Source organism: Ruegeria sp. C2 (assembly GCF_056537765.1).
The window spans coordinates 450,944-537,957 of sequence record NZ_JBQFRZ010000002.1 but is presented as its reverse complement, the minus strand read 5'-3'; the positions used below and the strand labels follow the sequence as shown (position 1 = coordinate 537,957).

General features: G+C 57.9%; 86 protein-coding genes and 2 tRNA genes (1 of these 88 cut by a window edge). 42 read left to right on the top strand and 46 right to left on the bottom strand.

Going from position 1 to position 87,014, the window contains the following annotated elements; translation table 11 throughout:
- The 5 genes from ACR0IV_RS12375 to ACR0IV_RS12355 all read left to right on the top strand — a co-directional run.
- Positions 1–199 (top strand): hypothetical protein (locus tag ACR0IV_RS12375; protein WP_480734150.1); only part of this gene is annotated, 199 nt, incomplete at its 5' end.
- A gap of 280 nt (positions 200–479) precedes the next feature.
- The gene (locus ACR0IV_RS12370; RefSeq protein ID WP_480659409.1) at positions 480–1,229 is read left to right on the top strand and encodes a 5-oxoprolinase subunit B family protein; all 750 of its coding nucleotides are present in this window, start codon (positions 480–482) and stop codon (positions 1,227–1,229) included.
- Positions 1,226–2,221 carry a 5-oxoprolinase subunit C family protein gene (locus ACR0IV_RS12365; RefSeq protein ID WP_480659407.1) on the top strand — a complete coding sequence of 332 codons (996 nt, stop codon included), beginning with the start codon at positions 1,226–1,228 and terminating at the stop codon, positions 2,219–2,221. Before ACR0IV_RS12370 ends, ACR0IV_RS12365 begins: the two co-directional genes overlap by 4 nt.
- Before the next feature lie 12 nt (positions 2,222–2,233).
- Positions 2,234–2,995 (top strand): LamB/YcsF family protein, encoded by a 762-nt coding sequence (locus tag ACR0IV_RS12360; protein WP_480659405.1) that lies wholly within the window; start codon positions 2,234–2,236, stop codon positions 2,993–2,995.
- A 130-nt stretch (positions 2,996–3,125) separates the two neighbouring features.
- Positions 3,126–4,373, top strand: coding sequence for a hypothetical protein (locus tag ACR0IV_RS12355; RefSeq protein WP_480659404.1), 1,248 nt, complete (start codon positions 3,126–3,128; stop codon positions 4,371–4,373).
- A gap of 69 nt (positions 4,374–4,442) precedes the next feature.
- Here ACR0IV_RS12355 and ACR0IV_RS12350 read toward each other — a convergent pair whose 3' ends face one another.
- Both ACR0IV_RS12350 and ACR0IV_RS12345 read right to left on the bottom strand, forming a co-directional pair.
- Entirely contained in the window at positions 4,443–5,816 is a 1,374-nt protein-coding gene (locus tag ACR0IV_RS12350; protein WP_480659403.1) for a D-alanyl-D-alanine carboxypeptidase family protein, read from the bottom strand.
- A gap of 281 nt (positions 5,817–6,097) precedes the next feature.
- Entirely contained in the window at positions 6,098–6,799 is a 702-nt protein-coding gene (locus tag ACR0IV_RS12345; RefSeq protein WP_480659402.1) for an HAD family hydrolase, read from the bottom strand.
- A gap of 94 nt (positions 6,800–6,893) precedes the next feature.
- Between ACR0IV_RS12345 and clpS the strand changes: the two genes are divergently transcribed.
- From clpS to hemF, 4 genes are read left to right on the top strand one after another with little or no spacing between them, the layout of a single operon-like run.
- On the top strand, positions 6,894–7,235 hold the full coding sequence (gene clpS / locus ACR0IV_RS12340) for an ATP-dependent Clp protease adapter ClpS (protein ID WP_480470794.1): 342 nt from the start codon (positions 6,894–6,896) through the stop codon (positions 7,233–7,235).
- Between the two features lie 28 nt (positions 7,236–7,263).
- Complete coding sequence (locus ACR0IV_RS12335; RefSeq protein WP_480659399.1) at positions 7,264–8,226, top strand: class I SAM-dependent methyltransferase; 963 nt, start codon at positions 7,264–7,266, stop codon at positions 8,224–8,226.
- A gap of 37 nt (positions 8,227–8,263) precedes the next feature.
- Positions 8,264–9,064 (top strand): SDR family NAD(P)-dependent oxidoreductase, encoded by an 801-nt coding sequence (locus ACR0IV_RS12330; protein WP_480659398.1) that lies wholly within the window; start codon positions 8,264–8,266, stop codon positions 9,062–9,064.
- 5 nt (positions 9,065–9,069) lie between these two features.
- Positions 9,070–9,954, top strand: coding sequence for an oxygen-dependent coproporphyrinogen oxidase (gene hemF / locus ACR0IV_RS12325; protein WP_480659397.1), 885 nt, complete (start codon positions 9,070–9,072; stop codon positions 9,952–9,954).
- A 3-nt stretch (positions 9,955–9,957) separates the two neighbouring features.
- On the opposite strand, the gene ACR0IV_RS12320 is transcribed toward hemF, so the two are convergent.
- Positions 9,958–10,365, bottom strand: coding sequence for a hypothetical protein (locus ACR0IV_RS12320; RefSeq protein ID WP_480659396.1), 408 nt, complete (start codon positions 10,363–10,365; stop codon positions 9,958–9,960).
- Positions 10,366–10,556: 191 nt separating this feature from the next.
- Between ACR0IV_RS12320 and ACR0IV_RS12315 the strand changes: the two genes are divergently transcribed.
- Both ACR0IV_RS12315 and ACR0IV_RS12310 read left to right on the top strand, forming a co-directional pair.
- Complete coding sequence (locus ACR0IV_RS12315) at positions 10,557–11,069, top strand: toxin-activating lysine-acyltransferase (RefSeq protein ID WP_480659395.1); 513 nt, start codon at positions 10,557–10,559, stop codon at positions 11,067–11,069.
- Positions 11,070–11,072: 3 nt separating this feature from the next.
- Complete coding sequence (locus ACR0IV_RS12310) at positions 11,073–11,993, top strand: Hint domain-containing protein (protein WP_480659393.1); 921 nt, start codon at positions 11,073–11,075, stop codon at positions 11,991–11,993.
- Here the strand turns inward: ACR0IV_RS12310 and modC are convergent.
- From modC to modA, 3 genes are read right to left on the bottom strand one after another with little or no spacing between them, the layout of a single operon-like run.
- Entirely contained in the window at positions 11,990–13,087 is a 1,098-nt protein-coding gene (gene modC, locus ACR0IV_RS12305; protein WP_480659391.1) for a molybdenum ABC transporter ATP-binding protein, read from the bottom strand. The genes ACR0IV_RS12310 and modC overlap by 4 nt on opposite strands.
- Positions 13,084–13,776: a molybdate ABC transporter permease subunit gene (gene modB / locus ACR0IV_RS12300; RefSeq protein WP_480659390.1), complete on the bottom strand. Its 693-nt coding sequence runs from the start codon at positions 13,774–13,776 to the stop codon at positions 13,084–13,086. The genes modC and modB overlap by 4 nt, the downstream gene beginning before the upstream one ends.
- Positions 13,777–13,780: 4 nt before the next feature.
- A complete protein-coding gene (gene modA, locus ACR0IV_RS12295) occupies positions 13,781–14,533 on the bottom strand; it encodes a molybdate ABC transporter substrate-binding protein (protein ID WP_480659389.1) in 753 nt (250 codons plus the stop codon).
- Between the two features lie 356 nt (positions 14,534–14,889).
- On the opposite strand from modA, the gene ACR0IV_RS12290 reads away from it, so the two are divergent.
- The 3 genes from ACR0IV_RS12290 to ACR0IV_RS12280 all read left to right on the top strand — a co-directional run bounded on the left by ACR0IV_RS12290 (position 14,890) and on the right by ACR0IV_RS12280 (position 18,155).
- Positions 14,890–14,965, top strand: a tRNA-Val gene (locus tag ACR0IV_RS12290).
- A gap of 130 nt (positions 14,966–15,095) precedes the next feature.
- A complete protein-coding gene (locus ACR0IV_RS12285) occupies positions 15,096–16,103 on the top strand; it encodes a tyrosine-type recombinase/integrase (RefSeq protein ID WP_480659387.1) in 1,008 nt (335 codons plus the stop codon).
- Between the two features lie 540 nt (positions 16,104–16,643).
- Entirely contained in the window at positions 16,644–18,155 is a 1,512-nt protein-coding gene (locus ACR0IV_RS12280) for a hypothetical protein (protein WP_480659385.1), read from the top strand.
- A 591-nt stretch (positions 18,156–18,746) separates the two neighbouring features.
- Here ACR0IV_RS12280 and ACR0IV_RS12275 read toward each other — a convergent pair.
- Both ACR0IV_RS12275 and ACR0IV_RS12270 read right to left on the bottom strand, forming a co-directional pair.
- Entirely contained in the window at positions 18,747–19,697 is a 951-nt protein-coding gene (locus ACR0IV_RS12275) for a hypothetical protein (RefSeq protein WP_480659383.1), read from the bottom strand.
- A 3-nt stretch (positions 19,698–19,700) separates the two neighbouring features.
- Positions 19,701–20,621 (bottom strand): restriction endonuclease, encoded by a 921-nt coding sequence (locus ACR0IV_RS12270; protein WP_480659382.1) that lies wholly within the window; start codon positions 20,619–20,621, stop codon positions 19,701–19,703.
- Between the two features lie 456 nt (positions 20,622–21,077).
- On the opposite strand from ACR0IV_RS12270, the gene ACR0IV_RS12265 reads away from it, so the two are divergent.
- Positions 21,078–24,527 carry a class I SAM-dependent DNA methyltransferase gene (locus tag ACR0IV_RS12265; RefSeq protein WP_480659381.1) on the top strand — a complete coding sequence of 1,150 codons (3,450 nt, stop codon included), beginning with the start codon at positions 21,078–21,080 and terminating at the stop codon, positions 24,525–24,527.
- Positions 24,528–24,925: 398 nt separating this feature from the next.
- On the opposite strand, the gene ACR0IV_RS12260 is transcribed toward ACR0IV_RS12265, so the two are convergent.
- The 4 genes from ACR0IV_RS12260 to ACR0IV_RS12245 all read right to left on the bottom strand — a co-directional run bounded on the left by ACR0IV_RS12260 (position 24,926) and on the right by ACR0IV_RS12245 (position 26,592).
- On the bottom strand, positions 24,926–25,165 hold the full coding sequence (locus ACR0IV_RS12260; RefSeq protein ID WP_480470804.1) for a hypothetical protein: 240 nt from the start codon (positions 25,163–25,165) through the stop codon (positions 24,926–24,928).
- A 540-nt stretch (positions 25,166–25,705) separates the two neighbouring features.
- A tRNA-Arg gene (locus ACR0IV_RS12255) sits at positions 25,706–25,782 on the bottom strand.
- A 21-nt stretch (positions 25,783–25,803) separates the two neighbouring features.
- The gene (locus ACR0IV_RS12250) at positions 25,804–26,280 is read right to left on the bottom strand and encodes a GNAT family N-acetyltransferase (protein WP_480659379.1); all 477 of its coding nucleotides are present in this window, start codon (positions 26,278–26,280) and stop codon (positions 25,804–25,806) included.
- A complete protein-coding gene (locus ACR0IV_RS12245; RefSeq protein ID WP_480470807.1) occupies positions 26,281–26,592 on the bottom strand; it encodes an ETC complex I subunit in 312 nt (103 codons plus the stop codon).
- A gap of 157 nt (positions 26,593–26,749) precedes the next feature.
- Here ACR0IV_RS12245 and ACR0IV_RS12240 point away from each other — a divergent pair, with 157 nt between their 5' ends.
- Both ACR0IV_RS12240 and uvrB read left to right on the top strand, forming a co-directional pair.
- Positions 26,750–27,220: an SRPBCC family protein gene (locus ACR0IV_RS12240; protein ID WP_480659378.1), complete on the top strand. Its 471-nt coding sequence runs from the start codon at positions 26,750–26,752 to the stop codon at positions 27,218–27,220.
- A gap of 77 nt (positions 27,221–27,297) precedes the next feature.
- On the top strand, positions 27,298–29,484 hold the full coding sequence (uvrB, locus tag ACR0IV_RS12235) for an excinuclease ABC subunit UvrB (RefSeq protein ID WP_480659377.1): 2,187 nt from the start codon (positions 27,298–27,300) through the stop codon (positions 29,482–29,484).
- Positions 29,485–29,488: 4 nt separating this feature from the next.
- On the opposite strand, the gene ACR0IV_RS12230 is transcribed toward uvrB, so the two are convergent.
- From ACR0IV_RS12230 to ACR0IV_RS12220, 3 genes are all read right to left on the bottom strand, one after another.
- Complete coding sequence (locus ACR0IV_RS12230) at positions 29,489–30,037, bottom strand: NYN domain-containing protein (RefSeq protein ID WP_480659375.1); 549 nt, start codon at positions 30,035–30,037, stop codon at positions 29,489–29,491.
- Positions 30,038–30,261: 224 nt separating this feature from the next.
- Complete coding sequence (locus ACR0IV_RS12225) at positions 30,262–30,504, bottom strand: TFIIB-type zinc ribbon-containing protein (protein WP_480659374.1); 243 nt, start codon at positions 30,502–30,504, stop codon at positions 30,262–30,264.
- Between the two features lie 135 nt (positions 30,505–30,639).
- Positions 30,640–30,930: an antibiotic biosynthesis monooxygenase family protein gene (locus ACR0IV_RS12220; RefSeq protein ID WP_480659373.1), complete on the bottom strand. Its 291-nt coding sequence runs from the start codon at positions 30,928–30,930 to the stop codon at positions 30,640–30,642.
- 415 nt (positions 30,931–31,345) lie between these two features.
- Here ACR0IV_RS12220 and ACR0IV_RS12215 point away from each other — a divergent pair, with 415 nt between their 5' ends.
- Positions 31,346–31,774: a hypothetical protein gene (locus ACR0IV_RS12215; protein WP_480659370.1), complete on the top strand. Its 429-nt coding sequence runs from the start codon at positions 31,346–31,348 to the stop codon at positions 31,772–31,774.
- A 22-nt stretch (positions 31,775–31,796) separates the two neighbouring features.
- On the opposite strand, the gene ACR0IV_RS12210 is transcribed toward ACR0IV_RS12215, so the two are convergent.
- The 3 genes from ACR0IV_RS12210 to ACR0IV_RS12200 all read right to left on the bottom strand — a co-directional run bounded on the left by ACR0IV_RS12210 (position 31,797) and on the right by ACR0IV_RS12200 (position 33,101).
- The gene (locus tag ACR0IV_RS12210) at positions 31,797–32,234 is read right to left on the bottom strand and encodes an excalibur calcium-binding domain-containing protein (RefSeq protein WP_480659369.1); all 438 of its coding nucleotides are present in this window, start codon (positions 32,232–32,234) and stop codon (positions 31,797–31,799) included.
- Between the two features lie 69 nt (positions 32,235–32,303).
- A complete protein-coding gene (locus ACR0IV_RS12205; RefSeq protein WP_480470815.1) occupies positions 32,304–32,711 on the bottom strand; it encodes a universal stress protein in 408 nt (135 codons plus the stop codon).
- A gap of 63 nt (positions 32,712–32,774) precedes the next feature.
- A complete protein-coding gene (locus ACR0IV_RS12200; RefSeq protein WP_480470816.1) occupies positions 32,775–33,101 on the bottom strand; it encodes an antibiotic biosynthesis monooxygenase family protein in 327 nt (108 codons plus the stop codon).
- A 151-nt stretch (positions 33,102–33,252) separates the two neighbouring features.
- Here ACR0IV_RS12200 and ACR0IV_RS12195 point away from each other — a divergent pair, with 151 nt between their 5' ends.
- Positions 33,253–33,918 carry a hypothetical protein gene (locus ACR0IV_RS12195; protein ID WP_480734133.1) on the top strand — a complete coding sequence of 222 codons (666 nt, stop codon included), beginning with the start codon at positions 33,253–33,255 and terminating at the stop codon, positions 33,916–33,918.
- A gap of 10 nt (positions 33,919–33,928) precedes the next feature.
- Here ACR0IV_RS12195 and ACR0IV_RS12190 read toward each other — a convergent pair whose 3' ends face one another.
- From ACR0IV_RS12190 to ACR0IV_RS12160, 7 genes are all read right to left on the bottom strand, one after another.
- Positions 33,929–36,214, bottom strand: coding sequence for a glycosyl hydrolase family 28-related protein (locus tag ACR0IV_RS12190; protein ID WP_480659366.1), 2,286 nt, complete (start codon positions 36,212–36,214; stop codon positions 33,929–33,931).
- 129 nt (positions 36,215–36,343) lie between these two features.
- Complete coding sequence (locus ACR0IV_RS12185) at positions 36,344–36,745, bottom strand: DUF4864 domain-containing protein (RefSeq protein WP_480659365.1); 402 nt, start codon at positions 36,743–36,745, stop codon at positions 36,344–36,346.
- Between the two features lie 48 nt (positions 36,746–36,793).
- Positions 36,794–38,368: a lysine--tRNA ligase gene (locus ACR0IV_RS12180; RefSeq protein WP_480659363.1), complete on the bottom strand. Its 1,575-nt coding sequence runs from the start codon at positions 38,366–38,368 to the stop codon at positions 36,794–36,796.
- 388 nt (positions 38,369–38,756) lie between these two features.
- Entirely contained in the window at positions 38,757–39,296 is a 540-nt protein-coding gene (locus ACR0IV_RS12175) for a hypothetical protein (protein WP_480659362.1), read from the bottom strand.
- Positions 39,297–39,348: 52 nt separating this feature from the next.
- Positions 39,349–41,016: an energy-dependent translational throttle protein EttA gene (gene ettA, locus ACR0IV_RS12170; protein ID WP_480659361.1), complete on the bottom strand. Its 1,668-nt coding sequence runs from the start codon at positions 41,014–41,016 to the stop codon at positions 39,349–39,351.
- An 88-nt stretch (positions 41,017–41,104) separates the two neighbouring features.
- Complete coding sequence (locus ACR0IV_RS12165; protein WP_480659360.1) at positions 41,105–41,863, bottom strand: KAP family P-loop NTPase fold protein; 759 nt, start codon at positions 41,861–41,863, stop codon at positions 41,105–41,107.
- Positions 41,835–42,422, bottom strand: a complete 588-nt coding sequence (locus tag ACR0IV_RS12160; protein WP_480659359.1) for a P-loop NTPase fold protein — start codon at positions 42,420–42,422, stop codon at positions 41,835–41,837. The genes ACR0IV_RS12165 and ACR0IV_RS12160 overlap by 29 nt, the downstream gene beginning before the upstream one ends.
- A 103-nt stretch (positions 42,423–42,525) precedes the next feature.
- Between ACR0IV_RS12160 and ACR0IV_RS12155 the strand changes: the two genes are divergently transcribed.
- The 3 genes from ACR0IV_RS12155 (at position 42,526) to dacB (ending at position 45,192) form a co-directional block, all read left to right on the top strand.
- Positions 42,526–42,993: an MOSC domain-containing protein gene (locus ACR0IV_RS12155; protein ID WP_480659358.1), complete on the top strand. Its 468-nt coding sequence runs from the start codon at positions 42,526–42,528 to the stop codon at positions 42,991–42,993.
- A gap of 32 nt (positions 42,994–43,025) precedes the next feature.
- Positions 43,026–43,646, top strand: coding sequence for a nicotinate-nucleotide adenylyltransferase (locus ACR0IV_RS12150; protein WP_480659357.1), 621 nt, complete (start codon positions 43,026–43,028; stop codon positions 43,644–43,646).
- Between the two features lie 67 nt (positions 43,647–43,713).
- Positions 43,714–45,192, top strand: a complete 1,479-nt coding sequence (dacB, locus tag ACR0IV_RS12145; RefSeq protein ID WP_480470826.1) for a D-alanyl-D-alanine carboxypeptidase/D-alanyl-D-alanine endopeptidase — start codon at positions 43,714–43,716, stop codon at positions 45,190–45,192.
- Here dacB and ACR0IV_RS12140 read toward each other — a convergent pair.
- Positions 45,189–45,611 (bottom strand): tellurite resistance TerB family protein, encoded by a 423-nt coding sequence (locus tag ACR0IV_RS12140; protein WP_480659356.1) that lies wholly within the window; start codon positions 45,609–45,611, stop codon positions 45,189–45,191. The genes dacB and ACR0IV_RS12140 overlap by 4 nt on opposite strands.
- Before the next feature lie 405 nt (positions 45,612–46,016).
- Positions 46,017–46,760: a class I SAM-dependent methyltransferase gene (locus ACR0IV_RS12135; RefSeq protein WP_480659355.1), complete on the bottom strand. Its 744-nt coding sequence runs from the start codon at positions 46,758–46,760 to the stop codon at positions 46,017–46,019.
- A 476-nt stretch (positions 46,761–47,236) separates the two neighbouring features.
- Here ACR0IV_RS12135 and ACR0IV_RS12130 point away from each other — a divergent pair, with 476 nt between their 5' ends.
- Both ACR0IV_RS12130 and ACR0IV_RS12125 read left to right on the top strand, forming a co-directional pair.
- On the top strand, positions 47,237–47,443 hold the full coding sequence (locus ACR0IV_RS12130; RefSeq protein WP_480470828.1) for a cold-shock protein: 207 nt from the start codon (positions 47,237–47,239) through the stop codon (positions 47,441–47,443).
- Positions 47,444–47,610: 167 nt separating this feature from the next.
- The gene (locus ACR0IV_RS12125) at positions 47,611–48,165 is read left to right on the top strand and encodes a L,D-transpeptidase (RefSeq protein WP_480470829.1); all 555 of its coding nucleotides are present in this window, start codon (positions 47,611–47,613) and stop codon (positions 48,163–48,165) included.
- Here the strand turns inward: ACR0IV_RS12125 and ACR0IV_RS12120 are convergent.
- Both ACR0IV_RS12120 and ACR0IV_RS12115 read right to left on the bottom strand, forming a co-directional pair.
- Positions 48,162–48,776 (bottom strand): SOS response-associated peptidase, encoded by a 615-nt coding sequence (locus tag ACR0IV_RS12120; protein WP_480659354.1) that lies wholly within the window; start codon positions 48,774–48,776, stop codon positions 48,162–48,164. The genes ACR0IV_RS12125 and ACR0IV_RS12120 overlap by 4 nt on opposite strands.
- A 10-nt stretch (positions 48,777–48,786) precedes the next feature.
- The gene (locus ACR0IV_RS12115) at positions 48,787–49,422 is read right to left on the bottom strand and encodes an arylesterase (protein ID WP_480659353.1); all 636 of its coding nucleotides are present in this window, start codon (positions 49,420–49,422) and stop codon (positions 48,787–48,789) included.
- Between the two features lie 54 nt (positions 49,423–49,476).
- Between ACR0IV_RS12115 and ACR0IV_RS12110 the strand changes: the two genes are divergently transcribed.
- Both ACR0IV_RS12110 and ACR0IV_RS12105 read left to right on the top strand, forming a co-directional pair.
- Positions 49,477–50,172 carry an ABC transporter ATP-binding protein gene (locus ACR0IV_RS12110; protein ID WP_480659352.1) on the top strand — a complete coding sequence of 232 codons (696 nt, stop codon included), beginning with the start codon at positions 49,477–49,479 and terminating at the stop codon, positions 50,170–50,172.
- Positions 50,169–52,697 (top strand): ABC transporter permease, encoded by a 2,529-nt coding sequence (locus tag ACR0IV_RS12105; RefSeq protein WP_480659351.1) that lies wholly within the window; start codon positions 50,169–50,171, stop codon positions 52,695–52,697. Before ACR0IV_RS12110 ends, ACR0IV_RS12105 begins: the two co-directional genes overlap by 4 nt.
- Positions 52,698–52,699: 2 nt before the next feature.
- Here the strand turns inward: ACR0IV_RS12105 and ACR0IV_RS12100 are convergent, their stop codons facing one another.
- A complete protein-coding gene (locus ACR0IV_RS12100; RefSeq protein WP_480470834.1) occupies positions 52,700–53,146 on the bottom strand; it encodes an RrF2 family transcriptional regulator in 447 nt (148 codons plus the stop codon).
- A gap of 94 nt (positions 53,147–53,240) precedes the next feature.
- Between ACR0IV_RS12100 and ACR0IV_RS12095 the strand changes: the two genes are divergently transcribed.
- Positions 53,241–53,810 carry a gamma-glutamylcyclotransferase family protein gene (locus tag ACR0IV_RS12095; RefSeq protein ID WP_480470835.1) on the top strand — a complete coding sequence of 190 codons (570 nt, stop codon included), beginning with the start codon at positions 53,241–53,243 and terminating at the stop codon, positions 53,808–53,810.
- 80 nt (positions 53,811–53,890) lie between these two features.
- Here the strand turns inward: ACR0IV_RS12095 and gltX are convergent, their stop codons facing one another.
- Both gltX and ACR0IV_RS12085 read right to left on the bottom strand, forming a co-directional pair.
- Positions 53,891–55,216, bottom strand: a complete 1,326-nt coding sequence (gltX, locus tag ACR0IV_RS12090; protein ID WP_480659350.1) for a glutamate--tRNA ligase — start codon at positions 55,214–55,216, stop codon at positions 53,891–53,893.
- Positions 55,217–55,276: 60 nt separating this feature from the next.
- Positions 55,277–55,711: a DUF1801 domain-containing protein gene (locus ACR0IV_RS12085; protein ID WP_480659348.1), complete on the bottom strand. Its 435-nt coding sequence runs from the start codon at positions 55,709–55,711 to the stop codon at positions 55,277–55,279.
- Positions 55,712–55,827: 116 nt separating this feature from the next.
- Here ACR0IV_RS12085 and ACR0IV_RS12080 point away from each other — a divergent pair, with 116 nt between their 5' ends.
- Positions 55,828–56,760, top strand: coding sequence for an MBL fold metallo-hydrolase (locus tag ACR0IV_RS12080; protein ID WP_480659346.1), 933 nt, complete (start codon positions 55,828–55,830; stop codon positions 56,758–56,760).
- A gap of 4 nt (positions 56,761–56,764) precedes the next feature.
- On the opposite strand, the gene ACR0IV_RS12075 is transcribed toward ACR0IV_RS12080, so the two are convergent.
- The 3 genes from ACR0IV_RS12075 to ACR0IV_RS12065 all read right to left on the bottom strand — a co-directional run bounded on the left by ACR0IV_RS12075 (position 56,765) and on the right by ACR0IV_RS12065 (position 60,446).
- On the bottom strand, positions 56,765–58,096 hold the full coding sequence (locus tag ACR0IV_RS12075; RefSeq protein WP_480659344.1) for an NAD(P)/FAD-dependent oxidoreductase: 1,332 nt from the start codon (positions 58,094–58,096) through the stop codon (positions 56,765–56,767).
- A gap of 150 nt (positions 58,097–58,246) precedes the next feature.
- On the bottom strand, positions 58,247–58,513 hold the full coding sequence (locus ACR0IV_RS12070) for a hypothetical protein (protein ID WP_480659343.1): 267 nt from the start codon (positions 58,511–58,513) through the stop codon (positions 58,247–58,249).
- Positions 58,514–58,787: 274 nt separating this feature from the next.
- Positions 58,788–60,446, bottom strand: coding sequence for an NAD+ synthase (locus ACR0IV_RS12065; RefSeq protein WP_480659341.1), 1,659 nt, complete (start codon positions 60,444–60,446; stop codon positions 58,788–58,790).
- A 152-nt stretch (positions 60,447–60,598) separates the two neighbouring features.
- Here ACR0IV_RS12065 and ACR0IV_RS12060 point away from each other — a divergent pair, with 152 nt between their 5' ends.
- On the top strand, positions 60,599–62,089 hold the full coding sequence (locus tag ACR0IV_RS12060; RefSeq protein WP_480659339.1) for an MORN repeat-containing protein: 1,491 nt from the start codon (positions 60,599–60,601) through the stop codon (positions 62,087–62,089).
- 6 nt (positions 62,090–62,095) lie between these two features.
- Here ACR0IV_RS12060 and ACR0IV_RS12055 read toward each other — a convergent pair whose 3' ends face one another.
- Entirely contained in the window at positions 62,096–62,761 is a 666-nt protein-coding gene (locus ACR0IV_RS12055) for an SDR family NAD(P)-dependent oxidoreductase (RefSeq protein ID WP_480659338.1), read from the bottom strand.
- A gap of 275 nt (positions 62,762–63,036) precedes the next feature.
- Between ACR0IV_RS12055 and ACR0IV_RS12050 the strand changes: the two genes are divergently transcribed.
- Complete coding sequence (locus tag ACR0IV_RS12050) at positions 63,037–64,611, top strand: 2-isopropylmalate synthase (protein WP_480659337.1); 1,575 nt, start codon at positions 63,037–63,039, stop codon at positions 64,609–64,611.
- A gap of 137 nt (positions 64,612–64,748) precedes the next feature.
- Here ACR0IV_RS12050 and ACR0IV_RS12045 read toward each other — a convergent pair whose 3' ends face one another.
- The gene (locus ACR0IV_RS12045; RefSeq protein WP_480659336.1) at positions 64,749–65,534 is read right to left on the bottom strand and encodes a 23S rRNA (adenine(2030)-N(6))-methyltransferase RlmJ; all 786 of its coding nucleotides are present in this window, start codon (positions 65,532–65,534) and stop codon (positions 64,749–64,751) included.
- Between the two features lie 155 nt (positions 65,535–65,689).
- Between ACR0IV_RS12045 and ACR0IV_RS12040 the strand changes: the two genes are divergently transcribed.
- The 6 genes from ACR0IV_RS12040 to ACR0IV_RS12015 are packed head-to-tail and all read left to right on the top strand — an operon-like array spanning position 65,690 to position 72,248.
- The gene (locus ACR0IV_RS12040; RefSeq protein ID WP_480471919.1) at positions 65,690–66,736 is read left to right on the top strand and encodes a rod shape-determining protein; all 1,047 of its coding nucleotides are present in this window, start codon (positions 65,690–65,692) and stop codon (positions 66,734–66,736) included.
- A 56-nt stretch (positions 66,737–66,792) separates the two neighbouring features.
- Positions 66,793–67,695: a rod shape-determining protein MreC gene (gene mreC / locus ACR0IV_RS12035; protein WP_480470846.1), complete on the top strand. Its 903-nt coding sequence runs from the start codon at positions 66,793–66,795 to the stop codon at positions 67,693–67,695.
- Positions 67,688–68,224 carry a rod shape-determining protein MreD gene (locus ACR0IV_RS12030; RefSeq protein WP_480470847.1) on the top strand — a complete coding sequence of 179 codons (537 nt, stop codon included), beginning with the start codon at positions 67,688–67,690 and terminating at the stop codon, positions 68,222–68,224. Before mreC ends, ACR0IV_RS12030 begins: the two co-directional genes overlap by 8 nt.
- A complete protein-coding gene (gene mrdA / locus ACR0IV_RS12025; RefSeq protein ID WP_480470848.1) occupies positions 68,221–70,170 on the top strand; it encodes a penicillin-binding protein 2 in 1,950 nt (649 codons plus the stop codon). Before ACR0IV_RS12030 ends, mrdA begins: the two co-directional genes overlap by 4 nt.
- Positions 70,167–71,306 (top strand): rod shape-determining protein RodA, encoded by a 1,140-nt coding sequence (gene rodA, locus ACR0IV_RS12020; RefSeq protein ID WP_480470849.1) that lies wholly within the window; start codon positions 70,167–70,169, stop codon positions 71,304–71,306. The genes mrdA and rodA overlap by 4 nt, the downstream gene beginning before the upstream one ends.
- 9 nt (positions 71,307–71,315) lie before the next feature.
- Positions 71,316–72,248: a 2-hydroxyacid dehydrogenase gene (locus tag ACR0IV_RS12015; protein ID WP_480659335.1), complete on the top strand. Its 933-nt coding sequence runs from the start codon at positions 71,316–71,318 to the stop codon at positions 72,246–72,248.
- On the opposite strand, the gene ACR0IV_RS12010 is transcribed toward ACR0IV_RS12015, so the two are convergent.
- Entirely contained in the window at positions 72,245–74,260 is a 2,016-nt protein-coding gene (locus tag ACR0IV_RS12010) for a M3 family metallopeptidase (RefSeq protein WP_480659334.1), read from the bottom strand. The two genes, ACR0IV_RS12015 and ACR0IV_RS12010, sit on opposite strands and share 4 nt — an antisense overlap.
- Positions 74,261–74,401: 141 nt before the next feature.
- Between ACR0IV_RS12010 and ACR0IV_RS12005 the strand changes: the two genes are divergently transcribed.
- Positions 74,402–75,613 (top strand): trans-sulfuration enzyme family protein, encoded by a 1,212-nt coding sequence (locus ACR0IV_RS12005; protein WP_480659332.1) that lies wholly within the window; start codon positions 74,402–74,404, stop codon positions 75,611–75,613.
- Positions 75,614–75,701: 88 nt separating this feature from the next.
- Here ACR0IV_RS12005 and ACR0IV_RS12000 read toward each other — a convergent pair whose 3' ends face one another.
- The 5 genes from ACR0IV_RS12000 to ACR0IV_RS11980 form a co-directional block, all read right to left on the bottom strand.
- Positions 75,702–76,751, bottom strand: a complete 1,050-nt coding sequence (locus ACR0IV_RS12000; protein ID WP_480659331.1) for a HesA/MoeB/ThiF family protein — start codon at positions 76,749–76,751, stop codon at positions 75,702–75,704.
- The gene (gene dut, locus ACR0IV_RS11995) at positions 76,751–77,206 is read right to left on the bottom strand and encodes a dUTP diphosphatase (RefSeq protein ID WP_480471920.1); all 456 of its coding nucleotides are present in this window, start codon (positions 77,204–77,206) and stop codon (positions 76,751–76,753) included. The genes ACR0IV_RS12000 and dut overlap by 1 nt, the downstream gene beginning before the upstream one ends.
- A 27-nt stretch (positions 77,207–77,233) precedes the next feature.
- On the bottom strand, positions 77,234–78,430 hold the full coding sequence (gene coaBC / locus ACR0IV_RS11990) for a bifunctional phosphopantothenoylcysteine decarboxylase/phosphopantothenate--cysteine ligase CoaBC (protein ID WP_480470854.1): 1,197 nt from the start codon (positions 78,428–78,430) through the stop codon (positions 77,234–77,236).
- A 62-nt stretch (positions 78,431–78,492) separates the two neighbouring features.
- On the bottom strand, positions 78,493–79,314 hold the full coding sequence (locus tag ACR0IV_RS11985; protein ID WP_480470855.1) for a ChaN family lipoprotein: 822 nt from the start codon (positions 79,312–79,314) through the stop codon (positions 78,493–78,495).
- Complete coding sequence (locus ACR0IV_RS11980; RefSeq protein WP_480470856.1) at positions 79,311–80,189, bottom strand: RNA polymerase factor sigma-32; 879 nt, start codon at positions 80,187–80,189, stop codon at positions 79,311–79,313. Before ACR0IV_RS11980 ends, ACR0IV_RS11985 begins: the two co-directional genes overlap by 4 nt.
- 101 nt (positions 80,190–80,290) lie before the next feature.
- Between ACR0IV_RS11980 and cobU the strand changes: the two genes are divergently transcribed.
- From cobU to ACR0IV_RS11960, 4 genes are read left to right on the top strand one after another with little or no spacing between them, the layout of a single operon-like run.
- Positions 80,291–80,812 carry a bifunctional adenosylcobinamide kinase/adenosylcobinamide-phosphate guanylyltransferase gene (gene cobU / locus ACR0IV_RS11975; RefSeq protein ID WP_480470857.1) on the top strand — a complete coding sequence of 174 codons (522 nt, stop codon included), beginning with the start codon at positions 80,291–80,293 and terminating at the stop codon, positions 80,810–80,812.
- The gene (locus tag ACR0IV_RS11970; protein WP_480470858.1) at positions 80,809–81,387 is read left to right on the top strand and encodes a histidine phosphatase family protein; all 579 of its coding nucleotides are present in this window, start codon (positions 80,809–80,811) and stop codon (positions 81,385–81,387) included. The genes cobU and ACR0IV_RS11970 overlap by 4 nt, the downstream gene beginning before the upstream one ends.
- Positions 81,388–81,445: 58 nt before the next feature.
- Complete coding sequence (locus ACR0IV_RS11965) at positions 81,446–82,330, top strand: glutathione S-transferase (RefSeq protein ID WP_480659329.1); 885 nt, start codon at positions 81,446–81,448, stop codon at positions 82,328–82,330.
- Positions 82,331–82,377: 47 nt separating this feature from the next.
- A complete protein-coding gene (locus tag ACR0IV_RS11960) occupies positions 82,378–83,892 on the top strand; it encodes a YifB family Mg chelatase-like AAA ATPase (RefSeq protein WP_480659327.1) in 1,515 nt (504 codons plus the stop codon).
- Here the strand turns inward: ACR0IV_RS11960 and gshB are convergent.
- From gshB to rsmI, 3 genes are all read right to left on the bottom strand, one after another.
- Entirely contained in the window at positions 83,889–84,821 is a 933-nt protein-coding gene (gene gshB / locus ACR0IV_RS11955) for a glutathione synthase (RefSeq protein WP_480470861.1), read from the bottom strand. The two genes, ACR0IV_RS11960 and gshB, sit on opposite strands and share 4 nt — an antisense overlap.
- A 62-nt stretch (positions 84,822–84,883) precedes the next feature.
- Positions 84,884–85,252 carry a YraN family protein gene (locus ACR0IV_RS11950; RefSeq protein WP_480470862.1) on the bottom strand — a complete coding sequence of 123 codons (369 nt, stop codon included), beginning with the start codon at positions 85,250–85,252 and terminating at the stop codon, positions 84,884–84,886.
- A 3-nt stretch (positions 85,253–85,255) separates the two neighbouring features.
- The gene (gene rsmI, locus ACR0IV_RS11945) at positions 85,256–86,113 is read right to left on the bottom strand and encodes a 16S rRNA (cytidine(1402)-2'-O)-methyltransferase (RefSeq protein WP_480659325.1); all 858 of its coding nucleotides are present in this window, start codon (positions 86,111–86,113) and stop codon (positions 85,256–85,258) included.
- 87 nt (positions 86,114–86,200) lie between these two features.
- Between rsmI and ACR0IV_RS11940 the strand changes: the two genes are divergently transcribed.
- Positions 86,201–87,014, top strand: partial view of a penicillin-binding protein activator gene (locus ACR0IV_RS11940; RefSeq protein ID WP_480470864.1) — the 5' portion only. It continues 359 nt past the right edge of the window; 814 of the gene's 1,173 nt are visible here — the first part of the coding sequence; its start codon is at positions 86,201–86,203; its stop codon lies beyond the right edge, outside the window.

Here is an 87,014-nt window from a genome sequence, read left to right as displayed (position 1 = left end):
CCCAGTCTCTCCCGAGCGTCCAACCGTCTCTCCGGCCCGTCTCCGCCGTTCCCAGCGTCCCAACAACCACCTCAGCAGCGCCGGTGAAGGGCGTTCTATGCCTTACGCATTCAACGCGCAAGTGGAAAATTCAAGAAACTCGCAAAAAACTGCAAAATCATGTTTTACGCAATTATATCAAATGCTTGACGAGACGTAGTTGCGAAGAAACTTGCCAAAATCGACCACTCAGGCGTCTGGCCGTTCCGCTTGACGTTCGGAGCCTGTCTGCTCGACCCCTATATATAGTGAGAACTTCCAAACCGGCCACAAGACTGATCCGACTCGATTGCGAAAACCGATTCATTTCCAAGTTCAGAATCGCTACCCCAATCGGTTCGGCTCGGTGCAACACCCGCCGACCTTGCAAGGCCTTGCGCATTCTCTACGGATAGGCTCAGGTCTCCTCAACGCTCAAACTATAAATCCGCGAACGTGACATGACACCTGACCCTCGATTCCCCTTGATGCGAACCGTCGGATTTGACGGGCTGCTGGTGACATTTGCTGAAACCATGTCTGAGCCATCAAACCGCGCTGCCTTAGCATTCCGAGGGGCTGTTGAGACGCTGCAGCTAGACGGTGTGCTTGAAACCTCGGCCTCGCTGGCATCTGCCTACGTTCGGTTCAACCCATCACAGGTGTCGCATCAAGATATCGAAGCGCGGTTACACGCGCTATTGGATAGTCGCGACTGGTACCACGCGCCGCTGCCAACCGGGCGACGGTTCTGGAAAGTGCCAACGGTCTACGGCACCGATCTTGCGCCGCAGCTGGAAGATGCGGCGGCAGCAGCAGGATTGGATCCGGCAGAAGCGATCAAACGACTCAGCGAGACGCGCGTGCGGGTTCTGACAATCGGGTTTGCACCGGGGCAGCCATATCTTGGCCCGTTGGGATCAGAGTTCAACATTCCGCGCCTGAAGGAGTTAACGCCAATGGTGCCCGAAGGAGCGCTGGTTCTGGCGATTTCACAATTTGTGTTGTTCTCGGGGCCAACGCCCACCGGATGGCGCCATGTCGGGCAGACCGCATTCAGGTGCTTTCGCCCTGACATGGAGCAGAGCTTTGCGCTCAACCCCGGTGATGAGATGCAATTCGTCTCGGTCTCGCGCGATGACCTGGAGAATATCCGGGCGACAAGCACCGACGGGATAGGCGGCGCAACCTGCGAGGAGATCACGGCATGAGTCTGATCGTTCATCGCATTGGTCCCGCCTGCACCATTCAGGATCAAGGGCGTACCGGATATCTGGATCAGGGTCTGTCGCGCTCGGGTGCCGCGGATGTATCGGCGTTGTACGAAGGGGCTGCTCTATTGGGACAGAACCCTGCCTGTGCCGCTCTGGAAATGGCGGGGATGGGCGGTGAGTTCGAAGCGACTGCGCCCACCGCCATCGCCCTGACCGGAGCGCCGATGCAAGCCAGCATCGATGGCAGCCCGGTTGTGTGGAATGCATCTCATCAGATGGAGGCCGGACAGCGATTGGTGATCGGGTCGGTGCTGCAAGGTAGTTACGGGTACCTGCATCTGGGTGGTGGAATTGAGGCCGACGTCATGTTGGGATCTCGTTCGGCCCATTTGACCGCCAGAATCGGGCGCGCCGTTCAGATAGGCGATCGCCTGCCTGCAGTCGGAACGGGCAAAACAGGCCTAAAGCTGCGCTTGGATGATCGCTTCTCTGGCGGGGTCTTGCGGGTGATCGCCAGCTTTCAAACCGCGCTGTTTGATGACGAGACACTAGGGCGGTTCACGCAAACGACATTTCAACGGGGCGCACGGGCCAACCGCATGGGCATGCAATTGGACAGCAATGGTGACGGGTTCGCAGCCAGGGGTCAGCTGAACATCCTGTCCGAGGTCATCACCCCCGGCGACATCCAGATGACCGGCACTGGCGCGCCCTTTATCCTGCTGCCCGAATGCCAGACCACCGGAGGTTATCCGCGCATCGCAACCGTCCTGCCCTGTGATCTGCCCCGCGCGGCACAAACCCCGGCGCACGGTCAAATTCAGTTCGAATTCGTATCGCTGGGACAGGCCTCAGCACTGCAAGCCGCTTTCGAGGCTGACCTTGCGCACTTGCCGGGTCGTGTTGAACCTCTGGTCCGCGATCCACACGACATTCCGGACCTTTTGTCCTACCAATTGATCAGCGGAATGATCTCCGCCACTGACTAGGGAGTTATCGCGATGCCGAGCGTCGATCTGAATGCCGATATGGGGGAAAGTTTTGGCCCTTGGAACATGGGCGATGATGAGAGCCTTCTGAGGATCATCACTTCGGCCAATATCGCTTGTGGTTTTCACGCCGGAGATCCGGATGTGATGGCCAAGACCATGGCTCTGGCAGCTGAAAACGGCGTTGGCATTGGTGCTCATCCCGGTTTTCCTGATTTGCAGGGGTTCGGGCGGCGGAACATGAAAGTGCCCCACGAAAGCTTGCGCAATCTGGTGCGCTATCAGCTGGGATCGGCCATCGGCATGGCCAAGGCGGTCGGCACCGAAGTGCGGCATCTTAAATTGCACGGGGCGCTGGCCAATATGTGCTCGGTCGATATCGATATGGCACGGGCCTGTTATCAGGGCGCGCTGGATGTGGATCCGGACATCATCATCATGGTGCTGGCAGTCACCAAACAGGAAGAAGCCGTACGTGGGCTGGGCTGTAAGTGGGTCGGCGAAATCTTCGCCGACCGTGCATACAATGACGATGGCACGCTGGTGGATCGGTCTCTGCCGGGGGCGGTTATTCATGACCCCGCACTGGCCGGGCCGCGTATTCTGAACATGGTGAAAGAGGGCGCGATCATCACCGAATCCGGTAAGCGGCGTGAGACTTCAATCGATACGATCTGCCTGCATGGGGACGGTCCGACGGCGGTTCAGATCGCGCAGTCGGTGCTTGAGAACTTGATCGAGGGCGGTGTCGAGGTCACGAAATTCATGCCTTAGTCATCTTTGCGTCAGGTTCAAACCCCAAGTGCAGACTGTTGCCCGTGCAGGCCTAAGCGCCTAGCATGAATGGCAAGTGTATGTTCCGACTGCCACAAATCTGCACGAGACCGCACAGGGAGGTGCGCCAATGTCTTTTGATCTGATGTCTTATGAACCCCGGGGCGACAAGAAGAACTCGGACTTCTTCACCGAATATCTGCCGAAAATTTACGAGCGCCGCGTCAGCTCGGGGATTGCAGATCAGGTTGACGCAATGCGTGCGATTGTCATTCAGGTTGAACCCGATGCGTTGTTCGACACTTTGATCGAGCTTTATGTAATGACTCCATATCGCCATACGGCCAGCTATCTGGGTCAGACACACAAGTTCTCAGTGATGCATTCGCACTCCGATTATCCTGCGCTGATCCTGATGGCCCCACTCAGCCCGGCGTTCGAGGATTTCATTCCCCGCATCAATCGCATGTATCCTCTGGCACGCGGCACTCCGCAAACACGCTATGTGGGCGAAATCTACGGGGCCACCGATCTGAAAGCGCTGACCGGAACGCTTGAGGATCAGAATATTCGGTTCGAGTATTCTGGCGACACCGAGAACCCGTTCTACACGCTGGACGGTTTTCGTTTCACAACGCCTTCAGATTTCACCTGCAATCGGGTGGGATACTCGACGCTGGATTTCAACGACACCGACAGTCTGGGATTGGGCGATCGGGTGCTGCTGAGCGATGCAGAACAGGCGCGGCTGGATCAGGCCGCAGCATTTGGCACAGACAGCAAGATCGCGCCGCTGATGCTGGGCATCGACCACCTCGCCACCCGCGTTCTGGCGGGCGAGCGTGAGGACGCGATCCTCGAATTTCTGACCATGGTCCCCTATTACTTCTGGGGGGCGTACAACATATTCGACATGAACTCGTCGACCAATGTGAACCGCAACGCCAATGTGGATGACGACAAGAAATCCCCCGCAAAGGTGTTCACGGCCAATAACACGCCTTCCTTCGTGAATTCCTTCGCCAAGCTGCCCATGCCGACCGAGGATTTCGTGCGCAACTTCGGACGCCGCTTGCACCACATGGCGGTCGAGATTCAGGACGGGGATCATGGCGCAGGTGAAAAGAACGTCGATTTTGTGGTCAACACGCTCAAGGACAAAGGCGTGCCGTTTCTGGCCCATGTGGTGGGCGAGTGCAAAGACGACCCGAACCTGAAGCAGATTTTCTCGAAACACTCCAAGAACACGCTGCTGATTACCGAATATATCGAACGCTGTCATCACTATGACGGGTTCTTTACCAAAGATAATGTGGCCGCGCTGACAGCCGCTGCGGGTCAGGACGAACAATACCAGCACGGCCACGTATTCGACTGACGGGGTAACAAAAAAAGGGCTGCGAAGTGATCGCAGCCCAGGCCCATCCAGGAGAGAATATGCCGGGTCTTATGACGGCCCGATCATGAAACAAGTGACATTTCGTGCTTGCAACCGGCGGCAGGCCAAATCTGCCTGTTCGCGGGTCATGCCCTGAAATGTAGCATCAAAGCCGCGCGAACTCTGGTTCACCTTGCGCAGCGTGCCTTCCAAGGTGGTCATTTCCGACAGGGCAGTTTTCAACAGAACCTTCTCGGCCTCATACCGGGTTGTATAGCGGCCCACATTGACACCCCAAAGATGCCCGCCCGAGGTCGACAGGCGTGTTACAACCTCCTGCTCGGGCTCTGGCTGTTTCGCGGGCGCAGCAGAGGCAAGTACCACACCGTCAGGACGCGCTTCGGGGCGCGTTGTTCCCTCAGATGGTGCAACATCTGCCTGCGCAATCGCAGCGGCAATACCATCCTGAATCCGCGTGCGGTTCTTCTCGGCGGTCTCGGCCACCGAGCCTGCCACCTGCACGGCCGCAACCGGACGCAGCACCGGGCGCAGACTGGTCTTGGGCGCACCTGCCGCAGCAACCTGAACCGCCCCTACCCCTGCATTCCCAGCATAGGTCGGGCGTGCAGGCTTGCGGATTGGCGCACGCGAGGGGGCACGGCGGAAACCCATATCCAACAGTTCAGCCACACGCGCGTTACGCGATGCACCCGATTTGCCACCAAAGACAGTGGCGATGATGCGTTCATCCTTGCGCTTGGCCGAGGCGACCAGATTGAAACCAGCCGCGCGGGTATAGCCGGTCTTGATTCCGTCCGCGCCTTTGTAAGCCGCCAGCAAGCGGCGGTTGGTATTCGGAACGGTCTTGATCCCGGCATTTGTCGATTGGCGCGAGAACAGGTTGTAATATTGCGGATAGTCGTACAGCAGGTGACGGCCCAGCGTGGTCATGTCGCGCGCGGTCGACAAATGCCCCGACTCGGTCAGGCCATGGGCATTCTTGAAGGTCGTCCGGCTCATTCCCATCGCTTTGGCGGTGCGGGTCATGCGGCGCGCAAAGGCCGCCTCGGACCCGCTGAGCGTGATGCCAATTGCGGTCGCGGCGTCGTTGGCCGATTTCACCGCTGCCGCACGGATAAGATAGCGGAAGGCAATCTTCTGCCCCGAACGAAGCCCCAGCTTGGACGGTGGCTCTGCCGCTGCCGCCTTGGTGATGCGTACCTGTGTATCCAGTGTGATCTCACCGTTTCGAACGGCTTCGAACGCGATATAAAGCGTCATCATCTTGGTCAGCGATGCCGGATGCAGCCGCGTGTCGGCATTGCGCGAATGCAGCACCTCACCCGTGCGCGCGTCAATGACCATGGCCGCGTAAGGGGCCGCAAGGCCCTGGAGTGGCGCAAAAGAAAGCAGCCACAGGAATGCTATAAGGAATAAGCCCATTCGGGCCGGAACTGTCCGCCGAATCTGCACGATCTTTGCCTCTGTCTGCCTCGCACCGCCGGGTTTTCCCGGTCGGTAATTCTTTTCTTTATATCTCGCAGGCTAACACAGAGACTGATTTAAAGAAACCGAAAGCTCGGGGCGCAGCGATCACATTCTCGGAAGTCGCAACGCCATATCTTGTGGAACTCGTCGCTCAATCTACCAAACCGGCGATTGCGCCAGAAATCGGGCAGAGCGTCGATACAATTTTCCGGTAACTGAGGCGAAACGGCAACAGGTCAGGGAATCCGCGCTACCAGCGCCGCAAGATCGCCCAAATCGCGCAATTCACAGAATCGAGGGCTGGCGGCCGGCACCTCTGCCTGCTCGATTTCCCAGACCAGCCCATGCGGCACATACACACCCCAACATCCGGCCTGAATCGAAGCCACCACATCGGACCGCATCGAGTTGCCCACCATCATCGCCGACTCTGGGCCATCGCCATGCTGGGTAAAGATTGACGCATAAGTCGCCGCCGTTTTCTCGGACACAATTTCAACCCCGTCAAACAGCTCACCCAAACCGGATTGCGCCAGCTTGCGCTCCTGATCGATCAAGTCACCTTTCGTGATCAGCAGGACCCTGTGCGTCTCAGCCACCGCTTCGATGGCCTCGCGGGCATGGGGCAGCAATTCGATGGGATGGGCAAGCATCTCTTGGCCGGCTTCGATCAATTGGCGGATCACCCCAGCCGGAACCCGGTCCTCGGTCACTTCAATCGCGGTTTCGATCATCGAAAGGATGAAGCCCTTGATGCCATAGCCATAGTGCCGGATGTTACGCTTTTCAGCGGCCAGTAGACGCTCCATCAGATGATCGCGTTCTGCATGATCTGCCAGCAACTCAGCGAAGTATGCCTGCGTTAATTGAAAAAACCGTTCGTTATGCCAGAGCGTATCATCGGCATCGAACCCGATTGTGGTCAGCTTGTCCTGCATAGCGATTCCGACTCGTAGCTCTTTTCTCCGGCCATGGTGACGTTATATAAGCCCTGAAACAAACCGAAGCGTGAATCGGGATTCTCTTACAGCAATGCGCCAAGACCAGTGGATCATGTCCGACAAGGATGACGAGAGCGACGAAACGTCGGTCCTGGTGCAGACGCGCCCCAAGACCAAGCGTCCGCCTCTGTATAAGGTTCTGTTGCTGAATGACGATTACACACCGATGGAGTTTGTCGTTCATGTGCTGGAGCGGTTCTTCGGCATGACTCACGCTCAGGCGTTCGAGATCATGTTGACCGTACACAAGAAAGGTGTCGCGGTGGTTGGCGTGTTCAGCCATGAGATCGCCGAGACCAAAGTGGGTCAGGTGATGGACTTTGCCCGCCGGCACCAGCACCCTCTGCAATGCACCATGGAACGCGAAGAATAACGCGCGTCCGCAGCCGGGTTTGCCCATCATGTCCCCTCGTCTCGATCTAGCCCTGAACAGCGGGCTCAGCCTGTCGCAGCCGCTGACTGTTCTGGCCCCGGCCACCGACCAAGATTTGACGGATCTGGCGCATGAGACGCAGGTGGTGCAGCCGTTCAAACCCTTTCACGATCACTTTGCCGCCCAGGGCTTTGCAGCCACACCCGAAAGCGATGCGCCCTGTCAGGATGCCATCGTCTTTCTGCCTCGCGCCAAAGCGCTGGCCCGTGCGTTGGTCCATCAGGCCTGCAGCCGCGCCAGCGGCGTGGTGGTGGTAGACGGGGCTAAAACCAATGGCGTGGACAGCCTGTTGAAAGACATCCGCAAGCGCGTTGCGGTCGAAGGGCCGATCTCGAAGGCGCATGGCAAGATTTTCTGGTTTCAGTCCAATGCGGATGCGTTTGCCGACTGGGCCGCGCCCGAGGGTCAGATGGTCGACGGCTTCCAGACAGCACCCGGCGTGTTTTCCGCTGACGGTATCGACCCTGCCTCTGCGCTGCTGCTGAAATCTCTACCGGCGAAACGCGGTGCGCGCATCGCTGATCTGGGCGCGGGCTGGGGCTTTCTGTCCGCCAACCTGATCGACGATACGCTGCATAGCCTACATCTGGTTGAGGCCGATCACACCGCCCTCACCTGCGCCCGTTCCAATGTGCCGGACCCACGCGCGCAGTTTCATTGGGCCGACGCCACCACTTGGACTGCGCCCGAGCCGCTGGATATGGTGGTCATGAACCCGCCCTTTCATACCTCGCGCAGTGCCGATCCGGCCCTGGGTCAGGGCTTTATCGCCAGTGCAGCGCGCAATCTGACACGAAATGGCAACCTGTGGATGGTCGCCAATCGCCACCTTCCTTACGAAGCCACACTGACCGAGACCTTCGCGCAGGTCGAAGAAGTCGCAGGAAACAACCGGTTCAAGGTGTTCCATGCCTCTCGCCCTCGCAGGTAGGGCCCGTTAACCTGCGCCAGAACTCAGGAGGATTCGCATGTCCTTTTCCATCGCGGGCAAAACCGCAATCGTTACAGGCGGTGCAAACGGCATCGGGCTGGCCATCGGACGGCACTTTGCCGATGCGGGGGCCAATGTCATGTTCGCAGATATGGACGAAAAACGCCTGTCCGAAGAGCTGGGCGAACAGGCCGATGACAGTAACATCCGTTACTTCGCCGGAGACCTGCGCGAGAAGCTGACCATCGCCAATCTTCTTTCGGCCACACTGGATGCGTTCGATCAGGTCGATATCCTGATCAACGGCGCACGGCAGGTGATCCCGTCGGACCCGTTGGACAGTGATGACGACTCGGTGCGCATCTTGCTGAATCAGAACTTGATGCCCGCGTTGCGGCTCAGCCAACTGGTCGCCAAGCGCTTTATCAAACAAGCCGATGGCGATGATGAGAACCCCGCCGGGTCGATCATCAATCTGTCCTCGATTGCTGCACGCCGCACGCATCCGGACCTGATGGCCTATTCCGTCTCGACGGCCGCTTTGGATCAGATGACGCGTTCACTGGCCGTGGCGCTTGCGCCGAACCGTATCCGGGTGAACTCGATCGCGCTGGGATCGGTGATGAGCGCCTCGTTGCAGTCCACGCTGAAAGAAAACCGCGACTTTCGTGTCGACATCGAAAAACACACGCCGCTCGCCCGGATCGCCGCCCCGAACGAGTTGGTCGAAACCGCGCAGTTCCTGGCCTCGGACGCTGCTGGCTTCATGACCGGACAAATCCTCACCATTGACGGAGGCCGCACGCTGCTGGACCCCGTCGCAGCCCCGGCCCATTGATCCTGATGTTTGACACTGAAAAAGCCACCGCCTCTACCTGGTTCCGCCAATTGCGGGATGAGATCGTAGCCGCATTTGGGGCGCTGGAAGACAGCCACGACACCGGTCCGTTCTCGCAGGCCGAACCGGGCCGGTTCGAGGTGAAAGAGACGCAACGCCAGTCCGACGATGGCTCGGACGCAGGCGGAGGTCTGATGTCTGTGATGCGCGGCGGCCGCGTATTCGAAAAAGTAGGCGTCAATGTATCAACCGTTTATGGCACGTTGGGCGAACGTGCACAGAACGCGATGGCCGCGCGCAAAGGCATTCCGGGTATGAAGGACGACCCGCGGTTCTGGGCCTCGGGCATCAGTCTGGTGGCGCATATGCAGAACCCGCATGTGCCTGCCGTCCACATGAACACGCGGATGTTCTGGACCCCACACGCCTGGTGGTTCGGCGGCGGATCCGATCTGAACCCCTGCATCGAATACGATGAGGACACCGCCCATTTCCACGCCACCCAGAAGGCCCACCTGGACCCGCACGGGCCAGGGCATTACCCGCGCCTCAAGGACTGGGCCGACGAATATTTCTATATTCCGCACCGCAAGCGTGCGCGGGGCGTCGGCGGTATCTTCATGGATGACTACTGCACCGGCGACTGGCAGGCTGATTTCGCCCTGACGCAAGACATAGGCCGGGCTTTCCTGCCCGCCTTTCTGCCACTGGTCCAGAAACGCCGGGTGCAGAGCTTTGACGACACCGATAAGGACACACAATTGGTGCATCGTGGGCTCTATGCTGAATACAATCTGGTCTATGACCGGGGCACCAAGTTTGGCTTGGAGACCGGACACGACCCGGATGCAGTCCTGATGAGCTTGCCGCCGCTGGCAAAATGGGTCTGACGGCTAGAAACCCATATCTATGAAGTTGTCCCAGCAATAGCCCTGCGCCGAAGCAGCCGTCATGCTGGCACCCACAGTTTTTACGGTTACGGAATAGGTTGAGACGTTCTCGGCCCCTTCAGGTGGCGTAAGCGAGAATTGCACGGTGCGAACGCCCCTCTCATAAGGCTTTGAGATATAGATGCGTTGGTTGGACGGCGTCCGCAATGTGCGGATCGCATAATCTCCGATCCCGCACCAATAGGCGACGGGCGCTGAAGATCCGATGGCAGCGACCTCAAAGGTACCGTCCTGCAGCGGTGTCACTGTTGTCCGAAACGCGGGCCGGACGCCGAAACCAACGCCGACGGCTTGCGCAACAACTGGCATCAGAACAATTGTCATCACGCAGGTGAGTTTCAGAAAACGCATAGTGAATACCCTTTTCCCTAGCCTGGCCCGAAGCAGCAGAGCATGAATTCAAATAGAAATACATCAGAACAATATAATTGACTCGACCAAGACGTCCATTTCGGTTTCATCTCTGCCGCCCGCCATGAAAATCCTTTCATTGAATATGATGCACGCTATGATCTCGTGTATACGCATTTGCAGGATGGTCAGTGCAGAAACCGTTCCCAAAAGACTGGTTTGATCTTTCGCCCGAAAAATATGCCGATTTCGGCGCGTTGTTCTATCTGGCAGCGCTGACGAAAACACACCGCAACCGTAGCTTGGCGCAGGTTCTGCACGCCTTTGAAACACCCCTCAGGCTGGAGCAGTATCACATCTTCCGTCAAAATGGCTTCCCGCGCGGCTTCGTGACCTTTGCGGGGCTCAGTCCCGAAGCCGAATATCGCTATGCGGTGCGGGAAGAACCTCTGACCGATACCGATTTCACCAGCGGACCATCCTTCTGGATCGTCGATATGGTTGCGCCATTCGGGCAAACGCGCCAGATGGTTAGCATGTTGAAGCGTGAAATCCCCCATCCGCGCGTGCGCACCAACCGCCTCAGCAGTGATATGTCGACCAAACGCATCGTAGAATGGACCCGCGACGCGCAGCACCAGGTGCATATGCGGCTCTACCGTACAACCGAATTTGCAAGTCTGCTGGAACAAGAGAACGGGTAGGCCATGACATCGAACGTAACGATCAGCGGCACCATCACTGGCGACGTAACCGGCTTTCCTCCCAACGTGGCTTCTGGCGATCTCGACGTAACAGCAACGTCGGATTTCGGCACCTTCACCGAGGCCAGTTGGGCGATCTCTGACCCACCGGATTTTGGCACCGCTTCAATCGATCCAGACACTGGTGAGTGGACCTACACCGTCGATCCCACCTTCTTCGACAGTCTTGATGATGGTGACATCGTGCCAGATTCATTCGAGGTCACGGTGACGGCGACCTTCGACAACGGGCTCTTTACCTTCACCGGCACACAAACCCAGATCGTTGACATCACGATCGAGGGTGTCTGCTTCACCTCCGGAACCCTGATCGAGACCGCAAAAGGCGCACGTGCCATCGAAACCTTGCGCGTGGATGATGAAGTCACCACGCTTGATCACGGATTGCAGCCGATACGCTGGATCGAAAGCAGCGCTCTGACACCTGAGCGGCTGCGTGCTAACCCGGCCATGCGGCCCGTGCGCGTGGCTGCGGGAAGTCTTGGCCCCGGCACCCCGGCGCGGGACCTGTTGGTATCGCAGCAGCATCGCATTCTGCTTCGCGGACCTAAGGTTGAATTGTTGTTCGGGACGCCCGAGGTCTTGATCGCGGCCAAACACTTGTGCGCGTGGCCCGGTATCGAGATCGATACCAGCGGCACGCCCGTCGAGTATCTGCACATCCTTCTGGACCGGCACGAAATTCTTGTCGCCGAAGGCGCTTATGCCGAAAGCCTGTATCTGGGTGAGGAAAGCCTTCACACCCTGTCGTCTGAGGCGCTGCAAGAGCTATCGGAGATCTTCCCGGGCGACGCCGGTGCCCAAGGGTTCGGGCGTGCCGCTCGACGTATACTGCGAGAGCATGAGGTTCGGGCGTTGAGTTAACGCAGCTCCACCCGACCGCCAACATCCTGCGGTGCCAGCGCGACAGTTTTGATCACTGCATGGCACACGCTACCAACTTGCAGGCCCAGAGCCGCGACAGAGCGTCGGGTCACCCGCGCCAGAACCACCCCGGCGGGAGTGTTCACCGATACGATGGCCCCCGGCCCCTCGCCCGCGCGGATCGCTTCGATCTGGCCGGACAGTATGTTCAGTGCCGACAGCCCCTCGGGCGGTTTGTTTGACAATATCACTTCCTGCGCAGGAATACGGATACGCAATTCCTCTCCGATCTTATGAGAGATGCGGGGCAGGAACAGGCGCGCACCGCCCGCATCCAATTCGGAGAGGCCATCGTCGTGATGCGCCGCAACGCGGACCTGTAACACCGCGCCCACCGCTCGGACCCCGGCAGGGGCAACCGACGGATCGGCCAAAACCTCGGACGCCGGACCATGGCGCACAGCACGCCCATCCTGTAGCGCCACCACAGATGTCGCCAGCCGCGCAACCTCGGCCGCTGAATGGGTCACATAAAGGATCGGGACCGAGACCTCGTCCCTCAGCCTTTCAAAATAGGGCAGGATTTCAGCCTTGCGTGCCTCATCCAATGCCGCCAACGGCTCATCGGCCAGGATCAGGCGCGGACTGGCAAGCAGCGCCCGCCCAATGGCAACGCGCTGTTTCTCGCCCCCCGACAGCATCGCGGGGCGGCGGTTCAGCAGATGGCCAATGCCCAACATCTCAATCACGCGATCCGGGTTTTCGCGCTGTGCCCCACGTGGGGCGAACCAGCGGCCATAGCTCAGGTTCTGGCGCACGGTCAGATGCGGAAACAGGCGGCCTTCCTGAAAGATATAACCCAGACGCCGCCGATGTGGCGGCAACCAGACGTCACGATCCGTATCAAACAACACCCAATCATCCACCGCAACACGCCCCGCTTCGGGGCGCAGCAATCCAGCCACCGCGTTCACGACCGTGGTCTTGCCCGAACCTGACCGACCAAACAGGACCGTAACGCCAGCAGGCGCGTCGAATTCCAGGTCCAGTGAGATCCCCGGTAGTTGATGTTTCAGACGGACGGACAACCTCATGATCCGGCCACCCGTTGGGCCACACGACGGCCAACATATTCCGACAGCAGAAGTGCACCCATTGCGATGATGATTGAGATGATGACCAACCGCGTTGCCGCCGCCTCGCCCCCCGGCACCTGCAAGAACGCATAGACGGCCGATGGCAGCGTCTGCGTCTGACCGGGGATATTGGAGACAAAGGTGATCGTAGCCCCGAACTCTCCCATCGCTTTGGCAAACGCCAGAATCGCGCCCGCAATGACACCGGGCAAGATCATCGGCAGCGTCACGGTACCAAAAACCATCAGTCGCGAGGCCCCGAGCGTGGCGCCCGCCTGTTCGAGTTTGGGGTCCACCGCCTCAATCGACAGACGGATCGCACGCACCATCAGTGGAAAGGCCATTATCCCGGCGGCCAGCGCTGCCCCGGTCCAGCGGAAAGCAAAGACAATGCCAATCTCGGACAGCGCTTTGCCCAACGGCCCCTGAATACCAAAGGTCAACAGCAACAGATATCCGGTTACGACCGGCGGCAGGATCAAAGGCAGATGCACCAAACCATTCAGCACTTGCCGCCCCGGGAAACGCCAGCGCGCCAGCGCATAGGCTACGAAGATCCCAAAAGGCAGCGTGATCAGTGTCGCCCAGAACGAGACACGCAACGACAGGCGCAACGCCTCCATCTCTGCCGGACCCAGCCAGCCCATTCCGTCACCCTTCGGGCAGGGAGAACCCCTGCCTCAGAAATTCTGCCTGCGCCGCATCACTTTGTAGATAGGTCAGAAACGCGTGTGCCTCAGGGATTGCCGAAACGGTCAGGGCCGCCGGATAGACGATTGCGGGATGGTACTCCGCCGGGATAGCCCCGACCACGCCGACCCGTTCCTCGGCCTTTGCGTCAGAACGATAGACTATGCCCAACGGCGCAGCCCCTGCCGCCACCAGCGCCAGCGCGGCGCGTACATTATCCGTCTGGGCGACCTGGTGCTGAACGTCATTCCACAAATCCAGCCGCTCAAGCGCGGCTTTGCCGTAGATGCCCGCAGGCACTGCATCAACCAACGCCATTGCCAAATACCCGCCATCCAGCTGCGCGATCAAATCGAAACCCACCTCGATTGCGGCGGCGTCGACATCGGGGGCCCCTATCAGAACCAACCCGTTGTTCAGCAAATCCACGCGTGAAGCGTTTTCGATCAAGCCGTCTTCCTGCAGCACATCCATCCAGTCCGTGTTGGCCGATATGAACAGATCCGCCCGAGCCCCCGCCTGAATTTGCCGCGCCAGCACCGAAGAGGCCGCATAAGAGATCGTCACCTCTTGCCCTGTCTCAGCCTCAAACCCCAAAGCAATGGCGTCCAGCGCAGTCTTGAGGCTCGCCGCGGCAAACACCAACATGCCCTCGGCGCGAACCGGGGCCGCAAGCGTTGCGCAAATGGCCAAAGCCGCAAACAGACGGCGCATCCTGTTCCTCCGGTTCAGAGGGTTGCAATCTCTCTGGGCATATCGGAGGCAACATGGGGCAGGCAAGGCCCTTTGCCCATGGACCTAAGATTGCTGCACAATCAGGTGCGCATTTTTATCCCGAAAAGGGTTGCGCAGTTCCGTTACCAAGCGCCAATACACTTCGCCCATTTTGAGCAAACCCATAGATGGATCCGCTAAGGTTTGGGGAGTCCGAATAGTCCCAACCGCTGCCTAAGGCGTCCTCGAAAATGAACATAAGAAAACCTGATCTTCTGCCTGCCGTAAGATATCGTGAAGAATTTCTACCAGACCCTCTTGCACCCAAGCGCAGCCTTGGCTACATCAGCCCTCACGGGTGATTAGCTCAGTTGGTAGAGCGCTTCGTTTACACCGAAGATGTCGGGAGTTCGAGTCTCTCATCACCCACCATTCTTTCCCCACGATGTATCAAGGCCTTACGCGACTAGCACCTTTTGCTGTGCTGCGCATGAAACTGTGTCCGCTGCGCCTCCGCTGCACTTAGACAGAAAAGATGTCTCCAACACAGGAGATATGGGCCATGGCAACAATCGTAAAACGGCCTAGCGGAAAGTGGCAGGCGACGGTTCGGAAGGACGGGCAATCCCGATCCAAGTCCTTTCTAAAGCGTGCTGATGCGACGAAGTGGGCTCGTAAGACGGAGTTGAGCGCCGACAGGGGATTGCTAACCCCAGACCTCAGTGAGAACGCATCCGAGATGACACTTGGTGAAGTGCTGCGAAAATACCGAGATAACATCACGAGCGAGAAACGGTGCGCGGACAATGAAAGTTATGCAATCAACGGGTTCCTGCGTAAGTACTCCAAGTTAGCCACTAAGAAGGTCGGCAAGCTGCGATCCGCTGACTTTGTCCACTATCGTGACCAGCGCATTAAATCCATGAAGGCGGCGACTGTGGTGAGGGAACTGGGTTGGTTGCAGCACGCCCTGGATGTCGCCTGTGAGGATTGGGGGCAGAACCTGCCACAGGGGAACCCAGTCAAGTCTGTACGGCGGCCCAAGATCGACAACCGCCGAGAGAGACGATTGCGGCAGGGAGAATGGCAGGCTTTGCTGGACGCCGTGAACCAAGCTCGGTCTCCGCTGATGAAGCCATTGCTGACGCTTGCTTTGGCAACCGGGATGCGCCGAGGGGAATTGCTGTCGATACAATGGAAGCATGTAGACCTTGAGCGTCGGACAGTGTTCTTGCCCCAAACCAAAAACGGTCGCGCCCGTACAGTGCCTCTCAGCCCGAATGCCGTTGCCGTTTTGATGAACCTGCCACGCGGGAACGACCGGTGTTTGCCCCTGTCTGGTAATTCTGTGCGATTGGCCTTTGAGCGCCTCAGGCAACGGGCAGGCGTGGTAGACCTTACATTTCATGACATTCGACATGAGGCGGTGTCCCGCTTTGTGGAAAGCGGATTATCGTTGGCGCAGGTCCAAATGATCAGCGGACATCGGGATTTGCGGATGCTGATGCGTTACACCCACCTGCAGACCGATGACATCGTGGCAAAGTTGGCAGCCGTCGAACATGCCTAAATCGGCGTGATGCGGTGCAGGGTGGTCGTAGTCTCTCGATGCGTCAGTTTTTGACCGCCCTGCTCCCTATCAAGCGACAACACTGCTCCCCTAGCCTTTTGGCTGTCCCGTGGCTGGCTTTCTGTCCCGCACACATTTGGAAATGGCATTAACCCTTCCTCTTGTGAACACACAGGCGCTAACCCTCCGTCTTGTGAACTAACAAGCGTTGCCAATCCCTCATTTGTGCAAAACCCCTCCCTCATTTGAGCATACAGGTTTCGCTTGGTCAGTGTTGATCGGGTTACTTTGACAACTTGGACCTACGTCACTCCAATGCGAGTGGAGTAAGTTGCCGTTAAAGGCATAGAAATAAAAGATAAATCACGACAACCTGTAAGCAAAGGTACTGAAAAGAGGGCTATTAATCCCTCTAGTTTAGCCATTGCGTGTTCACCGGGATTTTCTCCCACTCGCCCCAACGGGGCAATTCCATTTGCTCGGTATCCATCAGAGCACATTCCCCAAACTGGTCCAATGGGCCGAACACAGGAGGCTTATATGCCCCATATCACTATTGCCGATAAACCCTGTGGCTATGGCAAATCCACAGAAATCAACCGCAGCTTCAAAAAGTCGGAGAAGTATATCGCCGTTTTACCCTACCTAAGTGAGGTGGAACGCTTTATCAAAGGTGCTCGAAAAGATTCCGACTTCATCCTCACACAGCCTATTTGTAATGGCGGCAACAAAAGTGATCACTGCGAGAAGTTGATCCGAGCGGGCAAGTCAATCGCTTGTACTCACGCTCTTTTCTACCGGCTTGGAGCTATGGCAACCCAAAGCACGGGCGTTGCAAGATGTACTGAGTTCGACGGCAACGGCAAACCGACCATCGAAGTCGATCACTTACTTGATGGATACAACCTCATCATTGACGAGGTCGTAAACCCCTTCGAGGTAGACCAGACAGTCCGAAAGGTTGACTTTGACACAGCTTACCTAGGTCTTGGCATGGCAGTAGAGGAGCCTGACGGACGTATTGTTCCGACGGAAAAGTGGGATGAGCTGTACCGCAAAGGGAACAAGACATTTGACCGATCACTCTATGACAAAGCCAAGTCGGGCGCACTGTATCGCATAAGCGAGGCGCTGTTCGTCCTCGCAATTCCCAAAGAACTTCTGCTCAAGCCCAAATCCGTAACGATTTACACGTACCTTTCAGAAGGATCGGTGCTGCTGCAGTTCCTGCAAAAGCTGCAGAACGACCATCCCGACTCGTTCACTCTGGAGGTGCAGCGTCTAGACAAAGAAGTCGAAGCTGTGTGGCGAGAAGACGTTGCTGGCGCACTGACGGTTCTTTCCATACCGGAGTTGGAGACCCAAAAGTGGACACATAGCGCACAGCTAGACAAGATCAAAACGCATCAACAGTGTACTTCGATTGGCCACAAGCTACGCAAGTTCAAGGATAGAGAACTGTATGGCGTAGACCCCAGAACCGTTATGCTGACCTGCGCACGTGGTCTGTGGCATGACGCAGCGACAGGACAAAAGCCAAAGGCAGGCAGGCTCTCAAAGCATACGCGTATGTTTGGGCGCGCCTTGAAGGAAGAGGTGTACAACAAGGACACAGAGGTTGTTGATGAGATATGGACCACAAACGGCGTTAAATTCGTACCCAACACCACACGTGGGACCAATGACCACATAGGGTGCACAACAGCAGTGTATCTCTATGATCAACACCCCAACCCGCAACTGTTGACCTTCCTAGGCATGAAGCGCGACAGCAAGGAGGCTCATAGCTTCTCTGATGCTTATGCGTTGACCGAACTGGTGCAGTGGCTATTCCGGTCTGCAATACGTGTGGGTGGGCTAAATGGCACCGAACGCGCCTACACACCAAGACGTAGAGTTACGCTCTACATACCATCTCGGAGAATGCGGAACCTACTGCTGAACTGGCTGCTTTCGGGTGAGGTCAATAGTGCACAGGTTTGTGCCAACGGGCAGAGGCAGAAAGAGTTGCTTGCCCGGTTGGAAGGTCGTCAGGTGGCGGCAGCAGCATAATGCCGTTTGACATAGCAGCGGAACAGACGTTCCTAACTCGTGAAGAGGCCGCCTTGCGCGGCCTTTCTCGTTTCTGGACGGGTCGTCCTTGTAAGTATGGGCACATGGCCGAGCGGTACGTCAGCAATCGCCAATGTGTACAGTGCAACGCTGAGAAAACGGTCGAGCGGGATCGGAGGTGTCGAGCAATCGATCCATCTTACCGTATGTTCAGGTCAGTACAGAACCGGTCAGGTCAGGTTTTGAGGGGCGAGGCCAGCCCGTCTCGGGCAGTCGGTTGCTCGCATGCGGCCTTAAAGAGGCACATAGAGGCCCGGTTCACAGATGGCATGACTTGGGACCGGTATGGTCAATGGGAGGTGGACCACATAACCCCACTCTCGGCTGCACAGTGTTTGGAGCACCTCATCGAACTTTGCCACTACAGCAACCTGCAACCTCTTTGGAAGCGGGACAACCTAGCAAAGGGCGGGGCGTAAGCCTCGCCCGTGCGGGTTAGAATCTATCTTCTTTGTTCGCTGGGTGCGTCAGCAATCGGATAGGACCAGCCGCTGCCGACCCAAAAATTTATGGTTACTAAGAAAAACACTTTCACTGACTCAACGACGTGATCACCGCCTTCACTAAATCGTATGCCGCACCGCCGCAGACACCGGTCGCAACAACGGTGGCAACGCTTCGATGGATGAAGGCCCCCAATCGGCTACGTTTGTAATACTCCATTGGTGGAAATAGCCACCTAGCATATTGGAACAAGAACCGGGCTAGCAATAGCGACAGCAGCAACCCGTAGATGCCAAGGATAACGTTGAGGAAAATTGTCTGCTGCTCAAGCCACCCGCTGGCGGACGCCGCATATTTGTAGAACAGCCATATCACCGCAGGCAAGAAAGCGAGATAGATGATGTAGTCATAGGCTCCCGAACCATGGATGATAGGGCGAGCAGCCTTACGCTTTTTGAAGAAGCCATCAATCTTCTGAGCGGTTGAGATTACCCAATCCTCATCCCGCCCAGCAACATTAATCACACTGCGGTTCTCAGTCGGATTGGAAGGTAACGATTGCAAGTCGATCTTCAAAGACGGCTTCTCGAAGCTCAGGAATACTTCAACAGTATTTAAGGGGCGAAGGTTGATCGAACGCTCCGCATATGCCGCGTTCGAAGCGAACAGCGACTGCAGGTCGTCGGGGAAAGCTCTCTCGTCAGTCCTCGGTATTCCTAGGCCCTGCATCGAGTCGCCGTTGCTCGCCACGTAGTTGTACTCGATAGGCACTAGCTCATTAACACGGGTTTTTGCCTGCTCCGGGCTTTCAAAAGTACTGAGGTCGAGCCTGCTATACTCAATCTCCTTGGCTCTTTCATTCACCTCAACGAGCAGTTCGCAGAACTCTTTCAAGTCCTCAGCCGACAATACGAGGTTGGTGGGTTTGAGATCACGCCGATAAACCGGTACTCGGATCGGCTGATCTGCGTGTAACTGTGCCTGCTGTGGCACCTTTTCTTCGACGACATCAGGTAGTGTTTCTTCGTGCTCGTTCATCGGTCAGCTTGCCGCCTCATCGAAGTAGCCTTCGTCAATCTGCTTTATGTGAAGCACATCTTTGTCGCGGCATCCTATATTGTATTTGATCATCAACTTAGCGAGTTGCGGGCCATCAATAAGTACAATCCGCGACCCTAAGTCCTTGGCCGTCTGTTCCGCAGCATCCGTGAAATGTGACGTGGTCACGAAGATACCCTTCGTCGCTTTCTTAAGGTTCAATGCTCCGTAGAAGTCGCGAATATCGCCCGGCCCCACGCTGTTGGCAGAACTATAACGCTTCGCTTGAAGATAGATTTGGTCTACGCCAAGCGGGTCCTGATCAATTACACCATCCACACCATTGTCGCCCGATTGCCCGAGCGCGCGCCCTGCTTCCTCGGACGTGCCTCCGTATCCCATTGCGATCAGCAGGTCTATTATCAGGTTCTCAAAGAACACTGGCGACGCCAACCGCACGTTGTCGAGCAAGTTGGCAGCTAGGGCAGACTCAAGTTTTTTGTGCGCTGCCTGCAAGTCTTCATCGGGTGTATTGGCTGGTGTTTCGGCTCCTGCCTCCGAGCCAGTTTCTTGAGCATTTTCTTTCCCGCGTGCTTTGAATTCCTGAAACTCGTCGAACTGCTCAAGGTACTTTGAGTCCAGTGAAATCGTCGGATCAACCAGAACTGACTTGCCTCGATCCGTCAATTCGTACCAGCCCCTCCGAGTGTTGCGCACCAAGCCCGCTTGTTTCATATACGAGCGCGCCCAATGAACTCGATTTGCAATCGTTGTTTGCTTTCCGCTTGGCAACATTTGCTTGCGTTCTTCATCGCTTAATTCAAGACGCCTTGAAATCTCTTCAACCACGTCGGCCACTTTCCGTGGTCCATTTTGGGCGCACTCCAATACTGGGCGCATAAGCGACTGATAATCGGGGATCATACCTGCTCACCTCAAATTCTTTGTGCACATAATAGGGTGGCACCCGTCGCGCATAAACCTCTGGCGTGCAAGGGACTACCAAAAAAACAACTCAATCTGTACCAGATTCCCGAGTATCGGCAGTGAAGTCGACTAAATGTTTCTTCGCGCAAACACGTTTGCAAGAACATTTGGTCGAGAGGCCTGCTGGACTTCGACTTCATCTACCGTGGCCTCGGCACACACACCAATCCGCATTATACGGTTTGGACTGCCTAATAAAATTCCGCAATTTCCGTCTCTGCAATCTTTCTGGAGTCGCGGAGACCAGCAATACTATGCTGCAACAACTTCGCCCGCGATGAGGAAAAGATCTTCTTTGAACTTCAAGCCTCGCGCGAATAATCCAAGAATTGCAGTATCCTAAGTTGCGTGTCTTAATGCGGGTTACGGATAAAGACTCTGAAAGTTGAAGATTTGGACATCAACCAATTTATTGAAAGATGGGCAGCGTCAGGAGGCAGCGAGATTGCGACTGCCCAAACCTTCGCCATTGAACTCACCGACCTACTGGGCGTTGCGCGACCCAACGTCTCAGACGCAGACGGGGATTTTCTGGACTACCGCTTCGAACGCCCCGTTACCTTGACCCACACAGGCCGCAAACGGAACGGACGGATCGACCTCTATAAACGGGGGCACTTTATCCTTGAGGCCAAGCAGTTCGTATCTGCCAGCACGTCAGATCAATCCACTCTCGAGTTGTTCCTCGAAAAAGACGCCCCCAAGCAGGCGGGACACGGCAAGCGTGGCACTACCAAGTTTGACGATACGATGCTCAAGGCCCGTAACCAAGCAGACAACTACGCAAGGGCAGTTGCCAAAGAGGACGGTTGGCCACCCTTCTTGATGATCGTTGATGTGGGCCACGTAATCGAACTCTATGCGGATTTCTCGGGACAAGGGCAAGGGTACAACCAATACCCCGACGGGAACCGATACCGAATAAAACTAGAGGACCTGCGCCAAGGTGAAACGCAGGACCTGCTGCGCAAGATTTGGACCGATCCCTACAGCCTTGATCCATCATTAAAGTCCGCCGAGGTCACACGAGAGATAGCAGGACACCTTGCGGAGTTGGGTAAGAGCTTCGAAGCTCAAGGCCATGAAGGACATGCTGTTGCCCGGTTCCTGATGCGCTGCCTGTTTTCCATGTTCGCCGAAGACGTGGACCTGATCCCCGAACGCAGCTTCACTGAGTTGCTGATCAAGCTGCGCGGGCAACCCGAGAAAGCCAAACCTATGCTTGAAGGGCTATGGCAGACAATGAACGCAGGTGGCTTTTCCCAAGCCCTGATGTCTGACCTCAAACGCTTCAACGGTGGTCTTTTCAAAGAGGCAGACGCACTGCCCCTCGACAATCTGCAACTAGGCCTGTTGATAGAAGCGGCGGAAGCGGACTGGAAGCAGGTAGAGCCTGCGATTTTCGGCACGCTGCTGGAACGCGCGTTGGACAAAAAGCAGCGCCACAAGCTGGGCGCGCATTATACCCCTCGGGCTTATGTGGAACGTTTGGTGACACCAACGATTATGGAACCTCTGCGAGAGGATTGGCGCAACGTGCAGGCCGGGGTGCAGCGCTTGACTGCGGATGGTAAGGACGGGGCCGCGCTGAAACTGGTTAAGGATTTCCACCACCAGCTCTGTGAAACAACTGTGCTGGACCCAGCATGTGGATCGGGCAATTTTCTTTATGTTGCGCTAGAGATGATGAAGCGGCTAGAGGGTGAAGTCACGGCCCTAATCCATGAGTTGGGGGAAAGTCAGACCAGTTTCATCACAATCGACCCGCACCAGTTCCTAGGAATCGAGTTGAATCCATGGGCAGCCAACGTTGCGGAACTGGTGTTGTGGATCGGTTATCTGCAATGGCATTTCCGAACTCACGGCACTGCGTCGCCCTCGGAACCTGTGCTTCGTGACTTTAGGAATATCACTAACGCTGATGCAGTGCTGGAATGGGAAGATCGTACGCCCCGTATGGATGATCAGGGCAACCCCGTGACCCGATGGGATGGGGTGACAACGATCATGCACAACGTCACTGGTGAAGAGGTGCCAGACCCTACCGCCCGCGTGCAGGTCTACGACTACAGCAAGCCTAAAGCGACGGTCTGGCCCGAGGCGACGTTTATCGTAGGCAACCCGCCGTTTATTGGGAAAGGCGCAATTTTGCGAGAAGCCTTGGGGGATGGGTATGTAGAAGCCTTATGGGAAGCTTATCCCAAGGTCCCACAAAGCGCCGATCTAGTGATGTATTGGTGGGAAAAAGCTGCACTGGCAACGCGAGCCTATGATTCAAGAAAGGGCGCGGGCACTCGTCGCTTTGGCCTTATCACCACCAACAGCCTGCGCCAGACATTTAATCGCCGAGTTCTGGAGCCGCATCTGAATGACCCGAAAAGGCCGCTCTCGCTGCTGTTTGTTGTGCCTGATCATCCATGGGTCGATACACTGTATGGGGCGGCAGTGCGGATTGCCATGACCGTGGGAGGGAAAGGCAGTCGGGATGGTAGACTTCTAACCGTAACCTCTGAGGGCAAACAGGATCGGGCCGAAGCAGACGGCAAGCCCGTCACATTTGATAGAAAATCCGGAAAGGTATTTGCCAATCTACAAATCGGTGCAGATGTTGCAGGAGCTAAGGCGTTGCAGTCCAACTCTGGATTATCATCGAACGGAATGATGCTAGCTGGACAAGGATTTATCATTAAGAAGAGCAATCGTGCTGCGATCGGTATCGGTCGCCGTTCCGGTTTGGAAAATTATGTCGGGCCATATGTAAAAGGTAGAGAATTTAACCAGCTAATGGCTGGCAACTATGTCATCGACTTTTTTGGGCTAAATGAAGAACAGGTCAGAGATCGATACCCAGAGGCATACCAACATCTCAAAGATCATGTTTGGCCGGAACGATCAGTAAAGTCGGATAAAGCATTCAGAGAAAAATGGTGGCTATTCGGGCGAGTACGAAGTGATTTTCGCCCGGCTTTGGATGGGGTACCCCGTTTCATAGCAACAACAGAGACCTCGAAACACCGCATGTTTCAATTTCTCGATGCAGGCACACGTCCAGATCATATGTTAATCGCGATTGCCTTGCCTAACGCAGAAGCACTAGCAGTTTTATCAAGCAGGCAACACGTTGTCTGGTCCTTAGCAGCAGGCGGACGGTTAGGCGTTGGGAATGATCCTCGCTACAACAAGTCGCGCTGCTTTGACCCCTTCCCATTCCCAGACCTCAAAGACGCCCATAGAGCCAAGCTTCGCACCCTCGGGGAAGAACTAGATGCTCACCGAAAACACCAACAGGCGGCGCATCCCAAACTGACGCTGACGCAGATATACAATGTCCTCGAGAAACTTCGTGCGAACGATGTGATCGAAGGCAAGGACAGAGAGATTTACGATCAGGGTCTCATCGGCATTTTGCGAGATCTGCATGATCAGATCGACGCCGCTGTGGCCGAAGCCTATGGCTGGCCTGCAGACCTCTCGGATGAAGAAATTTTGTTCAAGCTCGTCGCTCTCAACCATGAACGTGCCGAAGAAGAGGCACAAGGTCACATTCGCTGGCTGAGACCTGACTATCAGAACCCATCCGGCGCTGTGGCTGAGGTGGGCAAAACTTCGGAAATGGATTTGGGCGCAAAACCCAAGGCAGAGAAAAAACCTCCATGGCCAAAAACCCTGCCCGAACAAATCGCCTCCGTGCGCGAGGTATTGGAGCAGTTGGGTGAAGCAACCCCCGACCAGATCGCACGCAACTTTGCCAGAGGCCGCAAATCCGCCGTACAGCCCTTGCTGGAGGCCCTCGCAGCATTGGGCGAGGCCGAAGAGACCGAAGAGGGTCGCTACGCAGCTTGAGGGCGCGAGGTGATCATAAATTTCCGGCACATTTTTTCGTGCTCCTATCTATGACTTCCCGCACCCGAGTTTCCCCCATAGCCCCCTATTCCGCTGCGCCTCCGCTGCACTTACGCTGCAATCTAGGCGATCCTGTCGGAGTGCGTTAGTCGGCTTGCTGATGTGGGGACTTGCGTACTCGTCGCGGGTGTGAAATGTATAAAGCACTGACAACACAAGACATCTTACTAATGCGATGTTAGTGGCGGCAGTGGAATACAGTACCTTGTTGCACGTGCGGATTGGGTTAGAGCGCTTCGTTTACACCGAAGATGTCGGGAGTTCGAGTCTCTCATCACCCACCATTCCATCAAGCTTTGGGTACATTGCCTCTGGGTTCGCGGATATAGGTTCACGCTTCAGCTATTTCTGGCCGATTTACCCCGCTCGATTTCAGCGAGCTGTGCGAACATTTCGGCACGGTCATCTGCCGTTAACTCGGCTGGCATATACATCCGCACCTGACCGCGCCCGCAAGGGGTGTCAAAAACAAGCTCCGCAGTATTGGCCGCTGATGTCATGGTGAGCTTGCCGATCCTACTGATCTGGTCATCACCATCATACCCACCGGCAGCAAAGATAGATTTGCTGTCGAACATCCTGAAACCTCCGTCTCCGCTCATCTCCTGAGTTGGTTACGGACGGCCTTCAATCCAAATTAGTTTTTGTTAATGCGCTTGAGATGCACCACCGGGGATCATTCTTCGATGTTCGGCAGCATCGGCCATAACAGTCGTACACGGCGTTCTACCACTATCGATCCAGGCCGTTTTCAGACAGCCGAAATCAGGGCACTTGCGGCACCGATAAACCCGGCAAACGCCACGACGCTTGCCAGAATTATGCAGACAACTTCCAACGCACTGAGTTTCATCTTGGCCCCCACCAAATTCAGCATGCTTGGCTTACGGCAATGCGTGAGCGCCGAAAAGAGAGGCTTTCTTTACGTTGCGGAATGTTGCCGCGTGCACGGCGCAGAATCGCTTAGGCACGTGTCTTACGACCGTTTCGAATTTGGTTCGACGCTTGACCTGTAGCTTTCCTGCATCAGTCGATCCGATTGATCGTCGATGCCAGCAATTCCGCGGCCCAATCCGGATGCACATCAACGGAGATATACGGTCAAAATCCAAGTTTGATGGCGATCCCTGAAGGACTCGAACCCTCAACCTGCTGATTAGAAGTCAGCTGCTCTATCCAGTTGAGCTAAGGGACCGCTGCGCCCTTCTTGCGGTTTTTACGACCCGGGTTCAAGGGCCAAGCGCATGAAAGCACTGTTCGGATCGGGCTCGTAGCCATGGATCGGGTCGCAATAGCCGTAGCCCAATGTTTCATAGAGCCGACGCGCGGCGTCATAGGCGGGTAAATGGGCCGCGCCGGTTTCCAGAACCAGCGCCGTAGTGCCTTCGGTACGGGCCAGATCCGCCAGATGAATCATCATCACGCGTGCCAGCCCCCGTCCTCGCGCGGAGGACAGGATATGAACCGATTTCACCTCCGCCGTGCCATCCGGCAAAGCCTTGAGCGCGCCGCAACCCAAAGGTTTGCCTGATTCATACAGCGCCCAGAAACGAATCCCCGGACCAGCAAGTGACGCGGCATCCATGGTATGGTTGCTCTCGGCCGGTCCAGCCGTTTCGCTATGGGCGAAATGCGCCTCGACCAGCGGGCGCAAGGCGTCCGATGTCGGGTCGGCTTCGCGGATTTCGATCACTTAGTGTGTCCAGGGCGTGCGCCGGTCAGTCGCGAAATTCTCGCCGTAGCCACGCGCGCGCAGGTTCGGCTTGCGTTTGTGCGGCTCACTGACCTGCACCTCGATACCGTTGTCCTTGGCATAGTCCAACGCCTCTTCCCTGGTATCAAACTTAAGGCGCACCTGAGTTTGCGTATCGTTGGATGAGGTCCAGCCCATCAGCGGATCAACTTCACGCGCCGACGCAGGAGCATACTCCAGAACCCACTTACGGGTCTTGGCCATCCCCGAGGTCATCGCGTTTCGCGAAGGCTGGTAAATCCGTGCGCGCATGTCGCCTCTCCGTACTCACTTGGCTGAAACTGTTTATGCGTCAGAGCGCGCGCCGGGACAAGATGACAATTGTCGCGGATGCCATGGAAATGCTGATGTCAGGAACTGTCATCAGGTGGAGCTATTTACGGCACGAACCCGCGACAAGGACAGCAAGATGATTCACCACGAACGCCACTTCGACATCAACGCTCGACCTGAAGACATATGGGCCATCCTCAGCCGCTTCATGCATATCGACGACTTCGCTCCGCAGGTGACATCGGTGGATGCTTTGACCGAGGGATCGGATGGCGTCGGATCGAAACGTCGGTGTCACTTCGCGAACGGCACATCATTGGTTGAAGAAGTGACGGATTGGCAGGTCAACCGAGGCTACACCGTGCGGCTGTCGCAGATGGCGATGCCTCTGCACGAGGCGCAGGCAACGATTGTCATCACACCGCTATCCAACACCCGTAGCCGTGTTATCTGGAGCATGGATTTCCGCGTGAAATATGGCCCACTCGGCTGGTTGATGGGGCAAATCCTGTTGAAGATGATGATAGGCCGCGTGCTGGCCGAGAACCTGTCCGCTTTGGCGGCGAAGGTTCAAACGCACCCCGACGCTCAACACCGGACCGCATAGCAGGAAATGAATCCAGATCAGACCTTGCAGACGGACAAAATAAGAACAAATGTAGGGGCCTGACCCGGAGCTTGCCTATGCCATACGCCCATTCCGACAAAACCCAACTGACTGCTGAAGACGTGCGCACCCGCCTGAAGCTGGAGGGCGGCAAGCAGTTCGTCATGCATACCGAATTCAATCCCGCGGGCGACCAACCCACGGCGATCAAAGAGCTGGCGGGCGGCGTGAATGATGGTGAGCGAGATCAGGTTCTGCTGGGTGCGACCGGCACAGGCAAGACCTTCACAATGGCCAAGGTGATCGAGGAAACGCAGCGCCCCGCCATCATCCTTGCGCCCAACAAGACGTTGGCAGCGCAGCTCTATGGGGAATTCAAGGGGTTCTTCCCGGAAAACTCGGTTGAGTACTTTGTGTCCTACTATGACTACTACCAGCCCGAGGCCTATGTGCCGCGCTCGGACACCTATATCGAGAAAGAATCCCAGATCAACGAACAGATCGACCGGATGCGCCACTCGGCCACCCGTGCGCTGTTGGAACGTGATGACGTGATCATCGTGGCTTCGGTCTCGTGCATCTACGGTATCGGTTCGGTCGAGACCTATGGAGCGATGACACAGGATCTGAAGGTGGGTCATGAGTATGACCAGAGGCAGGTGATGGCTGATCTGGTCGCCCAACAGTACCGCCGCAACGATCAGGCTTTCCAGCGCGGGTCCTTCCGGGTGCGTGGCGATTCCCTGGAAATCTGGCCGGCCCACCTTGAGGACCGTGCTTGGAAATTCTCGTTCTTCGGCGAGGAACTGGAAACCATCACCGAGTTCGACCCGCTGACCGGCGAACGCGCGGCAACGATGGAGCAGGTGCGGGTCTATGCGAATTCGCACTACGTCACGCCGAAGCCAACGATGAATCAAGCGATCATTGGGATCAAAAAGGAACTCCGCATCCGGTTGGATCAGCTGGTCGGCGAGGGCAAGCTGCTGGAAGCTCAAAGGCTGGAACAGCGTACGAACTTCGATCTGGAAATGCTCGAGGCCACCGGCGTCTGTAACGGGATCGAGAACTACTCACGCTACCTCACGGGCCGTGCGCCGGGCGAACCGCCGCCAACCCTGTTCGAATTCATTCCGGACAACGCGATTGTCTTCGCCGACGAGTCCCATGTCAGCGTCCCGCAGATCGGCGGTATGTATCGGGGCGACTACCGGCGCAAGTTCACGCTGGCGGAACACGGGTTCCGCCTGCCGTCCTGCATGGACAACCGACCTTTGAAGTTCGAGGAATGGGACGCAATGCGCCCGCAATCCGTCTTTGTCTCGGCCACCCCGGCGAAGTGGGAGATCGAACAGACCGGCGGTGTCTTCACCGAACAGGTCATCCGCCCCACCGGCCTCTTGGACCCCGAGGTCGAAATCCGCCCGGTGTCGATGCAGGTGGACGACCTGCTGGACGAGGTGCGCAAGGTGGCCGCCAACGGATTCCGCACGCTGGTGACAACGCTGACCAAACGCATGGCCGAGGACCTGACCGAATACCTGCACGAACAGGGCATCAAAGTTCGCTACATGCACTCGGATATCGACACGCTGGAACGGATCGAAATCCTGCGTGACTTGCGGTTGGGGGCTTTCGACGTGCTGGTCGGGATCAACCTGCTGCGCGAAGGGCTCGATATCCCCGAATGCGGGCTGGTCGCCATTCTGGACGCGGATAAAGAGGGCTTCCTGCGCTCAGAAACCTCGCTGATCCAGACCATCGGCCGCGCCGCGCGGAACGCTGACGGGCGGGTGATCATGTATGCCGACAAGATCACCGGCTCGATGGAGCGCGCCCTGGGTGAAACCAACCGCCGCCGCGCCAAACAGCTCGCCTATAATCAGGAACACGGCATCACGCCTGAGACAGTGAAGAAGAATGTCGAGGATGTTCTGGCCGGTCTCTACGAAGGCGACGTCGACATGAACCGCGTCACCGCCACCATCGACAAACCGATGCACGGCGCGAATTTGGAAGCCCATCTGGATGGGTTGCGCGAGCAGATGCGCAAAGCCGCCGAGAACCTCGAATTCGAAGAGGCTGCCAACATCCGGGACGAGATCAAACGTCTGGAAGCGGTCGACCTCGCCGTCGCCGACGACCCCATGGCCCGCCAATGGGCAGTCGAGAAAGCCTCGGAAGACGCCGTGAAATCGCGGGGGAGGTCAACGGCTGGCAGGCCGGGGCAAAGGGGCGGAAATGTGAAGCGGCGGAAGCGGTAGTCACTCACTTCAAGTGCACCTGTTTGTTTTTGATACTTCCCCTCAAGAATAACTCTTGCTGATTCAATTGGGGAAAACACTCATGCCAGTCTCTGAATCGATCGTTTGTGACTATGCGTGCTCCCAACGTCGCCGCATCTCTGATCAGCAACGGATCAGCAGGTGATCCTTTTGGCGCAACCGAAATCCGACGCGCTGGATATCGGAGGGCTTTCGAAAGCTCGGCAGAATTCATGTATTGATCGGCGACCAAGTAACCGACATTCGCATCGAACCATAGTAATGGCTCGAACCCGTCGGTAAGTAGCTTTTCGATCACCAGTTTAGCCGAATGCAAAGCTGGTTCATTATCCGCCCAATAAAGCACATTCGAACCATCAACTACGACCCATTTACTCCTTTTAGCAATCTTTAGACGCAGTAACAAAATTATGGCTGCGACAATGCCTGCTGCCCCAATAAGCAGCGGTAGTGTTAAAATTGGGCCGAAAGTCATCACAGACCAAAAACTAACAGCGGCGGAAACGAATAGAAAAAGCTGAAGTTTAATCATTCTAAGGTTGATAGCAAATATGCAGGGCTCTGCAATACAATAAGCCCGCCGTCTCAGAAGACTAAAAACACTTCAAATTTGCAGCAAGCAGGCTGATGGGCTTCCCACCCGTCAGCCTGCTTGCATCCATAGGAACCCAAGCACCATTCACGAATTGCGCGGTGTAAGAACGAACCCGCCCTGAAACCTTCAAAGGCCAAGATACCAAGGGCAGTTCTTCGGGCTCAAAAATCGAACAGGTCGTCCAGAAACCCGCCGCGTTTCTTTTTCTTTCGATACCCGTGATCGGACCGGTCATCATAGCCTCGTTGCGGCGGCGGCGGTGGTGCATGGGCGGCAGATCGTTCGATGATTTTGTCCAACTCTCCACGGTCCAACCAAACGCCACGACATTGCGGGCAATAGTCGATCTCGACCCCGCTCCGTTCCGTGATCACCAGCTGAGTTCCATCAATCGGACATTGCATCAAACGCTCTCCCTTTGCTCTGTTGAACAGATGGGAACGCGCGGTGCGTTTTTAACCCTGGTGCGACCGCACGTCCCGCGCCTCGGGGCATCTGTGTTGTGCGATCAAAGGGCGGGGATATCCCCGCCCAGCTGATCACCCCTTATCCCAATGGGCAACCACATCGTATCCAACCGGTGTTGGGGGGCCTTCCAGATATTCCGCAAACTGCCCCCATAGCTCGGCCACTTTGGGCGCGTTCGCGTTCGAGGTCGCCTCGCTCTCGACCACCGAGATCACATAGCCCGAGCCGTCCTCGTTCATCACATTGGTAAAGCTGTGCATGCCGGGCATGCCCATGATTTCGGATTTCAATTCATTCATTTTCTCCGTCGCCGCCTCACGCGAGCCGGGCTTCATTTTGTATTGGGTAATACGTGCAAACATCACTTTCCTCCCTCGTCTGGCGAAATTGCCATAGGACGTGACCGGAACGGCCGCGCCGCGCGCAACGTAACATAGCGACTTGAAATCTCGCATTGATACTTGAGAAATCAGGCTATTTTCAACCTAGCACCTCACCCAAACGCAGGCCCTGACACTTCAAGGTTGCAGCCCAGCATCCCTTCCGCCACGTTTGAGATCACAAACCGTATTTCCAAATGGTTGCCATGACATACCCAAACACCGTGCCCAACACGAGTATTGCGAAAAGTGTCGTGCAGGGGATACGCGGGGTGCAGACCGAGGATCTGGCGCGCGTCGCAGGAAACAATCAGTCCGTTTCGCGCGACACCAATCTGTTTAGATGAGGCAGGTCGCCACTCTTGCCTGAGGTCCATCAGCAGCTAAGTAATCGTCCATGCGCGTCATTCTGCTATCACTCCTCTTAGCCACGCCAGCCACCGCATGGGAGGCAACGGTCGGACCGATTTGCACCCTGTCGCATGACACGAGTACGGCACAGATTTTCCTGACCTATGACCCGGCTCAGCCGCTTTATACCCTGACCATCACTCACAAGGCCGAAGGTTGGACCCAGACCCCATGGTTTGCCATGCGGTTTGACGGCCCGAACCCCATCGAAATCGCTACGGCACGTCATGCGTTGTCGGGAAACGCTGCATCCCTTACCGTGATGGACACCGGGTTCGGCAATGTTTTGGATGGGCTAGAATACAATCAGACCGCCTATGCCTTTACACAAGACAGGTTGACCGAGTTCGCACTGGATGGCGCAGCGGCTCAAGTGCGCCTCTTTCGCGACTGCGCCGGGGCTCAACTTTCCTGAGCGCATCGCCGCAAAATGCAGATCAGGGTTTCAGGAACTTGGCAGTCCCGACGGTGCGCTCTTTTGGGGCCTCGACCTCTGGTGTGATCGTCGGAGCTTGTTGCGCAAACGTTGAAACCGAGCGGGATGCGGATGGCCTGCAGGCCACGCCGTCGCCATCGGGATCATTGCGCTTGTGATATCCCGGACCGCCGTCATAAAACGGACCGGGGACAAGCTTTTGCACGACATCACATCCAGCCATGGCCACCAGATGCACAACGGCTTCGGGACGGTCATAGTCGCTCACCCGAATATAAACCCCGATTGCGATCATCCCGGTGGTCAGGGGCAAGGCCAGCACCATCATCAGAATCCGGATCGGAGACAGAGCCTTGCGGCGCACAGCCTCGGCCCTGCGCTGCCGTCTGGTCGGGCGCGGGCCGGGCGTCGTCTGTTCTTTTGGTTGCTTAGGGCTCATGCGGGCCGTGATACGATGCCTATGTGGCAAAGCCATGGCCACGTGGGCTCGTGGTCGAAAAATTATCCCTTAACGCACCACATGCACGGCGCATTTCGCGTGCCGCACGACATGAGTCGCGGTTGATCCCAACAGCAGGTCCTGCATTCCGGGGCGATGCGATGCCATAATGATCAGGTCAGGCTTGTTCACCTCGGCCCAATCCAGAATCGTGCGCCCGGAATGGCCTTCCACGACCAGCCCCTGCGCGTTGGGTACCTTTGCCGCCAACGTGTCCAACTCTGTCTGGATCGCTTTACGGGCCTCGGAAAGATACTCGGCGGGCATGTAAGAAATCGCATAATCCGGGATATGCTCAACCACATGCAGCAATGTCACGTTGGCCTCGGGCGTCGCCAGCATCTGCGCCAGCTTCAGAGGTGCCGAGGTATCTCGTTCGGCATCAAAGGAAATCGGTACTAGAATATTGTGATACATGGCACATCTCCGTCGTTGCGCCGCCATCGTCGCTGCAAACCTGCATCGCTGCCTTGATCCAGGTCAGGTCTCGCCAAATGTCTCGGCCACGTCGTACATGACGGGTTCAAAGCTTTTGCACAGCTCATTGATCCGGCGATTGCGCTCGCGCATTTCAGGTGTGCGCAACATCGACAGGAAATCCTCGCGCCGCTCCCATTGTGAATAATTGGCAATGCGCGTCTGCGCGTCGTTCACATGCAGCCCTGCAGAGATGAAACCGGGTTGTTTCGAAATGAAATGGGCATAGGCATCCGTCAGCGCCTCAAGAAGATCCTGACAGGTTCCAGGGGTCATCTCAAAGGTAGTAATGACCGTCTGATAGCTGTTGTTTTTGGAAATCTGCGGCATGTGGCTCCTCCTACTTTGTTAGGCCCAGCCTAACACAGCTTTTGCAAACGCCATCTATTTCCTGAGCCAAAACCGGGATTTGGGGAATTTCTTTCGCAAGGATGAACAGGAAACTAACGATCCGTTAACCATGTCCGCGGATGCTGCGCGCATGGCCCGTCTGGTTCTCATATTCTTGCTAACCTGCATGCTTTGCGGCCCGGGTAGTGCCGGGGCATGGTTGCGCGAGAAAGATTCGGTCTTTGCCGCGACCTCGGTCACCGCATTCCGGGAAGACGATGATGCCTACAAGTACAAGGGGGCGCTCTATGCGGAATGGGGGTTCAGGCCAAATCTGACGATCGGGCTGGACGCTGAAGAACATCAGGATCTTTACGGCCACGCCCTGGTCTTTGCCCGAATCCCTGTCGCTGATTTCGGTTCAGCCGGGCGCATAGCCGCCGAATTCGGCGCCGGGTTGCATCACCGGCAGGACGGCGCCTGGGCGATGTATAAAACCACATTGTCGTATGGCAAAGGTATCCGAACCGGGTTGGGTTCGGGATGGATCGCAGTCGACACAGCGCTGGAATACCGTACGCATGAGGCCTTGATCCGAAAGCTGGATTTCACTGCAGGTCTGTCATCGGGGCGGCGCTTCGACCCTCTGTTGCAAATCGAAACGTCATACGAGCCGGGTCGCCCTTGGTATTGGAGCGCCCGGCCCTCGCTGATTTATCGTCCGAAAACCGGTATAGCCAGCTGGGTCATTGGAGTTGAACGGAATTCAGTTCGCGAACACACAGGTTTCAAACTCGCATTATGGCTCAACTACTAAGCACCTCCGGTCAGGTATCGATCCGCAGAATGGCCGAGACTGTGCCTCTTAATGCCTCAGACCAACGTAGGCGGATATTGTTTTGGCTCGATCCCTGCTTCAGCTCGACATACGGTGCCGTGTAGCGCACTGAGTTAAAGACCGATCTCAGCGAGCTGACGGCCACCACCGCGTCGCACCCGCGCGCGCGACCGCCAAACGGCAACCGCCCCTGCGAGCTGACCGTCCAGGCCGATGAGGTCGAACTTTGCGAGTGACGAACGCGTAGCGGGTTGGAACAAGGCGTGCTGATCCCATGGAACGTGTTGTTTTCAAAGCTGACATTTGTATGCCGCTCTGGGTTGAGGTTGGCAAAACTGGTATCCACGCGCTCTGCCCGATCAATATCCACATTGGCCACCCGGAACTTGTTGCCTGTCACCGTCAGACCATTCAGAAAATGCCCCGATCCATAAGGACGGATCACGAAGTAGCTAAACCAAGGCGCGACATTGCTGGCATAGAAGATATTGTCTGTGACGCTCAACGCGCTGAAGGAATAACCGGTGCTGTAATCAGGGTCCGGATCCCGTTCATTGGTCCATTCGATGAAGCAGTTGTCGACATAGTTCTCGGCAACCGAAGAGCTGTTGTACCCTCCTATCAGCACAAGCCCCGCGTTGCGGATACCGTTGGGCACGCCGTCACCCTGGAAAAAGTGGTTACCCAGCACCAGATTGTTGTCACCGCCCAAAACTGCAAAGTGGTGGAACCGCGTTGCCCGGTTATGGCGCAGCTTGACGTCATTGGCATTGGTGTTCAGCGCGATTGAGCTGCGATCCGCCACATCCAGACTCTCTTCGGTCGATAGGAACTGACACCCGTCGATCAACATCCCCTGACAGCCTTGCCCGATTGAGGTAATGCCGCGATCCTTGGGACGGCTGATAAAGCAATCCTTCAGCACAAAGGTGTTACCCCCAGGCGACAGACGGATCGCGCTGCAACGACCGTTGCACTGGAACTCGATCCCTTCCATGTTGAACTTCTGCAATGCGCTGAAACCGCTAAAGTCCAACAGATATTTGAATGCCGTAAAGGTAAAGTTCTGCGTCCCGGCTGCATCATAGATCGGTTCGTTCAACGTGATTTCACCAGCGCTGTCATCTTTGGAACGCACATAAATCTCGCGCCCCACCCCGCTGCCGGTGACCAAAGAACCCACAGGGATGTTTGCGATATTGGCCACATTGGTGAGTTTGCGGGAATCGCTCGGATCATAGGTCGCGACCGACTCAAAACTCTCGGTATCCCAGGCCGCACTGCTTTTGACGTCGAACTGACCGTTGCGCACCACCCGACGGGTGGCAAAGCCGGTTCGGTTGGGAACGGCGGCAGCCATGTCAATGGGCTCGGTCACCGCTATCTTGCGCCCACCCAGGTCAAGCGATTCATGGTCAGAACCATTCAGCAATGCCTGAAACGCTTTCTTGAAGGCCAGCATCTCATCCCCAAAGGCCGAGATATAGGTGGGCAGATCGTAGTTCTTGGTCAGCAGAAGCATCTTGTCATCAGGCATCGTCACCGTGCCATCGAATTCGATCTCGGAGCCGATAGAGGTATTCTCGTCGAGCAGGAACGTTCCCTGTGGCACATAAATCTTGCGCCCGTTCGCAGCCTGATCCGCCGCCTCGAACGCCTGCGAGTCATCGGTGGAACCATCACCGACAGCGCCAAAGTCACGCACATCGACAACGCCGATCATGTCACGCAGGAACGCGCTCGTAATGTCGACAATCTCAAGGTCGTCGACCCGCACCACGGCCCCGTTGGTGCCGTCGACATTCAGCCCGAAATGACCATAAAACGCCGCAGGACCCCAAGGCATGTCCACACCCGGCCGCTGACCAACGCCCACGATCGCCGTGATCTCATGCACCGTGCCATAGCCGGTCAATTGTGTCGCCGGGCCCTGCTCGACTAGACCGCTCACATGCGCATCCCCGGCACCCCCGGCCCAACCCGCTATCCGCACTTCCGGCAGAGGTCCACTGATCGCCTTCACCCGTGCCTTGATCTGCAAATAGCAGCCCGGCAACAGCTGCGTCTGACCCATATAGCGCAGTTGCTGCGTGGCCTCAGTTTTGTAGATCTCCAGACAGCCTGCGAAATCCGCATCCGCTGGCACAAACACACCCGTTCCCGACCCCTCATAGGTCGGCGCGCCAGGCGTGCCGTCGCCGCTGGACCATACTCCCAGACCATCCGCGAATGCCGGAGGCATAAACACGATACCGTCGGTGATTGCCTTGTTCATGAAAATCCCTTTCCCAATCGCGCCATCGCGCCAAAAAAACCCAAAGCTCAGGACATCCCCCGAGCGCGAAGGTCTTGGTATCGAATAGGAATTAATCGCAGCTCTTATCACCGTGACGGTGGTGTTGCATCACGCCGCCGGATCGGAGTTGCCCAACAATTGCACGCCATTGATCTTCCAGCCGTTTTCTTGCCGGATCATTTGGTAATCGAGGATATGGACACGACCATCTCCATCCACCACCATAACCTTCTGCCATAAGGCACCATTGATCTCGCGCAGCTCCAGAAACCTTACATCTGTCGGACGCCAGACCATTGGATAGCCGCGCCGCACCATGGTCCCGAAATTCTCGGGCGATCCGAACAGGCGTTGGATATTGGGGCTGGCAAAGGTGAAGGCAGTGGCGAAATCATCCGCCTTGAAAGCCTGTATCTGCGCCGAGATATTTGCCTCGATCTCGGCGTTTTGCGCAGAAGCGCCCGAGGCCAGCCCGGCACCCAGAGATACAGCAAGCAATAGTCGACGCATGGGGCCACCTCCTGAACCAAGGGTAGCCCCACACGAGATCAGGTCAAATCAGACCAGTTCTCCGGCCAATGCCTTGTCGATCAGAGCAATGGTTTCCGGCACACCATAAAGCGCGATGAACCCCCCGAACCGAGGCCCCTGCGACGCACCCAGCAGCACTTCATAAAGCGCTGTGAACCAGCCGCGCATCGGATCAAACCGCTCGCGCCCGATGGCATAGACCACCGATTGCAGTGCCTCATCTTCCATCGGTCCGTCATAAGCTTCTAGGGCCGCCTTCAACGCCTCCAGCGCTTCCCGCTCCTGATCCGTCGGCGCACGATGCTGGCGCGTCGGTTTGACAAAATCGTTGAAGTAGCGCACCGCAAAGCCCGCCGCCTGATCCAGATCGGGATGCGTTTCGGCTGTAGCTTCAGGCGCATAACGACGAATGAAGCCCCACAGCGCCTCTTTGTCCTCAGCCCCGGATACCGACGCCAAGTTCAACAGCATCGCAAAGGGAACCATCAACGTGGACTCAGGCACATTACCACCGTGGATATGCCACACCGGATTGTTCAACTGCGCTTTCAGGTCCTGCCCCGGATAGGTCCGCAACTGCTGATGATACTCATCATAGGCTTTCGGGATCACATCAAAATGCATTCGCTTCGCGGTCTTGGGCTTCTGATACATGAAATAGGCCAGCGACTCGGTCGGCGCATAGGTCAGCCATTCGTCAATCGAGACACCATTGCCCGACGACTTGGAAATCTTCTGCCCGTTCTCATCGAGGAACAGTTCATACGAGAAATGCTCGGGCGCACGACCGCCAAGTGCCCTACAGATCGAGTCATAGATTTTCTCGTTGGTGGCATGTTCCTTGCCGTACATCTCGAAATCGACGCCCAAAGCTGCCCAGCGCGCGCCGAAATCCGGCTTCCACTGCAGCTTCACATTGCCGCCAGTGACTGGAACAGTCCATTCCTTGCCCGTCTCATCATCGAAGGTCACGGTATATGTCTCGGCACAGACCTTTTTCATCGGCACATACATCACCCGCCCGCTTTCAGGGTGCAGCGGCAGGAAGATCGAATAGGTCTGCTGACGTTCCTCGCGCAAGCTTTTCAGCATGATCGCCATGATCTCGTCGTAGCGTTCAACCGCAAGCTTGAGCACTTCATCAAACTGACCGGATTCATAAAATTCCTTGGCCGAGTAGAACTCATATTCGAACCCAAAGGTATCGAGGAACCGCCGCAACATCGCGTTGTTATACGCGCCAAAGCTGTCATATTCGCCGAACGGATCAGGCACCGAGGTCAATGGGCGCTGCAAATGCTGCTCAAGAATCTCCGGGTTCGGCACATTGCTGGGCACCTTGCGCATCCCGTCCAGATCGTCCGAGAAACAGATCAGCTTGGTTGGGATGTCCGACAGCGCCTCAAACGCGCGCTTGACCATCGTGGTTCGCGCCACCTCACCAAAGGTTCCGATATGCGGCAGGCCTGAGGGGCCATAGCCCGTCTCGAACAGCACAAACCCCTTCTCCGGAGCGCCTTTCTGATAGCGTTTGAGCAACCGACGCGCCTCTTCAAACGGCCACGCCTTGGACGTCATCGCGGTTTCACGCAGTTCAGACATTATAGTTCAGCTCCATCGGAAAAAATCAGCCCGCCGCCCTATGCAGCCGACCGACCCCTCCTATTGTGCCGGTGCAGCATGAGTCAACAAAGCGCGGGCATTTTTGGGGTTTGAGTGGTTGGTGGGATCGTGATGATGGCTAGATCGACGGGGTCGTGAACAAACATGGGTTGTTGGAACATCTGATCGATTGGGCCATTCGTCGATCCATCGTGATATCCGCGCAGGTCGGGTTGATCCGGAATGGAGTGGTGTGATCACCGAGGGCTTGTTCGGAGAGCCGTAGGGTGGGTGATTCCACCCATCATTTGACGTGGTTGGATTGGGAGAATTGAGGAGAGATGGGTTCGAGCACCCATCCTACGCTCGCTGGGTTTAAAACAGTAATTTACCTATTTATTAGAAATTCCGCACATGTGTCACCGATTTTGCGATGGTTAGCATCTAGATTTCCTCGGCTATAAAAATCTTCAACCAAGCCGGCTGCGAAGCATGAAATAAATGTTCCTTTTTGTGTTTGCTCTTCTGAGAAGCCGTCCTCAACCAACTTGTCGTGCAATCTGGAAACGGAAACAATGTAAACATCAGAGTCCAACGTTTCGCCGAAAACCCTGCTCGATAACTGATAGAAATGCGTATCAACAATTGACGAAACAGTTTGGAATGAACTGTAAAGCTTTGCCGGAACAAAACCGATATCTTCTCTGTTTTCGATGAAAGCAACAATCACATCAGATTCTTCAGGGTCGACCCATTTGTCTGAGAAATCAAATTTTCCCTGCTCACCGTCGTGCTTATGCAAGAAATAGGTGAAATCCGCTGGCGCGGCATAGGTGGTAACCTTCTTTGGCGCCTCAGCCATTGCGCCAACTGCACCGCAAATTAGGAAAGCAGAAATTTGGACACTGCGCGTCGCTAACTTAATCATTAAGAAAGCATCTCCACTTCTGTTTTTTCGGCAATACGATCCCCACCCGGCCTTACCGAGCAAACTTCTTATGCTTCAACCGCTTGGGCTCCAGCGCGTCCGGTCCCAGACGGCGCTTTTTGTCCTCTTCGTAGTCCTCGAAGTTGCCCTCGAACCATTCCACATGGGCATCGCCTTCAAACGCCAGAATATGCGTGCAAATCCTGTCGAGGAAGAAACGATCGTGCGAGATGACGACGGCGCAGCCGGCGAAATCGACCAGGGCGTCTTCCAGCGCGCGCAGGGTTTCGACGTCGAGATCGTTGGTGGGTTCGTCGAGCAGCAGGACGTTGCCGCCCTCTTTCAGCAAGCGTGCCATGTGGACGCGGTTGCGCTCACCACCTGACAGCAACGAGACCTTTTTCTGCTGATCGCCGCCCTTGAAGTTAAAGGACGAGCAATAGGCGCGGGAATTGACCTGCGCGTCGCCCAACTGGATGATCTCGGCGCCGCCAGTGATCGCCTCCCACACGGTGTCGTTGTCGGCAAGGTCGTCGCGGGACTGGTCGACATAGGACAGCTCGACCGTGTCGCCCAGCGTGATGGTGCCGCTGTCGGGCTGTTCCTGACCGGTGAGCATTTTGAACAGCGTCGATTTACCCGCACCGTTGGGGCCGATGACGCCGACAATGCCTCCGGGGGGCAGAGCAAAGTCCAGCCCTTCGATCAGTTGCTTGTCGCCCATGTGTTTAGACAGGCCCTCGACCTCGATCACCTTGCCGCCAAGACGCTGACCGTTGGGGATGACGATCTGGGCGCGGGTCAGCTTTTCGCGCTCGGACTGCTCGGCCAGTTCGTTATAGGCGTTGATCCGGGCCTTGGATTTGGCCTGACGGGCCTTTTGGCCCTGACGCATCCATTCCAATTCGCGCTGCAGGGTCTTCTGCTTGGACTTGTCCTCGCGGGCTTCCTGTTCGAGCCGTTTGGCTTTTTGTTCCAGCCATGCGGAATAGTTGCCTTCGTATGGGATGCCGCGGCCGCGGTCGAGTTCGAGGATCCAGCCGGTGATGTCATCCAGGAAGTAACGGTCGTGGGTGACGATCAGGATGGTGCCCTTGTAGTCGATCAGGTGCTGTTGCAGCCACGCGATGGTCTCGGCGTCCAGGTGGTTGGTCGGTTCGTCCAAGAGCAACATGTCGGGCGCTTCCAGCAGCAGCTTGCAGAGCGCCACGCGGCGTTTCTCACCCCCCGAGAGGTTGGCGATGCTGGCGTCGTCGGCGGGGCAGCGCAGCGCCTCCATCGAGACGTCGATCTGGCTGTCGAGATCCCAGAGGTTTTCCGCGTCAATCGCGTCCTGCAGGGTGGTCATTTCTTCCATCAGCTCGTCCGAGTAGTTCTCGGCGATCTCCATGGCGATCTCGTTGAACCGGTCGACCTTGGCCTTTTTTGAGGCGACGCCCAGCATGACGTTTTCGCGGACGGTGAGGCTTTCGTCCAGCTGCGGTTCCTGCGGCAGATAGCCGACCTTGGCACCTTCGGCGGCCCATGCCTCACCCGTGAAATCGGTGTCGAGGCCCGCCATGATCTTCATCAGAGTCGATTTACCCGCGCCGTTGACGCCGACAACACCGATTTTCACGCCGGGCAGAAAGCTCAGGTGAATGTTTTCAAAGCACTTCTTGCCACCGGGATAGGTCTTGGAGACACCCTGCATGTGGTAGACATATTGATAGGCGGCCATGTCGCGTCCTCTGGGTCGGGGAAATTGAGTTGGGCGGTGTGATAGCGGATGCGGTTGGTGGGGGCAATCGCGGATGAATGTGGCCTCATTATCCAATTTGCAGTGCGCTAGAGTCAAAGACCTCCAGATACTCATCGCAGATTTCTGGGAGGAGGTTCTCTGGTATCAATAGTGTGCTCGGGCCGAATACCTCTTTGTGACCTTGAGCTGCCCTCAATACACGAGTCCATGACGCAAGATCACTTTGATTGAAGTTAAAAACTTCTTGCAGATCATCTGGGGTAAGTTTGTTCGATCTCATCAACTCATATATTTCCGGGGCACAGACTTTCGATATCGCGGCTGCAACCAAATATTCGTTCCCAATGTGTTGAGGGCGTTCGCGCGGGATCAAGGCAAGAACAGCTAAAATCTTTTGAATCGTTCTTGGAGTCATCGGTGATGAGCCAATGTACAGTTCCAATAAGGCGTTTGCCGTTTTGTGAATGGACATAGGGATATGCATTTGTGCAGACGCGTGCTGGAAGTATAGCAGATAGTCCTGCGTGTACTGAATTCGACGCGGCAACCTCAAGACTAAAGAGTAGAACTTCTGGAGATAGATCGCCGCGTCCACTTTACTCCCATATCTAACGCGGACGCTGTTTTGCAGTTGCTCCAGATTCACCCCGAGAACGAAATGCACCCCATCAACATCAAAAAAGTGTTTGATTATCTCTAGCAGTGAAAGTGCGTAGTCCGGGCGGCAGCGGTCTAACTCGTCAACAACGATGATAAGCTTATTCCTCGGAGCACCACCTCCGTCTGGGTCTGTCAATTTAACTAGTGCGCCTTTGAAGGCCAACATTGCGGCCCGTCGTCCGTCTTCCTTCTTCCTTCTTCCAGAATTCGGCGAGTGACTTGGATATTTCGCCGCCTTCTTCGGCAAGCTTATCACCAATATCATTTAGGTCTCCATCGTCCTCGCCGGTTAGAGAAATCGCCTTACCGACGAGAGCAGCAGTACCCAGACGAAACGCGGCCTTGCCAAGAAACGGAGCCGCATTCTTGGCTAGTTTCCACGCTTTAGATGCGGGGCTCTTTGGTTTGCGTTCTATCCGTTCCGAGATAGCTGCCGTTAGATCGATCAATGGATCGTCAAGGTAGTCATGGGCGAATGCGTCGAAATATACGGTATCGGTTGAACGTCCATATTCTTCTTTGACGTGTTCGTGCACCCAGCATTTCAAGAAGAACGATTTGCCAGAGCCCCAGGCTCCGTCTAGCGCGATTACGAGAGGATCATCGATTCTCTCGAAAAGCTCGGAGAGTTTTTTCCCGACTTTGTCTCGTGAAAGTTTGTCGTGTTTGCCGAAGCCCTGCTCAAAGATATCTTCTGTAGGTTCAGGGATCATTAGGCGCTGCATGTTTGGCTCCAATTCACAAATCAATCAGCGCTACTATTAGCGGCTGCCTCAACAGAGGCCAGACTGCTAGATGAGGGGAGGTTTGAAAATCTCGGAGCCTTTGATGTCCTTGAAAGATCTCATTGCCGGCTGGGCGCAGCCGGGACGGGTTGAGCGAATTGGTATGCGGCCAGATCGGCGGGTGGAGATGGCCTCGGTGGATGATGTGATGATCTCAGCCGACGGGCTCGACGGTGACCGAAGCCGTGCTGGCAAGCGGGCGGTGACGCTGATCCAGCAAGAACACCTCGCGGCGATTGGTTCTTATCTGGGGCAGGGGCTGGTCGCACCTGAAATCCTGCGGCGCAATCTGGTGGTTTCGGGGATCAATCTGGCGGCGCTCAAGGGGCGGGAGGTGCAGGTGGGGGAGGCTATTTTGCGCTTTACCGTGATCTGCGCGCCGTGCAGCCGGATGGAGGAGGCACTGGGCAAGGGTGGCTATTCCGCCGTGCGGGGGCATGGGGGCTGGTGTGCCGAGGTGGTGCGGCCCGGGCGTGTCAAGTTGGGTGATGTGGTGCAACCTGTTGATTGACAAGGCCGCCCAGTTCTGAACATCAGCAAGATATGGAGCGCAGTGACATTCCATATGCGCGGCCCGGGCAGGTCGTGGGGCTGTTCGGGGGGTCATTTGATCCTCCGCATCGGGGCCATGTGCATGTGACGCGTGAGGCGATGAAGGCGTTCGGGCTGGACCGGGTCTGGTGGCTGGTGTCTCCGGGGAATCCTCTGAAGCAGCGGGGGCCTGCGCCGCTGGCGCGGCGGGTTGAGGCCGCACGGGCCGTGATACAGCACCCACGGGTTGAGGTGACGGATATCGAGGCGCTGACGGGTACGCGGGCGACGGCGGATACGGTGGCGGCACTCAGGCAGCTCTATCCGCAGGTGCGGTTTGTCTGGCTGATGGGTGCGGATAATCTGGCGCAGTTTCACAAATGGAAAGACTGGCGGCTGATCATGGACAGCATCCCCGTTGGCGTGGTGGCGCGCCCGGGGGATCGGATTTCTGCCCGGATGTCACCGGCGGCCCGGGCGTATGCAAAGTACCGGATCGACGGGCAGGCGCGGCATTTGCTGGGCCGGGCCGAGGCTCCGGCCTGGTGTTTCGTGAACGTGCCGATGGTTGACGTCAGTTCAACTGATCTTCGCAATCGCGGCATCTGGGGCGATGGGGTGTTGCCCGAATGACTCCAGTCAGCGCATAATCTTAATCAAGTGATTGTCTATATTTAAGCTCTGGGATTCTAATAGACCCATGGTTGATCGTATTTCGCGTCGTTTGTTTCTGAGTGGATTGGGGGCGTCTCTGGTTCCGGGCACGGGCCTTGCCGAGGCGCCTTTGGTGTCTCTGCGCCCTCAACTGCGCGGACCGTTGGCGAGCGCCTCCGAGCGGCTTGTAAAGGCCGCAGGGCTGCGGGGCGAAGTTGTCTTTGCCGTTTCCGATGTAAAAACCGGAACGCCATTGGAGGTATTCGGCGAAGGCGCAAGCTTGCCACCTGCCAGCGTCGCCAAAGCTCTGACCGCGCTTTATGCCTTGGATGTTCTGGGTCCTGAGTTTCGGTTCGAAACAACTCTGATCGCGGATGGTCCGATCGAAAACGGAATCCTGAAGGGCGATCTGATCCTCGCCGGAGGCGGTGATCCGCTGCTAGACACAGATGCGCTGGCCACAATGGCGGCCAATCTGCGCAAGGCCGGGATTACCGAGGTGCGCGGCGCGTTCAAGGTCTATGACGGAACGCTGCCTTATGTTTTCAGCATTGAACCGGGGCAGCCCGATCATCTGGGCTACAGCCCGGCAATCAGTGGAATTTCTTTGAATTTCAACCGGGTGCATTTCGAATGGAAGCGCGAAAGCGATGGCTATGGCGTGACCATGGACGCCCGTAGCACAAAATACACGCCTTCGGTCGATATGGCCACGATGCGGATCGAAAGCCGTAGTCTTCCTATTTACACCTATCAGCCCAGTGCAAGACAGGATCGGTGGACCGTGGCCAAAGGCGCGTTGGGCAATGGGGGCGCGCGGTGGTTGCCAGTGCGCAAGCCTGCGCTTTATGCCGGCGATGTGTTCCGAACGCTGGCGCGCGTGAACGGGATTGTTCTGGGCCGGGTACAGGTAACCCAACAAGCCCCGCAGGGGGTGCCTTTGGTGATCCATCAAAGCGACCCGCTGCAGAGTATTTTAAAGGGTATGTTGAAATACTCGACCAATATCACCGCCGACATGGTCGGTATGGCGGCCACAAAGGCGCGTGGGATAAGACCTGAGAACCTCGCAGAGTCAGCGGCAGAGATGAACCGCTGGGCGACCGAGCGGTTTGGCGCGAACGGAATTGCGATGGTGGATCATTCGGGGCTCGGGGATGCGTCGCGCATGGAGCCTGTGGCATTGACCAAGATATTGACGACGGCGGGCAGCTCTGATCAGCTGAGACCGTTGCTAAAACCATTTGCCTTGACCGACCAGAACGGACGACCGGTCAAGAACCATCCGGTCCGGGTGGATGCAAAGACTGGAACGCTGAACTTCGTCTCAGGTCTTGGTGGCTATCTGACTACAACAGATGGCATAGAACTAGCCTTTGCCATTTTCACCGCAGATGTCGCCCATCGCGCCAAAATCCCGCGCGCAAATCGCGAAAGACCCGAAGGCGCGCGCCCTTGGAACCGGAAATCACGCAAATTGCAGCGGGCGTTGTTGGAGCGTTGGGGCTCGCTTTACGGCAGCTAGATGGTATGCCGTGCACGCGCCCCGCGCTCAATGGCGGCGGCATGCAGGCGATCGATGCTCAGCTCATAGCGGATTTCTTCCAGAAGGCGCAGCTCGGTCTCAGCCAATGAACCATCGGCGGCAGCCACATCGCAGGCCAGCGCATAGGCGGTCTCATTCAGACGTGCAGGCAAGTTTTCACGAACCAAACCGAAAAGGGCGTCCAACCCATCCTCTTGCTCAAACAGATCAAACACGATTTGCGATACGCGGCGGGTGCGATCGATATCGTAGTCGGCAAAGACCGGCAGCATGTTGACAGCGGTTTCGATCTTGACCAGTTCGGCGGTGCGAATGGTTTCGTCCGAGGCGGACACCGCGACCATGATCGCCACAAGGCAATCCTGCGGAGACATGGGATGTGGCATTTGCTCGGTCATGTTATCGTCCTGAATGGTTATATTACACGCGCACGATAGGAGGGGGTGCAAACAGGTTCAACCGCTTGTTTGTGTGGTTGGCGTTCCAGTGCAATGCGCATGAAACAAACGCGCCAAACATTGTAGGCAGTTGGTTTCGCCATCACCCGCGGGTCGACCTGGCGTTTTTCAAACGACGTTTGGACCACGGGTGGTAAGCTATCTGAAATCGTCTGATTTCTGCAAAAACAATCAACCGGGTTGAAGCAGCCCACGTCTTTTTTTGTTCGCATCATCCAGATACGACGATATCCAATTTCAGAGCAACTCAACTTATGTGTATTGCATACTACCGTTGAACCAGACCGCCCCAAGCTTTGCTTAATATTCTTACAAACTGCTAGGCGACAATCTCGGTTAGCTGAGTCAGTTCAGGCGCCGCAAGCAAAATGAAAAATGGCCGTGGCTTTCAACAGTCAGATATTCGAACTGCCAATCTTTGTCTTTACAGAACTTTGTGACCGCTTCGACAACGCCATATGGAACGGCGTCCACAACATTACCTGTGCAAAAGTCATGTCCCGCGATTCGGCCTGTCTCAGAGACCTTGCGGTCAGAGATCAACAGCTCTTCTAGCGTCGTTTCATAGGTGTGATTTGTGTCGATGTAGACCCAATCCAAAACCCCGTCGTCGAAAGTGGGGAGCATATCAGTTGAAAGACCCTGGTGGATTTTCAAGCGGCCAGCCGAGATATCGTCTGCCAAGTTTTGTTTTATCGTATCCAACCCAATCTGGTACCGCTTCGAAGCCCATGAATCGACTAGGTGCAATTGCTTGGGAGAGCACCTTTGCAAGATCTCCCGCGAGAAATCACCAAACGCAGCGCCCACTTCTGCCACAACTGCATCTTTCGGCATCAAGTCCAGCAGCATCTCGCGGTTTGTAAGCAACTTGCAGTTCTCGGTATGACGAAGCTCCAGATTGGTTACCGCCATACTCGACTTCTTTTCACGTCGTTTCGCGGCAATTTGCGCTATGCGATCGTCAGCTGCGCTCTTAATCTGTTCTTTCGAAAGGCGCTTGAAACGTCTCGAGATAAATTTAGCGAGGATGGTCAGTGCGATAAGCAAAATAACCGTGCTGACAGTCAAAGCAACGTTGTTATCCATTGAAAGCAAGTTCCTTGCGGGCTGAATACTCAATAGAAACGAACACCAAGCCACTCGCTTAGTCAGGTTTCGATTTCCAAGTGAGGTATTGTGTACCTTAGGGCAATGTCAAGCGGCTATACCTGTTCAAAATCTGAAGCATATCAATCTACGGCTCAACTGTATGACAGAACCCTGCATCTTAGCAGACCCAACTTTCATCGGAGCGGGATGTATTGCTATCGACCGATGGTGCCAACAAACCGTTCGTTTCATCAAATAACTGCCATCTATATCTGTTAAACGGATTCCCGCAGCGCTGAAAATCCCTATTATCTTACCTTGCCACATCCGCACATGGATGCCATATCCACAACGCTAACGTTTTTCTATTTCGACCTACTGTCTCCTTCATGGGCGCTCAGTCACTCGATCCAGACCGACGACGCCAGGCTGCCGCAACCCCGTGGGCAGCACCAAAACAGGAGACAACGGATATGCCTACAGGTACCGTAAAATGGTTCAACACCACCAAAGGCTTCGGCTTCATCGCACCCGAAGAGGGCGGCAAAGATGTGTTCGTGCACATCTCAGCTGTCGAACGCTCGGGCCTGACGGGCCTGGCCGACAACCAGAAAGTCACTTACGAGCTGCGCGCAGGCCGTGACGGCCGCGAAAGCGCGGATAATATCGAACTGGCCTAAGCCGTTCAAAGGGCGGAGCTTTCTCTCCGCCCTCTTCCTTGGCCACGACTAATGTGTGGCCCGCAGAATACATCACATTTCAGTTATGCATCCCCGCCGATTGACCAAATCGGCTATCCTTTCAAGACTAGGATCAAAAGTTCATTGGTCTTTGGAAGGGACGCAATATGTTTACTCGCCGCGCTTTTGTGGCTGGGACAGCTGTCTGCCTGCTGCCCGGCACAGCCAGTGCCAAGAAAGCGGTCGAATACGACCCGACACCGCAGTTTGTGCGCATTAAGAAGCAGTTTCAGCCAGGTCAGCTGCTGGTCGCACCGCGGTCATTCTACCTTTATTACGTGACCGAACCCCGCAAGGCTGTCCGCTACGGGTGCGGCGTTGGCAAAGCCGGTCTCGAGTTTACGGGTTCGGCCACCATCGACGTCAAGAAAGAATGGCCGACTTGGCGACCAACCGACGAGATGATCGAGCGCGACCCGGTCACTTACGCCAAATTCAAGGACAACGACTATGTCCAGCCCGGTGGTGGAGACAATCCTCTGGGCGCACGCGCGCTCTATCTGTTCCAAAACGGGGTCGATACATATTTCCGTATCCACGGCACCACGCAGCCGCAGACCATCGGCCATGCCGTTTCAAACGGTTGTATCCGAATGCTGAATGAGCATGTGATCGACCTTTATAACCGGGTGCCGATCGGAACCGTGGTGACAGTGGTCTAGGGGGCCGACCAATCCACATGGTCGGCTTGCTCGATACGCAGCCATCCGTCAGGCCACGGACTGGCGAGGTTTTGGGCCTCTTCTTCTGTTCCGTTCAACCAAAGCTCAACACCATCGCGGTCTAGTAACACGCCCATCCGATGATGGATGGGCTTCACGTCCGCATTCGGCTCGCACGTCACCGCAGCAACCTGATCGACGCGCAGCCCTCCGGGTGCCTGCCAGACGTCGGTGATCGCAGCAAACAGCAAGGGTGATCCATCCTTGGCCGAGATGCGCCAAGCGGTTTTGCGCCGCTTCTCTCCGGTCCACTCATACCAACCGTCAACAGGAATAACCGCACGCCCGACGCCTTCGAAAGCGCTTTTGTCGAAGACGGTCTCGGAGCGCGCGTTGATGATCGTCTCCATCACCGGACGCCCTCGCGCATTCACCCGGCCAACCGGGATCATGCCCCAGCGCATGAGGGTCAGCCCGGTACCGGTCAGAACAACCACCTCCTCTCCCGGCTGGATATTTTGGCGCGCTGGTTGTTCGGGGATGCTGCCCGGAATTCCCAGATCATCTGCGATCTGCGACGTCGGTCGTGTCAAAAAGAACCGTCCGGGCATCGGAAACCTCCTATTTAGCGGCCTCCTCAGCCAGCACCAGCACCTCGGGCCCTAGCGCTTCTACTATCAAGGACACGCCCTGCGCGTTGGGATGAATCCCATCGGCTTGCATATACTGACGCGCCGCTGCCGGATCACCCGAGGCCGTCAGACCCTCGAAGAAGCTCTCGGCATAAAGCGCGTCAAATTGTTGTGCCAGTTCCGGATACATGCTGTCGAAACGTTGTTTATAGTCGGCCCCGTAGTTGCCCGGGGCCTGCATGCCGATCATCAATACCTCAACCTCTGAAGCTTGAGCTGCGCTCAAGATGGCCTGAAGATTGGCGCGCGAGACGTCCGGATCGATCCCGCGCAACAGATCATTGCCGCCAAGCGCTACGATCATCCCGTCCACGTCTGGTGTCAGGGTCCAGTCGACGCGTGCCGCGCCCCCGGCGGTGGTATCACCGGAGACACCTGCGTTGATCAACTGAACCTGCGCTCCCTGATCCTCCAACCAACGTTGCAGCTGCGGAACAAAACCATCCTGTTCAGGCAAGCCGTAGCCCTGCGTCAGAGAATCCCCCAACGCGGCTATCACGACCGGCTGGGCCGTCGCTGCAAAACCGCAACAGATCAACGCTGCGGCCATCAAAGTCTTGCGCATTTTCTGTTTCGCGCCATATCCCAATGAACCGTACTCCCCTAACTGGGCTGATTGATGACGACACCTGTTCTCTCCCTCCAAGATGCCGCTTTATCGCTGGATGGCAATGCCGGACGGGTGGATATCCTGCATGACATCTCTTTGACCGTAAACAAGGGCGAAACGCTGGGGCTGGTCGGCCCGTCCGGGTCGGGCAAATCCTCGCTGCTGATGTTGATGGGCGGGTTGGAACAGGCCACGTCGGGCCGCGTCAGCGCGTTGGGTCATGATCTAAGCACGATGAACGAAGACGCTCTGGCCCGATTTCGGCGCGATGCGATGGGGGTTGTGTTTCAGAACTTCCACCTGATCCCGACGATGACAGCGTTGGAGAATGTGGCCACGCCATTGGAACTGGCAGGCCACAAAGATGCGTTTTCGCGCGCGGAGGCCGAATTGGACGCCGTAGGCCTCTCACATCGCCGGGACCATTATCCGGCGCAATTGTCCGGCGGTGAGCAACAGCGCGTCGCTCTGGCCCGTGCAGCGGCCCCGCGCCCGCAAATCCTGCTGGCGGACGAGCCCACCGGCAATCTGGACGAAACCAATGGGGCTGCGATCATTGACCTGTTGTTCGGGTTGCGCGACCGCCACGGTGCAACTCTGATACTGGTCACACACAGCCACAGCTTGGCTCAGAAATGCGACCGCGTCATACGTTTGCGGGATGGCCGGATCGCAGAGGACACACAGCGCGAGGCCGCCGAATGATCCTGCGCATCGCCGGGCGGCTGGCACGTCGCGAGCTGCGCGGCGGGTTGCGCGGGTTTCGGGTATTTCTCGCCTGTCTCGCGCTTGGGGTTGCAGCAATTGCTGCCGTAGGCTCGGTTCGGCAGGCGATCCAGACTGGTCTGACACAGGAAGGGGCCGCGTTGCTAGGTGGTGATGCCCAACTGGAATTCACCTATCGCTTTGCCGATGATCACGAACGCGCGTGGATGGGACAGACTGCGCAGGCGGTTTCGGAGGTCGTTGACTTCCGGTCCATGGCTGTCACGGAAAACGGGGGCGAAATACAGCGTAGCCTGACGCAGGTGAAGTCGGTGGATACTGCCTACCCGCTGGTGGGTACGGTTCAATTGCTGCCAGAGATGCCCCTGCCCGACGCATTCAAAGGGGCTGATGGTCTGCCGGGGGCCGTAATGGACCCATCTTTGATCGACAGGTTAGGCCTATCGATTGGCGATCAGTTCGCCCTTGGAACCCAGTCTTTTGTCCTGATGGCGTCGCTGGAACATGAACCTGATGGTGCTGCAGATGGGTTCACCTTGGGGCCACGCACCTTGGTGCGCACGCAGGATCTGCAAGCCTCGGGCCTGCTCGCGCCGGGCACTTTGTTTTCCACCAAGTATCGGCTCGATCTACCGCGGGGCGCCGAATTGGAAGCTCTGGCAACCGAGGCAGGACAAACCTTCGACGGCACTGGTATGCGATGGACCGATGCGCGCAACGGCGCGCCGGGTATATCCGAGTTCGTTGGCCGCCTGAGTGCCTTTCTGGTGCTCGTCGGCCTCTCTGGCTTGGCCGTCGGAGGGATCGGCGTGTCCGCGGCCGTACGTGCCTATCTGGCCCAGAAAACGGAAACCATCGCCACGCTGCGCACACTCGGTGCGGATCGGGCAACGATTTTCCAGACCTATATGATCCAGATCGGAGTCCTATCGGGTATAGGCATCCTCCTGGGCCTCATTATCGGTGGAGCGATCCCGTTGCTGATCGCCCCCATCATCGAAGCCCGCCTGCCCGTCCCTGCCGTCTTCTCGCTTTACCTCCAACCATTGGCCGAGGCCGCGCTTTATGGGGTGCTGACAGCCTTCCTGTTCACGCTCTGGCCGCTGGCCCGAACCGAAGAGGTGCGCGCTGCGACCCTGTTCCGCGATGCGTTGTCAACGACCCGCAGCCTACCCCGTCTGGTCTATGTCGTCGCAACGGCAATCGGGCTGGCCCTGTTGATCGGTGCAGCCTCGTGGCTCAGCGGCTCAACCTGGCTGACGCTCTGGACCAGCGGCGGGTTGGCCGGCGCACTTGCACTTCTGGCACTCTCGGCCTTCCTGATCCGCAGACTGGCGCGGATGGGTACGCCCTGGGCCCGAGGTCGCCCGTCCCTGCGGTGGGCTCTGTCGGCAATTTCCGACCCGCGTGAGGGCGCATCCTCGGTGGTGCTGTCTCTGGGCCTCGGCCTTTCGGTCTTGGCGGCGGTGGGTCAGATCGATGGAACCCTGCGCAACGCCATCTCGGGTAACCTGCCGGATGTGGCTCCGTCCTATTTCTTCGTCGACATTCAAAAGGACCAGATGCCGGGCTTTACCGAGCGGCTGGAAACCGATCCCGCCGTAAGCCGTATCGAAAGCGCCCCAATGCTGCGCGGGATCATTACCCGAATCAATGGCAGGCCCGCCCGCGAGGTCGCGGGGGATCACTGGGTTCTGGAAGGCGACCGAGGCGTCACCTATTCAAATCTGCCGCCACAAAATGCAAGGATCACCGAAGGCACGTGGTGGCCCGAGGACTACACAGGCCGACCGCAGGTCAGTTTTGCCGCCGAAGAAGCCGCCGAGATGGGCCTGAAACTGGGCGACGAACTGACGGTTAATATCCTCGGCCGCGACATCACCGCCGAACTTACGTCTTTGCGAGAGGTTGATTTCTCAACTGCCGGCATCGGCTTCATCATGTCGATAAACCCATCGGTCCTTGCCGGTGCTCCCCACAGTTTCATCGCGACGGTTTATGCCGAGGAACAGGCCGAAGCCGCCATCCTGCGCGATCTCGCGGGGCAGTACCCCAATATCACCGCAGTTCGCGTGCGCGACGCCATCGACCGCGTATCCGGTCTGTTGGCGGGGCTCGCCGCGGCGACGTCCTATGGTGCGGGCATATCCTTGCTGACCGGGTTTCTCGTCCTGATCGGCGCAGCAGCGGCGGGTGAGCCCGCGCGGCGGTATGAGGCTGCAATTCTGAAAACGCTCGGTGCCAATCGGGGCCGCATCCTACGCAGCTTCGCCCTGCGCGCGATTCTGCTAGGGGCGGCGGCGGGCTGTGTCGCGCTGCTGACAGGAATCCTGGGCGGTTGGGCCGTTGCGACCTATATCTTCGACACCGGATTCACGATCATCTGGCCATCCGCGCTCGGCATTGTCCTCGCGGGCATCGGCGTGACGCTGGGCGCTGGCGTGGCTTTTGCCTTGCGCCCGCTCTCGGTCCGGCCCGCTCGTATCCTGCGGGCCAGCGACTGATCTCAGCGCACACAGGCCACGGGCTGCAGAATCTTCAGCAACTGGTCGTTGTCACAGACCAAAGCGTCCAGAGTGATTTCGTCCAGCGAGGCGTAAAACACCTCAGCCGCATCCTGCAGCGCCAGCCGCAACCGGCAAGCATCGGTCAGCGGGCAAGTATTGTCGGCATCCGCAAAACACTCGGCAATCGGAAGACCGCCTTCGACGTGACGAAAGACCGATCCGATCCGGATCTGATCCGCGGGCCGCGCAAGCGACATGCCTCCGTTACGACCCCGCTGCGTGCTCAGATACTCCAGCTGGCTCAGCTGGTTGATTACCTGCGCCAGATGGTTTTCCGAGATATTGCACACCTCGGCGATCTCGGCCTTCGTTACCAGCCGATCCTGATGGGCGGCGCAATACATCAGCAGGCGCACCGCTATGTTCGTCCTTTTGGTGATCCGCATCATGACCTCCCAAATTTCAAGATGCAGCCTTATTGCATGTCTCGTAAAAAGATTGTTTGACATACATCAATCATCACCGAAGGACGTGGCCCGCATGGCAGATCCCTATTTCTTTGGCTATGGCAGTCTGGTGAACCTCTCGACACACGACTTTCCCAACCCGCGACCGGCACAGCTGAAAGGTTGGCGTCGCGCGTGGCGGCATACGGATCTGCGCCCCGTCGCCTTTCTAACGGCAGTCCCTGACCCGGCCTCAGAGATCGATGGAATGATCGCCCACGTTCCCCGAAATGACTGGGTCGCGTTAGACGAGCGCGAATGGGCTTATGATCGCATCACCGCAACGCACGCCGTTACACACCCCCTGAAACACGCGGTCGAGATCGCGGTCTATGCCGTCCCGAAAGGCAAGCACACCGAACCAACAGATCAACACCCCTTGTTGTTAAGCTATATCGACGTGGTCGTTCAGGGTTATCTGCGTGCATTCGGGCCCGAAGGCGCGGACCGCTTCTTTAAAACAACCGACGGCTGGGACGCTCCGATCCTGAACGACCGTGCCGCGCCCCGTTACCCGCGCCATCAACAACTGAATTCGGACGAGACCGGTTTCGTTGACGAACACCTGACCCGTTTAGGCAGCAGGATCGTAGACCCAGCATAACAAAGGGGCAGGCGCACCGGCCCACCCCTCCATTAGTTCAAATATACTTTTTTCGAAACACCCCGCCATAAGGCGCGTTGTTACCCGCGCGCCCGGATGACTTGCAACAACGGCAGCAGTGCCGCCATTTCCGGCCCACGCTCCATACCCGTCAGTGCCTTGCGCAGCGGCATAAACAGACCTTTGCCTTTGCGGCCGGTGGCCTCTTTCACAGCTTTGGTCCAAACACCCCAAGTCTCGCCGTCAAACGGGCCTTCTGGAAGCAGAGCGATAGCCTCGGTGATAAACGCGCGATCCTCATCGGCAATCAGCGGCTCGGCCCCATCACGGCAGAGCTCCCACCAGCCCTTCAGATCGGTCAGAGTGGTAATGTTCTCGCGCGCCATCTGCCAGAACGGCTCGGCCAATTCTGCCGGCACGCCCGCATCCGCAACAGCCTCTGCCACATCGGTCAGCGGCAGCGACTGCAGATGTTTCGCTGTCAGCGGAAACAAATCCTGCACGTCGAATTTGGTCGGAGCTGCGCCAAAACGGTTTAAGTCGAAGCCCTCGATCAATTCGGCCATGTCAGACCGCAGCTCGACCGGATCGGACGAACCCAGGCGCGCCATCAGGCTCAGCAGCGCCATCGGCTGAACGCCCTGCTCACGCAGGTCACGCAAGGCCAGCGTACCCAGGCGTTTCGACAGCGCCTCACCCTGCGGACCGGTCAGCAGCGAGTGGTGTGCGAAACGCGGGCAAGCACCGCCCAGCGCTTCGATGATCTGAATCTGCGTCGCCGTGTTGGTCACATGGTCCGAGCCGCGCACAACATCGGTCACACCCATTTCGGTGTCATCGACCACGGACGCAATTGTATAGAGGACCTGACCATCGCCACGGATCAGCACCGGGTCGGAAACCGAGGCCGCATCGATCGAGATGTCACCCAGAATACCGTCTTTCCACTCGATCCGCTCGTGATCCAGCTTGAAGCGCCAGACACCATTGCCGCGCTCGGCACGCATGGCTTCTTTCTCGGCATCCGAAAGGTTCAGCGCCGCGCGGTCATAAACCGGTGGCTTGCCCATGTTCAGTTGCTTCTTGCGCTTCAGGTCAAGCTCGGTCGGCGTTTCGAACGCTTCATAGAAGCGTCCCATTTCACGCAGCTTGTCGGCAGCGTCAGCATAGCGATCCAGCCGTTCAGATTGGCGCTCCACCCGGTCCCAGTGCAGGCCCAGCCAGTCCAGATCCTGCTTGATCGCATCAACGTATTCTTCCTTCGACCGCTCGGGGTCGGTGTCGTCGATGCGGAGAATGAACGTACCACCCACCTTGCGGGCAATCAGATAGTTCATCAAGGCGGTGCGCAGGTTGCCCACATGGATGTAACCTGTGGGCGACGGGGCAAAACGGGTGGTGGTCATGGGTGTCTCCTGTTGGCGCGGCTCTTGTCACAGGATTGGCGAATTGTCCAGTAGAGGAGTTCAGGTCGGCTGGACCGGCCAGTGCCCTCCAAGGTCTTCCAGACCGGCGCGGATCAGTTCGCCCAGAACATCCAGATCGATATCAGCCAGCTTGTTCACATAGAGGCATGATTTGCCCAGCTTGTGCTTGCCCAACCGGCGCAGGATATCCCTGAAATCCGTGTAGCCGGGCATGATATAGATCGACAGCGCCGCCTTGCGTGGGGAAAAGCCGGTGGCCAGAAATTCCCCCTCGCGCCCGGATTTGTAGCGGTAGTGATAACGGCCATAACCCACAATCGACGGCCCCCACATCACCGGTTCGAACCCGGTCGTTTCGCGAAATAACCTGTCCAGCGTTCGTGCATCTTCGGCCTTCATCGCCGGTTGCACGGATGACAGAAACGCCTGGACGCTTTCGCGGGTGGGGACAGTCTTGTTCTCAGATCGCGGCATAAACAAAATTTAACACGCAATGTTCATCCCCGCAGCCCATATCATCTCAGTATATACTGGCAAGAGACTCACGCTGACCTAACTCATCTATTGGTGTTCTGACAGGGAGAACAAAAATGACCATCAAACTCACACGCCGCGCTGCACTAGGCTCCGCAGCTGTTTTGCCGTTTGCCGCAGCTGCAACCCCGCTCTTGGCCGCCGGGACCGAAACCAAAGCCAACTCAACCATCGCCAAATCCTTTACGCTGGGCGATTTCACCGTCACCACATTGCTAGACGGCAGCCTGCCCCGCGACGGCGCCCAAGAGATTTTCGGCGGCGGGGCGTCTGATGAAGAATTTGCAAATGTCTCGGCCGAGAACTTTATTTCCCCGGACGTTGCGCAGTTCTTCTTTACGCCCACGCTGGTCAACACAGGGTCCGAGCTGGTTCTGTTCGATACTGGCCTTGGACAAGGTGGCATTCAGGCCGCGTTGGCGGATGCGGGCGTGACGCCTGATCAGATTGATGTGGTTGTCATTACCCACATGCATCCCGATCATATTGGCGGCATGACCACCAATGACGCTGCGACCTTCGACAACGCGCGCTATGTGACCGCTGCGCCCGAGTATGATTTCTGGGCGGCACAGGACGCGGGCAACCGGGTCGGCGATCTGGTTGCAGCCAAAGTCACGCCACTGGCCGAAAAGATGACCTTCATCGGTGACGGTGGCGAGGTTGCATCGGGTATCACAGGGGTCGCAGCGTTTGGGCATACGCCAGGGCACATGGTCTATCATTTGGAAAGCAACGGCCAGCGTCTTGTTCTGACAGCCGACCTTGCCAATCACTACGTCTGGTCCTTCGCACACCCTGAATGGGAAGTGCGCTTTGATATGGACAAAGCGGCCGCCACGCAGTCGCGGCGCAATGTTCTGGGCATGCTGGCCGCCGACAAGGTGCCGATGATCGGCTATCACATGCCCTTCCCTGCTGCCGGTTTCGTCGAGACCCGCGGCGACGGATTCCGCTTTGTCCCTGTCAGCTATCAGATGATGGGTTAAGACCTTAATATCCTGGGTCCGGCCGCACCTTTGAACCGTCCGTGAAACGGGACAGGCGAAAGGCGGCCGGATCAACACATGGCGCGGTCTGCATTACTAGATCGGCCACGAGGCGACCTGCGCCGGGGCCGATGCCAAACCCATGGCCCGAGAATCCGGTTGCGATGTACAGACCCGGCACGCGCTCGACGCCCGAGATAACCGGGACCGCATCTGGTGTAACATCAATCATTCCGGCCCAGCTTTGCACGACCTCGACAGCATCCAGCGCGGGCAGAGCCTTGCGTGCCTGCGTCCAGGCTCGCCGCAATACCTTCTGCGACGGCTCGGGATCCAGAACCCGGCAATGCTCAAACGGAGTCACATCGGTCGGCAACCATTTGCGGTCCTGTCGCATCTCAGTCAGCCAACGCTGGGACAGACGAAAGCGCAGTGAACGCCATTCCTGACGGAAGGCAGGTAGAAACTGCCGGGCCAACCGGAAGCTGTCGGGAACGATGTCAACTGTGTTCTCATGGCCCGATGCAATCGAGTAGCCACCATCCGATCGCTTGCGAATTGCAAACTCATCGCTCCAAAACGCAGCTTCAGGTCCGGCATCCGTCGGAGACGAGCGCATCACAGTGTTCATCACCTTCAACTGCGGCAACTCAATCCCGGCATTTCCGGCAAACAGGCGCGACCACGCGCCACCTGCCAGAATGACGTGGCTGCAGGCCACTCGACCCCGTTCTGTAAAAACCCCCGATATTCGTCCTGCCTGCATATCGACGCTGCGCACCGCACAATTCGTCATGACCGCAGCGCCTCGATCCCGCGCGGCTTCGACGATAGCCGGAGCAGCCCACTGTGGTTCAGCCCGTCCATCCTGTGGCATATGAAGCGCTGCACGCAGGTTCAGGGTGTTGTCAGGCAGCAGGTCCTCCAGTTCAGGCCCCGATACCATGTGACCACCGGTTTGCATCCCTTCGACATTCTTCAACCAACGGATCAGGTTGCCTTCACTTCTAGCTCCCGAAGCACCGAACAGAATGCCGGATTGGACATAGCCCGTCTTGCGCCCGATCCGCTCATCCAAGCCCTGCCAGATGTGGATGGCCTGCGTCATCAAGGAAATCTCGCGCGGGTCGCGCATTCCGAGCCGCACCCACCCCCAATTGCGTGAGCTCTGTTCACCTGCGATCCGACCTTTCTCGCAGAGCAGAACGGACACGCCCCGTTCAGCCAGTTCAAGCGCGGTCGACGCACCGATTATTCCGCCGCCTATGACGACGACATCTACGCGTTTCGGAAGGATGAGATCAGACTCGACAGGCGTCGGAGTGGGGCCAGGCATCAGTCGCTCGGAATTGGGTCATCGAAGCGGCATCCAGCCCGATAACCACCGCGCTGACAATGCGGAACCCACGCAACCACGAGGGTTTCCACTGACCTGTGGCCATTCGGCCAAAGCGCAGCTCAAACTGCTGCGCTTATCCTTGCTTGCTCAGGCTGCGCCGGACAGTTGCGCCCATTTCTGGCGCAGCGCAGAGGCGAAGCCCGGCTCAGGCCGCACGACCGAAGGTTCCTGCGGTCGCAACACCGGAAACTCTGCACGCGCAGGTTGCTTTTCCGTTGTCAGTGCAGGCGCTTCCTGTCTCAGGATGTCCGCGATTGAGGCATCCAGTGCCTCTTCATTCAGCTCACGCGGAGGCGACTCCATCGTTTTCAGCTGCGTCGGCGCGTGAAGCGGTTTGTCGTAACCATAAGTCATTTTGACCACCAATACTTTTACTGACATCCAACACACGGATGCCCTACCCCAGTTCAGCAGATCCGACGTTGGGCCTTGTAATGCAGGCTTAGCCGCCGGATTGCGTCACGCTCGCCCAACATAAGGCGAACCCCTGTCATAAATGTGGCAAAAAATGGACCACAAGGCAAGGAAAACACCGGGAAAATCTGGCCAAGAGGCTGAAATAGATAAACAATCTAACTTCAGAAGCTCGATTGCAGAAAAACCGTAAACGATGAGTGAGTGAGCAGCGTTACTTCCTGTCGCGCCAACGATTCACGATTGGATAGCGGCGATCCAGCCAGAAGGCCCTTGGTGTCAGCCGGGTGCCCGGCGCAGATTGAAAGCGCTTGTATTCACTGATGTAAATCAGATGTTCTACCCGCCGTGCCTCGGCCTCGTCAAATCCGGCGGCCACGCAATCCGCGACCGAGCCATCCTGATCCACCAGAATGTCCAGTATCGCATCCAAAATGGGGTAATCCGGCAAGCTGTCGCTGTCCTTCTGGTCCTCGCGCAACTCAGCGCTCGGTGGCTTGTCGATGACCGAAGGGCGAATGACCTCGCCGTCAGGCCCCATCATCCAATCGCGGTGATTGGCGTTGCGCCAGCGGCAGGTTTCGAACACGCGGGTTTTGTACAGATCCTTGATCGGATTATAGCCCCCATTCATGTCGCCATAAATCGTGGCATACCCCACCGCGACCTCGGATTTATTGCCAGTGGTCAGCAGCATCTCACCAAACTTGTTCGAGATCGCCATCAGCAGCAGCCCGCGCAACCGGGATTGGATATTCTCTTCGGTCAGATCTTCGTTCCGGCCTTCAAACAGAGGTGCCAAAGTCTCGGTCACCGCGGCCCGTCCCTGTGAGATCGGTACGAAATCATAATGCACGCCCAGCGCCTGCGCGACCGCTTCGGCATCGTCCAACGAGCTTTGGCTGGTATATTCCGACGGCAGCATCACGCAGCGCACATTTTCTGCCCCGATAGCGTCCACTGCGATGGCCGCCACAAGCGCCGAGTCGACGCCGCCTGACAAGCCCAGAACCGCTTTCCCAAACCCGGTCTTACCCATGTAGTCGCGCAGCGACTGCACCATCGCGCGATAGTCCTGCTCCCATGTGTCGGGTTGGGGCACGACATCACCGGGCACGATCTGCCAGCCGTCCTCCCCACGCAGCAAGTCGATATGCTGTACCGCCTCGTCAAAGACCGGCATGCGAAACGCCAGCTCTCCGCCAGGGTTCAGGCCGAAGGTGGCGCCGTCGAACACCTGATCATCCTGACCGCCGACCATGTTCAGATAAATCAGAGGCAACCCGGTCTCGACCACGCGCGAGACCATGTGGTTCAGCCGGATGTCATATTTGTCACGGAAATAGGGCGAACCGTTGGGGATCAGCAGAAACTCGGCCCCGGTTTCCTCAAGCGTTTCGGCCACATCTTCATGCCAGCCGTCCTCGCAGATCGGGCTGCCAATACGGATGTTACCAACCGCATAGGGCCCACCCAGAGGGCCTGCATCATACAGCCGAACCTCATCAAAAACAGTTTCGTTGGGTAGATGGTGCTTGAGAACTTTGCTGACGATCCGACCGCCCTTGAGGATCAGGTAGGCATTGTAGAGCTTGCCTCCTTCGACCCACGGCCCGCCGATCGCCAGCGCAGGACCCTCAGCGCATTGTTCGGCCAGCGCCTCGATCGCCGCCATGGCAGCGCGATGGAACACCGGTTTCATAACCAGATCCTGCGTGTTGTATCCGGTGATGAACATCTCGGGCAACGCCACTAGATCAGCCTGCGCATCGCGCCCTTCGGCCCATGCAGCGGCGGCTTTGGCAGCATTGCCATCGATATCCCCCACGGTAGGGTTCAGCTGCGCCAGAGTGATACGGAAACGATCGGCCATCTTGCCCTCTTGCCTTCGTCAGTCTTTCAGGGATTTAGCAGATCACAGCGCAAGTAAAAGGCAAATGCGGCAAAAGCCGTTGCTCTGCCCTTAGCGGTATCCTAGTTTTGCGCCAGAACCACATTCAATCTACCCCGCAGGCAGGTACGACCATGAACGCGATCCGCATCTCAGTTGCCGCAGCAACGCTTGCCTTGTTGGCGCAGGCGACCATCGCCCAGCAAGACGGCCAGGTCGTTATTGCAGATGACGATGTGGGTGGCGTCTATGAAGGCACGTTTGAAAACGGTTTGCGTCACGGGACGGGAACCTATCGCCTGCCCAACGGGTTCGAATATTCCGGAGAATGGGTCGAAGGTGAGATTCAGGGCCAGGGAATCGCACGCTACGCCAATGGCGCTGTCTATGAAGGATATTTTTCCAAAGGCCGGCCCGAGGGACGCGGTAAGATCATCTATGCCGATGGACGCACCTATGAAGGCGACTGGTCCGAGGGCGCGATCAACGGGGCGGGTATCGCAGAATACACCAACGGAATGCGCTACGAAGGTACCTTTGAGGGTGCCAAGCGCCACGGCAAAGGCGTGCTGACCGGCCCGGACGGGTATGTTTATGACGGTGACTGGATTGAGGGCCGCAAAGAGGGCACGGCCAAGATCACCTATGCCGATGGCAGCACATATGAAGGCGGCATTAAAAACGGACAACGCCACGGAACGGGCGCTCAGAACATGGCTGACGGCTTCACCTATTCCGGTGATTGGGTCGAGGATACGATGACAGGCGCCGGGCGTCTGGTTTATGCCAACGGCGATGTCTATGAGGGCACTCTGGCCAATGGACGACGACAGGGCGAAGGCAAGGTCACCCATGCCAATGGCGCCGTCTATGAGGGCAATTTTGCCGATGATATGCGCAATGGACAGGGAACCTTCACCGGTACCGACGGTTTTCGATATAGCGGCGAGTGGCAAAACGGTCAGATTCAGGGCTTGGGCGAAGTGACCTATGCGGATGGTTCGGTCTATGTAGGCGATTTTCAGGATGACCTTCCGCACGGCAAAGGCCGTACGACATACCCGAACGGCACCGTTTATGATGGCGATTGGGTGGCGGGTATTTTCGAAGGTTCTGGAACCGCGAGCTACCCCAACGGCACCGTTTACAAGGGACAGTTCAGGAATGCCCGCAGCCACGGCAAAGGCGTGCTGACCTTTGCCAATGGTTACAAATACGACGGCGAATGGATTGACGGCGTTCGGCATGGCAAGGGCAAGGCTACATTCCCGGATGGCACCGCCTATGACGGCGATTTCGAGGATGGGAAACGTCAGGGTCAGGGCACGCTCACCCGGCCCGGCGGGTTCAGCTATACCGGCGCTTGGGTCGACGGAAAGATCAGCGGCTTTGGCACGGCCACCTACGAGACCGGCGATATCTACGAGGGCAACTTCCTCGACAACAAACGCCATGGCGACGGCACCATGCGCTATGCCGGTGGTGAGGTTGAAACCGGTGTCTGGGACAATGACACGCTGGCAAGCGAAGCTGAAACGCCACCTGAGCCGGCGACCTCAGCGACCGACGCCGAAGCGTCAGAACCTGAATCGGATCCGACCAACACGGACGCAAATGACGGCTGATACCGCCTACCAGGGCACGGGTTTCCCAGCCCAATCATAGAACCCTCCCGTTTCGGCCGGTGTCAGACCGTCGATAACGGAAAGCAAATTGGCTGCGGCTTCACTGGGTTCAACGGCGGGATGGCGGCCCAGGTACTTCTCGGTAAAGGCGGTCTTGACCGTCCCTGGATGCAACGCGACGCACATGGCCAGCTTATGCGTCCGTGCGAGTTCAATCGCTGCCGTATGAACGATTTGATTCACCGCCGCCTTGGACGCGCGATAGCTGACCCAGCCACCCAGCCGATTGTCGCCGATGGACCCGACGCGCGCAGACAGTACGGCAATCGTCGCCCGGCGATCTCGCGGCAGCAGACGAGGCGCATGGCGCAGAACCAGCGCCGGACCCACCGCATTGAGGGCAAACTGATCCATCATCGCCTGTGCCGTGACTGCCCGAATAGACTTCTCGGGCGGCGTTTCATTGATCTCCAATGCGCCGGACGCAACCAGTATCACGTCGAATGGGCCGGTAAGGTCGGACAACATCTGGTCCGCCACTTCGGGTTGGGTCAGATCAAACCCATCCCCGGATCGCGACAGACGGACCACAGCCGTGCCCTGCGACTGCAGGCATGTACTCAGGGCGCGACCAATTCCGCCGGATGCGCCGATTATCAATGCGTTTTTCATGCTGCACGAGCTAGGTGGAAAGCCCGCCCCATCAACTGTGCATCCAAATTTCACCGCAACTGAATTTCCTTCTTTTCAATCGCGCCCCGCGCTGTATAAGCTCAACCCCATGATCAACCGCGCAGATATCCTTGTTGCCGACACCGCCCTTCGCGGTGCGTCGCTGCGTGGCCTACTGATCCTAATCCGCCTCTGAGCGTGCCATCCGGCGCGCCCGCTCAGAGGAGGACGCCCGCGCGCCAAAGGCTTTAGGACAGAAGAAGAAAGAGATTCCCATGACTAACGTGACCGACCAAAACCGCGTCGTGATCTTCGATACCACTTTGCGCGACGGCGAGCAGAGCCCCGGCGCAACCATGACCCATGACGAAAAGCTTGAGATTGCCGAGCTGCTGGACGAGATGGGTGTCGACATTATCGAGGCCGGTTTCCCGATCGCCTCCGAAGGTGACTTCAAGGCCGTGTCCGAGATCGCGCAGCGTTCGAAAAACAGCCGCATCTGCGGTCTGGCCCGCGCCAATTTCGCCGACATCGACCGGTGCTGGGAGGCGGTGAAACACGCCGAAAAGAACCGTATTCACACCTTCATCGGCACGTCCCCGCTGCACCGAGCCATTCCAAACCTGACTCAGGACGAGATGGCCGAGAAAATCCACGAGACAGTCAGCCACGCCCGTAATCTGTGTGAAAACGTGCAGTGGTCGCCGATGGACGCGACCCGGACCGAGTGGGACTACCTCTGCCGCGTGATCGAAATCGCGATCAAGGCGGGCGCAACCACCATCAACATCCCGGACACCGTGGGCTACACCGCGCCGGTCGAAAGCGCGGATCTGATCAAACGCCTGATCGAAACCGTGCCTGGCGCGGACGAAGTGGTGTTCGCCACCCATTGCCACAACGACCTTGGCATGGCGACCGCGAACTCACTGGCCGCTGTCGCGGGTGGCGCACGCCAGATCGAATGCACCATCAACGGATTGGGCGAGCGCGCAGGCAACACGGCGCTGGAAGAGGTGGTGATGGCGCTGCGCACCCGCAACGACATCATGCCATGGAATACCGGTATCGACACCACCAAGATCATGCATATCTCGCGCCGGGTGGCGACTGTGGCGGGCTTTCCGGTGCAGTTCAACAAGGCCATCGTCGGCAAGAACGCCTTTGCCCATGAAAGTGGTATCCATCAGGACGGGATGCTGAAGAACCGCGAGAATTTCGAGATCATGCGCCCCGAGGATATCGGCCTCTCAGGCACCTCATTGCCGTTGGGCAAGCACTCAGGTCGCGCAGCGCTGCGCGACAAGCTGGAAACGCTGGGCTATGAGGTTGGGGACAACCAGCTGAAGGATATCTTCGTGCGGTTCAAGGATCTGGCCGATCGCAAGAAAGAGGTCTTTGATGATGACCTCATAGCGCTGATGACGCTGGACGATGATGAGGCCAACGATCACCTGCAGCTCGTCTCGATGAAGGTCACCTGCGGCACTGGCGGTCAGGCAGAATCGACCGTGGAGCTGGAGGTCGACGGCAAGGATATCATCGCGACGGAACACGGTGATGGTCCTGTGGACGCAACCTTCAAGGCGGTCCGTGCGATTTACCCGAACAAGGCCCATCTGCAGCTTTATCAGGTTCATGCAGTGACCGAAGGCACCGACGCGCAGGCCACTGTGTCCGTGCGTCTGGAAGAGGACGGCATGATCGCCACCGGTCAATCTGCGAACACGGATACCGTGGTGGCCTCTGCCAAAGCCTATATCCATGCCCTGAACCGTCTGATCATGCGTCGCGAAAAGGCTGGCCCGGGTGCCGATACGCGCGAGATCAGCTACAAAGACCTGACCTGATCAAAGCGGAGGGCTCCCGCATCCGCGGGTGCCCGGCAGCGCGCCTGCGGCATGCTGCCGGGCCCAACTCGTTTGACGGCATCTTTGATGCTGGCAAACGAGGCGGCAGCAATTCCGTTCTCTTATCATCCAGCTTCTCAGAGTTTTGCGAACAAGCCCGAGAGGCGATCCATCTCATCTTCGATACCAAAAGGCGCATTCAGCATGAACATACCCGACCCAACCATTCGATGCCCTTCGCGCACCGGCGGGAACGTCACCTCGTGGCAAATCGACTTGGGATAGCCCGCGGCATCCAATGCCGAAACCATGGTTTTGTGGCGTGCATCTGTCAGGATCGGGTACCAAAGCGCGATCACTCCGACATTCCATTTGCGGTGCAGCTTGGCGATCAACCCCGGCAACCGCTCGTAATCCGCCTTCACTTCATAGCTGGGGTCGATCAGCATCATTCCACGTCTTGGCACCGGAGGCAGCAAGGACTGGGCCAATTCGAAACCGTCCTGCCGATAAACCTTTGCCCCGTAGGGCGACAGCGCCAGCGAGAGCGCCGCGTGCTCCTGCGGATGTAGCTCAGCGAAATGCAGGCTATCCCGTTCCCGCAAAAGATTGGCCGCAATCAATGGTGACCCCGGGTAGGCTGCAGCGCCATGACGGGGCTGCACCGCCTTCAGCACGCGGGTCATCGGATGTTCTGCACCAAACCACCCCTCCTGCTGCGCGCGCGCAATCCCGGCGGCAGCTTCGCCTGTGCGGACAGCTTCGGCCGCATCAAGATGATAAAGACCGCGACCGGAATGCGTCTCGACATAGCTGATCGGCTTGTCCTTTTGCGTCAGATAACGCAGCGTCCATGCCAATAATGCGTGCTTTTGCACATCAGCCAGATTTCCAGCGTGGTAAATGTGTTGATATGAGAGCATTTTGCCTTCTAAAGTCCCTATCAATAAGGCGGAAAGGTGCTGATTGTCGCGGAATCAGCCCTTTAACCGGGCGAGTTGGCACCCTATAAGGCATCCGTCCCGGAACCGTCGAGTCGCGGGCAGTGGAAATTCTGACAAACGGGATCAGTGAAAATATGGGCATCTTTGGCAATCTGGGCGGCCTGTTCTCAGCAGACATGGCAATTGACCTCGGGACGGCGAATACGCTGGTCTATGTCAAAGGGCGCGGTGTGATCCTGTCTGAACCATCCGTCGTGGCCTATCACGTCAAGGATGGTGTGAAAAAGGTTCTGGCCGTCGGTGAAGATGCCAAGCTGATGCTGGGCCGGACCCCGGGCTCTATTGAGGCCATCCGCCCCATGCGCGAAGGTGTCATTGCCGACTTCGACACCGCCGAGGAGATGATCAAGCATTTCATCCGCAAGGTGCACAAGCGCTCGACATTCTCGAAGCCCAAAATCATCGTCTGTGTCCCGCATGGCGCGACACCGGTCGAAAAGCGTGCAATCCGCCAGTCGGTACTCTCTGCTGGCGCTCGTCGCGCTGGCCTGATTGCCGAGCCGATTGCGGCTGCGATCGGCGCAGGCATGCCTATCACCGACCCAACCGGCAACATGGTCGTCGATATCGGCGGCGGCACCACCGAGGTCGCCGTCCTGTCGCTGGGTGACATCGTTTACGCCCGCTCGGTCCGCGTGGGTGGTGACCGGATGGACGAGGCGATCATCTCATACCTGCGCCGTCAGCAAAACCTGCTGGTTGGTGAGTCCACGGCTGAACGCATCAAAACCACTATCGGCACCGCTCGTATGCCTGACGACGGCCGTGGCCAGTCGATGCATATTCGGGGTCGCGACCTGCTGAACGGTGTACCCAAGGAAATCGAGATCAGCCAGGCACAGGTGGCCGAGGCACTGTCGGAACCCGTCCAGCAGATCTGCGAGGCTGTGATGACCGCACTGGAAACCACTCCGCCCGATCTGGCAGCCGACATTGTCGACCGGGGTGTGATGCTGACCGGTGGTGGTGCTCTGCTGGGCGATCTGGACCTTGCATTGCGCGAACAGACAGGTCTGGCCGTGTCGATCGCCGATGAAAGCCTGAATTGTGTGGCTTTGGGCACCGGCAAGGCTCTGGAATACGAAAAACAGCTGCGCCACGCGATTGACTACGACAGCTAAGGCGCGCACCCTGATAGGGTAAGACCTCGGGCACGAGCAGCACGGGAAGGTAACCTGTGGCAAAGGACCGATCACAGCGCGATGAATACACAACCCCCTTACGCCGCCTGCTGCTGGGGATCGTGGTTCTGTGCTTGCTGGCGATCTTTCTGGTCTGGCGCATCGATAGCCCGCGAGTCGAGCGGTTCAGGGCGCAGGTGGTGGATACGGTTGTCCCTTCGATGGAATGGGCGATGGTGCCGGTCACTGGTGCCGTCAATCTTGTGCGAGACTTCCAAAGCTATCAGCGCCTGAGCGAACAAAATCAGGAGCTGCGCAGCGAGTTGCGCCTGATGCGCGCCTGGAAAGAGGCCGCGCTGCAGCTGGAGCAGGAGAACGCGCGCCTGTTGGACCTGAACAATGTGCGGCTTGATCCCCGGCTTACATATGTGACCGGCGTGGTGATGGCCGATAGTGGCTCACCTTTCCGGCAGTCCGTGCTGCTGAATGTGGGCGAGCGTGACGGGATCGTCGATGGCTGGGCCACGATGGACGGGATCGGCGTGGTCGGACGTATCTCGGGGGTTGGGCCGGATACGGCGCGGGTGATCCTGCTTACGGATGCATCCAGCGCAATACCGGCAACCATTCAGCCCTCGGGTCAGACTGCGCTGATCGCAGGTGACAACAGCGCATCGCCGCTGGTTGAGTTCCTCGAAAATCGCGAGTTCGTCCGCCCCGGAGATCGCGTTGTGACATCTGGGGATGGCGGCGTGTTTCCAGGTGGATTGCTGATCGGTCAGATTGCCGTCGATCCGGGCGGCAGGTTGCGCGTGCGGCTTTCAGCCGATTTTGAACGGCTCGAGTTCCTGCGCGTCCTGCGCTTCCAATCCGCCCAACCCATTCAGGACCCCGGCGGCATCGTCGGACCCCGGCAACCTGCGGCTGCACTAACTCCGCAAGAGGTTACCGATGGATAGGCCAACCTCACATCTCTGGCTGAAACGCGGGCTTTATATCGCGCTTGCAGTGCTGGTGATGTTCCTGCACCTACTGCCGCTCGATAGCAAGCCGGATCGATGGCCCTTTCCGGATATCCTGATTGCACTGACTTTTGCATGGGTGCTGCGCCGCCCGGAGTATGTGCCGATCCTTGCGATTGCGTTCGTGATGCTGATGGCTGATCTATTGCTGCAACGTCCTCCGGGGCTGATGGCTGCGTTGGTGGTTTTGGGTGCAGCCTATCTGCGCAATGCTGCGCCGGGGATGCGGGATGGCGGGTTCGTCAGCGAATGGACCAACGTAGGCGCGGTGATCACGGCAGTTTTTGTGCTCAACCGCGTCATTCTTGCTATTCTGTCTGTGCAACAGGCAACGCTGGGACCGGTGGTGATACAAGTTGTTCTGACAATTGCGGCTTATCCTGTGATCGCCCTGCTCAGTCAGAGCGCGTTTGGCGTGCGTCGCAAGTCTGTCACGGACAGCACAACCCCGGGGGCGCGGGCATGAAACAGCGCAAACCGAAATCACAGGGCCTCGCCTATAAGCGGCTGCCTCGCCGGGCGCTGGTTTTAGGCGGGTTGCAGGCCGCGTTCATTGGCGGGCTGGCGGTCCGCATGCGGTTCATGCAGGTAGATCAGGCCGACGAATACCGCCTGCTGGCCGAGGAAAACCGCATCAATATCCGTCTGATCCCCCCGACACGCGGGCGGATCTATGATCGCAACGGGCAGATCATCGGTCAGAATTCGCCATCTTATCGCATCGTGATGGTGCGCGAAGATGCAGGCGATATCGACAAGGTCATTACCAAGCTCTCCGAGCTGATCCCCCTCACCCAAGACGAAATTGAGCGCGCGAAAGCCGAGATGCGCCGCTCTGCCCCATTTCTGCCGGTCACGCTCGCCGATCAGGTCACATGGGAAGATATTTCGAAAGTCGCCGTCAACGCCCCTGCCCTGCCCGGTGTCACGCCCGAGGTGGGATCGACGCGTCAATACCCTCGGTACGAGGATTTTGCTCATGTGGTGGGCTATGTTGGCCCGGTCAGCGATTATGATCTCAGCCAGATCGACGACCCCGAACCGGTGCTGCGCATCCCTCGGTTCCAGATCGGCAAGGTCGGGCTTGAGGCCAAGCAGGAAATTCCATTGCGCGGCAAAGCCGGAGCCAAGCGGGTCGAGGTTAACGCCACGGGCCGCGTGATGCGTGAACTCGACCGGCAGGAAGGCACTGCCGGGGCGGATCTGCAACTCTCGGTCGACGCAGATCTTCAGCAATACGCGCAGGCCCGCCTGGCCGGAGAAAGCGCCGCCGCTGTTGTGATCGACTGCGAAACCGGAGATATCCGCGCCATCAGTTCGGCCCCAAGCTTCGATCCGAACCTGTTTGTTCGCGGTATTTCAGTTGCTGATTACCGCACGCTGACCAATGACAAGTACCGCCCGCTGGCCAACAAGACGGTGCAAGGCACCTATCCGCCCGGTTCGACCTTCAAGATGATCACCGCGCTGGCCGCGCTTGAAGCCGGAGTGATCGGCCCGTCGAACACAGTATACTGCCCCGGCCATCTGAAGGTCGGCAGCCGCCGATTCCACTGCTGGAAACGCGGCGGGCATGGAACTGTTGATCTGGAACTGTCGCTGAAGCGCAGCTGCGATGTCTACTACTATGATGTCGCCCTGCGGGTTGGCATCGACAAGATATCCGAGATGGCGCGCACCTTTGGACTGGGGGTCAAGCACGATATTCCGATGTCCGCCGTGGCGGCTGGCCTGACCCCCAACCAGGATTGGAAAGAGCGGGTACACGGGCAGGAATGGCTGATTGGTGACACGGCGAACGCCTCGATCGGTCAGGGCTTCATGCTGGCTTCACCGCTGCAGTTGGCGGTGATGACGGCACGGCTGGCGACCGGGCGAGCGGTGACACCACGCCTTGTTCGCTCGATCAACGGGGTAGAACAGCCCTCGGGAGCGGGCGAGCCTCTGGCGGTGAACCGAAACAATCTGGAACAGGTGCGCAAAGCCATGTTCTCGGTCTCGAACGACCGGCGCGGCACGGCCTATCGCAGCCGTATCATCGCAGATGACTTCCGCATGGCGGGCAAGACGGGTACCAGTCAGGTGCGCAACATCACCAAGGCCGAACGCGCCGCAGGCGTGATCCGCAACGAGGATCTTCCATGGGAGCGCCGCGACCACGCACTATTTGTTAGTTTCGCACCCTACGACAATCCAAAATACGCAGTCGCTGTTGTGGTTGAACATGGCGGCGGCGGCTCAAAGGCCGCGGCCCCAGTGGCGCGCGACATCATGCTGCAAGCGCTTTACGATGGAACGCCCCCGCTTGAGGCGTATCCGACCGGTGATCGTGAGCGCATCAAGGAACAACAAAAACGGCTTGAGGGGGATCGCCGCCCCAAAGCGCGTCCTGACGTGAAGGACCGCGCATGAGCTATCTCGAATACGCCGTCAAATCCACGCCCTCCGGGTTCCGCAAGTTCTTCTATATGAACTGGCCGCTGACCCTGCTGCTGATCAGCGTGGCGAGCGCAGGTTTCCTGATGCTCTATTCGGTAGCCGGTGGGTCATGGACACCATGGGCTGAACCGCAGATAGAACGGTTCGGTCTGGGCCTAGCGGTCATGTTCATCATTGCGCTTGTGCCGATCTGGTTTTGGCGAAATATGTCGGTCGTGGCCTATCTGGGCTCAATCGGCTTGCTCATCGTGGTGGAGCTGTTTGGAACGATCGGCATGGGTGCCCAGCGTTGGATTGACCTCGGCTTCATGCGACTCCAACCCTCTGAGGTGATGAAAGTGGCGCTGGTGATGGTGCTGGCTGCCTATTACGACTGGTTGCCTGCCCATAAAACATCGCGACCACTCTGGGTGATCATCCCAGTCATTCTGATCCTGATCCCGACCTTTATGGTCCTACGTCAGCCAGACCTCGGCACTTCGATCCTGCTGCTGGCGGCAGGCGGAGGTTTGATGTTCCTCGCCGGTGTCCACTGGGCCTATTTCGCCGCCGTAATTGCGGCAGGGGTCGGCCTGATCGCCACCGTTTTCAATAGTCGCGGAACAGAATGGCAATTGCTCAAAGATTACCAGTTCCGCCGGATTGATACCTTTCTGGACCCTTCAACCGATCCGTTGGGGGCTGGATATCACATCACCCAATCCAAGATCGCTTTAGGCTCGGGCGGCTGGAACGGGCGCGGGTTCATGCAGGGCACGCAATCACGGCTGAACTTCCTGCCCGAGAAACACACCGATTTCATCTTCACCACATTGGCCGAAGAGTTTGGCTTCGTCGGCGGTATCACCCTGCTGATCCTCTATGCCATGATCCTGATCTTCTGCATGGTCACGGCTCTGGCAACCAAAGATCGTTTCTCGTCCCTGGTGACGCTGGGCATTGCGCTGAACTTCTTCCTGTTCTTTGCCGTCAACATGTCGATGGTCATGGGGCTTGCCCCGGTTGTCGGTGTGCCATTGCCGATGGTCAGCTATGGCGGCTCGGCCATGTTAGTGCTGATGGCCGCCTTCGGCATCGTGCAAAGCGCCCATATCCATCGTCCCCGCTAAGAGGTACCAATGCCCGTTAACGTCCTGTTTTCCGCCCGCCCCGGGTTGTGGCCGGAATATGAACCGCTGCTGCGCAAGGGTCTGACCGAGGCCGGGTCAGATTTTCATCTGGCCACGGACATCCCCGCGGATCAGGTCGATTATGTGGTCTATGCCCCGAACGGAGGGCTGCGGAATTTCACCCCGTTCACCCGCCTCAAGGCGGTGTTCAGTCTTTGGGCCGGGGTAGAAAGCATATCGGGCAATGAGACTCTGACCGTACCGCTGACGCGCATGGTGGACAGCGGGCTGAAACAGGGCATGACGGAATGGGTGGTGGGCCATGTGCTGCGCTATCACCTCGGCATGGACCGCCATATCACCCAACAGGATACAACATGGGAACCGGATGCGCCGCCTTTGGCATCCCAACGCACCGTGGTCGTTTTGGGTTTGGGTGAGCTGGGCGCGGCTGCTGCGCGGGCGCTGGCGGATTTGGGCTTTCACGTCATCGGCTGGAGCCGGACCGCAAAGAACATTCCCGGAGTGACCTGCCTGCACGGGACGGACGGGTTGCGTGATGCCCTGTCACAGGCCGAGATCGTGGTTCTGCTACTGCCAGACACGCCCGCGACCGAAAACACGCTGAACGCAGAAACGCTCGCCCTGTTGCCAAAAGGGGCCAAGATCATCAACCCGGGCCGCGGACCTCTGATCGATGATGACGCCCTGCTGACCGCGCTGAATTCTGAGCAGGTCGGACATGCCACGCTGGACGTCTTCCGCACCGAACCGCTGCCCACCGAGCATCCCTATTGGGCGCATCCGAATGTGACGGTGACGCCCCATATCGCATCTGAGACCCGACCGGTGACCGCCGCTCAGGTAATCTGCGAGAACATTCGCCGAGGTGAAGCGGGCGAGCCCTTTCTCCACCTCGTTGACCGCGAGCTGGGGTATTAGGCCGCGATCAGCCCGCGACCCTTCAGCAAGGCCTCAACCCCCGGCAGACGCCCGCGGAAGGCCAGATACAGCTCCTCCGCCTCGCGCGATCCACCGGTTGAGAGGATATTGTCCTCCAGCGCCTTGGCGCGTTCTGGGTCAAATGCGCCGCCTGCTTCTTCGAACGCAGCAAAAGCATCGGCATCCATGACCTCGGACCACATATAGCTGTAGTAGCCCGAGCTGTATCCGTCGCCCGCAAACACATGGGCGAAATGTGGGGTGGCGTGGCGCATTCCTATAGCGGACGGCATGCCAATATCGTCCAGAACCTCGGCCTGTTTCGCCATCGGATCAGCGGGTGCAGCGCCGTCATGGAATGCCAGATCGACCAGGGCCGAGGCCACATACTCTACCGTCTGGAATCCTTGATCGAAATTGGCCGCCTTCAGCACCTTTTCCAGCATCTCTTGCGGCATCGGCTCGCCCGTCTCGGCATGGGTGGCGAATTCGGCCAGAACCTCGGGCACTTCCAGCCAATGTTCATAAAGCTGGCTGGGCAGTTCAACAAAATCACGCGCAACGGAGGTGCCCGAAATGCTTTCGTAGGTCACATTGGACAGCATCTGATGCAGCGCGTGACCGAATTCATGAAACAGCGTGCGCGCGTCGTCATAAGACAACAGCGCCGGGTCACCTTTGGCGAAATTGCAGACGTTGATCACGACCGGTGTCTGCGCTTTCGGGAATTTCGCCTGCCCTCGCATCGCGCTGCACCATGCGCCCGAGCGTTTTGCTCCGCGCGCGAAATAATCCCCGATGAACACCGCGATGTGCTGCCCGTCGCGGGTCACCTCCCATGCACGGCAATCAGGGTGGTAGAGCGGCACATCCAGCGGCGCAAATTCCAGTCCGAACAGGCGGTTGGCACAGGCAAATGACGCCTCAATCATGCGATCCAGCTGCAGGTAGGGCTTCAGCGCTGCCTCATCCAGATCATGCTCGGCCTTGCGGCGTTTCTCGGCGTAGTAGCGCCAGTCCCAAGCTGCCAGCGGGCCATTGACGCCATCCTCTTGCATCATTGCGGTCAACACTTCAGCATCCGCGTCTGCGCGGGTTTTGGCGGGCTCCCACACGTCCATCAACAGCTCACGCACACGGTCCGGGGTGCGGGCCATCTCGGTTTTCAGCTTGTACTCGGCGAAACTGTCATAGCCCAGCAGCTTGGCGCGTTCTTCACGCAAGCGCAGGATTTCCGCCGCTATTTCCCGGTTGTCAGTGTCGCCACCATTCGCGCCGCGCGCAGTCCAAGCGCGGTAGGCTGTTTCGCGCAGGTCCCGGCGTGGCGAGAATTGCAGGAACGGCACAATGATCGACCGCGAGAGCGTAACTACAGGGCCGTCCACGCCCTTCTCCTGACCTGCAGCGCGTGCGGCATTGACCGCAAATTCAGGCAGGCCCTGCAGATCATCCTCGGTCAGCTCCATGAACCAATCGCGCTCGTCCGCTAATAGGTTCTGGGTAAAGGACGTGCCCAGCGAGGCCAGCCGTGCCTTTATCTCTTGCATGCGCGCATCGGCATCACCTTCCAGCGAAGCACCTGCGCGCACGAAACCACGATGCGACAGCATCAGAACACGCGCCTGTTCGTCACTCAGACCCAGCTCATCGCGGCGTGCCCACAGATCAGCCACGCGCCGAAACAAAGTCTTGTTGGATGAAATCCCCGAAAAATGCGCCGCCAGTTTCGGGGAAAAATCGCGCTGCAGCTCTTCGCGCTTGGGATTGCTGTCCGCGCCCGCAACCGTGAAGAACACCGACAGGACCTTATCCAGTTGCTCGCCTGCGGCCTCCAAGGCTTCGATGGTATTGGCGAATGTTGGGACTTCAGGGTCGGCCGCAATCGCCTCGATCTGCGCGTTATGGGCCTTCAGTGCCTCTTCCAGAGCAGGGGAAAAATCGTCATCCGAGATCTTGGCAAAGGGGGCGAGTTCAAACGGAGTTGTCCAGTCGGACAGGATCGGGTTCGTCATTCTGATCTCCTTTGCTGGTCAAGCTAGGTAGGCCGGGGACAATGGTCCAGAGGCAGCGGATCGGAAAGATCGGATTCTGTCGCAAACCCGCTTGCGCGAGCGATCTCGCCTGCGCAGTGTTCCTGTCAAAGGAGACAGGACATGACCAGATCGAACCGCCCCGCCGGGATCATGACAACCGCAATCCATGCGGGCGATCCGCCCGACACCGCGACCAATGCATCGGCCCCCCCGATCCATATGAGCTCGACCTACCTTGTTGAGGATCTGGCCGGATTCTCTGCGCATGATCTGACGCCGGACAGCCCTTATCTCTATTCCCGCTGGGCGAACCCGACAGTCGCGGGGTTGGAGGCCAAGATTGCGGCCCTGCAGGGAGCCGAGGCCTGTCTGGCGACGGCCTCAGGCATGGCGGCGGCATCGGCCATTTTCCTTACTTTCCTGTCGGCTGGCGATCATCTGATCGTCTCGGATGTCTCTTACGCTGGCGTCGCTGAACTCGCGCGTGAGACCTTGCCTCGGATGGGTATCGAGATTTCGGCGATCAATATGTCTGATCTGGAAGCGGTCGCAGCCGCGATACGGCCCAACACCCGGCTGATCCATACTGAGACCCCGGTGAACCCGATCAACCGCCTGACCGATCTGGCGGCTGTCTCACAATTGGCGCGCGAGGCTGGTGCGCTGCACAGTTGCGATGCAACCTTTGCCTCGCCCCTAGGCATGGACACTGTCGCATTGGGTGTCGATCTGACGATGCATTCGATCACGAAATATATCGGCGGGCATGGCGATGCCGTCGGTGGGGCCGTCGCCGGATCGGCCGAGCTGATATCCAAGATGCGTGCCGAGGCGAGCATCCATCACGGCGGAATCCTGTCTCCGTTCAATGCCTGGCTGATTGCCCGAGGCGCGTCGACCCTGCCATTGCGTATGAAGGCGCACCAGTCCGGAGCCATAGAGGTTGCAAGGTGGCTTGAAGCGGATCCGCGGGTTTCGCAAGTGATTTATCCGGGCCTGTCTTCGCACCCGCAGGCAGAGCTGGCTGCGCGGCAAATGTCGAACACATCAGGCATGATTTCGTTCCAGGTCGGTGGTGCCGCTGACGGAGAGCGCATTGCGCAGCAAATGATCGAACGCCTGGAGGTTATCCACTACGCAGTGTCATTGGGGCACCATCGCAGTCTGATTTTCTGGATGGAAACCGAAGGCCTGATGGAGACTTCTTTCAAACTGCAGGGAGATCAACTGGAAGATTACCGCAGATATGCGGGCGACGGGATTTTCCGCCTATCTGTTGGTCTGGAAGATGCCGAAGATCTGATTGCCGATCTGGATCGCGCTTTAGGTTAAGGAAAGCTCCCGCCCCCGCAGCGTGCATCAAAGATGCACCTTGGCGGGGTTGGGCCAGGCCGCGTGCCCGTGGCATGCGGCGGTTGCTTTAAGCACCCACACCTGCGCAGATCGGACAATCGGCAGCTTTGGAAAGTTTGATTTTGCGACTTTCGCCATAGAGGGCGTCATAGATCAACATCTCGCCGCGCAACGCCTGCCCGGCCTCGGTGATAACCTTGATCGCCTCCACCGCCATCATTGACCCAACGACGCCAGGAAGCGGCCCGATCACTCCTGCTTCGGCACAAGACGGAGCAAGGCCGGGGGCCGGGGCTTCGGGGAAGATACATTGGTAACAGGGACCGGCCCTGGCGGGATCGAAGACACTCAGTTGACCTTCCCATTGCGACAGAGCGCCCGAAATCAGTGGCTTGCCCAGCGCGACTGCGGTTCGGTTGGCCAGATAGCGTGTGTCGAAATTATCGGTGCCGTCGAGGATCAGATCGAAGTCGGCGAACAGATCGGCAGCGATCTCTTCCGTGAGCCTACGGTGATAGGGCAGAACAGTCACGTTCGGGTTCTGCGCCTGCATCGCGGCCTGAGCCGAGAATACCTTGGGCATCCCGATATCCGCATCGCGATGGATCACTTGCCGCTGAAGGTTGGCGTTTTCAACCTCATCATCGTCAATCACACCGATTGTGCCAACGCCCGCCGCAGCCAGATATTGCAAGGCAGGCGCACCCAGACCACCAGCCCCGATCACCAGAACCCGCGCCCGTTTCATCTTTTTCTGCCCCGGGCCGCCCAGCTCTCGCAGGACGATGTGGCGGGCATAGCGTTCCAGCTCGGTCTCGGTGAACTGATCTGAGGGCATTTTAGGTTCCTTGGGCTCGGCAGCTTCCGCTCGGTTTCGCAACGCTTTCACGCCTCGCCCATAAAGCAGAACCAGCACCGCAGAGCCAGCAAGGATCAGCCACATCGCAGCAGAGCCGCCGGTTGCCTGACGCAACGGATGTGCCTCGGGCAACACCAGCTGAGCGATGATGACGCCAACCAGCAGCGTGCCAACTGATGCCATCCGCGCGGTACGGGACACGCCCGCGATATAGCCGATCCCCCATAGGCCTGCCGCAAGGATCAGGACCAGCAGCATCAGCCGCGCCCGGTCGAACCGAAACCGCCCGCGCCCCGGTCGGTTTCAGACAGCGTGTCGGTGGCTTCGAATGTGGCTTGCACCACTGGAGCGACGACAAGCTGGGCGATGCGTTCTCCGTGGGTGATTTCGAACGGGTCCTGACCTGCGTTCAGCACGATCACACCGAGAGGACCACGATAGTCACTATCGATGGTTCCGGGCGTGTTCGGCAATGTGATGCCGTGTTTCAGGGCCAAACCCGAGCGCGGGCGGACCTGCACCTCAAACCCTTGCGGAATCTCGATCCGCAGGCCGGTAGGCACCAAGGCGCGTTGACCGGGGTCCAGTGTAATTGTTGCCTTTCCCGGTAGATTGGCCCGAACATCCGCCCCTGCGGCCCCCGTAGTTTCGTACGAAGGCAACGGGATCGAGGGATCGGCCCCGTCCTCGCGGATCACACGAATTGCAACCATCCCCAAACCTCTCATTTTCTACGGAGTTTACCCTGCCAAAACCGCGGCAATCTTCTGCGCCAATCGTTCGGCCACCGCGTCCTTGCCCATGCGCGGCCATTCCTCAGCCCCTTCGTCCGAGATCAGAATCACCGCATTCTCAGAGCCACCCATGATACCCGTCGCCGGGCTCACATCATTCGCAACGATCCAATCGCAGCCTTTGCGCGCACGTTTCGCGATTGCGTGCTCAATCACGTTATCCGTCTCGGCGGCAAAACCTACAACGAGCGCAGGGCGTCCCGCCTTCATCCGCGCTACACGTTTCAAGATGTCCGGATTCTCGGCGAATTCCAAAGTAGGCAAACCGTCTCGGCTTTTCTTCAGCTTCTTGTCCGTGGCCGTCGCAACGCGCCAATCCGCTACCGCAGCCGCAAAGACCCCTGCATCCACGGGCAAAGCGGCCTCGACCGCATCGGACATCTCTTGCGCCGTCTCGACCGGCACGACCTGAACCCCTTCGGGTGGCGCAACCTCGGCAGGTCCGGTGACAAAAACCACCTCTGCCCCGAGCGCCGCCAGCGCCCGTGCCACTGCCGTCCCCTGAGCGCCCGAGGACCGGTTCGCAATATACCGCACCGGGTCAATCGGTTCATGTGTCGGGCCAGAAGTTACCAGCACGCGTTTGCCCCTGAGCGGCCCATCACCGAGCTGCGCCTCGATCGCAACCACGATCTCCAGCGGTTCCGACATGCGGCCCGGGCCGTACTCGCCGCAAGCCATATCGCCCTCATTCGGACCCACGAAACGGACACCGTCCGCCTGCAGTTGCGCCAGATTGCGTTGCGTCGCTGGGTGATCCCACATCCGCACGTTCATAGCAGGCGCACACAGAACCGGCGTGTCGGTTGCCATCAGCAGCGTCGAGGCCAGATCATTGGCCAGCCCCCCGGCCATCTTGCCCATCAGGTCAGCAGTCGCAGGCGCCACCACGATCAGATCAGCAGAACGTGATAGCTGGATGTGCCCCATCTCGGCTTCATCGGTCAGGTCAAACAGATCGCGATAGGCTTTCTCTCCGGCCAGTGCCGAAACGGACAAGGGGGTCACGAATTCCTCTGCCGCACGAGTCAGCACCGGTGTCACCGCTGCACCGCGTTCGCGCAGCCGTCGGATCAGATCCAGCGACTTATAGGCCGCGATCCCGCCGCCGATGATCAGCAGAATGCGTTTGGTTGCCAACATGTCTTGCCCTTCCGTCCCGGTCGGCCCCGACATTAGGCAAGGCAGCCGGGCAGTTCCAGCAGTTAATTCTGTGTCTCAAAGGCTTTGCAGGGGTCTTCACGCTCGACAATGGGGCTGTCAATCACCGCATCAAACTCACCAGAGATGAGACCGTCCTCGGACTGTCCCAAAACGAAGACCTTCAACCCCGGACGCAAGCGCGACAGGAATGTGGGGATACCGCGATCCTTGCGAGCATGGCCATTGCCGGTGATCACGGCAACCGGGCCACCGGTTTCATCGGTGGCACGCAGGATGGCACGTGTCAGAACGGCATCGCGCAAACGCTGGATCGCCACCATCTGCGGTAAAGCCTCGGCAGGCAACGCGTCGCAATGAGCCGCAAGCTGATCTGCCTCGCGCGCCGCCTGATCTTCGGGTGAGAGCGGAATGGTCAGCCCATATCGCGCCGCATCCGCACCCAGCGCAGTGGCTGCGCCCCGTTCCATCGCGGCCCGCGCAGCAGTTCGTGGGACCATCGCACCGTAAACCGGAGCATTCGACGCCTGGAATACCGGATAATACATGCTGAGCGGGGGCCATCCGGATTCGGCCCAGCGTAGAATCCGTGACAATTCCTCGGGGTTGGCCGCCGCCTTCTGCGCCAAACGCTGAGCGCCCTCTTCCGTCACCATTTCCCAGACCACGCCCGAGGGCCCAATAGCTTCGATCGCCTCGGTCTGGACGAGGTGATGCCGCGGATTGTCGTGAATTTCGCCCAAGATAACGACATCTGCCGATTGCATGGCTTCCAATACATCGTCAGGTATCAATTCTGCAGCGCGGACCGTTTGGCCAGCACTTGCAAACAGCACAAACGCTACAAGAATCGCAAAGAGTTTCATGCGAAGAAGTGTTGCACCTCGCGCGATTGCGCTTCAAGGTTCTTGCGCATCTTAACAAAAGCTGCAGCCTCAAGCTGACGTACACGTTCCTTTGACAGTCCGAGTTCCTTGCCCAGGCTCTCCAGCGTCCGCGACGGTTCACGCAGCTTGCGTTCGCGCACGATGAAACGTTCACGATCATTCAGCGCCTGCATCGCGGTGACCAACCATTCGCGCAGCTGTTGCCTGTCGTGACTGTTTTCTACGGTTTCAGCCGCTTGCTCCCGATCATCTTCCAGCGCATCAATCCACTCGCGCCCGTCTTCGTCCGTCGACTGAACCGCATTCAGGGAAAAATCGGACCCGGCAAGCCGCCCCTCCATCATTTCAACATCGCGCAGGGGAACGCCGATTTCAGAAGCGATCATCTGATGCAACTGGTGTCGGTCCAGATCCAGACCCTCGGTCGCGGCCTCGCGCTCTAACCGTGCCTGCACCCGGCGCATGTTGAAAAACAACGACTTCTGAGATGAGGTCGAGCCAGTGCGCACCATGGACCAGTTGCGCATGACGTAGTCCTGAATGCTGGCCTTGATCCACCAGACCGCATAGGTCGAAAAGCGCACACCCCGATCCGGATCGAACTTGTCTGCAGCCTTCATGAGGCCCAGCCCGGCCTCTTGGATCAGGTCGTTCATCGGCGCGCCATAGCGTTTGAACTTGGCCGCCATCGAAATCGCCAGGCGCATATAAGCGGTGATCAGACGATGCAGGGCCTGCTCGTCCCGGTCATCACGCCAGGCATAAGCCAGCTTCAATTCGGTCTCGGCATCCAGCAACTCAGCCTTCATTGCCTGTCGGGACATCGAAAAATCGTTTGCGTTGTCCAGTGCCATGCAACTCTCCCTTTACCACAGGCTATAGACCGGGCTTGTCTTGCCGACCTGAGGTCGATACGCAGAACAAAACCGGGTGGATCACCAGAAAGGTAATAAAAGTGCACCCCAATTTAACCTTTGTGTTGGGCGGCGCGGCTTCGGGAAAGTCGCTTTTTGCCGAACAACTTGCTGTTTCCACAGGGAAAAGCCGGGTTTATCTGGCCACATCACAAATGTTTGATGATGAGATGCGCCAGAAAGTTAGGCAACATATTGCACAAAGAGGCAGCAAATGGGTGACAATAGAGGCACCTTTTGAGCTGCCTCCCGAGCTGGCGAAGCTGACGGAAGATCAGGTCTGCCTGATCGATTGTGCCACCATGTGGCTAACAAATCATTTGCTGGCTGAAGCCGATCTTGATCAGGTTCAGGCAAAATTGCTTGGCGCCTTGAAAGACTGCGCAGCGCAGATCGTCATCGTATCGAACGAAGTCGGCCATGGGATCGTCCCCGACAACGCCCTGTCCCGCCGCTTTCGCGAAGCGCAGGGACGGCTGAACATCGCGCTGGCTGCCCAGGCGGATCGGGTCGTGCAAGTAACCGCCGGGTTGCCTCTGGTCCTGAAAGGTGCGCCCCTGTGACCCGGCTGCATCTGGTCCGGCACGGGCCCACTCATGCAAAAACCATGGTCGGTTGGTCCGATCTGCCCGCTGACCTGAGTGATACGGCAGCGATTGATCGCCTCTCTGCCCATCTTCCGACTGAGGCAATCGTGATCTCATCCGACCTGTCGCGCGCGGCCGACACCGCCAGTGCCATTCAGGGCGCACGGAAACGATTGCCGCATCACCGCGATCTGCGCGAGATCAACTTTGGCAGTTGGGAGCTGCGCAGTTTTAAGGAGATCGAAGCCGAAGACCCCGAACTTTGCTTTGCTTATTGGGACAATCCGGGCGAGGTGCGTCCACCGAGTGGTGAAAGCTGGAACGAGGTGCGCACACGGGTTGATGCAGCCATCGATACGCTGATTTCGGCCCATACCGGGCGTGATCTAATCGTAGTGGCCCATTTCGGTGTGATCCTGACCCAGGTCCAGCGCGCGCTGGAAGTCGACGCGCAAGAGGCCTTTGGCCATAGGATCGACAACCTCTCGGTCACCGAGATTACCCATCACGGCGACCGCTGGTCCGTGGGCCGCATCAATCATCAACCGTGATGGACTTACGCACAAATCAACGATTTACCTGCGCCACCTGATCCGACATCGTTCAAACATGACCTATGACCTTTTCATCGGCGACCGCCTGTTTTCCAGCTGGTCCCTGCGCGGGTGGCTTATGCTCGAGAAATTCGGCCTGCTTTACCGCTCTCACATGATTGGCCTTTATGCCGGAACAATGGCTGCGGATATGGAGTCTCTGGCCCCCGCCCGCCTCGTCCCGGCCCTGAGGTTGCCGGACGGAACCGTGGTCGGCGAAAGCCTCGCCATGGCAGAAACACTGGCCGAGCGACATCCCGAGGCTGGGCTTTGGCCCACCGATCCCGCGGCGCGCGCAACGGCCCGCTGGCTATGCGCTGAGATGGTCGCAGGCTTCTCGGCCCTAAGGGGTGAATGCCCGATGCAATTGCGGCACTGCTGGGAGGGGTTCAAGCCGTCACCGGACACGCTGTCCGACCTAAGCCGGATCGAGACACTGTGGGCACATGCCCGCAACATCTCGGGCGCAGAAACCGGCCCGCTGTTCGGGACTTATTCCCTGGCAGATGTGTTTTACGCTCCGGTCGCTGCGCGGATCATTGGCTATGGCCTGCCGGTGTCAGAGGCGAATCGTGCCTATTGTCTTGAGCTTCTTTCGGATTCGCCTGTCCGTCAGTGGCGCGCGATGGGCCTGACAATTTCTTATGATCCTTTTCCCTATCCGCAAAACCTGCCTGAACAGAACTGGCCGATTGGTGGATCCTCGAAGGCAAAAGCCGTTGAAACCGGCCCATCGGTCAACACGGACTGCCCGTATTCCGGGAAACCTGTCACGGACTACCTTGAACTCGACGGTCAGGTCTGGGGCCTCTGCAATCCGTCTTGTCGTGACAAAACCGTTGCCGATCCGGGTGCATGGCCGAAATTCACCGCAATGGTGGCCGGCGTTAACCATTCCTAAACCGCAACCATGGCAGCAACGTCCTGTTAACCAAGAACAGGATTGCCATGGTCGCCCGCGCCCATACAGTTGCCTTTCAGGGCGTTGACGCCCGCCCGGTCGAGGTGCAATGCGCCGTCTCGCCGGGCCTTCCGGCCTTTTCCATCGTCGGGCTTCCCGACAAAGCCGTATCCGAGGCGCGCGATCGGGTGCGCAGCGCGCTCAGTTCGATGGCGATCGCACTTCCGTCCAAGCGGATCACCATCAACCTGTCCCCTGCCGACCTGCCGAAAGAGGGCAGTCACTTCGATCTGCCCATCGCAGTAGCGCTGCTCTCGGCACTTGAGATCATACCAACCGATGCCGCCGAAGGGGCTGTGGCCTTGGGCGAGCTTTCGCTCGACGGGTCGCTGGTGCCCGTCGTTGGCGCTCTGCCCGCCGCCATGACCGCCGCAGCCGAGGACCGTTCATTGCTCTGCCCATCGGCATCCAGCTCCGAGGCGGCGTGGGTCGACGCCACTCAAGTCATCGGCGCGGGGTCTCTGGGCGATGTGGTCCGTCACTTCACCGGCCAATCCGCGCTGCCCGCCGCGACCCCGGGCGAGGTCAGCCTATCGCCCATCGCGCGGGATTTGCGGGATGTCAAAGGCCAGGAACGCGCCAAACGCGCGTTGGAGATTGCCGCGGCAGGACGGCATCATTTGATCATGATCGGCACGCCCGGTTCCGGCAAATCCATGCTGGCGGCGCGGCTGCCCGGTATTCTGCCACCATTAACGCCCGTTGAAGCGCTGGAGACTTCGATGATACAGTCGCTCTGCGGTTTGCTGGACGAAGGTGGTATCAGCCGGGCACGCCCATTTCGCGAACCGCATCACACCGCATCGATGGCGGCCATTGTCGGTGGCGGCAAAGGTGCCAAACCCGGAGAGATTTCGCTGGCGCATAACGGCGTTCTGTTCATGGACGAATTCCCCGAATTCCCGCGCACTGTTCTGGAAACCCTGCGTCAACCCATTGAGACCGGAGAGGTCATGGTCGCCCGTGCAAATGCGCACGTCAAATACCCCTGCCGGTTCATGCTGGTGGCGGCAGCCAACCCCTGCAAATGCGGCTACTTGACCGACCCGTCGCGCGCCTGTTCCCGCGCCCCGGTCTGCGGCGAGGATTATCTGGGCCGTATCTCAGGGCCTTTGATGGACCGCTTTGATCTGCGGATCGAGGTTCCGCCAGTCGGGTTTACCGATCTTGATCTGCCACCCTCGGGCGATAGCTCAGCCACCGTTGCCGCGCGCGTCGAAGCGGCACGGGAGGTACAGGCTGAACGGTTCGCTGACCTGCATGGTGCACGTCAGAACGCCGACCTCGAAGGCACGTTTCTGGAAGAATGCGCAACGCCGGACGCAGAAGGCAAGGAGCTGCTTCTGAACGCGGCAGAACGGTTTGGCTTATCCGCCCGCGCCTTTCATCGAATTCTGCGGGTTGCCCGCACCATCGCAGATCTGGACGGCGAGGCGGACATTCGTCGCCCGCATATCGCCGAGGCGCTGAGCTTTCGCATCAGCGCCAAGGTTGGGGCCTAAAGCTTTGCTTCAATCGCCTGCCAGATCTTCTCGGCAATATTCTCGCCGTTGAAACGCTCAAGCTCCTGAATACCGGTGGGCGAGGTCACGTTGATCTCGGTCAGATAATCACCGATGACATCGATCCCGACGAAGATCTGACCCTTTTCCTTCAGCAGCGGGCCGATTGCGGCGCAGATTTCCATGTCCCGTTCGGTCAGACCAACCTTCTCGGGCCGCCCACCCACATGCATGTTCGAACGTGTCTCGCCCTCAGCCGGAACGCGATTGATAGCGCCCACAGCCTCACCATCGACCAGGATCACCCGCTTGTCGCCATTACGCACATCGGGCAAGAACTTCTGCACGATCAGCGGCTCACGTGAGAAGCCAGTGAACAACTCGTGCAAAGAGGTCAGGTTGCGGTCATTCGCATCCAGCCGGAACACCCCGGCGCCGCCATTGCCATAGAGCGGTTTGAGGATGATATCTTCATGCTTTTCTTTGAACGCCTTGATGGTCTGCAAATCCCGCGCGATCGTCGTTGGTGGGGTCAGATCGGGGAAATCCAGTACCAGGAGTTTTTCGGGATAATTCCGCACCCAGAAGGGGTCATTCACCACCAGCGTTTGCCCTCTCAGGCGATCCAGCAGATGGGTCGAGGTGATGTAATGCATGTCAAACGGCGGGTCCTGCCGTAGCCAGATGACATCGAAATCGGCCAGATCGACCTCGCGCTCCGGACCCAGCACAGCCGGGTCACCCTGCATCCTCTGAACCGACATGTCATGACCACGCGCGGTTATGCGCCCTTCTTGATAGGCCAGTTGGTCCGGGCCGTAGAAAAACAGCTCATGCCCGCGGGCCTGTGCTTCTTCGGCCAAACGGAACGAGCTGTCGGCATTGATATCCACGGCCCCGATCGGGTCCATCTGAAAGGCGATTTTCATGGCTTGTCCCTTACGTTCTACGCCCGATACATGGCGCAGAGACCTATCGGGTTCAATGGCGATCAGCCGTGGCCAAAGGCGTTTTCGATAATTTCAACCGCACCAGTGCCATCAACCAAGGCTGCGTCAAAGCGCACATTCGTCAATTGCCCATCTGGTTCATGCTCAAGAAATTGGGCGGCTGAGGCACAGATGCGTTTAATCTGCCGAGGGCTGATCCGGGCCGCAGCCGATGCGAAACTCGCGCTTTTCTTGACCTCAATGAACACGATGCCATCGGTGTTCCGGGCGATCAGATCAATCTCACCCCCTGCACCGCGCCATCTGCGATGCGCAATCGTATAGCCGCGCCGCTCATAATCGGTTGCAACAGAAAGCTCTGCAGCCTGCCCCGCGTGATAAGAAACCGAACCCCGAACGGATCGCCCCATGTTTCATCCCTTACCTAGCTTCAGGGCTTTCTGATAAATCGGGCGGCGCGGCAGATTGAACATTTCTGACACCAGATCCGCCGCATCGCGCACCGAATGACTTTCCAAAGCCTGTCTCAAAGCCTCTTCTACGTCAGAATCCTTAACGGTTTGCGAATGCGCACGATCCACCAGCAGAACAATCTCTCCCTTGACCGAGGCTCCCTCATATCCTGCCGCCAACTCGGCAAGCGTTCCGCGCCGGACCTCTTCGAACTTCTTTGTCAGTTCGCGGCACACAGCAGCTTGCCGATCGCCGCCCAACACATCCGCCATATCGACAAGGCAGTTGGCCAGACGCTTGGGGGATTCGTAAAAGACAAGCGTTCCGGGAATATCGCGCAGCGCCTCGATTCGGGTCCGACGTGCACCCGAGGCGTTGGGCAGAAACCCGGCAAAAAAGAACGCATCGGTCGGCAGACCCGCCAAAGTCAGCGCCGCCAGCGCCGCTGAAGGGCCCGGCGCGCAGGTAACCGCAAAACCAGCTTCAGCCGCCTGCCGGCCCAGATCGTAGCCCGGATCGGCGATCAGCGGCATTCCGGCCTCAGAGGCATAAGCGACCGACTGCCCAGCCCCAAGCGCTTCGAGTATCTTGCCGCGCGCACCAGCGCCGCTGTGGTCGTGATAAGCAAGGATTCGGCGACCCTCTAACGGAACACCATGAATTTCCATCAACCGCCGCAGGCTGCGGGTGTCCTCGGCGGCGATCATATCGGCCGAGGCCAACACGTCGAGCGCCCTCAGCGTAATGTCGCGCGCGGTTCCGATAGGAGTGGCAACAAAGTACAGGCCCGGGGCCAATCTTGTCTTTTGGAAATTCAAAGCTGGACCCTCACAGCGTGACGTTTATTATCGCGGATCAATAGACCAAGGTGCCCTCAGACGCCGGATCAGGGAGTTTTCATTTAGATGTTTACCGTTTGCAAGCCCACACGCAAACTGGCGAAATCCGCCATTGCTCTGGCCACCGCCGCCTTTCTGGCCGCCTGTGAAGTCGGCGGTATCGGCGGAGGCCCCTCGATCGATACCTCTGATCCCGTGCCGGTGGCGCTGCTGGTGCCTAGCGGCTCGTCACAATCGGGGGACGCTGCGCTGGCGCGAAGCCTCGAGAATGCGGCGCGTCTGGCGATGGCAGATTTGCAAAATGTGAAAATTGATCTCCGCGTCTACGATACCGCGGGCAATGCAGGAACGGCGTCAACGGTCGCTCAGCAAGCTGTTGCGGATGGGGCCAAGATCATTCTGGGTCCGGTTTATGCGCAAGCAGCGAATGCGGCGGGCCTTGCGGTTCTCAACAACAACGTCAATGTGTTGTCCTTCTCGAACAACACCAGCATTGCGGGTGGAAATGTTTATGTCCTGGGGCCGACTTTCCAAAACACCGCCAATCGTCTGGTCAATTTCGCCGGACGCCAGGGCAAAACCGGCACGGTAATCGTGCACAGCAATGACTCGGCAGGCCAACTCGGACAATCCGCAATCGCAACGGCGCTCAGCAGTAGCCGAGTAAACAATGCCGGCACCGTCGCTTATGATCGATCTCAGCAGGGCGTGATCAATTCTGTCCCAACCATCAAGGCCACAGTGGATTCGACCGGTGCGGATTCGATCTTCCTGACCGCGACGACTGCAGGTGCGTTGCCGCTGTTCAGCCAGCTGCTGCCCGAGGCGGGTGTCTCTCCGGCCAATGTGCAATATATGGGCCTGACGCGCTGGGACATCC

Bases quoted from the DNA above. Each gene is read 5' to 3' on its own strand.
- ACR0IV_RS12045 (WP_480659336.1), bottom strand. From the start codon at position 65,534: ATGCTCTCATATCAACACATTTACCACGCTGGAAATCTGGCTGATGTG.
- ACR0IV_RS12070 (WP_480659343.1), bottom strand. From the start codon at position 58,513: ATGACTTATGGTTACGACAAACCGCTTCACGCGCCGACGCAGCTGAAA.
- ACR0IV_RS12280 (WP_480659385.1), top strand. From the start codon at position 16,644: ATGCCCCATATCACTATTGCCGATAAACCCTGTGGCTATGGCAAATCC.
- modC (WP_480659391.1), bottom strand. From the start codon at position 13,087: ATGAGGTTGTCCGTCCGTCTGAAACATCAACTACCGGGGATCTCACTG.
- rodA (WP_480470849.1), top strand. From the start codon at position 70,167: ATGAGCTATCTCGAATACGCCGTCAAATCCACGCCCTCCGGGTTCCGC.
- ACR0IV_RS12055 (WP_480659338.1), bottom strand. From the start codon at position 62,761: ATGAAAAACGCATTGATAATCGGCGCATCCGGCGGAATTGGTCGCGCC.
- ACR0IV_RS12000 (WP_480659331.1), bottom strand. From the start codon at position 76,751: ATGCTGCTGGTCCTGATCCTTGCGGCAGGCCTATGGGGGATCGGCTAT.
- ACR0IV_RS12210 (WP_480659369.1), bottom strand. From the start codon at position 32,234: ATGAGCCCTAAGCAACCAAAAGAACAGACGACGCCCGGCCCGCGCCCG.
- ACR0IV_RS12195 (WP_480734133.1), top strand. From the start codon at position 33,253: ATGGCCCGTCTGGTTCTCATATTCTTGCTAACCTGCATGCTTTGCGGC.
- ACR0IV_RS12275 (WP_480659383.1), bottom strand. From the start codon at position 19,697: ATGAACGAGCACGAAGAAACACTACCTGATGTCGTCGAAGAAAAGGTG.
- gltX (WP_480659350.1), bottom strand. From the start codon at position 55,216: ATGACCACCACCCGTTTTGCCCCGTCGCCCACAGGTTACATCCATGTG.
- ettA (WP_480659361.1), bottom strand. From the start codon at position 41,016: ATGGCCGCCTATCAATATGTCTACCACATGCAGGGTGTCTCCAAGACC.
- ACR0IV_RS12335 (WP_480659399.1), top strand. From the start codon at position 7,264: ATGTCCCCTCGTCTCGATCTAGCCCTGAACAGCGGGCTCAGCCTGTCG.
- ACR0IV_RS12120 (WP_480659354.1), bottom strand. From the start codon at position 48,776: ATGCCCGGACGGTTCTTTTTGACACGACCGACGTCGCAGATCGCAGAT.
- ACR0IV_RS12130 (WP_480470828.1), top strand. From the start codon at position 47,237: ATGCCTACAGGTACCGTAAAATGGTTCAACACCACCAAAGGCTTCGGC.
- ACR0IV_RS12100 (WP_480470834.1), bottom strand. From the start codon at position 53,146: ATGCGGATCACCAAAAGGACGAACATAGCGGTGCGCCTGCTGATGTAT.
- ACR0IV_RS12175 (WP_480659362.1), bottom strand. From the start codon at position 39,296: ATGATTAAGTTAGCGACGCGCAGTGTCCAAATTTCTGCTTTCCTAATT.
- ACR0IV_RS12365 (WP_480659407.1), top strand. From the start codon at position 1,226: ATGAGTCTGATCGTTCATCGCATTGGTCCCGCCTGCACCATTCAGGAT.
- ACR0IV_RS12370 (WP_480659409.1), top strand. From the start codon at position 480: ATGACACCTGACCCTCGATTCCCCTTGATGCGAACCGTCGGATTTGAC.
- ACR0IV_RS12015 (WP_480659335.1), top strand. From the start codon at position 71,316: ATGCCCGTTAACGTCCTGTTTTCCGCCCGCCCCGGGTTGTGGCCGGAA.
- clpS (WP_480470794.1), top strand. From the start codon at position 6,894: ATGCGCCAAGACCAGTGGATCATGTCCGACAAGGATGACGAGAGCGAC.
- ACR0IV_RS11980 (WP_480470856.1), bottom strand. From the start codon at position 80,189: ATGGCACTGGACAACGCAAACGATTTTTCGATGTCCCGACAGGCAATG.
- ACR0IV_RS12180 (WP_480659363.1), bottom strand. From the start codon at position 38,368: ATGTCTGAACTGCGTGAAACCGCGATGACGTCCAAGGCGTGGCCGTTT.
- ACR0IV_RS12135 (WP_480659355.1), bottom strand. From the start codon at position 46,760: ATGGATAACAACGTTGCTTTGACTGTCAGCACGGTTATTTTGCTTATC.
- dut (WP_480471920.1), bottom strand. From the start codon at position 77,206: ATGGTTGCAATTCGTGTGATCCGCGAGGACGGGGCCGATCCCTCGATC.
- ACR0IV_RS12260 (WP_480470804.1), bottom strand. From the start codon at position 25,165: ATGTTCGACAGCAAATCTATCTTTGCTGCCGGTGGGTATGATGGTGAT.
- ACR0IV_RS12330 (WP_480659398.1), top strand. From the start codon at position 8,264: ATGTCCTTTTCCATCGCGGGCAAAACCGCAATCGTTACAGGCGGTGCA.
- ACR0IV_RS12220 (WP_480659373.1), bottom strand. From the start codon at position 30,930: ATGTTTGCACGTATTACCCAATACAAAATGAAGCCCGGCTCGCGTGAG.
- ACR0IV_RS12005 (WP_480659332.1), top strand. From the start codon at position 74,402: ATGACCAGATCGAACCGCCCCGCCGGGATCATGACAACCGCAATCCAT.
- ACR0IV_RS12215 (WP_480659370.1), top strand. From the start codon at position 31,346: ATGCGCGTCATTCTGCTATCACTCCTCTTAGCCACGCCAGCCACCGCA.
- ACR0IV_RS12075 (WP_480659344.1), bottom strand. From the start codon at position 58,096: ATGCCTGGCCCCACTCCGACGCCTGTCGAGTCTGATCTCATCCTTCCG.
- mrdA (WP_480470848.1), top strand. From the start codon at position 68,221: ATGAAACAGCGCAAACCGAAATCACAGGGCCTCGCCTATAAGCGGCTG.
- ACR0IV_RS12245 (WP_480470807.1), bottom strand. From the start codon at position 26,592: ATGCGCGCACGGATTTACCAGCCTTCGCGAAACGCGATGACCTCGGGG.
- ACR0IV_RS12040 (WP_480471919.1), top strand. From the start codon at position 65,690: ATGGGCATCTTTGGCAATCTGGGCGGCCTGTTCTCAGCAGACATGGCA.
- ACR0IV_RS12160 (WP_480659359.1), bottom strand. From the start codon at position 42,422: ATGCAGCGCCTAATGATCCCTGAACCTACAGAAGATATCTTTGAGCAG.
- ACR0IV_RS12150 (WP_480659357.1), top strand. From the start codon at position 43,026: ATGGAGCGCAGTGACATTCCATATGCGCGGCCCGGGCAGGTCGTGGGG.
- ACR0IV_RS12110 (WP_480659352.1), top strand. From the start codon at position 49,477: ATGACGACACCTGTTCTCTCCCTCCAAGATGCCGCTTTATCGCTGGAT.
- ACR0IV_RS12320 (WP_480659396.1), bottom strand. From the start codon at position 10,365: ATGCGTTTTCTGAAACTCACCTGCGTGATGACAATTGTTCTGATGCCA.
- ACR0IV_RS12345 (WP_480659402.1), bottom strand. From the start codon at position 6,799: ATGCAGGACAAGCTGACCACAATCGGGTTCGATGCCGATGATACGCTC.
- ACR0IV_RS12030 (WP_480470847.1), top strand. From the start codon at position 67,688: ATGGATAGGCCAACCTCACATCTCTGGCTGAAACGCGGGCTTTATATC.
- ACR0IV_RS12285 (WP_480659387.1), top strand. From the start codon at position 15,096: ATGGCAACAATCGTAAAACGGCCTAGCGGAAAGTGGCAGGCGACGGTT.
- ACR0IV_RS12125 (WP_480470829.1), top strand. From the start codon at position 47,611: ATGTTTACTCGCCGCGCTTTTGTGGCTGGGACAGCTGTCTGCCTGCTG.
- hemF (WP_480659397.1), top strand. From the start codon at position 9,070: ATGTTTGACACTGAAAAAGCCACCGCCTCTACCTGGTTCCGCCAATTG.
- ACR0IV_RS11965 (WP_480659329.1), top strand. From the start codon at position 81,446: ATGACCTATGACCTTTTCATCGGCGACCGCCTGTTTTCCAGCTGGTCC.
- ACR0IV_RS12095 (WP_480470835.1), top strand. From the start codon at position 53,241: ATGGCAGATCCCTATTTCTTTGGCTATGGCAGTCTGGTGAACCTCTCG.
- ACR0IV_RS12350 (WP_480659403.1), bottom strand. From the start codon at position 5,816: ATGGGCTTATTCCTTATAGCATTCCTGTGGCTGCTTTCTTTTGCGCCA.
- uvrB (WP_480659377.1), top strand. From the start codon at position 27,298: ATGCCATACGCCCATTCCGACAAAACCCAACTGACTGCTGAAGACGTG.
- coaBC (WP_480470854.1), bottom strand. From the start codon at position 78,430: ATGTTGGCAACCAAACGCATTCTGCTGATCATCGGCGGCGGGATCGCG.
- ACR0IV_RS12240 (WP_480659378.1), top strand. From the start codon at position 26,750: ATGATTCACCACGAACGCCACTTCGACATCAACGCTCGACCTGAAGAC.
- ACR0IV_RS12225 (WP_480659374.1), bottom strand. From the start codon at position 30,504: ATGCAATGTCCGATTGATGGAACTCAGCTGGTGATCACGGAACGGAGC.
- dacB (WP_480470826.1), top strand. From the start codon at position 43,714: ATGGTTGATCGTATTTCGCGTCGTTTGTTTCTGAGTGGATTGGGGGCG.
- ACR0IV_RS12355 (WP_480659404.1), top strand. From the start codon at position 3,126: ATGTCTTTTGATCTGATGTCTTATGAACCCCGGGGCGACAAGAAGAAC.
- ACR0IV_RS12115 (WP_480659353.1), bottom strand. From the start codon at position 49,422: ATGCGCAAGACTTTGATGGCCGCAGCGTTGATCTGTTGCGGTTTTGCA.
- ACR0IV_RS12085 (WP_480659348.1), bottom strand. From the start codon at position 55,711: ATGCCGCGATCTGAGAACAAGACTGTCCCCACCCGCGAAAGCGTCCAG.
- modA (WP_480659389.1), bottom strand. From the start codon at position 14,533: ATGCGCCGTCTGTTTGCGGCTTTGGCCATTTGCGCAACGCTTGCGGCC.
- ACR0IV_RS12105 (WP_480659351.1), top strand. From the start codon at position 50,169: ATGATCCTGCGCATCGCCGGGCGGCTGGCACGTCGCGAGCTGCGCGGC.
- ACR0IV_RS12185 (WP_480659365.1), bottom strand. From the start codon at position 36,745: ATGCGTCGACTATTGCTTGCTGTATCTCTGGGTGCCGGGCTGGCCTCG.
- ACR0IV_RS12360 (WP_480659405.1), top strand. From the start codon at position 2,234: ATGCCGAGCGTCGATCTGAATGCCGATATGGGGGAAAGTTTTGGCCCT.
- ACR0IV_RS12205 (WP_480470815.1), bottom strand. From the start codon at position 32,711: ATGTATCACAATATTCTAGTACCGATTTCCTTTGATGCCGAACGAGAT.
- ACR0IV_RS12200 (WP_480470816.1), bottom strand. From the start codon at position 33,101: ATGCCGCAGATTTCCAAAAACAACAGCTATCAGACGGTCATTACTACC.
- ACR0IV_RS12010 (WP_480659334.1), bottom strand. From the start codon at position 74,260: ATGACGAACCCGATCCTGTCCGACTGGACAACTCCGTTTGAACTCGCC.
- ACR0IV_RS12230 (WP_480659375.1), bottom strand. From the start codon at position 30,037: ATGATTAAACTTCAGCTTTTTCTATTCGTTTCCGCCGCTGTTAGTTTT.
- ACR0IV_RS12155 (WP_480659358.1), top strand. From the start codon at position 42,526: ATGTCCTTGAAAGATCTCATTGCCGGCTGGGCGCAGCCGGGACGGGTT.
- ACR0IV_RS12140 (WP_480659356.1), bottom strand. From the start codon at position 45,611: ATGACCGAGCAAATGCCACATCCCATGTCTCCGCAGGATTGCCTTGTG.
- ACR0IV_RS11985 (WP_480470855.1), bottom strand. From the start codon at position 79,314: ATGAAACTCTTTGCGATTCTTGTAGCGTTTGTGCTGTTTGCAAGTGCT.
- gshB (WP_480470861.1), bottom strand. From the start codon at position 84,821: ATGAAAATCGCCTTTCAGATGGACCCGATCGGGGCCGTGGATATCAAT.
- ACR0IV_RS12270 (WP_480659382.1), bottom strand. From the start codon at position 20,621: ATGATCCCCGATTATCAGTCGCTTATGCGCCCAGTATTGGAGTGCGCC.
- ACR0IV_RS12060 (WP_480659339.1), top strand. From the start codon at position 60,599: ATGAACGCGATCCGCATCTCAGTTGCCGCAGCAACGCTTGCCTTGTTG.
- ACR0IV_RS12050 (WP_480659337.1), top strand. From the start codon at position 63,037: ATGACTAACGTGACCGACCAAAACCGCGTCGTGATCTTCGATACCACT.
- ACR0IV_RS12190 (WP_480659366.1), bottom strand. From the start codon at position 36,214: ATGAACAAGGCAATCACCGACGGTATCGTGTTTATGCCTCCGGCATTC.
- modB (WP_480659390.1), bottom strand. From the start codon at position 13,776: ATGGGCTGGCTGGGTCCGGCAGAGATGGAGGCGTTGCGCCTGTCGTTG.
- ACR0IV_RS12310 (WP_480659393.1), top strand. From the start codon at position 11,073: ATGACATCGAACGTAACGATCAGCGGCACCATCACTGGCGACGTAACC.
- ACR0IV_RS11950 (WP_480470862.1), bottom strand. From the start codon at position 85,252: ATGGGGCGATCCGTTCGGGGTTCGGTTTCTTATCACGCGGGGCAGGCT.
- ACR0IV_RS11960 (WP_480659327.1), top strand. From the start codon at position 82,378: ATGGTCGCCCGCGCCCATACAGTTGCCTTTCAGGGCGTTGACGCCCGC.
- ACR0IV_RS12065 (WP_480659341.1), bottom strand. From the start codon at position 60,446: ATGGCCGATCGTTTCCGTATCACTCTGGCGCAGCTGAACCCTACCGTG.
- ACR0IV_RS12080 (WP_480659346.1), top strand. From the start codon at position 55,828: ATGACCATCAAACTCACACGCCGCGCTGCACTAGGCTCCGCAGCTGTT.
- ACR0IV_RS12165 (WP_480659360.1), bottom strand. From the start codon at position 41,863: ATGTTGGCCTTCAAAGGCGCACTAGTTAAATTGACAGACCCAGACGGA.